Source organism: Streptomyces sp. NPDC046303 (genome assembly GCF_055588085.1).
The window spans coordinates 1-112,387 of sequence record NZ_JBVJFA010000019.1 but is presented as its reverse complement, the minus strand read 5'-3'; the positions used below and the strand labels follow the sequence as shown (position 1 = coordinate 112,387).

Below are 112,387 nucleotides of genomic sequence, written 5' to 3'. Positions count from 1 at the left end.
GGCTTCTCCGCCGACGACGATCACGCGGGGGAAGCTACCCCATGGGACGGCGGTATCGTCGGGTGCACCCTGCCCCGCCCGTTCCACCAGGAGACTTCCATGTCCGCGTCGCCGTCCCCCGCCCGCCGCACCGTGCTCAGGGGCGCCGCCGCGCTCGCCGGGGCAGCCGGCGCGGGAGCGGCTCTCGCGGCCTGCTCGACCGAGACCAACAGCGGCGGGAACACCCCCGCGACGCCCACCGCCCCGGTGGAACTGGGGCCCGCGGCCGAGGTGCCGGTGGGCGGGGCCAAGCTGTACCGGGAGCGGAAGCTGGTCGTCAGCTGCCCGGCGGCGGGCGAGTACAAGGCGTTCAGTGCCCAGTGCACGCACGCCGGCTGTGTCCTCGACAAGATCGTCGAGGGTGAGGGCAACTGCCCCTGCCACGGCAGCCGCTTCGACGTCTCCACCGGCAAGGTCCTGAAGGGCCCGGCCACCGACCCGCTGCCCGCCGTCCCCGTCAAGGCCGAGAACGGCACGCTCATCGCGGGCTGACCGCGCCGGGCTCACCGGTCCGTCCGCCGGGCTCGCCGCGATCAGTCCCAGTCCCAGGCGATCCCGAGGATCCCGCGCCGCACCGACTGCTCCACCAGGTGCACCGCCCGGTGGCGGCCGCTCGGCGTGAGGTCCGCGAGGCCGGTGCGCGGGGCCTGCGGCCCGGTCCGGGCGAAGCGGCGGCAGCGCACCGGCAGGGCCGCCTCGTCGAAGCGGACCTGGAGCATGTACTGGCCGCCCGCGTAGCTGAACCCGCGCACGTACTCGCCGCTGCGCGCGCCCGTACCGTCCTCGATGCCGTAACCGAAGACGTACGTGTCCCCGCGCCGGAGCCGGGCGTCGAAGAGCAGCTCCGCGACCACCACCCCGGCCTCCGGATGGCAGCGCACCCGGCCCGTGCGGCAGTTCTCGTACGCCGTCACGCGCATCCGGGACACATCGCATCCCGGGTCGCCGTGGTGGACGGCCAGATAGCGGTCGATGCCGTCCCGGTGCGCCCGGACGATCTGCTGCGACTCGCGGGCCCGCATCTCGCCCGCCGGCCCTATGCGGACCCGCTCGTGGTGGCCGAGCGAGTGCAGCCCGCCGTCGGAGGGCAGCTCCATCCCGTCCAGCAGCCGCTCCACGGTGTCGCCCCTGCTGAACAGGGCCCGGTAGGAGCGGGCGGCCGGGCGGGCGGGTCCGCGGCCGGGTTCCGGGGCGGCCAGCAGCCGGAGCAGGGCGCCGTCCGGCAGCTCCAGGATCTGCTCGAGGGCGGTGACGGCGCGCAGGGACTCCGCGTGCCGGGGCCGCCGGGCACCCTGCTGCCAGTAGCTGAGGCTGGTGACGCCGACCTTGATGCCGCGTGCGGCGAGCCGGTGCTGCACCCGGTGCAGGGTCAGTCCGCGTGCGGCGAGGGCAGCGCGCAGGGCGAGGTGGAAGGGACCCGCACGCAGTAACCGGCCGAGCTCTGCCGTGTCCACCGTGTTCCCGGTCCGCCGCATCGCGACTCCTCTGTGAACATTCACGCACGCCGGCGTGGGGGCCGGGCCGGTGGTGCCGGGGGAGCAGGTGACACGACCATCACTGTTCACACCGCAGCCCCACCGTTCACACCGCAATGTCACCGCGTATTGAAGCGTGTTGACCTGATCGCGACAACACCCTGATGCTCCTCCACAGCGTCCGGACGCGCTCCTCCACCCCCACATCCCCACTTCGGGAGGAACGCGATGCGCCACCGAAACCGGCGGTTGTCCCTCGCCGCCTTCGTCTCCGCCCTGCTGCTCGCCCTGCCCCTCGGCGCCGGTACCGCCACCGCCGCCCCCGCCCACACCGCCGACACCGATTCCGCCCTCGCGTACAAGCGGCTGAACATCACCATGCAGGCGCAGCAGAAGACCAACTGGTGCTGGGCCGCCGGCGGGAACACCATCGCCGCCTGGTTCGGCCGGAACCTCACCCAGAACCAGTTCTGCAACGCCGCCTTCAACCGGCAGCAGGGCTACGACTGCCCGAACAACCAGGCCACCCTCGGCAACGTCCAGACCGGCCTGCGCTGGGCGGGCATCAACGTCGGCTCCTACGTGAACGGCTGGCTCCAGTACTCCACCGTCCAGACGGAGATCAACGCCAACCGCCCGATCGAGACCCGGATCCAGTGGTCCAACGGCGGCGGCCACATGCACGTCCTCTACGGCTACGACACCGCCAACAGCTGGGTCTACTGGGGCGACCCGTGGCCCTCCAGCGACCGCTACAACTGGGCCTCGCACGCCTGGTACGTGGACAACAACACCTTCTCCTGGACCCACTCCCTCTACCGGATCGGGGCGTGACCGCCATGACCCTGCGCGCCACGGCAGCCGCCGCGGTCCTCGCCGCCGCCTCCGCCGCCCTCCTCGCCCTCGCCCCGCAGGCCGTCGCGGCGCCCGTGCCGCAGCCACAGGCCGCCACCGCCGAGACCCGGGCCGCCGCCGCGCGGGCCGCCGCCGCGCCGGAGACCCTGGCCACGGTCTCGCGGTTCTTCGCCCGCGAGGGAAAGGTCTCGGTCACGGCCGCGCAGCCCCGCATAGCGGGCGAGGCCGTCGCGGTGCACTACCTCTCCCCGGACTTCGTCGCGGGCAAGGCGGGCGCACCCGTCGCCCGCCTGGAGTTCCTCGCGAGCGAGGCCGTCTCCTCCGACGGGCAGCGGGCCGCGCTGTGGACCGCGCGGACGGAGGCCGGCTGGCAGGTCGTGAACATCGCCACCGGCGACGACGAGTTCCGCTACGCCCAGCTGGGCGCCGCGAAGCTGCCGGGCGGCACCGTGTTCCGCGAACCGCAGATCGACGCGTGGTACGTGGCCGGGGGCGAGCGGGTGCTGCCGCTGGACGAGGACGCGGAACGGGCCGTCGGGGCCGGGGGAGCCACGCTCGACGGCTACCGGGCGCGGGTGGCGGCCGCGTACGGGGACAAGCTTCCGGGCTCCCCGTACGCCCGGCGGGGCGTCGCGGGCGGCTTCGAGGAGTCCGCCGGTGCGCCTGACGGGGCTCCGGTGACCTTGGCCGCCGGGGTCGGGGCCGGTGCGCTGGCGCTCGGGGCGCTCGGTGTCCTGGGCGTCCGCCGGTCCCGCCGGTCCCGCCGGTCCGCGCAGGCCTGACCCGCCCCCGCAGGGCCCGGCCCCGCCGGCGGGCGCCGGGCCCTGCGGGACCTCTCCCGTGCCCCAGGGGCCGGATTTCGGCTGCGGTCGGTTGTCGGTGCGCGCCAGTAGGGTGGTTGGCATGGCCGACCCTTCCAGTTACCGACCCAAGCCGGGACAGGTCCCCGACTCCCCAGGGGTGTACAGATTCCGCGACGAGCACCGTCGGGTGATCTACGTCGGGAAGGCCAAGAGCCTGCGCCAGCGTCTGGCGAGCTACTTCCAGGACATCGCCGGCCTCCACCCGCGTACCGCCACCATGGTGACCACGGCCGCCTCCGTCGAGTGGACCGTGGTGTCCACCGAGGTCGAGGCGCTCCAGCTGGAGTACTCCTGGATCAAGGAGTACGACCCGCGGTTCAACGTCAAGTACCGCGACGACAAGAGCTACCCCTCCCTGGCCGTGACGCTGAACGAGACGTATCCGCGCGTCCAGGTCATGCGCGGGCCCAAGAAGAAGGGCGTGCGCTACTTCGGTCCGTACGGGCACGCCTGGGCCATCCGCGAGACCGTCGACCTGATGCTGCGGGTCTTCCCCGTGCGCACCTGCTCCGCCGGGGTGTTCAAGCGGTCCGCGCAGATCGGCCGGCCCTGCCTGCTCGGCTACATCGGCAAGTGCTCCGCGCCCTGCGTCGGCCGGGTCACCCCCGAGGAGCACCGCGAACTGGCCGAGGACTTCTGCGACTTCATGGCCGGCCGCACCGGCGCCTACCTCTCCCGGCTGGAGAAGGAGATGCACGAGGCGGCCGAGGAGATGGAGTACGAGAAGGCCGCCCGGCTGCGCGACGACATCGGGGCGCTGCGCCGGGCCATGGAGAAGAACGCCGTGGTGCTCGCCGACGCCACCGACGCCGACCTCGTCGCGGTCGCCGAGGACGAGCTCGAGGCCGCCGTGCAGATCTTCCACGTACGCGGCGGCCGGGTCCGCGGCCAGCGCGGCTGGGTCACCGACAAGGTCGAGGCCGTCGACACCGCCGGGCTGGTCGAGCACGCCCTCCAGCAGCTCTACGGGGAGGAGACCGGGGAGTCCGTCCCCAAGGAGGTGCTGGTCCCCGCGCTGCCCGAGGACACGCCCGCGCTGAGCCAGTGGCTCGCCGAGCGCCGGGGATCGCAGGTCAGCCTGCGCATCCCGCAGCGCGGCGACAAGAAGGCCCTCATGGAGACCGTCCACCGCAACGCGCAGCAGTCCCTCGCCCTGCACAAGACGAAGCGCGCCAGCGACCTCACCACCCGCTCCCGCGCCCTGGAGGAGATCGCCGAGGCCCTGGAGCTGGACAGCGCCCCGCTGCGCATCGAGTGCTTCGACATCTCGCACCTGCAGGGCGACGACGTGGTGGCCTCCATGGTCGTCTTCGAGGACGGGCTCGCCCGCAAGAGCGAGTACCGGCGCTTCCAGATCAAAGGTCGCGTCGGAGACACGCAAATCTGGCACGGCGAGGGGCAGGACGACGTCCGCTCCATGCACGAGGTGGTCTCCCGCCGCTTCCGCCGCTACCTCCAGGAGAAGCTGAAGACCGGCGAATGGGAGGCGGAGGAGGGAGAGGCGCCCGAGGACGACGGGCGGGCCAAGCGCTTCGCCTACCCGCCCCAGCTCGTCGTCGTCGACGGTGGACAGCCGCAGGTCGCCGCCGCCAAGCGGGCCCTGGAGGAGCTCGGGGTCGACGACGTGGCCGTGTGCGGCCTGGCCAAGCGGCTGGAGGAGGTCTGGCTGCCCGGGGAGGACGACCCGGTGGTGCTGCCCCGTACCAGCGAGGGCCTCTACCTGCTCCAGCGGGTGCGTGACGAAGCCCACCGCTTCGCCCTCCAGTACCAGCGCAACAAGCGCGGCAAGCGCCTGAAGGCGGGTCCGCTGGACGAGGTGCCCGGCCTCGGCGAGAGCCGCAAACTCGCCCTGGTCAAGCACTTCGGTTCGGTGAAGAAGCTCCGACAGGCGACAATCGACCAGATCTGCGAGGTCCCGGGCATAGGCCGCAAGACGGCCGAGGCCGTGGCCGTGGCCCTCGCCCGGTCGGTTCCCGCCGGTCCTGCCGTCAACATGGCCACAGGAGAGATCATTGAGGATGAGAACCCCGCCCAGCGGGTGGGGGCACCTCCCAGCGGTGGCTGGGAGACATCGTCCGAACGGGGGACCGAGCAATGACCGAGCACGAGACCGCGCACGACCGAGACGGAGCACAGGTGAGTACGGGCACGACAGCGGAGCCCGGAGAGACCGCCGAGGCGGCCATCCCCGAGCTGGTGATCATCTCCGGGATGTCCGGGGCCGGCCGCAGTACGGCGGCCAAGTGTCTGGAGGACCTCGGCTGGTTCGTCGTCGACAACCTGCCGCCGGCGCTGATCCCCACGATGGTGGAGCTCGGCGCCCGCTCCCAGGGCAACGTGGCGCGCATCGCCGTCGTGGTCGACGTCCGCGGCCGCCAGTTCTTCGACGCCCTGCGCGAGTCCCTCGCCGACCTCGACAGCCGCGGGGTCACCCGCCGCATCGTCTTCCTCGAGTCCTCCGACGACGCGCTGGTCCGCCGCTTCGAGTCCGTCCGCCGCCCGCACCCGCTCCAGGGCGACGGGCGCATCACCGACGGCATCGCCGCCGAGCGCGACCTGCTGCGCGAGCTGCGCGGCGACGCCGACCTGGTGATCGACACCTCCAGCCTGAACGTGCACGAGCTGCGCGCCAAGATGGACGCCCAGTTCGCCGGGGACGAGGAGCCCGAGCTGCGGGCCACCGTCATGTCCTTCGGCTACAAGTACGGCCTGCCCGTCGACGCCGACCTCGTGGTCGACTGCCGCTTCATCCCCAACCCGCACTGGGTGCCGGAGCTGCGCCCCTTCACCGGGCTGAACGAGGAGGTGTCGGGGTACGTCTTCAGCCAGCCCGGCGTGAAGGAGTTCCTCGACCGCTACACCGAGCTGCTCCAGCTCATCGCCACCGGCTACCGCCGCGAGGGCAAGCGGTACGTGACCATCGCGGTCGGCTGCACCGGCGGCAAGCACCGCAGCGTGGCCGTGTCCGAGAAGCTCGCCGCCCGCCTCGCCTCCGAGGGAGTCGAGACCGTCGTCGTCCACCGGGACATGGGGCGCGAGTGACCTCACGGACCCCGCGGCTGAGCCGCCTGCGCCGCCTGACCCCCGGACGGGGCGAGGACGGCGCGGGCCGCTCCGGCCGCCGGCGCGGCGCCACGCCCAAGGTGGTCGCACTGGGCGGTGGCCAGGGCCTGTCGGCCTCCCTCGCCGCCCTGCGCCGCATCACCGGTGACCTCACCGCCGTGGTCACCGTCGCCGACGACGGCGGCTCCAGCGGCCGGCTCCGCGAGGAGCTCGGCGTGCTGCCGCCCGGCGACCTGCGCAAGGCGCTGGCCGCGCTGTGCGGAGACGACGACTGGGGCCAGACCTGGGCCCGGGTCATCCAGCACCGCTTCCAGTCCCAGGGCGACCTGCACGGGCACGCCGTCGGCAACCTGCTGATCGTCGCCCTGTGGGAACAGCTCGGCGACCCCGTCCAGGCCCTCGACCTGGTGGGCAGACTGCTCGGCGCCCAGGGCCGGGTGCTGCCCATGTCCGCGGTGCCGCTGGAGCTCCAGGCCCTGGTCAAGGGGCACGATCCGGCCCGGCCCGAGGACGTGGACACCGTCCGCGGGCAGGCCACCGTCGCCCTGACCCCGGGCGAGGTGCACTCCGTACAGGTCGTGCCCGCCGACCCGCCGGCCGTGCCGGAGGCCGTCGCGGCGGTCCTGGACGCGGACTGGGTGGTGCTCGGTCCGGGGTCCTGGTTCTCCTCCGTCATCCCGCACCTGCTGGTGCCGCAACTGCTGGACGCGCTGGTCGAGACGAAGGCCCGCCGGGTGCTCTCGCTGAACCTCGCACCGCAGCCCGGCGAAACAGAGGGCTTCTCTCCGCAGCGTCATTTGGAGGTTTTGGCCCGACACGCCCCTAAACTCGCCCTGGACGTGGTGCTGGCCGACGAGGCCGCCGTGCCCGACCGCGAGTCCCTTGCCGATGCCGCAAAACGGTTCGGCGCGGCGGTCGAGCTGGCGCGCGTGGCCAGGGAAGACGGGTCTCCGAAGCATGATCCGGAGCTGCTCGCCGCCGCGTACGACCGTATTTTTCGGATGCATGGAAGGATCGGCCCATGGCGATGACGCCCGCGGTGAAGGATGAGATCTCCCGCCTCCCCGTCACCCGGACCTGCTGCAGGAAGGCGGAGGTCTCGGCGATCCTTCGGTTCGCGGGCGGCCTCCACCTGGTGAGCGGTCGCATCGTCATCGAGGCGGAGCTCGACACCGGGATCGCGGCCAGACGGCTGCGCAAGGACATCCTCGAGATCTTCGGCCACTCCTCGGACCTGGTGGTCATGGCTCCCGGCGGACTGCGCCGCGGCAGCCGCTACGTGGTCCGGGTCGTCGCCGGAGGCGACCAGCTGGCACGCCAGACCGGCCTCGTGGACGGCCGCGGCCGCCCCATCCGGGGTCTTCCCCCGCAGGTGGTCTCCGGGGCCACCTGCGACGCGGAGGCGGCCTGGCGCGGCGCCTTCCTGGCCCACGGCTCGCTGACCGAGCCGGGCCGGTCCTCCTCCCTGGAGGTCACCTGCCCCGGCCCGGAGGCCGCCCTGGCCCTGGTGGGCGCCGCCCGCAGGCTCTCCATCGCCGCCAAGGCGCGCGAGGTGCGCGGGGTCGACCGGGTCGTGGTCCGCGACGGCGACGCGATCGGCGCGCTGCTGACCCGTCTCGGCGCCCACGAGTCGGTGCTGGCCTGGGAGGAGCGGCGGATGCGGCGCGAAGTGCGTGCCACCGCCAACCGCCTGGCCAACTTCGACGACGCCAACCTGCGCCGCTCGGCGCGGGCCGCCGTGGCCGCCGGAGCCCGTGTGCAGCGCGCGCTGGAGATCCTCGGCGAGGAGGTCCCCGAGCACCTCGCCGCGGCGGGCCGGCTGCGCATGGAGCACAAGCAGGCCTCCCTCGAGGAGCTCGGCGCGCTCGCCGACCCGCCGCTGACCAAGGACGCGGTCGCCGGCCGGATCCGCCGTCTGCTGGCGATGGCCGACAAGCGGGCCCAGGACCTCGGAATCCCGGGCACCGAGTCCAACCTCGATCTCAGCGAGGAGATGGCCGACAACATGGCCGGCTGACCCGTCGGCTGACCTGGCCGTACCCACGCTGGAGGGGGTCTGCACGATCACTCGTGCGGGCCCCCTTCCCGTACCAGGCCCCATTGACATGGGCATGGACTGGTCGTGAGCCTTTCGTCCGGACACTTTCGTGGCAGACGACGCCCAGGGGGGCATATGAGGCACCGAGCGAGATCGACCCTCGCCGCAAGCGCACTCGTCATCGGCACCGCACTCGCCGCGCTACCCGTGGCGGCGCAGGCCCAGCCCGGATCCGGCACCGCCTCCGACGCCGCGGCCGACGCCGAGGTACGCGTCTACGACGCCGAGATCAGCAAGGAGCAGGTCCCGCTGGTCCTCGCCGCCGGCCAGGACGCGCACGAGCTGAGCGAACGCGCGCCGGAGAGCGGCACCGCCAAGGTCGAGCTCTTCCTCACCGGCGAGCAGGCGAAGAAGCTCGGGGCGCAGGGCGTCAAGCTCGCCGAACGCGAGGTAGCCGCAGAGGGACTCGCCCGCGCCGGAGCCGCCGGGGACGGGGTGTTCCGCCCGTACAGCGGCAAGGGCGGACTCCAGGAGGAGATCCTGCGGACCGCCCGGCAGAACCCGGCGCTCACCAAGGCCGTCTCCATCGGCAAGACCGTCCAGGGCAAGGACATCCTCGCCCTCAAGGTCACCAAGAACGCCGGGAAGACCAAGGACGGCGCCAAGCCGGCCGTGCTCTACATGTCCAACCAGCACGCCCGCGAGTGGATCACCCCGGAGATGACCCGGCGGCTGATGCACCACACCGTCGACAACTACGGCAAGGACCCGCAGATCACCAAGCTGGTGGACTCCACCGAGCTGTGGTTCCTGCTCACGGCCAACCCCGACGGGTACGACTACACGCACGCCCCCGGCGGCGAGCGGCTGTGGCGCAAGAACATGCGCGACAACAACGGCGACGGCAAGCACACCGCCGTCGACGGCGTCGACCTCAACCGCAACTTCGCCTACAAGTGGGGCTACGACAACGAGGGTTCCTCGCCCAGCCCGTCGAGCGAGACCTACCGCGGCACCAAGGCCGGCTCCGAGCCCGAGACCGCCGCCCTCGACGCCTTCCAGAAGCGCATCGGCTTCGAGTACGCCATCAACTACCACTCCGCCGCCGAGCTGCTGCTCTACGGCGTGGGCTGGCAGGTGGCCACCTCCACCCCCGACGACGTCGCCTACAAGGCGCTCGCCGGCACCCCGGAGAACCCCGCCGTCCCGGGCTACTACCCGCAGGTGTCCTCCGAGCTCTACACCACCAACGGCGAGGCCGACGGCCACGCCGCCAACGTCAACGGCATCATGATGTTCACGCCGGAGATGACCACCTGCCAGACGGCCTCCGCGAGCGACCCGAACGACCGGTGGAGGCCCGAGGACTGCGCCTCCGGCTTCAACTTCCCGGACGACGAGAAGCTCATCCAGGCGGAGTTCGCCAAGAACATCCCCTTCGCCCTGTCGGTCGGCGAGAGCGCCGCGCACCCGGACCGTCCGGCGTCCGTCGTCGGCCTGAGCGCCGCCGACTTCACCCCGGACCCCTTCACCACCTCCTACGCGGCCCGCGGCGAGGACCAGACGGTCTCCGTCACGGCGCGCAAGGCGCTGAAGGACAAGGAGCTGCAGTACCGGATCAACGGCGGCCGTACGCACGACGAGGACCTCGAGCCCTGGAAGGGCGGCGAGGTCTACGGCGGCGAGGACAACAACTGGTTCGACGAGTACCGGGCCGAGGTGGACGGCACGAAGCCCGGCGACAAGGTCGAGGTCTGGTTCACCGGCCGCGACGGCTCCGGCAAGCGGGTCTCCAGCGAGCACTTCACGTACACGGTGGCCGAGCGGCCGCGCGCGGACGTGCTGGTGATCGCGGAGGAGGGCGCCACGGCACAGCACGCCCAGAGCTACGTCGACGCCCTGCGCGCCAACGGCAGGTCCGCGGCGGTCTGGGACGTCGCCGCCCAGGGGGCGCCGCACCCGCTCGGGGTGCTCTCCCACTTCCGTACGGCTCTCCACTACACCGGCGCGGTCACCCCGGGCGGGGACACCCAGCTGGCGGTCCGCGACTTCCTGAACGAGGGCGGCAAACTGATCGAGGCCGGTGAGCTGGCGGGCGGCAACGCCCAGGTCGGCCCCGCCGTGACCGACGACTTCAGCCAGTACTGGCTCGGCGCCTACGGCCGTACGAGCGTCAGCGGCGCCACCGGCTTCACCGGCGCCGGGGCCCTGAACGGGGCCAAGGGCGGGCTCGGCGACGCCGCGGGCAACCCCCTCGACGCCCCCGGCTCCTACATGGTGACCTCCGAGACCCTGGCGCCCGCGCAGTTCCCGCAGTTCAAGAGCGCGCAGGCCGGCCAGTTCGGCGGGGTCGTCAATCCGTTCGCCCCCTACGACGGCAGCCAGATGGCCTCCGCCCTCCACGAGGACGACGACTGGAAGCGGCTGACCCGCACGATCGACCTCACCAAGGTCTCCGCCGCGGACAAGCCGCAGCTGAAGCTCGCCATGAGCTGGAACGTCGAGCAGGGCTACGACCATGCCGCGCTGGAGGCCCGTACCGCCGGCGGGGACGACTGGACCACCCTCCCGGACACGGGCGGCCTGAGCAGCACCACCGTTCCCGAGGACTGCGGAGCCGGGTTCTTCGTCAACGGCCACCCGTTCCTGCGCCACTACCTCACCCTGGAGGCCGGAGCCTGCGCGGCGAAGGGCACCAGCGGGGCGTGGAACAGCTTCACGGGGTCCTCGGGCGGCTGGAAGCAGGTCTCCTTCGACCTGAGCGCGTACGCGGGCAAGACCGTCGAGGTCTCGCTCTCCTACATCACCGACGGGGGCTCGGGCGGCCGCGGAGTCTTCGCGGACGGGGCACGCCTGAACGTGGGCGGCGCCGACCAGGCCGTCGAGGGCTTCGAGACCTCGTTCGGCGACTGGACCGCCCAGGGCGCACCTGCCGGAAGCCCCGAAGTTCCGGGCGATTGGTCCCGGTCGGGGGAGCTGTTCAAGTCCTACGCGGCGGTGACAACGCGTGACACCGTCCTGTTGGGCTTCGGCCTGGAGCACGTGCCGGCGGCGGCTGACCGTGCCGTACTCGTCGGTAAGGCGCTGCGTGCGCTGAACCGCTGATCAGGGGCCCTCCAGGGGCTCACGCTGCGTAACGGGGGAGAAAGCCCCCGAGGTCCCGTGCCGAGCAATCGGTACGGGGCCTCGGGGCGTGTCAGGCTCCGGCCGATGTCACTCAAAAGCTCACGGAGAGGTAGGGTCGTAAGCGGTCGGGGACATCCCATACAGCTCGCCGGCGCACTTACCGGCGCACCAACGAGGAGATCGGTTCGTGACGATCCGCGTAGGCATCAACGGTTTTGGCCGAATTGGCCGCAACTACTTCCGGGCGCTCCTTGAGCAGGGAGCGGACATCGAGATCGTCGGTGTCAACGACCTGACTGACAACGCCACCCTGGTGCACCTGCTCAAGTACGACACCATCCTGGGCCGCCTCAAGGCCGAGGTCTCCCACACCGACGACACCATCACCGTCGGCGGCAACACCTTCAAGACCTTCGCCGAGCGCGACCCCGCGAACCTCCCCTGGGGTGAACTGGGCGCCGACATCGTCATCGAGTCGACCGGCATCTTCACGAAGAAGGCCGACGCCGCCAAGCACCTTGCCGCCGGCGCGAAGAAGGTCCTCATCTCGGCTCCGGCCAAGGACGAGGACATCACGATCGTGATGGGTGTCAACCAGGACAAGTACGACGCGGCCGGTCACCACGTCATCTCCAACGCCTCCTGCACCACCAACTGCGTGGCGCCGATGGCCAAGGTCCTCCTGGAGAACTTCGGCATCGTCAAGGGCATGATGACGACGGTCCACGCCTACACGAACGACCAGCGCATCCTGGACTTCCCGCACTCGGACCTGCGCCGCGCCCGCGCCGCCGCCGAGAACATCATCCCGACCACCACCGGTGCCGCCAAGGCCACCGCGCTGGTGATCCCGGAGCTGGCGGGCAAGCTCGACGGCATCGCGATGCGCGTCCCGGTCCCCACCGGCTCCGTGACCGACCTGGTCATCGAGCTGGAGCGCGAGGTGACCAAGGACGAGGTCAACACCGCGTTCCAGAAGGCCGCCGAGGGCCAGCTGAAGGGCATCCTCGACTACACCGAGGACGCGATCGTCTCTTCCGACATCGTGAACTGGCCGGCCTCCTGCACCTTCGACTCCTCCCTGACCATGGTCCAGGGCAAGAGCGTCAAGGTCGTCGGCTGGTACGACAACGAGTGGGGCTACTCCAACCGTCTCGTGGACCTTACGGTCTTCGTCGGTGGCCAGCTCTAAGGTCACCCGGTTCTAAGGTAGGCACCACGATGTGAGCACAGGGTCCGGGCTGCGCGACGAAGCGCCGCACGGGCCCTGTCGCTTGTCTCGTTCTCCCTTCCTCGCCCTTCGCGAGAAGGGCTCAAAGGAGTAGAAACACATGAAGACGATCGACGAACTGCTCGCCGAGGGCGTCAAGGGCAAGCGGGTCTTCGTCCGCGCCGACCTCAACGTCCCGCTCGCCCAGGGCAGCATCACCGACGACGGCCGCATCCGCGCCGTCCAGCCCACGATCGCGAAGCTCGCCGCCTCCGGCGCCCGCGTCATCGTGGCCTCGCACCTGGGCCGCCCCAAGGGTGCCCCGGACCCGGCCTTCTCGCTCGCCCCGGCGGCCCGGCGCCTCGGCGAACTGCTCGGTGCGGACGTCGCGTTCGCCACCGACACCGTCGGCGCCTCCGCCAAGGCGACCGTCGAGGCCCTCGCCGACGGCCAGGTGGCCGTCATCGAGAACCTGCGCTTCAACCCCGGTGAGACGGCGAAGGACGACACCGAGCGCGGCGCCTTCGCCGACCAGCTCGCGGAGCTCGCCGACCTCTACGTCGGCGACGGCTTCGGCGCCGTCCACCGCAAGCACGCCTCGGTGTTCGACCTCCCCGCGCGCCTCCCGCACGCGGCCGGCTACCTCATCGCCACCGAGGTCGGCGTCCTGAAGAAGCTGACCGACGAGGTCAAGCGCCCCTACGTGGTCGTCCTCGGCGGCGCCAAGGTCTCCGACAAGCTCGCCGTCATCGACGAGCTGCTCGGCAAGGCCGACCGCATCCTCATCGGCGGCGGCATGGCGTACACCTTCCTCAAGGCGCTCGGCCACGAGGTCGGCATCTCCCTCCTCCAGGAGGACCAGATCCCGAAGGTGACCGAGTACATGCAGCGCGCGAAGGACACCGGCGTCGAGCTGGTCCTCCCGGTCGACGTGCTCGTCTCGACGGACTTCCCCGACCTCAAGGGCAAGACCCCGGCCGTCTTCGAGACGGTCGACGCGGACGGCATCCCGTCCGACAAGGAGGGCCTGGACATCGGCCCCAAGACGCGCGAGCTGTACGCGTCCAAGATCGCCGACGCCGAGACCGTGTTCTGGAACGGCCCGGTCGGCGTCTTCGAGCACCCGGACTACGCGGGCGGCACCACCGCCATCGCGCAGGCCCTGGTCGACAGCAACGCCTTCACCGTCGTCGGCGGCGGCGACTCGGCCGCGGCCGTGCGTACGCTCGGCTTCGACGAGAAGGCTTTCGGCCACATTTCCACCGGTGGCGGCGCCTCCCTCGAATACCTCGAGGGCAAGACGCTCCCCGGCCTCGCCGCCCTGGAGGGCTGACCCGTAATGACCGCAGTTGACAACGGCCGTACCCCGCTGATGGCGGGCAACTGGAAGATGAACCTCAACCACCTCGAGGCCATCGCCCACGTCCAGAAGCTCGCCTTCGCACTCGCCGACAAGGACTACGACGCCGTCGAGGTCGCGGTCCTGCCGCCCTTCGTCGACCTCCGCTCGGTCCAGACCCTGGTCGACGGCGACAAGCTGAAGATCAAGTACGGCGCCCAGGACATCTCCGCGCAGGACGCCGGCGCCTACACCGGCGAGATCTCCGGCTCGATGCTGGCGAAGCTGAAGTGCACGTACGTGGCCGTCGGCCACAGCGAGCGCCGCCAGTACCACAACGAGAGCGACGAGCTCTGCAACGCCAAGGTCAAGGCCGCCTACCGGCACGGGATCACCCCGATCCTGTGCGTCGGCGAGGGCCTGGAGATCCGCAAGGCCGGCCAGCAGGTCCAGTACACGCTGAACCAGGTCGACGGCGGCCTCAAGGACATCCCGGCGGAGCAGGCCGAGTCCATCGTGATCGCGTACGAGCCCGTCTGGGCCATCGGCACCGGCGAGGTCGCCACCCCCGAGGACGCCCAGGAGGTCTGCGGGGCGATCCGCGGCCGTCTCGCGGAGCTGTACTCGCAGGAGCTGGCCGACAAGGTCCGCATCCAGTACGGCGGCTCGGTGAAGTCCGGGAACATCGCGGCGATCATGGCCCAGCCCGACGTCGACGGCGCCCTGGTCGGCGGCGCGGCGCTGGACGCTGACGAGTTCGTCAGGATCGTCCGCTTCCGCGACCAGTAACCCGCCACCCGGCCGCTGCGCGGCCGGGGCAGCAAGTATGCGGTAGGGCGGATCCGTCGTACCCTTGCGGGGGCCAGCGGGCTGAACACCAGCCACTGGCCCCCGCGCGCACATCCCGCACCGCCGGAAAGCCAGAAAAGCCAGAAAGTAGGAATCAGCCGTGATTATGGGGTTCTCGATCGCCCTGATCGTCTTCAGCGCCCTGCTGATGCTGCTCGTGCTGATGCACAAGGGCAAGGGCGGCGGCCTTTCCGACATGTTCGGCGGTGGAATGCAGTCGTCGGTCGGCGGCTCCTCCGTCGCCGAGCGGAACCTGGACCGCATCACCGTCGTGGTCGGTCTGCTGTGGTTCGCCTGCATCCTCGCGCTCGGCCTCCTGATGAAGGCGAGCAGCTGACCGTTCTGGCCATCCGGCAGTCCGGTCGGCGGAGCCCGGCCTATCATGAGGTCCTGCACCCTGGTTGCGGAACGAGCTATTCTGCTCCCCGCACCTGAGGGGGATGATCCCTCCGCACGCTGAACGTGAGGTGGGCTTGACGTACCCGGGGTGCCTTGAGCAGACATACCTCATGCTTGGCGGCACCATCACGCAGGGGAGTTACGACCGTGGCAAGTGGCAACGCGATCCGTGGTAGCCGGGTCGGAGCGGGGCCGATGGGTGAGGCCGAGCGCGGCGAGTCCGCGCCCCGCCTGCGCATCTCCTTCTGGTGCTCGAACGGGCACGAGACGCAGCCGAGCTTCGCCAGCGACGCGCAGGTGCCGGACACCTGGGACTGCCCGCGCTGCGGGTTCCCGGCCGGCCAGGACCGGGACAACCCGCCGGCGCCGCCGCGCACCGAGCCGTACAAGACGCACCTGGCGTACGTACGGGAGCGGCGCACGGACGCCGACGGCGAGGCGATCCTCGCCGAGGCCCTCGCCAAGCTCCGCGGCGAGATCTGAGCGACTCGCGCCATGTGACCTGAGGCCCGGCCCCGTTGGAGACATCTCCAACGGGGCCGGGCTCTTTGTGTGCGTTGGTCCCCTTCGGATCCCTTAAGTTGGTGATCGGCGGGGCACGACAGGACGGAAGAAGTGGGTTGATGTCCGAGATGAACGCAGACAGTCGTACGAAGCTCAACCGGATGCCGGAGTGGCTGGCACTCGGCAAGCACCGGGAGGAGTTCGGGCAGACGCATCTGCGGGAGCTGTTCGAGGAGAATCCGGGCCGGGGCGCCGGCTACACCCTGCGGGTCGGGGACCTGCACATCGACTACTCGAAGCACCTCGTGACCGACGAGACGCTGACGCTGCTGCGCGAACTGGCCGCGGCGGCGGGCGTGGCCGAGCTGCGCGAGGCGATGTTCCGCGGCGAGAAGATCAACACGACCGAGGACCGGGCGGTCCTGCACACCGCCCTGCGCGCGCCCGCGGACGCCGTCGTCGAGGTCGACGGGGAGAACGTCGTCCCCGCGGTGCACGCCGTCCTGGACAAGATGGCGGCCTTCTCCGGCCGCGTCAGGTCGGGGGAGTGGACCGGCTCCACCGGCAAGCGCATCAGGAACGTCGTCAACATCGGCATCGGCGGCTCCGACCTGGGTCCCGCGATGGCCTACGAGGCCCTGCGGGCCTTCACCGACCGCAGTCTGACGGTGCGTTTCGTGTCCAACGTGGACGGCGCCGACCTGCACGAGGCCGTGCGGGACCTGGACCCGGCCGAGACGCTGTTCATCATCGCCTCCAAGACCTTCACCACCATCGAGACCATCACGAACGCCACTTCGGCGCGCGAGTGGCTGCTGGCGGGGCTGGGCGGCGGACAGGAGGCCGTCGCACGGCACTTCGTGGCGCTGTCGACCAACGCCGAGAAGGTCACCGACTTCGGCATCGATCCGGCCAACATGTTCGAGTTCTGGGACTGGGTCGGCGGCCGCTACTCCTTCGACTCGGCCATCGGGCTCTCGCTGATGATCGCGATCGGCCCGGACGCCTTCCGGGAGATGCTGGGCGGCTTCCACGCCATGGACCGGCACTTCCGCACCGCGCCGCCGGAGGAGAACGCCCCGCTGCTGCTGGGCCTGTTGGGCATCTGGTACGGGGCCTTCTTCGACGCGCAGGCGCACGCGGTGCTCCCGTACAGCCACTACCTCTCCCGGTTCACCGCCTACTTGCAGCAGCTGGACATGGAGTCCAACGGCAAGTCGGTGGACCGCCAGGGCAATCCGGTGGAATGGCAGACGGGCCCGGTGGTGTGGGGCACCCCCGGCACCAACGGGCAGCACGCCTACTACCAGCTGATCCACCAGGGGACGAAGGTGATCCCCGCGGACTTCATCGGGTTCGCGCGCCCGGTGGCCGAGCTGGAGCCCTCGTTCGCGGCCCAGCACGACCTCCTGATGGCGAACTTCTTCGCGCAGACCCAGGCGCTGGCCTTCGGCAAGACGGCGCAGGAGGTGCGGGCGGAGGGCGCCCCGGATGAGCTGGTCCCGCACAAGACGTTCCGGGGGAACCACCCGACGACCACCATCCTGGCCCCCGAGCTCACCCCGGCGGTCCTGGGGCAGCTGATCGCCCTGTACGAGCACAAGGTGTTCGTCCAGGGCGCGGTGTGGAACATCGACTCCTTCGACCAGTGGGGCGTGGAGCTCGGCAAGGTCCTCGCGAAGCGGGTGGAGCCTGCGCTGACCGAGGGCGCGGACGTCCCCGGCCTGGACGCGTCGACGAAGGCGCTGGTGGCCGCGTACCGGGAGCTGCGCGGGCGCGGCTGACCAACGGCCGCCCGGCGTCAGCGCCCGGCGTTCGCCGCCCAGCACAAGGGCCCGCTCTCCCGGGGAGAGCGGGCCCTTCGCGCTGCCGGGGTCAGGAAGCGGCCGGCGGATACATCCCGCTCGGCAGCTTGGCGGCGGCCGCGCGGTCCAGGAGCCACAGGGTGCGGAAGAGGCCGTGGGCCGCCGCTGCCGGGGCCTGGACCCCGCCCGCGCCGCCGAGGGCGATGGACACCGCGCCGGCCTTGTCCTCGCCCGCGGCCAGCAGCCAGACCTCGCGGGCCGCCCGGATGGCCGGGAGGGTCAGCGAGATCCGGGTGGGCGGGGGCTTGGGGGCGCCGTGCACGCCGACCACGGTGCGCTCGGCCTCGCGGGTCGCCGGGTGCTCCGGGAAGAGCGAGGCCACGTGGGTGTCCGGGCCGACGCCCAGCATCAGCACGTCGAAGCGGGGGACCGGACCGTGGTCCTCCGGTCCGGCCGCCTTCGCCAGCTCCGCCGCGTACGAGGCCGCCGCCGCGTCCACGTCGGTCCCGTACGGGCCGTCCGAGGCCGGCATGACGTGCACGCGGGCCGGGTCCACCGGGACGGAGTCCAGCAGGGCCTCACGGGCCTGGGTGTGGTTGCGCTCGGGGTCGTCGGCCGGGACGTAGCGCTCGTCGCCCCACCACAGGTCGAGCCGGGACCAGTCGATGGCGTCCTTGGCCGGGGCGGCGGCCAGCGCCGCGAGGAGGCCGTTGCCGTTGCGGCCGCCGGTGAGGACCACGGACGCCGTGCCGCGGGCCGTCTGCGCGTCCACGATCTTCGTGATGAGCCGGGCGGCCGTGGCCTGGGCCATCAGCTCCTTGTCCCGGTGGACGACGACCTGGGGAGTCGTCATACCCATGTGCTGCCGCCTTCGTTGGGAGTGCGGATGGGGGTGCGGCTGGTGCCGTGCCGCTGCGCGGAGCCGTTCCCCACCCCGCCCCGCGCCGCAAACGCCGGCGAGGCTGAATCTTTCAGCCCGTCCGGCGTTTGAGGACCGGGGTCTGGGGCGGAGCCCCGGCTACTTGGCCGCGGCCTTCTTGGCCGGCTTGGGGGCCGGCTTCGGGGCGGCGTCCGCCTCGGGCTTGGCCGGAGCCGGGGCTTCGGGCTTGGCCGGGGCTTCCGGGTCCGCGGGCTGCAGCTTGACGACGCCGAACTTCAGCGAGGCCTCGTACGTGTTGTCCGGGTCCAGGCGGCGGAGTTCCTCCGCCAGCAGCTCGGCCGTGTCGCGGCGCTTCAGCGCCACCGCCCGGTCCGGCTGGCCCGGCATGCACAGCGTGGCCAGCGCCCCGTCCGCCCGGTCCAGGACGATCGCGCCGTCCTTGGTCTCCAGGCGTACGGCCGTCAGGCCCGGCCCCTGTGACGGCGTGCGCCGCACGGGCACCTGCAGCCGGTCCGCCAGCCACATGGCCAGCAGCTCGCAGCTCGGGTTGTCCGACTCGCCCTCCACGGTCGCCGAGGAGACCGACAGGGTCTGCTGGTCCAGCGCCGCCGCCAGCATCGAGCGCCACGGGGTGATCCGGGTCCACGCGAGGTCCGTGTCACCGGGTGCGTAGGCCGCGGCGCGGGCGGCGAGCGCCCCGAGCGGGTCCTCGCAGGAGTACGTGTCCGTGATCCGGCGCTGGCCCAGCGCACCCAGCGGGTCGCCCGCCAGGTCCGCGGGAGCACCGTCCGGCCACCAGACGACCACGGGGGCGTCCGGCAGCAGAAGGGGGAGAACCACCGACTGGGCGTGGTCGACCAGTTCGCCGTGAAGGCGGAGCACGACCGTCTCGCCGGTGCCGGAGTCCGCCCCGACACGGACTTCCGCGTCGAGACGGGCATCGCGGCGGCTGCGCGGCGAGCGGCTGACCCGCTTGATGACGACGACGATCCGCGAGGGGTGTTCGTGGGACGCGTCGTTCGCCGACTTGAGCGCGTCGTACGCGTTCTCCTCGTCGGTCACGATCACCAGCGTGAGGACCATGCCGATGGCGGGCGTGCCGATGTCCCGGCGCGCCTTCACCAGTGCGGCGTTGATCTTGCTGGAGTTGGTCTCCGTGAGGTCGATCTTCATGGCCGGCGCCAGCTCCGTCCGTCTCGTGCGAGCATCTCGTCCGCCTCGACCGGCCCCCAGGTGCCCGCCGGGTACTGCGCGGGCTTGCCGTGCTTGTCCCAGTACTCCTCGATCGGGTCGAGGATGTTCCAGGAGAGTTCGACCTCCTGGTGACGCGGGAAGAGGTTCGCGTCGCCCAGCAGGACGTCCAGGATGAGCCGCTCGTAGGCCTCGGGGCTCGACTCCGTGAAGGACTCGCCGTACGCGAAGTCCATCGTGACGTCCCGGACCTCCATGGAGGTGCCGGGGACCTTGGAGCCGAAGCGGACCGTGACGCCCTCGTCCGGCTGGACCCGGATGACCAGGGCGTTCTGCCCCAGCTCCTCGGTCGCGCCCGACTCGAACGGCAGGTACGGGGCCCGCTTGAAGACCACCGCGATCTCGGTCACCCGGCGGCCCAGGCGCTTGCCCGTCCGCAGGTAGAACGGGACGCCCGCCCAGCGGCGGTTGTTGATCTCCAGGCGGATGGCCGCGTAGGTGTCGGTCTTCGACTTGGGGTCGATGCCGTCCTCTTCGAGGTACCCGACGACCTTCTCGCCGCCCTGCCACGCCGCCGCGTACTGGCCGCGCACGGTGTGCTTGCCCAGGTCCTCCGGCAGCTGCACGGCGGTCAGCACCTTGAGCTTCTCCGCCACCAGCGCCTTGGGGTGGAAGGAGCCGGGCTCCTCCATCGCGGTCAGCGCGAGCAGCTGGAGCAGGTGGTTCTGGATGACGTCACGGGCCGCGCCGATGCCGTCGTAGTACCCGGCCCGGCCGCCGATGCCGATGTCCTCGGCCATGGTGATCTGGACGTGGTCGACGTACGACCGGTTCCAGATCGGCTCGAACATGGTGTTGGCGAAGCGGAGCGCCAGGATGTTCTGGACGGTCTCCTTGCCGAGGTAGTGGTCGATCCGGAAGACCTCGTCACGGGGGAAGACCTCGTGGACGACCTTGTTGAGCTCCTCGGCGCTCTTCAGGTTGTGACCGAAGGGCTTCTCGATGACGGCGCGCCGCCAGGAGCCCTCCTTCTGCGCCAGACCGTGGTCCTTGAGCTGCTGGACCACCTTGGGGAAGAACTTCGGCGGGACCGACAGGTAGAAGGCGAAGTTGCCGCCCGTGCCCTGCGCCTTGTCGAGGTCCTCGATCGTGGCCTTCAGGGTCTCGAAGGCCGCGTCGTCGTCGAAGTTGCCCTGCACGAACCGGCAGCCCTGCACCAGCTGCTGCCAGACCTCCTCGCGGAACGGCGTGCGCGAGTGCTCCTTGACAGCCTCGTACACCTCCTGGGCGAAGTCCTCGTGCTCCCACTCGCGGCGGGCGAACCCGATCAGCGAGAAGCCCGGCGGGAGCAGGCCGCGGTTGGCCAGGTCGTAGACGGCAGGCATCAGCTTCTTGCGCGACAGGTCACCCGTAACGCCGAAAATGACCAGGCCGGACGGCCCCGCGATGCGCGGGAGCCGCCGGTCCTGTGCGTCACGAAGCGGGTTCGCTCCGTTCACAGACAAGGTGTTCAGGCCTCCGTGGGGGCGAGGCGCTCAAGCTCCGCCTCGGTCGACTTCAGCAGGTCGTTCCAGGACGCCTCGAACTTCTCGACGCCCTCGTCCTCGAGCAGCTGCACCACATCGTCGTACGAGATGCCCAGCTTCGCGACCGCGTCGAGCTCGGCCCGGGCCTGCTCGTAGGTGCCGCGCACGGTGTCACCCGTGATGTTGCCGTGGTCCGCGGTGGCCTCCAGGGTGGCCTCCGGCATGGTGTTCACCGTGTTCGGGGCGACCAGGTCGTCCACGTACAGGGTGTCCTTGTACGCCGGGTCCTTGACGCCCGTCGAGGCCCACAGCGCGCGCTGCTTGTTGGCGCCGACCCGCTCCAGGGCGGTCCAGCGGTCCGAGGAGAAGACCTCCTCGTAGGCCTCGTAGGCCAGACGGGCGTTGGCGAGCGCCGCCTTGCCCTTGAGGGCCTTGGCCTCGTCGGTGCCGACGGCGTCCAGGCGCTTGTCGATCTCGCTGTCCACGCGGGACACGAAGAAGGAGGCGACCGAGTGGATCAGGGACAGGTCCAGGCCCGCGGCCTTGGCCTTCTCCAGGCCCGCCAGGTACGCGTCCATGACCTCGCGGTAGCGCTCCAGCGAGAAGATCAGCGTGACGTTGACGCTGATGCCCTTGCCGATGACCTCGGTGATCGCCGGCAGGCCGGCCTTGGTCGCCGGGATCTTGATGAGCGTGTTGGGGCGGTCCACCAGCCAGGCCAGCTGCTTGGCCTCGGCGATGGTCGCCGCGGTCTGGTGGGCCAGGCGCGGGTCGACCTCGATGGACACGCGGCCGTCCTGGCCGTCGGTGCGGTCGTAGACCGGGCGCAGGATGTCGGCGGCGTCGCGGACGTCCGCCGTCGTGATCATGCGCAGGGCCTCGTCGACGGTGACCTTGCGGGTCGCGAGGTCGGTGAGCTGCTGCTCGTAGCCCTCACCGCCGCTGATGGCCTTCTGGAAGATCGCCGGGTTGGTGGTGACACCGACCACGTGCGACTCGTCGATGAGTTCGGCCAGGTTGCCGGACGTGATGCGCTTGCGGGACAGGTCGTCCAGCCAGATCGCCACGCCCTCGTCGGAGAGGCGCTTGAGTGCGTCTGTCATGGGAAATGCATCTCCTACTGGTCTTGTACGGGCGTCAGCGCGCGGCGGCGGCGAGGGAGGCCTTGGCGGCGGCGGTCACGGCCTCGGGGGTGAAGCCGAACTCGCGGAAGAGGACCTTCGCGTCGGCCGAGGCACCGAAGTGCTCCAGGGACACGATCCGGCCGGCGTCGCCGACGTAGCGGTGCCAGGTCAGGCCGATGCCGGCCTCGACCGCGACGCGGGCCTTCACCGAGGAGGGCAGGACGCTGTCCTTGTAGTCCTGGTCCTGCTCCTCGAACCACTCGACGGACGGCATCGAGACGACCCGGGTGGGGATGCCCTCGGCCTGGAGCTGCTCGCGGGCCTCGACGGCCAGGTGCACCTCGGAGCCGGTGCCGATGAGGACGACCTGGGCCGGACCCCCCTCGGCCTCGAACATCACGTAACCGCCCTTGGCGGCGTCCTCGTTGCGCTCGTAGGTCGGCACGCCCTGGCGGGTCAGCGCCAGACCGTGCGGGGCGCCCTTGCCGAACACCTTGGTGTGGCGCCGCAGGATCTCGCGCCAGGCGATGGCGGTCTCGTTGGCGTCGGCCGGGCGGACGACGTTCAGGCCCGGGATGGCGCGCAGCGAGGCGAGGTGCTCGATCGGCTGGTGGGTCGGGCCGTCCTCGCCGAGACCGATGGAGTCGTGGGTCCACACGTAGGTGACCGGCACGTGCATCAGCGCGGAGAGGCGGACGGCGTTGCGCATGTAGTCGGAGAACACCAGGAAGGTGCCGCCGTAGATGCGGGTGTGGCCGTGCAGGGCGATGCCGTTCATGGCCGCGGCCATGGCGTGCTCGCGGATGCCGAAGTGGATGGTGCGGCCGTACGGGTCGGCCTCCGGCAGCGGGTTGCCCACCGGCAGGAACGAGGATTCCTTGTCGATGGTGGTGTTGTTGGAGCCGGCCAGGTCGGCCGAGCCGCCCCACAGCTCCGGGATGACCGCGCCGAGGGCCTGGAGCACCTTGCCGGAGGCGGCGCGGGTGGCGACGCCCTTGCCGGCCTCGAAGGACGGGAGCTCGTCCTCCCAGCCCGCGGGCAGCTCGTTGGCGTTGATGCGGTCGAACTCTGCGGCGCGCTCCGGGTTCGCGGTGCGCCAGGCGGAGAAGTCCTTCTCCCACGCGGCCTTGGCCTCGCGGCCGCGGTCCAGCGCCTTGCGGGTGTGGGCGATGACCTCGTCGGAGACCTCGAAGGTCTGCTCCGGGTCGAAGCCGAGGACGCGCTTGGTGGCGGCGACCTCGTCGTCACCGAGGGCCGAGCCGTGCGAGGCCTCGGTGCCCTGGGCGTGGGGGGCCGGCCAGGCGATGATCGAGCGGGCCGCGATGAAGGACGGGCGCCCGGTCTCGGCCTTGGCCGCCTGCAGCGCCGCGTACAGCGCCTTCGGGTCGAGGTCGCCGTTCTCCTGCTGCGCGACGCGCTGGACGTGCCAGCCGTACGACTCGTACCGCTTGAGGGTGTCCTCGGAGACGGCCGTCTCGGTGTCGCCCTCGATGGAGATGTGGTTGTCGTCCCACAGCAGCACCAGGTTGCCGAGCTTCTGGTGGCCCGCCAGCGCGGACGCCTCGTGGGAGATGCCCTCCTGGAGGCAGCCGTCGCCCGCGATCACGTAGATCATGTGGTCGAACGGGGAGGTGCCCTGGGCGGCCTCCGGGTCGAACAGGCCGCGCTCGTAGCGGGCGGCCATGGCCATGCCCACCGCGTTGGCGATGCCCTGGCCCAGCGGGCCGGTGGTGGTCTCCACGCCGGCCGTGTGGCCGTACTCCGGGTGGCCCGGGGTCTTGGAGCCCCAGGTGCGGAACGCCTTGAGGTCGTCCAGCTCCAGGCCGAAGCCGCCCAGGTACAGCTGCGTGTACAGGGTGAGGGACGAGTGCCCCGCGGAGAGCACGAAGCGGTCGCGGCCCACCCACTCGGGGTCCGCCGGGTCGTGCCGCATCACCTTCTGGAAGAGGGTGTACGCGGCGGGGGCCAGGCTCATCGCCGTACCGGGGTGGCCGTTCCCGACCTTCTGGACCGCGTCAGCGGCCAGAACGCGGGCGGTGTCGACGGCCCGCTGGTCCAGTTCGGTCCACTCGAGCTCTGTGGTGGTCGGCTTGGTGCTCACCGTGGGTCAGGGCTCCTCTCCACATGTCTGTTCCCGGTGACGGACGGTCGCACCGGCGCGATTCCGAGCCTACCCCCGCAACGGCGTGCAGCTATTCGAGTGTCCGTAGTCAGTCACCTTGCCGTCACCGGGTCGTCAGCTCCGTTCGGACCAACACGACGCGACCCCCGCGCAGGGCGACGTATGACCAACGTCTACAGTGGCGTGGTACGTGCAAGCCCTTGCGGTGCTTGCTGGTTTCTCTCTCAGGGGTGTGCGTGACGGCCGTCGAATCCCGTCCAGCGGGGGTGCTCGCGACGAGCGCCGGTCACCGGCCGTTCGGGGCCCGGGCCATGGCTTTCGTGGCATTGACCAAGCCGCGGATCATCGAACTTCTGCTGATCACCACAGTGCCGGTGATGTTCCTCGCCGAGCAGGGCGTGCCGTCGCTGTGGCTGGTCCTCGCGACCTGCTTCGGCGGCTACCTGTCCGCGGGCGGCGCCAACGCGCTGAACATGTACATCGACCGCGACATCGACGCCTTGATGGACCGGACCTCGCAGCGCCCGCTGGTGACCGGCATGGTCAGCCCGCGCGAGTGCCTGGCCTTCGGCATCACGCTCGCCGTGGTCTCCACGCTGTTCTTCGGCCTGCTGGTGAACTGGCTGTCGGCCGCGCTCGCGCTCGGCGCGCTCCTCTTCTACGTCGTGGTCTACACGATGCTGTTGAAGCGGCGCACCGCCCAGAACATCGTCTGGGGCGGCATCGCGGGCTGCATGCCGGTGCTCATCGGCTGGTCCGCCGTCAAGAACGAGGTCTCCTGGGCCGCGGTCATCCTCTTCCTCGTCATCTTCTTCTGGACGCCGCCGCACTACTGGCCGCTGTCGATGAAGGTGAAGGACGACTACGCGCGCGTCGGCGTGCCGATGCTGCCGGTCGTGGCGGGCAACCAGGCCGTCGCCCGCCAGATCGTCCTCTACAGCTGGGTGATGGTGGCGGTGTCGCTGCTGCTGACCCCGCTGGGGTACACCGGGTGGTTCTACACGGCGGTCGCGCTGGTCTCCGGCGGCTGGTGGCTGTGGGAGGCGCACGCGCTGCACGCACGGGCCAAGGCCGGGGTGACGGGCGGCAAGCTCAAGGAGATGCGCCTGTTCCACTGGTCGATCACCTACGTGTCGCTGCTGTTCGTGGCGGTGGCCGTGGATCCCTTCCTCCGCTGATTACTCACCGGTAGCATGCTGTTCATGGCAGACACCGCAGACACCACCGCAGCGACCGCGGACAAGAAGCAGGACCGAACGGCGGCGAAGCTCGCCAAGCAGATCGGCGCGTTCGCCAAGCAGCACGGCGGCGCCGAGGGCCACATCGCCCACATCGGCCAGGCCGGCACGCGGATCGTGCTCGTCGGCAAGGACGGCGAGTGGGGCGACCTGGTGGCCCCGGCCTTCGCGGTGGCACGGCTGGCCGCCGAGAAGGCCGCGCTGACCCTCCACGAGGAGTTCGACGGGGAGTTCGCCGCGAGCGTGCGCACCGGCCCGTACGAGTGGACCCGGATGGCGGGCATCCAGCTCGGCGGACCGGCGAACCCGGCGGCCTGACGCTCCTGCGGCCTCCGCCCGCGGGACGGGACGGCCCCTGGGTGGCCGCTCGGTCAACAGCGCGAGCAACACCTCACACCCCGCTCACCCGTTAGGACGTGTGGAAGCCCCTTCCTCACGTCCGCAACGGGATGCCCGGATGATCGAAACGCCGCCCCTGGTGGACCAGTACTGCCACGGAGTCCTCCGTACCGAGCTGGGCCTGGGCACCTTCGAGGCCCAGCTGGTCCCCTCCGCCGGCCCGCCCGCCGCGGGCACCACCTTCTTCGACACGCAGACCGGTTTCGCGGTGCGCCGCTGGTGCCCGCCGCTGCTCGGGCTGGAGCCGTACGCCGCCCCCGCCCGCTACCTCGCCCGCCGGCGCGAGCTGGGCGCCGCCGAGACCGCGCGGCTGCTGCTGCGGGGCTCCGGGATCGCCGCCCACGTGGTCGACACGGGCGTGGCCGGGGACCTGACCGACCCCAAGGAGCTGGCCCTCGCGGGGGACGCCGAGGCCTTTGAGACGGTCCGGCTGGAACTGCTGGCCGAGCAGGTCGCCGACACCTCCGGGACCGTGGCCGCCTTCCTCGCCAATCTCGCCGAGGCCGTGCACCACGCCGCCACCGGGGCCGTGGCCTTCACCTGCGGCGCCGCCGTCGACCACGGCTCCCTGCTGGCCGGGGCGCCCGAGCCGCCCGATCCCGGCGAGGTGCGCGGGGCGGCCGGGCGGTGGCTGGACCGGCGGGCCAGGGGCGGGGTCGTGCGCGACCCCGTACTGCTGCGGCACCTGGTGTGGAGCGCTGTCGCGTCGGGGCTGCCGCTGCAGCTGCACACCGGAGCGGGTGACCCGGCGCCGCTGGCCGGATTCGTACGGGCCACCGCGGGGCTCGGTACGCGAGTGGTCCTGCTCGGCGGGTACCCGTACCACCGCCAGACGGCGCAGCTGGCCGCCGCCCACCCGCACGTCTACGCCGACGCCGGCGCGGCGCTCGGGCAGACCGGGGCGCGGGCGGCGGGGGTCCTGGCCGAGCTGCTGGAGCTCGCGCCGTTCGGGAAGCTGCTGTTCTCCAGCGGCGGGCGGCAGCTGCCCGAGCTGCACGCGGTGGGCGCCCTGGTGTTCCGGGAGGCGCTGGGCCGGGTGCTGGGCGGCTGGGTCGCCGACGGGGCATGGTCCTGGAAGGACGCGGGCCGGGTCGCCGCCATGGTCGCGGCGGGCAATGCCCGCCGCGTCTACCGGCTGGACGAGCGCGGGTGAGCCCCGCGGTCAGACGGAGGAGAGCCGGGCGTCGCCCTGGGCCGGGATCTCCGGCTGCGTGACCGGGCGTTCGCGCAGGCTCAGCGCGACCCGGAGCACCGCGATCCACACCAGGCAGGAGCCGAGCATGTGGGCGGCGACGAGCAGCTCGGGCAGCTCGGTGAAGAACTGCACGTAGCCGATGCCGCCCTGCGCCAGGAGCACGATCAGCAGGTCACGGGCGCGCGCCCGGGTGTCCGTGGGGGCGTCGACCACGCGCAGCACCAGCCACATCGCCACGGCCAGCGCGCACACCACCCAGGCGGCGACGGCGTGCACGTGGGCGGTGGCCGCCCAGTCGAACGGCATCCGCCGGATCTCGCTGCTGTCGCCCGCGTGCGGTCCGGAACCGGTGACGACCGTGCCCGCCGCGATCAGTACGAAGGTCGTCGCGATCAGCGCCCACGACAGCTTGCGCACCGGGCCGGGCACGCGCGGGCGGGCGGCGGTGTCGCCCTCGCCGGTGCGCTGGAGGCTGAGGGTGGTCACCGCGATCAGCGCGGTGGCGAGCAGGAAGTGCCCGGCGACGCTGTACGGGTTGAGGCCCGTCTTGACGGTGATCCCGCCGAGTACGGCGTTGGCCATCACGATGGCGAACTGGACCCAGCCGAGCTTGGTCAGCGAGCGCCGCCAGGGCTTGGCCGAGCGGGCCGCGAGGATGTACCAGCCGACGGCCGCGGAGAGTACGTACGTCAGCATCCGGTTGCCGAACTCGATCGCGCCGTGGAAGCCCTGCTCCTGCGTCGCGATCAGGCTGTCGTCCGTGCACTTGGGCCAGGTGTCGCAGCCGAGGCCGGAGCCGGTGAGCCGCACAGCGCCGCCGGTGACGACGATGGCCACGCTCATGACGAGCGCGGCGAGCGCGGCGCGCCGCACGATCCGGGGTGACGGAGTCCAGCGGCCGACGATGAAGGCGAATGGGTTCAACACGGCCCCTATCGTAGGCGGAGCCTTGTGCAAAGTTTCACGAGGGGGTGGGCGGTGGGGCGTCGGGGCCCACGGCCAGCCGGTACCGGGCGCCCGCCGGGTCGCCCTCCTCGTGCCACCACACGTGGATGCGCCAGGGGACGCCCTCGCCCGGGTGGTCCGCGGACGCAATGAATCCGCGTACCAGTTCAGCCCCTATGTCCTCGGCCGTCCTGTTTCGCACTTCTGCGGCGCTGTGCCACGGATGTTCCCGTACGTGCCACAGTCCGTCAGGACCGCGCACCTCGACGCGCCATACGGCCAGCCAGGGCGTGACCTCCAGCATCGTGCGGACCTGTTCGGCGCCCAGACCCAGCCGGGCCGCGATCGCGGGCTCGGCCACCCCCTGGACGCGGGCGGCCACCACGGCCTGGGGCAGCAGCCGTTCGGGCAGCAGCCCCTTCGCGCGCAGACCGGTCAGCGAGTCGAAGGCCAGGTAGCGCAGGCGCAGTTCCAGCTGGCGGCCGATGTGGTCGAGGGCCTCCTCGGCCTCCTCGGACTCCTCCGAGCCGTGGTCCGCCAGCAGCAGCTGCCGGAAGTCCGACTCCGCGTCCACGGCCCAGGCCACCGCCTCCTCGGCGGAGCCCAGCTCCGCGAGGCGGTCCCCGAGGAACACCTTCGCCTGGGCCAGGCCCCGGCGGTTGACCGGGTCCCGCTGGTCCAGGCCCGCCCACACCCCGACCGCGGTCCGGGTGAGATCACGGGCGCGCTCCCCGGCCGCCCGCTCCATGGCGGTCGGCCCCTCCACGGCGGCGGGGCCCAGCGGATGCCGCGGCAGCCGGTCCCCGTCGCTCAGCGGCCAGGCCAGCCACACGCCGTGGTTGATCAGGCCGCGGGCGTACCAGCGGGCGAACTCGGGCGCGTACGGGGCCGCGCGCTCGGAGCTGCGCAGCCCCTCCTCGATCAGGGCGAGGGCGGAGGCGCGGTCCCCCGCGGCGAAGCGCAGCGCGGCCCGGTCGGCGAGGCGCAGCCCCAGCAGCGCGGTGCACTCGGGGTCGTCCGGATGGGTGCGCAGGGCGCCGATCAGCTCGTCGAGCAGCCGCTCGCGCTCCTGCGGCTGCGCGTGCGCCGCCCCCGACCGCACCCGTGCCCACTGCTCGTCCAGCCGTAGAACGGCCTCGCGCTGCACCATGTCCGCCCCCCGGCTTCATGCGTGAAGGTCTACATCTTCACGAGAACGACCGGTCCGGTGGAAGGGTTCCGCCGGCCAGGGTGAGGGGTCGCTCCGGTCACTCCCAGCGGAACCAGCGCGCCGCGGCGCCCAGTCCGAGCACGGCCCAGCCGGTCAGCACGGCCGCGTCGCCCCACGGCAGGCCGCCGCCGTGCTGGAGCACCTCGCGCAGGCCGTCGGAGAGGGCCGTGATGGGCAGCAGGCCCAGGACGGACTGGACGGCGCCGGGGAACTTCTCCAGCGGCACGATCACCCCGCCGCCGACCAGCAGCAGCAGGAACACCAGGTTCGCGGCGGCCAGCGTCATCTCGGCCTTGAGGGTGCCCGCCATCAGCAGGCCCAGCCCGGAGAAGGCGGCGGTGCCCAGCAGGACCAGCGCGGCGGCCGACAGGGGGTTCCCCTGCGGGGACCAGCCCAGCGCGAAGGCGATCGCCGTCAGCAGGGCGATCTGGAGCACCTCGGTGACCAGCACGGACAGCGTCTTGGCGGCCATCAGCGCCCAGCGCGGCAGCGGGGAGGCCCCGAGTCGCTTGAGGACCCCGTAGCGGCGGTCGAAGCCGGTGGCGATGGCCTGGCCGGTGAAGGCGGTGGACATCACGGCCAGCGCCAGGATGCCGGGGGCCAGGAAGTCCACGGACTTCCCGGTACCGCCCTCCCGGACGGGCACGGTGACGATGTCCACGGCGGAGAAGAGGGTCAGCAGCAGCGCCGGGATGATCACGGTCAGCAGCAGCTGCTCCCCGTTGCGCAGCAGCATCCGGGTCTCCAGGGCCGTCTGCGCGAGGATCATGCGGGAGACGGGTGCCGCCCCCGGGCGGGGGGTGAACGTGCCGGCGCTCATCCGCGCAGCTCCTTGCCGGTGATCTCCAAAAAGACGTCCTCCAGGGTGTGCCGCTCCACCGAGAGGCTGTCGGGCATGACGCCGTGCTGCGCGCACCAGGAGGCGACGGTGGCGAGCAGCTGGGGGTGGACGTCGCCGGTGACCCGGTAGACCCCCGGGGTGAGCTCGGCGGCCCGGGTGCCGTCGGGCAGCGCCTTGAGCAGGGAGGCGAGGTCGAGGGAGGGGCGGCCGGTGAAGCGCAGCGTGTTCTCGGCGCCGCCCCGGCACAGCCCCTCGGGGCTGCCGTGGGCGATGACCCGGCCCGCGTCGACGATGGCGACCTCGTCGGCGAGCTGCTCGGCCTCGTCCATGTGGTGGGTGGTGAGGACGACGGTGACACCGTCGGCGCGCAGCTCCCGTACGAGGTCCCAGGTCGCGCGGCGGGCCTGCGGGTCCAGGCCGGCGGTGGGCTCGTCGAGGAAGACCAGCTCGGGGCGGCCCACCACGGCCATGGCCAGGGCGAGGCGCTGCTGCTGGCCGCCGGAGAGCCTGCGGTAGGGGGTGCGGCCGCAGCTGCCGAGGCCGAGGCGTTCCACCAGGGGGCCGACCTCGAGCGGGTCGGCGTACAGCGTGGCCATGTGGCGGAGCATCTCGACCGCGCGGGCTCCGGAGTAGACGCCTCCGGACTGGAGCATCACCCCGATGCGCGGGCGGAGCGCCGCGGCCTGGGCGACCGGGTCGAGGCCGAGGACGCGGACGGTGCCGGCGTCGGGGCGGCGGTAGCCCTCGCAGGTTTCCACCGTGGTCGTCTTGCCCGCGCCGTTGGGGCCGAGGACCGCGGTGACGGAGGCCTTCGGGACGGTGAGGTCCAGGCCGTCCACCGCTCTCCTGGCGCCGTACCTCTTCACCAGTCCGCGGATCTCCACGGCGGGGTCGTTGCTCATGGGGGGTGAGTCTACGGAGCCGGGGGAGGGGCCCTTTGTCCCGGGGTCGGGGCCATGGGATACGAAGACCGTGTCGCAAAAACGGCTGTTTTCCGCCCGGCGATCCTGGATGGCCCAGCGCCGTTCGGTGATCTTTTCCGGAATTCGGTGTTCTCCGTCCCCGGCGGCATTTCCGGAGGGGGATTGCTGGTGGGAGCCGTGTGCCGCTTCGTACGGAGGGGGCGGCAAGAGTGCGGAGCGTTTCCCTCCGTATAACTCTCCGTGGATAAATTAGGTAACCCTTAGTGATGGAGACCACCAGTAGTGGCCTCCATCACGGCTTGTCCGCGCTCGACTAATTACGCAACAATGGCGTTGTGAAAAACGGCGCACGGCAGATCGAGACCCCCCAGGGGGAGCTCGCGACCGGGGAGCGGTCAACCCGCAACCGGGTCGCGCGGTCCATCCTGGACCACGGTCCGTCCACCGTCGCCGACCTCGCCCAGCGTCTCGGCCTCACCCAGGCCGCCGTCCGCCGCCACCTCGACACGCTCGTCGCCGACGACGTGGTCGCACCCCGTGAGCAGCGTGTGTACGGCGCACGCACCCGGGGCCGGCCCGCCAAGGTCTTCGCGCTCACCGACTGCGGCCGCGACGCCTTCGACCAGTCCTACGACACCCTCGCCGCGGACGCCCTGCGCTGGATCGCGCAGTCCGTCGGCGGCGGAGAGCGCGGGGAGGCGGCCGTCGCCGCCTTCGCCAGGGCGCGGATGGAAGCGCAGGCGCAGTCCTACCGGGAGGCCGTCGAGGCCGCCCCGCCGGCGGAGCGCACGGAGGCCCTTGCCAGGGCGTTGACCGCGGACGGGTACGCTGCTACGGCGAAGAGCGCTCCCGGTCCGCACAGCGGCGAACAGCTCTGCCAGCACCACTGCCCGGTCGCACACGTCGCCGAGCAGTTCCCGCAGCTCTGCGAGGCGGAGACCGAGGTCTTCTCCCGTCTGCTCGGGACGCATGTTCAGCGCCTCGCCACGATCGCCCACGGCGACGGGGTGTGCACGACGTTCATTCCGCGTAGCGCGAGCGCCACACAGACCGACTCATCAGTATCTGCAAGTACGGCCGGGAGGAACCCCGCATGACCACGGAGACTGCTCACCCTGAGCTCGATGGCCTGGGCACCTACGAATACGGCTGGGCCGACTCCGACGCGGCCGGCGCCGCTGCCAAGCGGGGTCTGTCCGAGGATGTCGTGCGCGACATCTCGGCGAAGAAGTCCGAGCCGGAGTGGATGCTGAAGCTCCGCCTCAAGGGCCTCAAGCTCTTCGACAAGAAGCCCATGCCGAACTGGGGCTCCGACCTCTCGGGCATCGACTTCGACAACATCAAGTACTTCGTGCGTTCCACCGAGAAGCAGGCCGCTTCCTGGGAGGACCTGCCCGAGGACATCAAGAACACGTACGACAAGCTCGGCATCCCGGAGGCGGAGAAGCAGCGCCTCGTCGCCGGTGTCGCGGCCCAGTACGAGTCCGAGGTCGTCTACCACCAGATCCGCGAGGACCTGGAGGAGCAGGGCGTCATCTTCCTCGACACGGACACCGCGCTCAAGGAGCACCCGGAGCTCTTCCAGGAGTACTTCGGCACGGTCATCCCGGTCGGCGACAACAAGTTCGCGTCGCTGAACACCGCCGTGTGGTCGGGCGGCTCGTTCATCTACGTCCCCAAGGGTGTCCACGTGGACATCCCGCTGCAGGCCTACTTCCGCATCAACACGGAGAACATGGGCCAGTTCGAGCGGACGCTGATCATCGTCGACGAGGACGCCTACGTCCACTACGTCGAGGGCTGCACCGCCCCGATCTACTCCTCGGACTCGCTGCACAGCGCCGTGGTCGAGATCATCGTGAAGAAGGGCGGCCGCTGCCGCTACACGACGATCCAGAACTGGTCGAACAACGTCTACAACCTGGTCACCAAGCGCGCCGTGGCGTACGAGGGCGCGACCATGGAGTGGATCGACGGCAACATCGGTTCCAAGGTCACCATGAAGTACCCGGCCGTCTACCTGATGGGCGAGCACGCCAAGGGCGAGACCCTGTCCATCGCCTTCGCGGGCGAGGGCCAGCACCAGGACGCCGGCTCCAAGATGGTCCACATGGCGCCGAACACCTCCTCGAACATCGTCTCGAAGTCGGTGGCACGGGGCGGCGGCCGCACCTCGTACCGAGGCCTGGTCGAGATCGGCGAGGGCGCCCACGGCTCGAAGTCCAACGTGCTGTGCGACGCGCTCCTGGTCGACACGATCTCCCGCTCGGACACGTACCCCTACGTGGACGTCCGCGAGGACGACGTGTCCATGGGCCACGAGGCGACCGTCTCCAAGGTCTCCGACGACCAGCTCTTCTACCTGATGAGCCGCGGTCTGACGGAGTTCGAGGCCATGGCCATGATCGTGCGCGGCTTCGTCGAGCCGATCGCCCGCGAGCTGCCCATGGAGTACGCGCTGGAGCTGAACCGGCTGATCGAGCTGCAGATGGAGGGCTCGGTCGGTTAGCACCGGCCGCCCGAGTCCCGCAGACATTCTTTGACGTAGGAAGAGAGCACGAAGACAGCCATGGCTGAGGCTCAGAACATTCCGGCGGGTTCGACCACCGCCGGCGCGATCGCGGTGGCCGCCGAGTCCACCGTCGCCACCCGGATGAGCGCCCCCCCGTCCTTCGACGTGGCGGACTTCCCCGTGCCCCACGGCCGCGAGGAGGAGTGGCGCTTCACCCCGCTCGCCCGCCTCAAGGGCCTGCACGACGGCACCGCGGTCGCCAACGGCACCATGAAGGCCCAGATCGACGCGCCCGAGGGCGTCACCGTCGAGTCGGTGGAGCGCGGCGACGCGCGCATCGGCAAGGCCGGCACCCCGGTGGACCGGATCGCCGCCCAGGCGTTCACGTCCTTCGCCAAGGCCACGGTCGTGACCGTGCCCAAGGAGGCCGTCCTGACCGAGCCGGTGCGCGTTTCGCTGCACGGCGAGGGCGGCACCACCTTCGGCCACACCGTCTTCGACGTGCAGGCCTTCGCCGAGGCCGTCATCGTCATCGACCACACCGGTGACGGCGTGCGCGCCGCCAACGTCGACTTCCTCGTCGGCGACGGCGCCAAGCTCACCGTCGTCTCGGTGCAGGACTGGGACGACACCGCCGTCCACGTCTCCCAGCACAACGCGCTGGTCGGCCGCGACGCGACCTTCAAGTCGATCGTGGTCACCTTCGGCGGCGACCTCGTACGCCTCCACCCGCGCGTGAGCTACGCCGGCCCCGGCGCCGAGGCCGAGCTCTTCGGCCTGTACTTCACCGACGCGGGCCAGCACCAGGAGCACCGCCTCCTGGTCACGCACGACGCCCCGCACTGCAAGTCGAACGTGGTCTACAAGGGTGCGCTCCAGGGCCAGGACGCCCACGCCGTCTGGATCGGTGACGTGCTCATCGAGAAGACCGCCGAGGGCACGGACACCTACGAGATGAACCGCAACCTCGTCCTGACGGACGGCGCGCGGGTCGACTCCGTGCCGAACCTGGAGATCGAGACCGGCGAGATCGTCGGCGCCGGCCACGCCTCGGCGACCGGCCGCTTCGACGACGAGCAGCTCTTCTACCTGCAGGCCCGCGGCATCCCGGCCGACGAGGCCCGCCGCCTGGTCGTGCGCGGCTTCTTCGCCGAGCTCGTCCAGCAGATCGGTGTCCCGGACATCGAGGAGCGCCTGCTCGCCAAGATCGAGACCGAGCTCCAGGGTTCCGTCTGATGAATTACGTCAAGGCCTGCGCGCTGAGCGAGCTGGAGGAGAACACCCCGAAGCGGGTGGAACTCGACGGCACGCCGGTGTCCATTGTCTCCACCGAGGGCGAGGTGTTCGCGATCAACGACATCTGCTCGCACGCGAACGTCTCGCTCTCGGAGGGCGAGGTCGAGGACTGCATGATCGAGTGCTGGCTGCACGGGTCGGCCTTCGACCTGCGCACCGGCAAGCCCTCCGGTCTGCCCGCGACCCGCCCCGTACCCGTATACCCCGTAAAGATCGAAGGGGACGACGTGCTCGTCTCCCTCACCCAGGAGTCCTGAGGTATCCATGGCAACGCTTGAAATCCACGACCTGCACGTCTCCGTCGAGGCCGAGAACGGCGCCCGCGAGATCCTCAAGGGCGTCGACCTCACCGTCAAGCAGGGTGAGACGCACGCCATCATGGGTCCGAACGGCTCCGGCAAGTCCACCCTGGCGTACTCGCTGGCCGGTCACCCGAAGTACACCATCACCGGTGGCACCGTGACCCTCGACGGCGAAGACGTCCTGGAGATGTCCGTCGACGAGCGCGCCCGCGCCGGCCTGTTCCTCGCCATGCAGTACCCGGTCGAGGTCCCCGGCGTCTCGGTCTCCAACTTCCTGCGCACCTCGGCCACCGCCATCCGCGGCGAGGCCCCGAAGCTGCGTACCTGGGTGAAGGAGGTCAAGTCCGCCATGGAGCAGCTCCAGATGGACCCGGCCTTCGCCGAGCGCAACGTCAACGAGGGCTTCTCCGGCGGTGAGAAGAAGCGCCACGAGATCCTGCAGCTGGAGCTCCTGAAGCCGAAGATCGCGATCCTCGACGAGACCGACTCCGGCCTGGACGTCGACGCGCTGCGCATCGTCTCGGAGGGCGTCAACCGGGTCCGCGAGACCGGTGAGGTCGGCACCCTGCTGATCACGCACTACACGCGCATCCTGCGCTACATCAAGCCCGACTTCGTGCACGTGTTCGCGAACGGCCGCATCGCCGAGTCCGGTGGCGCCGAGCTCGCCGACCAGCTGGAGGCCGAGGGTTACGACAAGTACGTGAAGGGTGGCGCGACCGCGTGACACAGCTGCCTGGCCTCCTCGACATCGAGGCGATCCGCAAGGACTTCCCCCTGCTGGATCGTGTGGTCCACGACGGGAAGAAGATCGTTTACCTGGACAACGCGGCGACTTCGCAGAAGCCGCGCCAGGTGCTCGACGCGCTGAACGAGTACTACGAGCAGCACAACGCCAACGTCCACCGTGGCGTGCACGTGCTCGCCGAGGAGGCCACGGCGCTGTACGAAGGTGCCCGCGACAAGGTCGCCGCCTTCATCAACGCACCGAGCCGCGACGAGGTGATCTTCACCAAGAACGCCTCGGAGTCGCTCAACCTGGTCGCGAACATGCTCGGCTGGGCGGACGAGCCCTACCGGGTCGACCGCGAGACCGAGATCGCCATCACGGAGATGGAGCACCACTCCAACATCGTGCCGTGGCAGCTGCTCGCGCAGCGCACCGGTGCGAAGCTGAAGTGGTTCGGCCTCACCGACGACGGCCGGCTCGACCTGTCGAACATCGAAGAGGTCATCACGGAGAAGACGAAGATCGTCTCCTTCACGCTGGTCTCCAACATCATGGGCACGGTCAACCCGGTCGAGGCGATCGTCCGCCGTGCGCAGGACGTCGGCGCCCTCGTGCTGATCGACGCCTCCCAGGCCGCTCCGCACATGCCGCTGGACGTGCAGGCGCTCGGCGCCGACTTCGTGGCCTTCACCGGCCACAAGATGTGCGGCCCGACCGGCATCGGTGTGCTCTGGGGCCGCCAGGAGCTCCTGGAGGACCTGCCCCCGTTCCTCGGCGGCGGCGAGATGATCGAGACCGTGTCGATGCACGCCTCGACGTACGCCCCGGCGCCCCACAAGTTCGAGGCGGGTACGCCCCCGATCGCCCAGGCCGTCGGCCTCGGCGCGGCCGTGGACTACCTGACCGCGATCGGCATGGACAAGATCGCCGCACACGAGCACGCGATCACCGAGTACGCGATCAAGCGCCTCGCGGAGGTCCCCGACCTGCGGATCATCGGCCCCACCACGGCCGAGGACCGCGGCGCCGCGATCTCCTTCGTGCTCGGCGACATCCACCCGCACGACGTCGGCCAGGTGCTGGACGAGCAAGGCATCGCGGTCCGCGTGGGACACCACTGCGCGCGCCCGGTCTGCCTGCGGTACGGAATTCCGGCGACGACCCGAGCGTCTTTCTATCTGTACTCCTCTCCGGCGGACGTCGACGCGCTGGTCGACGGGCTGGAGCACGTACGGAACTTCTTCGGCTGACGGACGAGGCGACGAGGACGCAGTGAAGCTGGATTCGATGTACCAGGAACTGATCCTGGACCACTACAAGCACCCGCACGGGCGTGGCCTGCGCGACGGCGATGCCGAGGTGCACCACGTCAACCCGACCTGCGGTGACGAGATCACGCTGCGCGTGAAGTACGACGGCGAGACGCTGACCGACGTCTCGTACGAGGGCCAGGGCTGCTCCATCAGCCAGGCCAGCGCGTCCGTACTGAACGAGCTGCTCGTCGGCAAGCAGCTGGCCGAGGCGCAGAAGATCCAGGGCGTGTTCCTGGAGCTGATGCAGTCCAAGGGCAAGCTGGAGCCGACCGAGGAGATGGAGGAGGTGCTGGAGGACGCGGTCGCGTTCGTCGGCGTCTCCAAGTATCCGGCGCGTGTGAAATGTGCTCTGCTGAGCTGGATGGCGTGGAAGGACGCGACGGCCCAGGCACTGGGCGACGCGGAGAGGAAGACGGCATGACCGAGAACGCGACGCCCGAGGCGTCGACCAAGCCGGCCACCGAGGAAGAGGTCCGCGAGGCCCTCTACGACGTGGTCGACCCCGAGCTGGGCATCGACGTCGTCAACCTGGGCCTGATCTACGGCATCCACATCGACGACGCGAACATCGCCACCCTCGACATGACCCTGACCTCCGCGGCCTGCCCGCTGACGGACGTCATCGAGGACCAGGCCAAGTCGGCGACGGACGGCATCGTCAACGAACTCCGCATCAACTGGGTCTGGATGCCCCCGTGGGGCCCGGACAAGATCACGGACGACGGTCGCGAGCAGCTGCGCGCGCTCGGCTTCAACGTCTGACCCCCTGCGTGTGAGGGCCCCCGGCACGGTCGTGCCGGGGGCCTTCTCCGTTGTCCGATCACGGCATGTGTACGGTTGTACACATCGTTGTGTACCCTCGTACACATGCCCTACGTACTGCTTGCCGCGGCCATCGCGGCCGAGGTCGCCGGAACCACCGCCATGAAGTACAGCGACGGTTTCACCAAGCTGTGGCCCTCGCTGGGCACGCTGCTCGGCTACGCCATCGCCTTCACCCTGCTCGCGCAGACGCTGAAGACGATGTCCGTGGGCACCGCGTACGCGATATGGGCCGGCGTGGGGACCGCCGCGATCGCCGCCATAGGGATGGTGTTCCTCGGGGAGGCGGCCACCGCCGCGAAGATCGCCGGGATCGCGCTGGTGATCGGGGGCGTGGTGCTGCTGAATCTCGGCGGGGCGCACTGATGGCCCCCGGCGCGCGCAGGTACGACCCCGAGCGGCGCCAGCGGATCATCGACGCGGCGATCCGGGTGGTGGGCGCCAAGGGCATCGCAGGGCTGAGCCACCGCAGCGCCGCCGCGGAGGCCGACGTGCCGCTGGGGTCGACCACGTACCACTTCAAGACCCTGGACGACCTGCTCGTCGCGGCCCTGCGCCAGGCCAACGAGGGCTTCTCGCGGGCGGTGGCGGACGCGCCGGCGCTGGCCGATCCGCAGGCGGACCTCGCGCAGACCCTGGCCCGTCTGCTCGGCGAGTTCCTGGCGGCGGACCGCGGACGGGTGGAGCTGGAGTACGAGCTCTACCTCGCGGCCCTGCGGCGCCCGGCGCTGCGGCCGGTGGCGGCGGAGTGGTGCGAAGCGGTGGCCGCGGCGCTGACCCCGCGCACGGATCCGGCGACGGCCCGGGCGCTGGTCGCCGTCATGGACGGCATGAGCCTCCAGGTCCTGCTGACGGACGCGGAGTACGACGAACCGTACGCGCGCGAGATCCTGGGCCGGGTCCTGCGGCCACAGCGCTAGCGCCGGCGCTGATCGGCGGAGCGGACCGCGGTCAGGGCCGCCCGGACGCTCGCCTCGATGTCCCGGATCGGGTAGAACACCTCGCGCACGGTGCGGTCCCGGTCGAGGACCAGGGTCAGCCGCTTGATACGGGTCACGCCCGCCGCGCGGAACGTCGGCAGCCGCAGCGCCGCCGTCAGCGCCAGTTCCGCGTCCGACAGGAGCGGGAAGCGCAGCCGCTCCTGCTCCGCGAACTCCCGCTGCTCGTCCGGGCGCTGGGTCGACACCCCGTGCACGGTGGCGCCCGCCGCGGTGAACTCCGCGAGCTGGTCGCGGTAGGTGCACGACTCGAACGTGCAGCCCTTGGCGCCCGGGATCCCGGCCCAGCCGGGCGGGTAGGACTCGGCGCGGGCGTAGGCGCCCGGGAAGCAGTACAGGACCGTGAACGCGGTGTCCGCCACCGGGTCGCTGAGCGCGCCGAAACGGTCCGGCAGCAGCAGCTCGGGCAGCCGGGTGCCGCGCAGCGCGTGGACCCGTTCCGCCTCCCGTGAGGCCTCGTCGGTCGTCGCCGTCATCTCTCCCCCTCCGAGGATCCAGCTGTCCCCCCAGTCCTGGAGGGCCACCAGCACCGGCAGCAGCCCCCGTCCCCGGGGGGTCAGCCGGTACTCGTGCCGCACCGGGCGTTCCTGGTACGGCTCGCGCGTCAGCACCCCGGCTTCGACCAGCAGCTTCAGCCGCTCGGCCAGCACCTTGCGGGACATCCCCAGCTCGCGCTGGAGCTCGTCGAAGCGGTGCAGGCCGCGCGCGGTGTCGCGGACGATCAGGAGCGTCCACCAGTCGCCCACGACGTCGAGGGCCTGGGCGATGGAGCAGTCCGCGTCGCCGAGGTGTGTGCGCTGGGCCATGGCACTCCTTTGTCCGTTGACCCCAGGCTGTCATGCTGGCATAGTCCGTTCCTAAAAGGAACTCAGTCGGTTCGGGATGCGTCGGGATGCGGGGGGACACGGGTGTGCTGCAGGGGTTCAAAGACGTACCGAGGACGGTGTGGCTGCTGGCTGCGGGGGTCTTCGTCAACGCCGTCGTCAGCTGCACGTTCGTCTTCGTCTTCGTCTGGCTGACCGGCCCGCGCGGACTCGGGGCCGCCCAGGCGGGCCTGATCGTCGGAATCGGCGGGGTCGGACTGGTCGCCGGGAACTTCACCGGAGGCTGGTACGGGGACCGCTTCGGCCACCGCCGGGTCCTGCTCGCCGCCTCCACCCTGGGCGGACTCGCCCTCATGACGCTCCCGTCGCTGTCCACCGCGCTGCTGTACGCGGCCCTGCCCGTCGCCCAGTACGCCTCGGGGATGATCCGTGCCGCCAACTCCGCGCTGGTCGCCGTCACCGTCCCCGAGGGATCCCGGCGCCAGGCCTTCGCCGTCACCCGCTGCCTGTCCAACGGCGGATTCACCCTGGGCACCCCCCTCGGCGCCCTGGTCGCCACCGGGCTCTCGTACGACTGGCTCTTCCTCGCCGAGGGCCTCGGCACGCTCTTGTTCGCCCTCTGGACCGCCCGGGTCGTCCCGGCCACGGCAACCGCACGCCCCTCCGCGGCCCCGGACGCGGGTCTGGGCCGCGGAGGGCTGTGGCGGGAGCTGCGCACGCGGCCCGCCGTACTCGTCCTGCTCGGCGCGATCGCCGTCGCCGACGTCGTCTACCGGCAGCACTACACGACCTTCCCCGCCTTCCTCGCCGACCACGGCCTGGACACCCGCGCCTACGGACTCCTCATCGCGATCAACGGCGGAGTCATCCTGCTCCTGGAGATTCCCGCCGCCCTCGCCCTGCGCCGGCGCTCCCCGCTGCACATCGTCGGCACCGGGCTGGTGCTGGTGGGTGGCGGCTACGCGGTGCTGATGATCGGCGCGGGCGTCGCCGCCGCCGTCGCGATGATGGTGCTCCTCACCCTCGGGGAGATCCTCTACAAGACCACGGCCACCGCGTACGTGGCGGACCAGTCGCCCGAGCACGCCGTCGGCCGCTTCCAGAGCCTGTACGCGGGCGTCTCCGTCAGCGGCGTGGTGCTCGCCGCGCCGCTCGGCGGAGCCCTGTACGCGGCCGCGCCGGGCCTGCTGTGGCCGCTGTGCGCGGTCCTCGCGGCGGGGGCGGGCGGGGCGGTGCTGTGGGCGGGCCGGCGGACCGGCCGGGCGGCAGACCGGGGGGCCGGCCGACACGGGGGGGCGCCCGGCACCTGAGACCGGTTCGCACCCTCGGGCGCTCGCCGGTTAGGTTTCTGGCATGACTGCTACGCGTACCACCGGCGCCGTCGCCGCCGGACTTGCCACCCTCACCGCCGACGGCACCGTCCTCGACACCTGGTTCCCCGCCCCCGAGCTGGTCGCCGAGCCCGGCCCGGCCGGCACCGAGCGCCTCACCGCCGACCGGGCCGTGGAGCTGCTGGGCGCCGCCGCGGCGAAGGCGATCCGCCAGGACGCGGTCCGCGGCGTCGAGGTCGTGGCCGTCCGCACGGTGATCTCCTCCCTGGAGGACAAGCCGCTGGACGCGCACGACGCGTACCTGCGCCTGCACCTGCTCAGCCACCGCCTGGTCAAGCCGCACGGCCAGAATCTCGACGGCGTCTTCGGCCTGCTCGCCAACGTGGCCTGGACCTCGCTGGGCCCGGTCGCCGTCGACCAGGTCGAGACCGTCCGCCTCAACGCGCGCGCCGAGGGCCTGCACCTCCAGGTCACCTCGATCGACAAGTTCCCCCGCATGACGGACTACGTCGCCCCCAAGGGCGTGCGCATCGCCGACGCGGACCGCGTCCGCCTCGGCGCGCACCTCGCCGAGGGCACCACCGTCATGCACGAGGGCTTCGTCAACTTCAACGCCGGCACCCTGGGCACCTCCATGGTCGAGGGGCGCATCTCCGCGGGCGTCGTGGTCGGCGACGGCTCCGACATCGGCGGCGGCGCCTCCACGATGGGCACCCTCTCCGGCGGCGGCAAGCAGATCATCTCGATCGGACAGCGCACCCTGATCGGAGCCGAGGCGGGCGTCGGCATCGCGCTCGGCGACGAGTGCGTCGTCGAGGCCGGGCTCTACGTGACCGCGGGCACCCGCGTCACCCTCCCGGACGGCCAGATCGTCAAGGCCCTGGAGCTCTCCGGCGCCAGCAACATCCTCTTCCGCCGCAACTCGGTCACCGGCGCCGTCGAGGCCCGTCCGTACAAGGCGGCCTGGGGCGGCCTGAACGAGGTTCTGCACAGCCACAACTGACGCCCGCGGGGCCGGTACCCGAAAGCGCCCTCCCACCCCGGCCGGGGCGGGAGGGCGCTTTCACGCGGTCTGGCGGCCGACGGCCGGGGGCCGGGGCCGCGGTCAGTGCAGCGGGATCGTGCGGATCAGGCCCGCGAAGGCCTGCTGCTCCGCCTCGGTCAGCTCCACCGACTCCATCGGGTGCGAGGCCTGGCTGCGCTGGGCCGGGATCACCGGGAGGCCCTCGACGGCCGCGGGCTCCGGGTGGTGGAAGCGGCTGTCCCACAGCATGTGACCGAGTCCGGCCACCCAGACGAGGGCGGCCACGAACAGGACGGCGAGGCCGATTTCCTGGGCGAGGGTGATGGAGGGGAACACGCGGTCCTCCGGGGAGTGCGGGGGTACAAGGCGGTACAAGATCGGGCGTGTGGACACTCAACACCACGGGCGCTCGATTCGGTAGGGATGTGTCGAGCGTCACGCCAGGGTCGAAAGTCCCCTACTTGTCCGACAACGACCCCCGCCCTGGCCGACGGGAGTGTGGCAGAGGGCCCGGAGGGACGGCTCCGGGCCCTCTGCGGTCGTGGGGGCTACGGCTTGAAGCGCAGCACCTGCGGGTCGTGGTCGCTGTTCTGGGCGGCGAACTCCGCGTTGATGTGGACGCTGTCGTACGTGAACTTCTTGATCGCCGGGCTGGTCAGGATCTGGTCCAGCACCTGGGCGTTGCCCTGGAAGACGTACGAGTACCGCTCCGACTTCGGCAGCGACTTGATCGCCGGGTACAGCGCCCCGCCGTCGGCCAGCGCGGCCGTCGTCGCCGAGAACTCGAAGTCGTTGATGTCGCCGAGGACCACGACGTTGGCGTTCTTCTCGGCCGCCAGGATCTCCTTCACGAAGCCGTTCACGGCCTGCGCCTGGAGCAGTCGCTTCTCCTCCGACTTGCGCACCGGCGGCTGGTGGTGCGAGGTCAGGGCCTCGTCGCCGCCCTTGGAGCCGAAGTGGTTGGCGATCACGAAGACCGTCTTGCCGCGGAAGACGAACTCGCCCGCGAGCGGCTTGCGGCTGTCGGCCCACGCCGGGTTCGCGGGGTCGATGCGGCCGGGGGAGTGGGTCAGGGCGGCCTTGCCGTTCTCCTCGACCACGCCGGTCGCCGTCACCGCGTCACCGGGGGTGCGCTCGGTGAAGGAGACCCGCGCCGGGTTGAAGAGGAACACCTGGCGGATGTTGCCGCCGGGCTCGCCGCCGTCCTTCTTGTCCTCCGGGTTGACGGTCCGCCACTGATAGGCCGGGCCGCCCGCCGCGGCGATCGCGGCGGTGAACTTCGTCAGCGTCTGCTCGGCGGACACGGTGCCGTCGTTCTTGGCGCCGTTGTCGTCCTGGATCTCCTCCAGGGCGAGGATGTCGGGAGAGGCCAGGTTCTCGACGACCGCCTTGGCGAGCGCGTCGAACTTCTCCTGCGGGTCCGTCGGGTCGAGGTTCTCGACGTTGTACGTGGCCACCGCGAGCTCGTGCTCGGCCTGCGCCTTGGTCTTCTCGGGGGCGAGGGTGCCCGCCGTGACGGTGCCGAGGGCGCGCGCCACCAGGGTGTAGCCGCCGAACTGGTTGAAGTCCAGCGGGCCCTCGGTGGTGCCCGTCAGCTTGTCGCCGACGTTCGCCACCGGGAAGGGCTGCTGCGCGAGCGGCGCGAGCTGCTGGATCTGGAGGCGGCCGGTGTTCTGGGACTCGTAGGAGCCGTAGAGCGTGCCGCCGCGCTTGGTGGGGTTCTCCCAGCCCTTCACGGTGACCCACATCGCCGCGTACGGGTCGGTGGCGCCGACCACGCGCGAGGTGCCGATCTTGACGTTCATGCCCTCGAGGGACTCGTAGAAGTCCAGGGCGTAGCGCGAGGGCTCCAGGGCCAGGCCGTTGATGCTGCCCGCGGCGGCCGGGTCGCCGGCCGGGGCGTACTCGGCGGGCACCGCGTACTCGTTGATCGCGGAGGCCTCGGGCAGCGCGTTGCCGGAGGAGACGACCGTCACGACCGGCTTGGATATCTGGGTCACCGACTGGTTGCCGGAGTTGAGGCCGCCGGGCACGTACTCGCCGACCAGGCCGGAGACCTTGACCGCGTCGCCCACGGCGACGGTCGGCGCCGAGCCGGTGAAGACGAAAACGCCTTCGCTGGTGGCCTCGTTGTCGTCGGTGTCGGGGTCCTGGATCCAGAAGCCGCGCGAACCGTACGTCCGCACGCCCGTCACGATGCCCTCGACGTCGGCGACCTGCTTGCCGGCGAGGGGGGATATCCGGGTGGTGCCCTGGATGTCGTGAATGCGTACCGGACCGTCGGTCGCGGAGCCTTCGGCCGCGCCGGCGGAGCCCGCCAGCAGGCCGGTGGCCAGTGCGGTGGCGACGAGGGCCGCGACGGCGGCGGAACGGGGATGCGAGGAGCGCATGAGCGGGAACTCCGGTGTGGGATGAAGGGAGACGGCAGGGATGGACGGGACTGCGGGCAGGAGGTCTGCGGGAGGCTTGCGGCTCCCGAAACATCTACGCGCGTCAATTTCCTGTGTGGCCAGCAACGTTGTCAAGGGCTCCAGGGAATACGGCAGCTGACTGTGGGATGAACCAAAGCCGATGGCCCGCCGGAGCCGCCCGAATTGCGTCTACGCTGGGTCGCCGGACGGGCCGACCCCGCCCCACCACTGCGCGATCCGCGAGGAGAACCGACCCATGTCCGCAGAGCCGCACCCCACGCTGCCGCCGGTACGGCTGCACTCCGATGCGGAACTGGCCCGCGACGCCCTCGTCGCCCCGCTGTTCGCCCGGGCGGTACGGCTGGCGCGCTGGGCCGGACCCGGCACCCGCGTCGACGCCGGCGGCGAACTCGTCGCCGACCAGCTCCCCGAAGCCGCCGCGCTGCTCGGCCTCGACGCCGCCGACGCGGACTCCGCGGTGTACGCGAGCCAGGCCTGGCGGGTGGCCCTGGACACCGGGCTGGTGGACGTGACCGAGCCGGAGGAGGACGGCGCGGAAGCGGCACCGGGCATCGGGCAAGCGGCACCGGACGGCGCGGAAGCCGGCGCGGACCGGGCGCGCTTCGGTACCGCGGCCCCCGGGGAGGACCTCGCGCTGGTGACGGGCGGGGCGCCCGGCGACGTACTGGACCTGTGGCTGGCGGCCCTGGACAGCGTGCTGGCCGACGCGGCCGTGCCCGACCTGGACGACCTCGTCGACGCGCTGGACGCCGGCGGGGACATCGACTTCGAGCGGCTGGACTGGAACCCGCGGCGCGAGGAGGACTTCCTCGACGCGGTCCTCACCAACCTCTACCTGCTCACCGTCACCGAGGGAGGGGCGGCGGAGCGACCAGTTCCGCTGCCGGTGCTCGCCGCGTCCATGGTGGTGCCCGACGACATGGGCGAGCCGACCGACGCGGTACTGGAGCAGGTCTCGGACGCGATGATGCGCCTCGACGACCAGTTCCGGCAGCTGGAGCCCATCGGACTGGTCGAGTTCCGGCCCGTCGACGAGGAGCTGCTGGCGGAGGCGGAAGACGAGCAGATCGCCGCCGCCGGCGGAGCCGACCCCGACGACGAGGACGTCTCCCGCTACGGGATGGTCCGCCTGACCCCGCTCGGCCTCTACGGGATCCGAGCCCGGCTGCTGGAGGCCGGGGTCGAGGCCCCCGCCGTGGGAGAACTGGCCGACAAGGGCGCGGACGCGCTGCTCGACGCGGTCTCCCACTACGCGGAGGGCGCCGCCCAGGCCGAGATCGAGGCCTGGCTGACCGGCCGCGACGTGCCCACGGCCGTCGCCGAACTGCTGGCAGCGGCACGCGGCGACGACGAGGGGGCTCCGCTGCGGCGGCTGCGCTGCCAGCAGGCCCTCGCACCGGCCGGGCCGGAGGCGGAGCCCGCCGTGCGCGCGGTGCTGGACGACGGGGAGCTCGGCGGGCTCGCCCGGGTCTGGCTGGCCGAGCGCGGGGTGGCCGACGTACCGGCGCCGGACCCGACGATGGTGTTCTGGCTGACGGTCGACACGATCGCGGCGCAGCTGGCCGCTGACGGCGAGACCGAGGAGCTGCCGCAGCTGATGGAGACCCTGACCGCCCATCACGCCGGCTTCTTCGAGCAGGTGTGGCGGGTGGAGCACCCGTCGACCGCGTTCGTCCTGGAGGCGATGGGGCGGCTGCACCCGGACAGGAAGGCGGCCAAGGAGGCCCGCAAGGCCGCGTTCAAGGCGCGGTCGCGGCAGTCCTGAACCCCTGGGAGGGGCGGGGGTGGGCCGTGACCGCGCGACGGAGCGGGCCGTGCCGACGCGTCGGCCGGGCCTGGCCGGCGTCGGCAATGCGTCAATTTCGCGGCCGGAGCTGGCCATTCCGGCCACGGGCAAGGGGTCGGCTCCTCTTACCGGGTAGTTCAGTCGCCGTTCACGTGCGGGCGGGAGCGTGTGCGCCGACGACTGCACGACAGGCGCACCACTCCCCACCCCTGGAGACCCGATGCCGCTCAGCCGCAGAGACTTCACCGCCCGTACCGTCATCGCCGGCGCGGGGGTCGCGCTCACCGGGACGGTCGGCGCCCTCGCCACCGCCCCGGGCGCCCTGGCCGCCGACGACGGCACCGCCCGCGACGAGCACGGACGGCCCTGCGAGCCCGGCTACGGCCCGCTCATCGCCGACCCGGCCGGCATCCTCGCCCTCCCCGCCGGATTCACCTACCGCGTCCTCACGCACAGCGGGGTCACCACCCTGGAGTCGGGCGAGAGCACCCCGTCCCACCACGACGGGACGGCCGCCTTCGAGGGCCGCCGCGGCGTCACCCTCCTCGTCAACAACCACGAGCTCAAGGGCCCGAGGTCGAAGTGGACCCACCCCGTCCCGCTCGCCGAGGGCCTCGTCTACGACCCGGCCGCGGCCGGCGGCTGCACGGTCGTCGAGGTCCGGCGCGGCGGCGAGGTCGCCGAATGGGTGGGCATCGCCGGTACGTCGACCAACTGCGCGGGCGGCTCCACCCCTTGGGACACCTGGCTGACCTGCGAGGAGAACTCCGACCTCGCGGGCAAGAACGGCATGACCAAGGACCACGGCTACGTCTTCGAGGTCGACCCGCACGACCGCCGCGCCAACCGCGACCCGCAGCCCGTCAAGGCCTTCGGGCGCTACGACCACGAGGCCGTGGTCATCGACCCGCGCCAGGGGCACGCCTACCTGACCGAGGACGCCTCCGGCCCCAACGGGCTGTTCTACCGCTGGACCCCGCCCAGCGGCTTCCGCCACGGGCGCGGCAAGCTCCGTACCCTCGCCGCCGACTCGGGCGTGCTCCAGGCCGCCAAGTGCATCGACAGCTCGGGCCGGTTCGTCGACGACCTCTCGCGCGCCACGAAGATCGGCACCGTCTACGGGGTCGACTGGGTGGACGTGGCGGACCGCGACGCGCGGACCGTGCCGGTGCGCAAGCAGTTCGCCGACGGCGTCGTGACGCGGGGGCGCAAGCTGGAGGGCATGTGGTGGGCCGACGGCGGCGCGTACTTCGTCTCCTCCTACGCCCGCGAGGAGAGCCCGGGCGCGGCACACGACGGCCAGGTGTGGTTCTACAACCCCAAGCGGCGCACGATCCGGCTGACCGTCCTGATCGGGGTCAACGCGGACCCGTCGACGGGCGGCGGCTACGACGGCCCGGACAACATCACCGTGTCGCCGTACGGCGGCCTGGTCCTGGCCGAGGACGGTTCGGGCCTCCAGCACCTGTTCGGCGCGACCGAGTCGGGCCGCACCTATCCGCTGGCACGCAACGAGCTGAACGTCGGGACGGCCGAGGAGCCCGAGTACGGGGAGTTCGCCGGTGTCTGCTTCTCCCCGGACGGGCGCACGCTGTACGTCAGCATCCAGGATCCGGGCGTGATGCTGGCCATCACGGGGCCGTGGCGGCGCACCGCCCACTGACCGCGTACGGCCGCAGGCCGGCTCGCCGAACGCCCGGCGCGCGCCTACGGGGCCGCGGACAGCTCCGTGTGGGAGGCCGCGGCCCACTCGGTGAGCAGGAACTCATACGCCTCCGAGGGCCACTCGCCGTCCACCCGGGTCTCCACGAGGTGCCGTATCGCCTCGTTCGCCTCTGCGGCGGACGGGCGGGCGGGCCCCGCGGGGATGACTGACTTGTGCATGAGTCCAAGGCTACGGGCGGGCACTGACAGCCACTCCCGGATTACGCGTGGCATCCATCACCCGGCAGGGCGCCCGAGTGGCGCCCTGCGTCTTCCCGTGCCCGCCCACCTGCTCAGAGGGCCTGCGAGCCCGGCTTGACCATGCCGCGCACTGTGCGGGACTTCACAAACTCGCCCATGGCCGTCATCTCCCACTCGCCGCTGAACTGCTTGATGAGCTTCGCCATCATGACCCCGGTCTGCGGTTCGGCGGAGGTGAGGTCGAAGCGCACCAGCTCCTCGCCGCTGGCCGCGTCCATCAGGCGGCAGTAGGCCTTGGCGACCTCGGTGAACTTCTGGCCGGAGAAGGAGTTGACCGTGAAGACCAGGCCGGTGACGTCGGCGGGGAGCCGGCCGAGGTCCACGACGATCACCTCGTCGTCGCCAGCCCCCTCGCCGGTCAGGTTGTCGCCCGAGTGCTTGATGGACCCGCCCAGGATCGACAGCTTGCCGAAGTAGCAGCTGTCGAGGTGGTTGCGCTGGGGGCCGTACGCGATGACGGAGGCGTCGAGGTCGATGTCCCGGCCGCGGAACGCGGGCTCCCAGCCGAGGCCCATCTTGACCTGGGAGAGCAGCGGGCGGCCGCCCTTGACCAGGGAGACGGTCTGGTTCTTCTGGAGGCTGACCCGGCCCTTGTCGAGGTTGATCTTTCCGCTGCCGCCGACGGGCGCGGCCGGGGCCGGGGCCACCGGCGGTGCGGGCGGAACCGGGGCGCTGGGGGTCGTGGGCGTCGTACCGCCGAGCCAGGGGGAGGGCGCGTAGGAGACCGGCGGGGCCGGGGGCGCCGGGGGAGCCGGCGGCGCGGGCGGGGCGACGGCGGCCGGCGCGGCGGCCGGCTCCTCGTCCACGGAGACGCCGAAGTCGGTGGCGATGCCGGCGAGGCCGTTCGCGTACCCCTGGCCGACCGCGCGGACCTTCCACACGCCGCCGCGCTGGTACACCTCGACGACGACGAGCGCCGTCTCGGAGCCGAGCTGCGGCGGGGTGAAGCTGGCGATCACCGCTCCGCCGTCCGCGTTGCGCACGGTGGCGGTGGGCTCGACGCCCTGGAAGGTCTGCCCGGCGGCGTCGGGGCTGGCCGTGACCACGATCCGCTCGATGCCGGGCGGCAGCGCCGCGGTGTCCACGGTGATGGAGTCCGGCGCTGCTCCTCCGCCCGACCGGTAGCTGACACCGGGCCCCGAGGGCTGGTTGTAGAAGATGAAGTCGGCGTCGGAGCGCACCTTGCCGTCCGCCGTCAGGAGCAGGCCCGATACGTCGAGCCGTACCGGCGCAGCCACGTCCACCGTCACACGGACGGCATTGAGCGGCAGGTTGGATCCAGGGGTCATAGCGGTCATGCCCGGAGAACGACCGGCGGTGCTGTGCCGTTCCCTCGCCCCCGGCAGATTTCAGCGCCGGTTGCGGGGGTGGTTCTTCGCCGTGCGCTCGTTGCCGAACTTGTACGCGCCGGTCCAGCGGGCCATGACCAGCTGGGCGTCGCCGGACTCCACCTCGGTCAGGAACTTCTCCGCCCTGTTCCCGCGCAGCGTGACCGCGGCACGGCCCTGGTGGGTGATGGCGACGGAGTGGTCGCGGTGGCGTTCGTACGAGAATCCGTGCGGCTTGGGCATGCGCCGCAGCCTGCCCCGCGGGGCGCGGGGCAGGCAACGGAATTACGGCGGGGCGGGCACGCGATCGCGGTCGGGCGGGCACGCGATTGCGGCGGGGCGGGCCGTGCGAGTTGCGGGGTTCCGGCAGGACCGGCCGGGCCCGTCAGCTTCCCGCGGCGCCCGTCACGCGACGCGGCAGCCCGAGCGGGTTGCCCTCGCGCAGCTCGGGCGGAAGCAGCGCGTCCGGGACGGACTGGTACGCCACCGGGCGCAGCCAGCGCTCGATGGCGGTCCCGCCGACCGAGGTGGAGTGCGAGGTCGCCGCCGGGTACGGGCCGCCGTGGTGCTGGGCCGGGGCCACCGCCACCCCGGTCGGCCAGCCGTTGACCACGATCCGGCCCGCCAGCTCCGTGACCTGCCCGATCAGCTCGGAAGCCGGGCCGGGCGCACCCTCGGTCTCGGCGGCCGACAACTGGAGGGTGGCGCTCAGGTTGCCGCCCAGCCGCCCGAGCACCGCGCCCGCCTCGCGCTGGTCGGCGTACCGCACGACGACGGTGACCGGACCGAAGCACTCCTCCAGCAGCACCTCGTACTCCCCGCCCGGGGCGCTGTCGAGGAGGCGGGCGGCCCGCACGGTCAGATAGCCGGCGCCGACGGTGTGGTCGCCGCCCGAGCCGGGGGTGACGGGCGCGTCGACGCCCGGCAGCGCGGCCCGCTCGCGGACCCCGGCGACGAAGTTCTCCCGCATCCGGTGGTCGAGGAGCACCCCCGGTTCGGTCTCCCCGAGCGCCTTGGTGAGCGCCCCGGTGAGCCGGTCGCCCGCCGCGCCCTCGGGGACCAGGACGAGGCCGGGCTTCACGCAGAACTGGCCGACGCCGAGCGTGACCGAGCCCGCGAGCCCGCTGCCGATCTCCTCGGCGCGCTCGACGGCCGCGGCCGGGGTGACCACGACGGGGTTGAGGGAGCCCAGCTCGCCGTGGAAGGGGATCGGCACGGGCCGGGCGGCGGCCGCGTCGAAGAGGGCGCGCCCGCCGCGGATGGACCCGGTGAACCCGGCGGCGGCCACCAGCGGGTGGCTGATCAGCGCGAGACCGGCGTCGAACCCGTGCACCACGGAGACGACTTCGGCCGGCAGCCCCGAGGCGACGGCCGCGCGGCGCAGCAGCGAGGCGCACAGCTCGGAGGTGGCCGGGTGGTCGGGGTGCGCCTTGACGACCACCGGGCAGCCGGCTGCCAGCGCGCTCGCGGTGTCCCCGCCGGGGACGGAGAAGGCCAGCGGGAAGTTGGAGGCGGCGTAGACCGCGACCACGCCCAGAGGCACCTTGTAGCGGCGCAGTTCGGGGCGCGGCGGGGTGAGGGAGGGATCGGCGCGGTCGATCCGGACGTCGAGGTAGGACCCGTCCTCGACGGCGTCGGCGAAGGCGCGGAGCTGGCCGGTGGTGCGGGCCAGTTCCCCCGTGAGCCGGCCCGGGCCCAGTGCGGTCTCGGCGTCGGCGGCCTCGACCACGTGCGCGGCGGACTCGTCGAGGAGGTCGGCGGCCGTGCGCAGGAAGGCGGCGCGGACGGCGGCGTCGGCGAGCGCGCCGCGGGCGGCGTGGGCGGTCCGTACGGCTTCGTCCACCTCCCGCGGTGTGGCCTCGACCGCAACCTGCTCGCGCTGCTTCCCGGTGCGGGGGTCCACACTCCAGACTGGTGTCGCTGTCATGGCCCGCTGCCTCCTGGATCGTTCAGTATTCTGAACGCCGTTCCGGTGGATGAATGATCACATCTGCTGCGGACTCTATTTCCGCGTCCTCGGCGTGACAAGAGGCGGCCAGAGGGGAAGCAGGCGCATGACGACGACCGAATCGGGAAGCACGGTCCCGGCGTCGCCGGTCAAATCGGCGGTACGCACGGTCCTGTTGCTGGAGCACTTCGCGTCGCGGCCCGGGCTGCACAGCCTCGCCGACATCCAGCACGACCTGTCCCTGCCCAAGTCCAGCCTGTACATGCTGCTGCGCACGCTGGTGGACCTGGGCTGGGTGGAGACGGACGCGACGGGCACCCGCTACGGCATCGGCGTGCGGGCGCTGCTGGTCGGCAGCTCGTACATCGACGGCGACGAGGTGGTCGCGGCGGCGCGGCCCACCCTGGACCGGCTCTCCGACGACACCACGGAGACCATCCACCTGGCCCGGCTGGACGGGACGAGCGTGGTGTACCTGGCGACCCGCCCGTCCCGGCACTACCTGCGGCCCTTCACCCGGGTCGGGCGGCGGCTGCCGGTGCACTCCACGGCGCTCGGCAAGGCGCTGCTGGCCACCCACACGGACGAGGAGGTGCGGGCCCTGCTGCCGCGGCGGCTGGAGGCGGTCACCGAGCACACCGTCACCGACCGGGAACGGCTCATCGAGGAGCTGGCGCTGGTGCGGGAGCAGGGTTACGCGCTGGACCGGGAGGAGAACACGCTCGGGCTGCGCTGCTTCGGGGTGGCGGTGCCGTACCGGACGCCCGCGCGGGACGCGGTGAGCTGCTCGGTGCCGGTGGCGCGGCTGACGGCGGAGCACGAGCAGGTCATCAAGGCGGCGCTGTTCGAGGCGCGGGACCGGCTGTCGGTGGTGACGCGGCGGATGTGAGGCGCGGCGGATGTGGAGTGCTGCGGGTACGACGCGCTGGGGGTGCGAGGCGCTGGGCGCACGACGGCGGAGGGGATGGTTCCTCCCCCGGCCGGGGGAGGCGGTTCCCCATTGAGGGGGAGGTGGCGGGGCGGCGCGGGAGGGACCGTTGGGTCATGACCACACGAGCCGTTCACGCGACGTACGCGACACAGCCGCCGGCCCCCGCCCTGGGGACCGGGCGGCGGATCCTGCGGGTGGTGGCGCTGGCCGCCACCGTGCCGTATCTGACGCTCAAGACCGCCTGGCTGGCGGGGAGCCGGATCGGGATACCGGCCGGCAGCGTGCTGAACGAGCCGGGACTGTTCTTCACCGCGGCCAACTCCGTCACGCTGGCCATGGACTCCTGCGTGATCCTGCTGGTGCTGCTGCTCACCCGCCCCTGGGGCATGCGGGTGCCGTCCTGGCTGCTGACCGTCCCGGTCTTCTTCGCCACCGGACTGCTGACCCCCATCGTCCTGGGGTTCCCGGGCCAACTGCTCATACGCCTGCTCGGCTTCGGTGCCGGGCCGGCCGGGGACGGAGGGCGGGAGCCCTTCCTGGATCCCTGGGTCTTCCACGTCGTCTATACCGGCTTCATCGTCCAAGGACTCGCCCTGGCAGGGCTGTTCGTGCCCTACGCGCGGGAGCGCTGGGGCCGGCTCCGGCAGGGCGTGGCGGGGGTGCGGCTGCCGTCATCCACGGGGGTGGTGGCGGCAGCCGCGGCGGCGGCCGGCCTGGCGGTCGCGGCGGTGTACGCGTACTGGGCCTTCGGCGGCACGGCCGGGCTGGGCGCCGAGCGGGCGGCCGCGTACTCCGCGGAGGCGGGCATGGTGTCGGCCGTCCACGGAATGTGCGCGCTGGCCGCGGGAGCGGGCGCACTGTTCCTGGCCCGTGGCGGGGAGCTCCGGGCGCGGTGGCCGCTCGGCATGGCCTGGATCGGCGCGGGAGCGGCGCTGAGCTGGGGGACGTGGATGCTGATCGCCGCGCTGGGACCGGAGCTGGACGGGGGCGAGGGGCCGACCGGAGCGGTCCTCGCGGCTTACGCTGGCCAGATGATCATCGGATTGCTCTCGGCCGTCGTCCTCGTGCGGTTCCTCACCGCCCGCCGCGCCCCGTGAACCGGCTGTTCGGGGCCCGGGCCAGGCTGCGCTGGGTCCACCTGATACTCGGCGGGGCCCTGCTGATGCCGTACTTCCTCCTCGCCCAGGTGGGGGTCGGGATGGCGGCCGGCGGGGTCAATGCCCTCAGCTCCTTCCCTCTTATGCTCGCCGCCTATGCGGCGGCCCTGCCGATCGCCGCCGTGACCGCGGTGTTCGGGCTGGTCCGGCCGCTGTCCGTGGCCGCGGTCCGGGCCATGTGCGCGGTGCCGGGGGAGGGGCTGGCCGAAGGGCCGGCGCGGTCCTGGGCCGCGCGGGGCCGGACCTCGGCCTGGTGGACCCTGCACCTGGGGGTCGGGGCGGTGATCAGCGGGATGACCCTCGCCGTCCCGCCGATGGCGGTGGTGCTGATCGCGCTGCCGTTCGTGAGCGGGCTGCGGGACACCGTGGACGGGCTGGGCTGGATCAGCACCGAAGCCGAGCCGTACGTCGCCCCGCTGCTCGGGACCGGCCTGCTGGTCGGGCTCGCCCTGTGCGCCGCCGGGGCCGGGGCCCTGCTGGCCCGGCTGGCGCCCGTCCTGCTCGGGCCGACGGCGGCGGACCGGCTGGCCGCGGCCGAGGAGCGGGCCGCCGACCTCGCCGTGCGCAACCGGCTGGCCCGGGAGCTGCACGACGCGGTCGGGCACGCGCTGAGCGCCGTCACCCTCCAGGCGGTCGCCGCCCGGCGGGTGCTCGACAGCGACCCCGGGTTCGTCCGGGAGGCACTGGCCGCCATCGAGGACACCACCCGGCGGACGGTCGGCGAACTCGACGCCGTACTGGGCCTGCTGCGCGACGGCGACCCGGCCGGGCCCGGCACCGGGCCCGCTCCGACGCTGGCCGCCGACCTCGACGGGCTGCTGGCGCGCACCCGGGCCTCGGGCACCACCGTCACCGCCGACCAGGACCCCGGACCCGCCCGGGACTGGGCGCACCTGCCGGCGATCGCCTCCCGCGAGGCGTACCGCATCGTCCAGGAGGGCCTCAGCAACGCCCTGCGGCACGGCGCGGGAGCCGTGGACCTGCGGATCCGCGTACGGGACGCGGCCGCGACCGGACACCGTGAACTGGAGATCACCATGACCAATCCGCCCGCCGCACCGCAGGGCAAGGGGCCCCGCACCACCGGGGGCCGCGGACTGCGCGGCGCCGCCGAGCGGGCCGCACTGCTCGGCGGCCGCGTCGAGGCCGGTCCGCACGAGGACCGGTGGCGGCTCCGGGCCGTCCTGCCGCTCGCGGAGGACGCCCGATGACCGCCCCGAGCACGCCCGCCACATCGCCCGTTCCGGCGGGCCGGCCCCCGCTGCGCATCGTGCTCTGCGACGACGAGCGGATGGTGCGCACCGCCCTGCGGGTCATCCTCGAGGCCGAAGCCGACCTGGAGGTCGTCGGGGAGGCGGCCACCGGGGCGCAGGCCGTCCCGCTGGTGCGCTCCCTCGCCCCCGACGTGGTGCTGATGGACGTCCGGATGCCCGAGATCGACGGGATCCGGGCCACCGAGCAGATCCTCGCCACCATGGCCGAGCCGCCCCGCATCGTGGTCGTCACCACCTTCGAGAACGACTCCTACGTCTACGGGGCGCTGCGCGCGGGGGCCGCCGGGTTCCTCCTCAAACGGGCCGACCCCGACGAGCTGACCGGCGCCGTACGCCTCGTCGCCCGGGGGGACTCGCTGCTCTTCCCGGCCGCCGTCCGCTCCCTCGCGGCCGCGCACACGGCCGCCGCCGCGCCCGCCGCCCCCTGGGTGGCCCGGCTCACCGACCGTGAGGCCGACGTACTGCGGCTGATGGCCACCGGCCTGTCCAACCACGAGATGAGCGAGCGCCTGGGGGTCGGGCCGCAGACGGTCAAGACCCACGTCGCCTCGGTCCTCGCCAAGACCGGAGCTCGCGACCGGACCCAGGCGGTCATCGCCGCGTACGAGGGGGGCTTCATGAAGAAAAGCTGAGAACCCCGCCACAATCGGGGCAGAGCGGAACGGCTGGGGCAGCTGGTGCGTCCTTCCGGGGGATGAACAAGACGATCAGGCGTGCGTCGGTCTTCTGTCTGCTCCTGGTGCTGGCCCTGCTGGTCCGCGTCACCTGGGTGCAGGCATACCAAGGCCAGGCCCTCGCAGACGACAAGCACAACCGGCGCAACCTCATCGGGCAGTACGAGAACCCGCTGGGCAACATCATCGTGGGCGGGGAGGCGATCACGGGCTCGACGAAGACGGGCGGCAAGGACTTCGGGTACAAGCGGACGTACACCGACGGCCCGCTCTACGCCCCGATCACCGGCTACAGCTCCCAGGCCTTCGGCACGAGCATGCTGGAGGGTGTCTACAAGAACGTCCTCAACGGCTCCGACAGCCGGCTGAAGACCATGATGGACATGCTCACCAACAAGCGGGCCGCCCCGGGCAACGTCCTGACCACCATCGACCGGGAGGTGCAGAAGGCCGCGTACGACGCGCTGCAGGGCAAGCAGGGTGCCGCCGTCGCCATCGACCCCTCGACGGGCCGGATCCTCGGCGTCGTCAACAACCCCTCCTTCGACCCGGGCCGGATCACGGGCGCCAACGACAGCGAGGCGTGGAAGGAACTCTCCGCCGACAAGGGCAAGGCGATGGAGAACGTGGCGCTGCGCAAGCCGCAGGCTCCCGGTTCCACCTTCAAGCTGGTCACCCTCGCCGCGGCCATCGAAAACGGCCTGGTCAGCGACATTGATCAGCCGACCGGCATCCCCGGCGACTACACCATCCCGGGCACCCGCACCCCGCTGAAGAGCGAGGTCGACAACGCCACCTGCAACAACGTCTCGCCCCGCGTCGCCCTGCGCTACTCCTGCAACAACGTCTTCGCGGAGTTCGCCGCGAAGCTGGGCCAGGACACGATGCGCGCCATGGCCGAGAAGCTCGGCTTCAACCAGCAGATCGACACCCCGGTCCGCACCAACCCGCCCAGCAAGTACCCCTCGGCGAAGATGTCGGTCGACCAGGTCGCGCAGACGGGCATCGGCCAGTTCGACGTGCAGGCCACCCCGCTCCAGATGGCGATGGTGACGGCCGCGATCGAGAACGGCGGCAAGCTCGTCGCCCCGCACATGGTCTCCGAGGTCACCGACGCCAACGGCAACGTGCTGGAGAGCTTCAAGGACCCCAAGTCCCAGGCGGTCATGAGCGAGAAGACCGCCTCGATGCTCCGCGACGCCATGCGGACGGTCGCCACCGAGGGCGGCGGCAAACCGGCCCAGGTGTCCGGCGCCGAGGTCGGCGGCAAGACCGGTACCGCCCAGCGCGGCGTCAACAACAGCCTGGCGCCGCTGGCCTGGTTCACCTCGTACGGGAAGGCGAACGGCAAGCAGATCGCCGTCGCCGTCGTGATCGAGAACTCCGACACCGACCGGTCCGAGATCGGCGGCGGCAAGCTGGCCGCCCCCATCGCCCAGAAGATGATGGAGGCGTGGCTCAAGAAGTAGCCGCGCACGCGGCCGCCTCCCTCGGCCACGCGGCGCAGCAGCCACGCGCCGGGAACCGACACGGTTCCCGGCGCGTTCCCCTTCCCGTGATCAGGACCGCGCGACCCGCAGACCTCGACGCCATAGCCGCCCTCCACACCAGGGCCCGGGCCACCTACTACCGGGGGCGCGTCCCCGAGGAGACCTACGCCGGCGACCTGCACCTGGCCCATGCCCGCGAGGCGTGGTCCCGGGCCGTCGCGCGCCCCGCCGCCGAGGGCGCGGTCCTGTGCGCCGAGCAGGACGGCGAGGTCACCGGCGTCGCGGCCTTCCGCACCGCGGACGGCGAGACCACCCTCACCCAGCTCCACGTCGACCCGCTCCACTGGCGGCGCGGCACCGGCGCCGCCCTGCACGCGGCCTGCCTCGACGCCTGGCGCCGCGCCGGAGTCCAGCGGGTCCGCCTGGAGGTCTACGCCCACAACCTGCGCGCCCAGGCCTTCTACGCCGCCCACGGCTGGCTCCCGGACCCGCAACCCGCCCCGGCCGGCTCCCACCTCACCCTCTGGCTCACGGTGCCGCGGCCGTCCGGACCCGCACCGTCCGGGGAATGAGACGCACCCCCAGGTGGTTGAAGGGAGAACGTTCGTCACCCGACCCGGAGAGAGAAGAAGGAACATGCGCGTCGAGATCTGGAGCGACATCGCCTGCCCGTGGTGCTACATCGGCAAGGCCCGTTTCGCCAAGGGGCTGGCCGAGTTCGCGCACCGCGACGAGGTGGAGGTCGTCTTCCGGTCCTTCGAGCTGGACCCGAACGGCCCCAAGGGCGTCACCGCGCCCGTCCTGGAGATGCTCGCCAAGAAGTACGGCCGCACCCTCGACGAGGCGCGCGCCATGGAGGAGCACGTCGCAGACAGCGCCCGCGCCGAGGGGCTGACGTACCGCACCGACGGACGCGACCACGGGAACACCTTCGACATCCACCGCCTGCTGCACCTGGCCGCCGCCCGCGGCCGCCAGGAGGAGCTGCTCGACCTCGTCTTCCGCGCCCACTTCGGCGAGGAGCGGTCCGTGTTCGACCCCGAGGTGCTGACCGGCCTCGCCGTGCAGGCCGGCCTGGACGCGGAAGAGGTGCGGGCCGTCCTCGCCGACGCCTCCGCCTACGCCTCCGAAGTCCGCGCCGACGAGCGCGAGGCCGCCGAACTGGGCGCGAACGCCGTGCCGTTCTTTGTCCTCGACCGGCGCTACGGCATCTCCGGCGGACAGCCGGCCGAGGTGTTCACCCGCGCGCTGGAGCAGGCGTGGGCCGGGCGCGAGATCGAGGAGCCCGCGGCGGGCGCCGATGCGTGCGAGCCCGACGGGGCGTGCGCCGTCCCCCAGGTATAAGCGGTTCTTGAGGGCCGCAAAGGAAACCGGACGATGGACTTTGGGTCGTTCCCGGCGCAGAGTGAACCCATGGATCTTCCCCTCGCCGAAGCGGTCCGCGCCGAGTTCGCGCACTCCACCACCTACCTCAACACCGCCACTTGCGGGATCCTCCCCCGTTCCGCCGTCGCGGCCGTACGTGGCATGGCCGAGGCGGCGGGCGCCGGGATCCCCGCCGGATTCGGCGACTTCGACCGCGTGAACCGGGCCCGGGCGGCCTTCGCCCGGCTGGTCGGGGTCGGCGTCGAACGGGTGGCCATCGGCGCGGCCGTGGCCACCCACGTCGGCCTGGTCGCCGCCTCCCTCCCCGCCGGGGCCGAAGTCCTCTGCCCCGAGGGCGAGTTCGCGTCCGTCATCAACCCCTTCGTGGTGCGCGGCGACCTCAAGGTGCGCTTCGCACCGCTGGAATCCCTCGCCGAAGCGGTCGGCCCGGACACCGCACTGGTCGCGCTGAGCGCCGTACAGTCCGCCGACGGGCGCACGGCCGACCTGGCCGCCGTGCGCGCCGCCACCACCGCGCACGGAGCCCGCATGCTCGTGGATGCCACCCAGGCGGCGGGCTGGCTGCCGTTCGACGCCTCGCCGTACGAGTACACGGTCGCGGCCGGTTACAAGTGGCTGCTCGGCACCCGCGGGGCCTCGTACCTGACCGTCTCGCAGGAGGTCCAGCACACCCTGACCCCGCTGCACGCCGGGTGGGTGGCGGCCGAGGCCATGTGGGAGGCCACCTACGGCCCCATGCCGGAACTGGCCCACGGGGCCCGGCGGTTCGACGAGTCCCCCGCCTTCCTGGCCTACCACGCCGCCGAGGCCTCGCTGGCCCTGCTGGAGCGGATCGGCGTCGAGGCCGTCCACGCCCACAACACGGCCCTGGCCGCCCGCTACCGGGCCGGTCTCGCCCGCCTCGGCCACGAGCCCGTGCCCGGCGACGCCGCCATCGTCTCGGTGCCCGGCCTCACCCACCGGCAGGCCGCCCTGCAGGAGGCCGGCATCGCCACCGCCTCCCGTGCGGGCGCCCTGCGGGCCTCGTTCCACCTCTACAACACCGAGGCGGACGTCGACCGGCTGCTGGACGTCCTGTCCTGAGTCCCCGGCGGGACCCGGCTGCGGTTCGGGACCCGGATCCGGCTCCGGGTCAGCCGAGCGCTGCCGCCCAGGCCGCTCCCGCCGCGGCGACGGCCGCCGCGGGCGCGGCCCCCAGGGCGGCCGCGAGAGCCGTCAGCGCGGCCTCGACCGCGGGCAGCGAGGCCGCGGTCCCGTAATGGTTGACCCGGACCATCTCCCGCGCCAGCGCCCCGCCGCCCGCGGCGAGCGGGGCCGCCGGGTCCGCGGCCAGCGCCTTGGCCACCACCAGGGAGGCGTCCGCGACCCGCAGCGTGGTGGCCACCGGGGCGGCTTCCGCGGCCCGGCCCACGTACGGGGCCACCCCGAGCTCCGCCGCGCCCGCGCGGGTCGCCGCCGCGGCGGCCGCGTGGCGGGCCGTCACCGAGGACAGCCCCTCGGCCGCGATGCGGTCGAGGCAGGCCTCCAGCGCCAGCATCTCCAGCTGCGCCGGAGCGTGCGGCAGCGCCGTGCGACCGCCGTCGATCCAGCGCTCCTTCCAGTCCAGCAGCGACAGGTAGGAGCGCCGGGGGGCCGCCGGGTTCTCCGCGAACCGGGCCCACGCCCGCTCCGAGACCGACACCGCGGACACGCCCGCCGGGCCGCCCATCGCCTTCTGCGCCCCGATCACACACAGGTCCACGCCCCACACGTCCGGCAGCAGCGGCTCCGCGCCCACCGACGCCACCGCGTCCAGCATGAACAGCGCCCCGTGGTCCCGTACGGCCTCACCGATCTCCGCGACCGGGTTCGTGTTGCCGGTCGCCGCCTCCGCGTGCACCAGCGAGACGAAATCGATCTCCGGGCGCCCGGCCAGCGCCCGCGCCACTTGCCCGGCCGTCACCGCCGTGTCGAACGGGACCTCCAGGTCCACCACCGTCGCACCGCAGTCGCGCAGCCAGGTGCCGAAGGTGGTGCCGTACGGCCCGGTGACCACGTTCAGCGCCGTCGACCCCGGCCGCGCGCCCGAGCGGATGCACCCCTCCAGCGGCAGCAGCGCCTCCCCCTGGGTGACCACCACGTCCGCCCGGGTGGCGAGGAGGTCCGCGACCCCCCGCTCGATCGAGGCGAAGCGCTCGGCGGTGAGCGGCGGCAGGTCCAGCAGGGGATGGGTCACGGTGGTGCTCTCTTCGTCCGGGGCTACCCGCAGAGCGTATCGAGCACGCACGTACAGTGCCGACATGAGCGATGTGAGCGATGTGCTGCACGTGAAGGGGCGGGTGCTGGTCGGGCCCGACGACGTCCGCGACGAGCTCTGGGTGGTCGGCGGCCGGATCTCGTACGAGCGCCCGCGCGCCGCCCGCGAGATCACCACGGTGTCGGGCTGGGCCCTGCCCGGGCTGGTCGACGCCCACTGCCACGTCGGGCTGGACTCCCACGGCCCGGTCGACGCCGCGACCGCCGAGCGCCAGGCCCTCACCGACCGCGACGCCGGGACCCTCCTCATCCGCGATGCCGGATCCCCCTCCGACACCCGCTGGATCGATGACCGCGAAGACCTGCCGAAGATCATCCGGGCGGGCCGGCACATCGCCCGCACCCGCCGGTACATCCGCAACTACGCGCACGAGATCGAGCCGGCCGACCTCGTGGAGTACGTCGGGCGCGAGGCGCGGCGCGGTGACGGCTGGGTGAAGCTGGTCGGCGACTGGATCGACCGCGGGGTCGGCGACCTGACGGCCTGCTGGCCGCGCGCCGAGGTGGAGGCGGCCATCGCCGAGGCGCACCGGCTGGGCGCCCGGGTCACGGCGCACTGCTTCGCCGAGGACTCGCTGCGCGACCTGGTCGAGGCGGGCATCGACTGCATCGAGCACGCCACCGGCCTCACCGAGGACACCATCCCGCTGTTCGCGGAGCGGGGGGTCGCGATCGTCCCGACGCTCGTGAACACCGCGACGTTCCCGAAGCTGGCGGCGGGCGGGGAGGCGAAGTTCCCGGACTGGTCGGCGCACATGCGGCGGCTCCACGCGAAGCGGTACGACACCGTCCGCGCCGCCTACGACGCCGGCATCGAGGTCTACGTCGGCACCGACGCGGGGGGTTCGCTGCCGCACGGCCTGGTCGCGGCGGAGGTCGGGGAGCTGGTGAAGGCCGGGATTCCGGCGCTGGACGCCCTCTCGGCGACTACGTGGGCGGCCCGCGCGTGGCTCGGCAGGCCGGGGCTGACGGAGGGGGCGCCCGCGGACCTCGTGGTCTACGTGGCGGACCCGCGGGCCGACGTACGGGCGCTCGCGCAGCCCCTTCGGGTCGTGGTGAACGGCACGGTCCGGGCCTGAGCGGTGGGTTGACGCGGCGCGTGACGTCGGCTGTCCAAGGGTCGTTGTAAGCGCTCGCGTGCGGCGCATTCGCTGGGAAAGGTGGGAAAGGAGAGAACTCGCGTTCCTCCTGAGGCGGGGAAATTCGAATACATGCGTGGAAACCACCCTTTGGGGTGAACTCACGTCAGGTGGCCGCCCGTTCACTCACCGTGCGTAAAGATTCCCGGGACGAGGCCGTCGGCGCGCGCGATGTCCCCCATTGGCGGCGCGACGGCACCCATCTCCCCGGGGGTTCCACCACCTTGAACAGCAACACCTTCCGCATGCCCGCGGCCGCCCTGCTCGCCACGGGAGCGGTAGCCCTGCTCACCGCTCCGCCCGCCTTCGCCACCGGAGGCGGCGGCGCCGGGGGCGAGGGCAAGGCCGGCGCCGTCGTCCTGCGCACCGGACTGGACGTGGGCCTGCTCAACAAGACCGTGCACCTTCCGCTGAAGGCCACCCTCAACGAGGTCAACGCCCCCGCGACGGCCGAGAAGACGGCGCTGACGGTCACCCTGGACGGCGTCGAGGGCGGTGCGCCGGTCAGTGTGCTCCGCGCCGACGTGGCCACCTCCAGGGCGACCGCCGACAAGCACCGGGCCGAGGCGGAGGCCAACCTGGCCAAGGCCCGCGTGCACGTGCCGGGCCTGCCGGCCCTCTCGCTCATCGAGGTCGAGAAGGTCACCTCCAAGGCCGTCTGCGAGGCGGGCAGGCAGCCGGTGGCCACCTCCAACGTGCTCGGGACGGTGACCGCCCTCGGCAAGAAGATCACCCTGTCGGCGGGCGGCCCCACCAAGGTCGAGGTACCGGGCGTGGGCCTGGTCAGCCTGGAACTGTCCGGCACGCAGACCACCTCCACCACCGCCGCCGCGGCCGCGCTGCGCCTGAAGGTGTCGGTGAACCCGCTCAAGCTGAACGTGGCCGAGGTGGAGGGCGAGATCGTGCTCGCCGAGGCGCACTGCGAGTCCCCGACGGCCCCCGCCCCCGCCCCGTCCGCGAAGCCCGACCTCAAGCCGCAGACCGGGACGGGCACCGGCCCGGGGACCGGGTCGGCCGCCACCACCGGCGCCAACCTGGCCGAGACCGGCGGCGGTTCGGTGACCCCGTACGTCGCGGGCAGCGCGCTGGTCCTGCTCGGGATCGGCGGGGGCGCGCTCCTCGCGACCCGGCGGGGCCGGTCCTCGTAGCACCGCGCCGGCGCCGCCGCCGCACGGGCCGCCGCCCGCGGAGCACCCGGAGGGGAGTGTTCGGCGGGCGGCGGGCGGCGGGCGGCGGGTGGCGGTCGGCGGGCGGCGGTTGGCGGCGGGTGGCTGGCGGACTCAGCGGGTGGCGTGCTCCAGCCCCTGCCCGGCCGCGCCGCGGGACAGCACGGCCTCGCCGACCTGCCGGTCGATCCGGGCGTACTCGTTCCGCTTGCCGGCGGGAAGCGCGGGGTCGGCGGCCGCGCAGGAGGCGCAGACGACGCGGAACGGCGGCCCCATGTCCGAGAACTGCGTGAGGAACTCGGCCTTCACCACCTCCCAGCGGCCCGGGTGGGCCGCCGCCGGAGCGAAGGTGAACCGGGGGACCGACGACTGGTTCCCGCGCAGCTTGTCGGCCGGCACGAAGCTGGCGACCTGGTCACCCATGCCGAAGACCACCCAGGTGCCGTTGATCTTCTCGTACGGCTGCGGCACGTGGTTGTGCGTACCGATGACCAGATCGATGTCGGGGAGTCCGTCGGCCCCGCGGGAAGCGGTCAGCTCCTGCGCCAGCTCGCGCTGCTGCGCATCGGGCGCGGTCTGCCACTCGGTTCCCCAGTGGACGCTCAGCACCACCACGTTCGCTCCGGCGGCCCGGGCGGCGCGGGCGTCGGCGAGGATCCCGTCCCTGTCGATCAGATTGACCGCCCACGGCTTGCCGTCGGGGAGGGGGATGCCGTTCGTGCCGTACGTGTAGTCCAGCTGGGCGACCTTCGCGCCGCCGGCCGACATCACGGCCGGGGCCTCGGCCTCCTCCGCGCTGCGGGCGGAACCGACGTGCGCGATGCCGACCCGGTCCAGGTGCTCGAGCGTCCGCGCGAGGCCCTCGTACCCGTCGTCCAGCGTGTGGTTCGAGGCGGTGGAACAGCTGTCGTACCCGGCGTCCTTCAGGGCGTCGGCCAGCTGGTGCGGGGCCTTGAAGAGCGGGTAGCCGGTGTAGGCGCCGCCGGGGCGCCCGTACGGTATCTCGTGATGGCATATCGCCAGGTCGGCGGCGGACACCAGGGGTTTGACCCCGGCGAATATCTTCCGGAAGTCGTACGCGCCGGCCATGCCGGCGTCCTCCGCGGACCGCTGGATGATCGACGGGTACGGGATGATGTCCCCGGTCGCCACCAGGGTGAACGGCCGCCCGGCCAGGGGCGTGCTGCCCGGTTCGGCGGGCTCCGCGGCGGGCGCGGCGGTGGGCTTCGCCTGGAGCCGCTGCTCCGGTGCCGGAGCGGAGCCCGTGTCGAACAGCCGCGGCACGGCGAACAACCCGCCGCCCACGACCGCCAGCCCGGCCACCGCCACGGCCATCCGCGCGGGTGCCTTCATCGCCGCCCCCTGTGGTCCGCCCGTGGCCGCCATCGTAAGCGCGCCGCCCGAGGGCCGCAGATCCGGCCAGCCCCGCGGCTCACCGCGCGGTCAGCGCCAGGGCGTGGTCCATCGCCTGGAGCAGCCGGCCCGTCGTCGCCCGGTCGCGGACCGCCAGCCGGAGCCAGGAGCCGTCCAGCCCCGGGAAGGTGTCCCCCCGGCGGACCGCGAAGCCCAGTGCGCGCAGCCGGGTGCGGACCTCCGCGCCGCCCGCCACCCGGATGAGGACGAACGGCCCCTGCGCCGCCCCCACCACCGTGACCTCGTCGAACTCCGCGAGCCCGGCCAGCAGGTGGGCCCGGTCCACCGCGATCCGCCGCGCCGCCTCCTCCGCCTCGGCCAGCGCTGCCGGAGCCATACAGGCCTCGGCCGCCACCAGCGCCGGGGTGGACACCGGCCACAGCGGCTGCGCCGCCGCCAGCTTCGCGATCACTTCCGGCTCGGCCAGCAGGTAGCCGATCCGCAGCCCCGCCAGGCCCCAGGTCTTCGTCAGGCTCCGCAGCACCACCAGCCCGGGGACGTCCATCCGTCCGGCCAGCGCCTCCCGTTCGCCCGGGACCGCGTCCATGAACGCCTCGTCCACCACCAGGATCCGGCCCGGCCGGGCCAGCGCGGCCAGCGCCGCCGCCGGGTGCAGGACCGACGTCGGGTTGGTCGGATTGCCGACCACCACGAGGTCCGCGTCCTCGGGCACCGCCGCCGGGTCCAGCCGGAACCCGTCGGCCGCGCGCAGCACCACCCGCTCCACGCGGTGGCCCGCGTCCCGCAGGGCCGCCTCCGGCTCGGTGAACTGCGGATGCACCACGACGGGCCGTACGGCGTCCAGCGCCCGGGCGATCAGGACGAAGGCCTCCGCGGCCCCGGCCGTCAACAGCACCCGCTCGACCGGCAGCCCGTGCCGCTCCGCCACCGCGGCGCGCGCGGCCCGGCCGTCGGGGTAGGCGGCGAGGTCCCCGACGGAGGCGGCGATCCGCTGCCTGAGCCACTCCGGGGGCGTGCCGGCCCGTACGTTGACCGCGAGGTCCACCAGGTCGGAGCCCGCGTCGACGACCTCCGCGTCGCCGTGGTGGCGCAGGTCGTGCGCCTGCACCGTGGCCACCGCGCAGGTCGCGGCCACCGACCGCCGCTTCGGCACGAGGAGTTCACCGCCGCCCGCGAGCGCCGCGGCCTCCGCCACCGAAGGGGTCCCGGCGGCGGCGCGCGCCGCCTCCGACGGATACGGCACGGTGATCGCGGCCAGCCGGTCGGCCGGATAGCCGATGAGGGGCACGCCGAATCGTTTCGCCGCGCCCGCTATCCCCTCCTCCTGCGCCTTCGAGTCCACCGTGGCCAGCGCCGTCACCGCCGCCGTGGCCAGCCCGGCCCCCCGCAGCGTCTCCTCGACCAGGGCGCAGACCTCCGCCACGGAGACCCCCGCGCGTCCGCCGACCCCGACCACCAGCTGCGTCACGTACTCGCCCACCGGGGCCCTCCCTCCGTAGTCACCGTCAACAGTCCGCCGCCCGCCACCCGGGTGCGGAAGTGCGCACGGGCCCGGGAATCGGTATTCAGGGGCACATGGCCGTGATCGTGGCACTGGGCGCGTTCCTGATGACCCTGGCGGGCGGATGGACGGCGCAGCGCGTCACCGACCGCCGCCACCTCGTGCTGGGCCTGGCGGGCGGGCTGATGCTCGGCGTCGTCGGCCTCGACCTGCTTCCGGAGGCCCTGCACGCGGCGGGCCGCGAGGTCTTCGGCGTCCCGCTCGCCCTGCTGCTCTTCGTCGCCGGATTCCTGATCGCGCACGTCGTGGAACGGCTCCTCGCCGTACGCCAGGCCGCGCACGGAGCGGAGGACGGCGCCCGGGTCCCGCAGGTCGGGCTCACCGCGGCCGCCGCGATGGTCGGCCACAGCCTCGCCGACGGGGTGGCCCTGGGGGCCGCGTTCCAGGTCGGCGGGGGGATGGGCGTGGCCGTGGCGCTGGCCGTCATCACCCACGACTTCGCCGACGGGTTCAACACGTACACGCTCACCCGCCTGTACGGGAACGCCCGCCGCAAGGCGCTGATGATGCTCTTCGCGGACGCCGCGGCCCCCGTGGCGGGCGCGGCGTCCACTCTGCTGTTCACCCTTCCGGAGGAACCGCTCGGTGCGTACCTCGGCTTCTTCGGCGGGGTCCTGCTGTACCTGGCGGCCGCTGAGATCCTGCCGGAGGCCCACCACGAACACCCCGCCCTGTCCACGCTGATGTGCACGGTGGGCGGGGTGGCCGGGATCTGGCTCGTGGTGGGCCTCGCGGAGTGATCTCACGGCCGGGCCGCCGCCACCGCTGCCGCCGCCGCTGCCGCCGACTCGACGAAGCGCAGGGCGACGGAGGGCTCGGCCGCCCAGTGCGTGTGCAGGTAGCTGGCGTGCACGCCCTGCCGTACGAAGCCCTCGACGCGGCGTTCCGGATGCGTGAACCCCCACGCGGGCTCCGTACCGGCGCCGGGCTCGATCACCGTCCGGTGGAACTCGTGCCCGCGCAGGCGGGTCCCGGCGGCGGCGAGGGCGCTGTCGGACACCGCCACCGCCTCGCGGTAGCCGAGGGTCAGGCGCTCCGACATCCGGGCGTCGGCGTCGAGCACCCCGCACATGGGCTTTCCGTCCAGGGACCGCGCGAGGTAGAGCAGCCCGGCGCATTCCGCGGCCACCGGGCCGCCCCGCGCGGCGAATGCGGCGACGGCCTTCCGCAGCGGCTCGTTGGCGGACAGCTCGGGCGCGTACACCTCCGGGAAGCCGCCGCCGATCACCAGACCGGCGGCTCCGTCGGGAAGTGCCTCGTCCCCGAGGGGGTCGAAGGTGACGACCTCCGCCCCGGCGGCCCTGAGCAGTTCCGCGTGCTCGGCGTACGAAAACGTGAACGCGGCCCCGCCGGCGACGGCGATGACGGGCCGCCGGTTCGGCGCGGCGCCGTTGCCGGGGGCGCTGCCCCCGGACCCCCGCGCCTCAAACTCCCCCAGACTCCGTCCGGGGGGACCCCCAGGCGAGGCTGGATTTGGCTGATGCAGTCCGCCTGGCGGGCCGGATGGCCCGGAGGGCGATTCCAGCCCCGCCGGCGTTTGAGGCGCGGGGTCTGGGGCGGCGCCCCAGCTGCGCGTCAGCGCAGTCGCCGGGGACCAGGCTTCGCACGCCAGGGGCGGCGCCGTACGGGCCAAGGCCATCAGGCCGTCCAGGTCGCAGCCGGCCCGGACCTGCGCGGCCAGCGCCGCAACCGCCGCCACCGCATCGGCCCGCCGCTCGGCGACCGGCACCAGACCCAGGTGCCGGGACGGCGCAGCCACCTGCGGAGCCCGCCGCAGCACGCCGAGCACCGGCATGCCCGCCTCCTCCAGCGCCTCCCGCAGCATCGCCTCGTGCCGGTCGGAGCCGACCTTGTTCAGGATCACGCCCCCCAGCCGCACCTGCGGGTCGAAGGACGCGAAGCCGTGCACCAGCGCCGCCACCGAACGCGACTGCGACGAGGCGTCGACGACCAGCACCACCGGCGCCCGCAGCAGCTTCGCCACCTGCGCCGTCGACGCCAGTTCACCCCGGCCCGCCGCCCCGTCGTACAGGCCCATCACGCCCTCCACCACCGCGAGGTCGCACCCGGCGGCCCCGTGCGCGAACAGCGGAGCGACCAGCTCCGGCCCGCACATGAAGGCGTCGAGGTTGCGGCCCGGACGGCCGGTGGCCAGCGCGTGGTAACCGGGGTCGATGTAGTCCGGCCCGGCCTTGTGCGGGGACACGGCGAGGCCGCGCTCCGAGAAGGCCGCCATCAGCCCCGTCGCGACGGTGGTCTTGCCGCTGCCCGAGGAGGGCGCGGCGATGACCAGCCGCGGGACGTTCACGGACGAACTCACCACTCGATGCCCCTCTGGCCCTTCTGGCCGGCGTCCATCGGGTGCTTGACCTTGGTCATCTCGGTGACGAGATCCGCGAACTCCAGCAGCTTCTCCGGCGCGTTGCGTCCCGTGATCACCACGTGCTGGGTGCCGGGACGGTCCCGCAGCACCTGGATGACCTCGTCGACGTCGATCCAGCCCCAGTGCATCGGGTACGCGAACTCGTCGAGCACGTACAGCTTGTGCGTTTCGGCCGCCAGGTCCCGCTTGACCTGCTCCCAGCCCTCCTTGGCCGCCTGCTCGTTGTCGAGCTGCGCGTCCCGCTGGACCCAGGACCAGCCCTCGCCCATCTTGTGCCAGACGACGGAACCGCCCTCGCCGGAGGCGCCGAGGACCTTGAGCGCGTTCTCCTCGCCGACCTTCCACTTCGCCGACTTGACGAACTGGAACACCCCGATCGGCCAGCCCTGGTTCCAGGCGCGCAGCGCCAGCCCGAAGGCCGCCGTGGACTTGCCCTTGCCGGGGCCGGTGTGGACGAAGACGAGCGGACGGTTGCGGCGCTGGCGCGTCGTGAGCCCGTCGTCCGGAACGGTGGTCGGCTGTCCCTGCGGCATTACGCGGCCCTCCTGTTGGTGTCGGAAGCGGAAGATGTCACTGCGGTACGTACGTTCTTCACGAGCCCGGCCAGCGAGTCGGCCCGCAGCCCGTCGAGGGTGACGGCGGGCCCCCCGAGATCGGCGGCCAGCACCCCGGCCAGCCCCAGCCGGACCGGCCCGGTCTCGCAGTCCACGACCACCGACGCCACGCCCGCGGCCTGGAGCAGCCGGGCGCTGCGCCCCGACAGCTCGCGCGGGTCGCCGCCGACGGCGCCGGCCGAGGTGGCCCGCCCGTCGGTGACGACCACGAGCAGCGGCCGTCGCGACGGGTCCCGGAGCCGCTCGATCCGCAGCACCTCGCGGGCCTTCAGCAGCCCGGCGGCGAGCGGGGTGCGGCCGCCGGTCGGCAGCTGCTCCAGCCGGGCCGCGGCCGCGTCCACCGAGGAGGTGGGCGGCAGCGCCAGCTCGGCCGAGGCCCCGCGGAAGGTGATCAGGCCGACCTTGTCCCGGCGCTGGTAGGCGTCCAGCAGCAGCGACAGCACGGCGCCCTTGACGGCGCTCATCCGCTGCCGGGCGGCCATCGAGCCCGAGGCGTCCACGACGAAGAGGACCAGGTTGCCCTCGCGGCCCTCCCGCCTCGCCAGCCGCAGATCGTCCTTGCGGATCACCAGGCCGCGCCCGGCGCGGCCGCGCGCCTTCTGGTGCGGGGCGGCCGCGTGCACCGTGGCCGCCAGGTGCAGCTTCGTCAGCCGGCCGCCGGGGCGCTCGGCGCCCGTGGTCCGGCCGTGGGCGGTACGGGCACGCGAACGCCGCCCGGCGGCACCCTCGCCGAGGCCGGGCACGCTCAGGATCTTCGTGCGGAACGGCTCCGCGGCCCGTACGGCGGCCTGTTCGGGCCCGCCGGCCCCCTGGGCGGAGGGCTGCGGGGCCTCGGGGCCGTCCCCGGGGGCCCCCTCCGGCGCCTCGGCGGTCCCGGTGTCCTCCGGCGGCGCCGCGGACTCGGGGCCGGATCCCTGAGGAGGCACCCCGCCGCCGTCCGGCCCGCCGCCGGGGCCGCCACCGTCGTCCGGACCCTCGGGCTCCGGGTCGGGCTCGTTGTCCGGCTCGTCGTCCGGCTCCTCCTCCGGGAACCGGTCGAGAATCTCGTCCAGCTTGTCCTCGTCCAGGCCCGGCGCGTCGAACGGGTTGCGCCGCCGGCGGTGGGGGAGCGCCAGCAGCGCGGCCTGCCGTACGTCCTCCTTCAGTACGTCGGTCCGCCCGGCCCAGGCGGCCAGCGCGGTCGCGGTCCGGGCCATCACGATGTCCGCCCGCATGCCGTCGACCTCGAAGCCGGCACAGGTCGCGGCGATCCGGAGCAGCGCGGTGTCCCCGAGCCGGACCTGCGGGAGCAGCGCCCGCGCCGCCACCACCCGGGCGCGGACCTCGCGTTCGTCATCGGCCCAGCGGGACGCGAAACCGGCCGGGTCGTCCTCGTACGCCAGCCTGCGGCGCACGACCTCGACGCGCTGGGCGGGCTCGCGGGAGGCGGCCACCTCGACGGTGAGCCCGAAGCGGTCGAGGAGCTGCGGACGCAGCTCGCCCTCCTCGGGGTTCATCGTGCCGACGAGCAGGAACCGTGCGGCGTGGCGGACGGAGACGCCCTCGCGCTCCACGTACGAGGCGCCCATCGCGGCCGCGTCCAGCAGCAGGTCGATGAGGTGGTCGTGGAGCAGGTTGACCTCGTCGACGTACAGGATGCCGCGGTGCGCGTCGGCGAGCAGGCCGGGCTCGAAGGCCTTCACGCCTTCCGCCAGGGCCCGTTCGATGTCGAGGGCCCCGACGAGGCGGTCCTCGGAGGCCCCGACGGGCAGCTCCACCATGCGGGCGGGCCGGGCCGCGCCCGGGCCGGGCTCGTGCGGGCCGTCCGGGCAGGCCGGGTCCGGCGCGGCCGGCGCGCACGAGAACCGGCATCCGGGGACCACGTCCACCTGCGGCAGCAGCGCCGACAGCGCGCGCACGGCGGTGGACTTGGCGGTGCCCTTCTCGCCGCGCACGAGCACACCGCCGACCGCCGGGCTCACGGCGTTCAGCAGGAGCGCCAGCCGCAGGTCGGTCTGACCGACCACTGCGGTGAACGGATAGGGCGTGCTCATGCGTTGCTCACTCCTTGGTGTGGTGCGGTGGGCTGCGCGGTGCCGGTGCGGGTTCCGCTGCGCGGGCTGCTCCCGTGACGGGGGCTCCGCCCCAGACCCCGCTCCTCAAACGCCGGAGGGGCTGGATTTCGGCTGCCGCCCGCCAGATGCGGCTGGTTTGCCCGCAGGGCAAATTCAGCCCCGGTTCCGGGAAGGGGCGGGGCGGGGGAAGCCGCCCGCAGGGACCGGCCCGTCACGGTGCGCCCGGCGGGAGGAACGGGAGGCCCGCCGGGGCTCCGGTTTCGATGAGCCGCAGCAGGGCGTCCGTGTCCGCGTGCTCGGCGATCAGGTCGCCCAGCAGGTCCAGCTGTTCCTCCCGCAGCGCGGAGAACGACGTGTCCGGAGCGGGCACGAAACGGCGGCCCGCAGCCGAGGCCACCTCGCGGAGGAACGCCCGGCGGAAGCCGTCGGACTCCAGCGAGCCGTGCCAGTGCGTTCCCCACACCGACCCGACCCGGCACCCGTCGAGGAAGGGCGTCCCGCCCAGGACTTCGGCCACGCCGTGGTGGATCTCGTAGCCCGAGACCTCCTCGCCCAGCGCCGAACCCACCGGGCGCGCCAGGGTCTTCTCCCGCGCGAAGCGGACGCGCACCGGCAGCAGTCCGAGCCCGTCCACCGAGCCCGCCCGCGATTCGACCTCGTCCTCGATGTGCTCGCCGAGCACCTGGAACCCGCCGCAGACGCCCAGCACGGGCCGCCCCTCGGCGGCCCGCCGCAGCAGCGCGTCCGCGAGCCCGCGTTCCCGCAGCCACTCCAGCGCCTTGACCGTCCCGCGCGTCCCCGGCACGACGACGAGGTCCGCGTCGGCCAGTTCCTCGGCCCGGTCCACGAACCGCACGACCACCCCCGGCTCCGCGGCGAGCGCGTCGACGTCCGTGAAGTTCGACATCAGCGGGACCGCGCACACCGCGACCCGCAGCACGTCCTCGCCCACGGGCGGGGCCACCACCGACTCCCGTACCGCTCCGCGCAGGGAGACCCGGAGCCCGTCCTCCTCGTCGATGCCCAGCCCGTGCCGGAAGGGCAGGACCCCGTACGTGGCCCGCCCGGTCAGGCCGCGCAGCATCTCCATGCCCGGCTCCAGCAGCGTGACGTCACCGCGGAACTTGTTGACCATGTATCCGGCGATCAGCGACTGGTCCTCCGCCGACAGCAGGGCCGTCGTACCGAAGAAGGACGCGAAGACCCCGCCCCGGTCGATGTCCCCGACCACGACCACCGGGAACCGCGCGGCCCGCGCGATGCCCATGTTCACGATGTCGGTCCGGCGCAGGTTGATCTCGGCCGGACTGCCCGCCCCCTCGCAGATCACGGCGTCATACGTGCCCCGCAGCTGCTCCAGGCAGTCCGTGACGATGCCGAGCAACTGCTCCTGCCTGCCCCCGTGGTAGCCGCGGGCGCTCATCTCGCCCACCGGCTTGCCCAGCAGCACCACCTGGCTGCTGCGGTCGCTGCCCGGCTTGAGCAGGACCGGGTTCATCAGCGCGGTCGGCTCCACGCCGGCCGCCTGGGCCTGCATGGCCTGGGCGCGGCCGATCTCGGCGCCCTCCAGCGTCACGAACGAGTTCAGCGACATGTTCTGCGCCTTGAAGGGCGCCACCTTCACGCCCTGGCGGGCCAGCCAGCGGCAGATGCCCGCCGTGACCACGCTCTTGCCCGCGTCCGATGTGGTTCCGGCGACCAGCAGTCCGCCGCCGCGCTTCGCGCCGCTCATGCGCGCCCCCTCCGTGATGTACGCGAAACCAGCGTCCGGGCCGCCACACACGCCCCGAGCGCCAGCCAGGTCACCTGCCGCGACAGCCGTACCGCCCGCTGGATGTCCGCGACCGCCACCGGCCGCCCCGCCGCGCCGTTCAGCACCGCCCGGTGCTCGACCCGCCCCCCGTACGCCAGGGTGCCGCCCAGCCGTACGCCGAGCGCACCCGCGAAGGAGGCCTCCACGGGCCCGGCGTTCGGGCTCGGGTGCCCGGCGGCGTCCGCGCGCCAGGCCCGTACGGCTCCCCGCCGGTCGGGACCGGCCAGTACCGCGGCCAGCGCGGTCAGCCGGGCGCCCGGCCAGCCCGCCAGGTCGTCGAGCCGGGCGGAAGCCCAGCCGTAGCGCAGGTAGCGGGGGGACTTGTGGCCGACCATCGCGTCCAGGGTGTTCACGGCGCGGAAGGCCAGCAGCCCGGGGACCCCGGCGACGGCGCCCCACACCAGGGCACCGACCACCGCGTCGGAGGTGTTCTCCGCGACCGACTCCACGACGGCGCGGGCCATCTGCTGCTCGTCCAGGGCGTGCGGGTCGCGTCCGCACAGGTGCGGCAGCCGCTCCCGGGCCACCTCGGCGTCCCCGGCGGCGAGCGCGCCGCCGATGGCGCGGGCCTCGCGGCCCAGCGACGTGCCGCCCACGACGGCCCACGTGGCGGCGGCGGTCAGGGCGATACGGGCGGCCGCGGGCCGGGAGCGCACGGCGCGGGCGCCCAGCGCGCCGACGGCGGCCGCGCCCCCGGCGCAGACCAGGGTGTGCAGGAGGCCCCGGGCGCGGTCGTCGCGCCACAGGGCACGTTCGACGGCGGCGGCGGCTCGTCCGAAGGCGGCCACGGGGTGCCCACGGCGCGGATCCCCGAGGATCCGGTCGCCGATCAGGCCCGCCGTGACGCCGTACGCGAAGACGCGATCGGCACGCATGGTGGCAGGTATGTCCTCACTCAGGGTCCGCGCCCTGGTTCGACGTGTCCGGCGGCGAGAGTTCCTGGCTCCCGGGACGCACTCGGCCGAGTGCCCCGGTGACAGTGGCGGGACCGCGCCGGATTCGCACCGGACTTCCTCTCCATGCCGCCGTATTGGCTCGGGCAGTCCACCACGCACCGCGAAGGCCCGTCAACTCGCCGTTGACCTGCGGCGGGGTACGCGAAAGCTCCCCCCGGGAGGACCCGGGGGGAGCCTTCACACGTGATGTCTCACATGTGACGTCTCAGACGACGATCAGGTAGATCCCGTACGCCACGGCCGCCGCGCAGAGCGCGAAGCAGGCGTACGCGCCGCTGCGGGCCAGGGTGGCCGCGCCGCCCTGCTCGGTGGCGGCCTCGTGCTTGGACAGGCCCACCAGGCCGAGGGTGAACAGGGCCACGAGGGCGACGGTGGCGGAGAGGCTGACTCCGAACACGGAGCCGAGGGCTTCCCAGTCGATCTTCATACCGCTGATTCCTCTGTCGTTCTCGGGGTCAGACCGCCGCGGCCGGAGCCGCAGGCGTCGCGGTCGAGGCCGAAATGGTGGCCTTGAGGGCGTCGTCCGTGACCGCGGCGGTCGTACCGGCGACGGTCGTACCGGCCGCGGCGGCGGTCGGCGGGACGGTGACGGCCGCGATCGCCGTGGTGACGACACCGGGCTCCTCGGCGCCGGCCGCCGGCACGTCGTTGACGTTGGTGTGGTCCACGACCTGGCGGCGCGAGATGAGCCAGATGGCGGCGCAGGAGGCGACCAGGAAGACCGTGACGGCGGCGATGCCGACGTCACCGGTGCGCATGACCAGCTCGGCGCCCGCGGAGACCAGGGCGGCGGCCGGCAGGGTGAGGCCCCAGGCGACGAACATGCGGGTCGCGGTGGACCAGCGGACCACACCGCCCTTGCGGCCCAGGCCCGCACCCATGACCGCGCCGGAGCACGAGTGGGTGGTGGAGAGCGAGAAGCCGAGGTTCGAGGAGGCCAGGATGACCGTGGCGGCCGAGGTCTGGGCGGCGAAGCCCTGCTGCGGCTGCAGGTCGGTCAGGCCCTTGCCCATGGTGCGGATGATGCGCCAGCCGCCCAGGTAGGTGCCGAGCGCGATCGCGATACCGGCGGAGAGGATGACCCACACCGGCGGGTTCGCGTCCGGCGCGATCGCGCCGCCCGCGATCAGCGCCAGGGTGATGATGCCCATCGTCTTCTGCGCGTCGTTGGTGCCGTGCGCGAGGGAGACCAGTCCGGCCGAGGCGATCTGGCCGGCGCGGTAGCCCTTGGCCGAGGTCTTGTCGCCGACCTTGCTGCCGAACTTGTACGTGACCTTCGTGGCCAGCATGGCCGCCAGACCGGCGACGAGCGGGGCCGCGATCGCCGGGATCAGCACCTTGGTGACGAGCGTGTCGCCGTTGACCGCGCCGAGGCCGGCCGAGGCGACCGCGGCACCGATCAGGCCGCCCATCAGGGCGTGCGAGGAGCTGGAGGGCAGGCCGACCAGCCAGGTGAGGAGGTTCCACAGGATCGCGCCGACCAGGGCGGCGTAGATCACCTCTGGCTGGATTCCTTCCTCGTTGACCAAGCCCTTGGAGATCGTCTTGGCGACCTCCACGGACAGGAAAGCGCCGACGAGGTTGAGCACGGCGGACATGGCCACCGCCGTCTTGGGCTTGAGGGCGCCGGTCGAGATGGTGGTGGCCATCGCGTTGGCTGTGTCGTGGAAACCGTTCGTGAAGTCGAACACGAGAGCGGTGATGATCACGATCCCGAGGAGAAGCGTTATGTGCTCCATTTACCCAGGCTTCTGTTTGACGTCAGTGGCTCGGCGACCGTAGGCAACCTGGATGAACGGAAGGTGAACTACCGCGGGCTGGTCGGTGTCTCCACCCGGGGTGTGATCGGTCCATTCGTCCCGATTCTGACCTAGGTATCTAGATAAATGCACGTCAAAGCGGGGTGAACGAACCCCTCCGCCGGGGATCTCCGGCCCGCCGGCCGGCCCGTCCCGGACACCGAAAGAGACCTAGATCACCCCGCTGCCGGCGATTGCCGGAACGATCTCCTCCGGTGGCCCGGCGAAGCCCGCGCCCCGACACTGGAGCGGTGCGTACCGCGACAGCGACGGCAGCGGCCGTCACCACGACCCTCCTGGGCGCCGGCGTGGCCGCCGTCGCGGCCGGGCGGTACGCCGCCGACGCGGCCCTGCGGCCCGAGCCCGGGCGCCCGCTGCCCGGCAGCCCGCGCCTGAGCGTGCACTCCACCGCCGCCGGCCGGGTCGTCCTCACGCGCTCGCTCGGCTCCCTGCGCCCCGGTACGTACGGACTCGACGCCCCCGGCGTGCACGCCGTGGTCGGGCCCGTGCTCCCCGACGCCGAGCACGCCCCGGACACCGTCGTACGCCGCCTCCTCGCCGTCACCCACGGCAGCCTCGACCCCGGCACCCGGGTCACCCTGACCTCCCGGGTCCACGTCGGGAACCCGCGCACCGCCCTCGGGCTCGACCACGCGGACGTGGACGTCCCCGGGGAGCTCGGCGCCCTGCCCGCCTGGTTCGTGCCCGCGGCCCGCGACACCTGGGTCATCACCGTGCACGGACTCGGCGCCGGCCGGGAGCACCCGATGGTGGTCATGCCCTTCCTGCACCGGTTCCGGCTGCCCGTCCTGGACCTGGCCTACCGCGGCGACCTCGGCGCCCCCGCCTCCCCGGACGGCCTCGGCCACCTCGGCGAGTCGGAGTGGCGCGACCTGGACGCCGCCATCCGCTACGCCCTGCGCTACGGAGCCCGCCGCGTCATCCTGCACGGCTGGTCCACCGGCGCCGCCATGGCCCTGCGGGCCGCCGAGCGCTCGGCGCTCGCCGGCCGGATCTCCGGGCTGGTGCTGGACTCTCCCGTACTCGACTGGCACGCGACCCTGCGCGCCCTCGCGGTGGCGCGCCATACCCCGGCCCCGGTGCTCCCGCTCGCGGTCCGCGCCGCCGAGGGCCGAGCGGGCCTGCGCGCCGACCACCAGCCGCCGCTGGCCGACCCCGGCGCGCTGCGCGTCCCCGCACTGGTCTTCCACGGCCCGGACGACACCCTCGCCCCCTGGGAGCCCTCGCGGCGCCTCGCCGCCGCCCGGCCCGATCTCGTCACCCTGCACACCGTCCGCGAGGCCGGCCACGGCGCGATGTGGAACGCCGATCCGGCCCGGTACGAGGAGGCCCTGCGCCGTTTCCTGACCCCTTTGATGTGACCCTGATGCGGCCCCTCATGGGACCTCTCATGTGACCTCTCATGTGAAGGGGATGTGGCGGCAGGAGTCCTGCGGGTGAGTTGCCCCGGTCTGCACCTCGGGCCGTCCTCGGAAACGGCTGGTTCCGTTTGGGCTTTCGGCCGGTGACGGGCGAGACTGCTTCCGTGACGTCCCGAAAGCCTGATGAGCAGTTGGCTCGCGACTCCAGACTCCGACTCGTCTACCCGCGGTCCGTGGGCACGGCCCGCAAGGCGGTGACGGACCGACGCCCCCGGCCCGCTCCGAGGCCCCCGGCGGGCACCCCCGCCACGGCCGACCTCGCGAACCGCGCCCGTGCCTCGCTCGCAGACGCCGTACGCCTGACCCGCTGGGCCGAAGTCAACCTCGGCGCCGGCGACAGCGGCCGGCCCGCCCTCACGGGCGCCCTGCGCGCCGAGGACGTCGAACGCGCCGCGGGGGAACTCAACCTGACGCACGGCCAGATCCGGGTCGGCTGGGACCGCGCCCGCCTCGCCGGTCTCGTCGAGGTGCACGGCGGCCACGCCCGGCCCGGCTGGCGCCTGCGCGCCTGGGACCGCGACGACACCGCCGTGCTGCGCGGCTGGGTCGCCCTCTTCGACGCCTGGTCCCTCGTGCACCCCGCCCCCGCCGACATCGCCCCCGCGGCCGTCGCCGAGGTCGTCGAGGCGATGCCCCAACTGCTGTCCCTGCTCCAGCTGTCCGCCGGGCCGGTGACCGTCCCCGACCTCCTCGACCTGCTCGGGCAGCGCGTCACCGAACTGCGCGACGAGCGGTGCGAGGTCCCCTACGACGCGGAGCCCGCGGCCCCGGCCGCCGGCACCGCCGAGAACCGGCCCGTCCCGCTCGCCCGGCTGCTGCGCTGGGCACTCGGCGGACTCGCCGCCGTGGACGCCGTCACCCTCGGCCCCGCCCGCGCCGCGCTCACCCCGCTCGGCAGTTGGGCGGTCTGGGTCAAGCTGGAGCAGATCTGCGTGGCCGCGCAGAGCCCCGCCGGGAACATCGAGCAGTCCGCCGCCGCCATGCTGCACGGCTGCGCCCGGCTCACCCCCGGCCCCGCCCGCGCCGAGTACCAGGCCTGGCTCGCCGCCCGGCCCGTCCGGCACGCCGTCGGCGAGCTCCTCAACGCCGCCCGCGGCGAGGACGCCCTGCTGCGCGGCCTCGCCTTCGAGGCGCTGCGCGTGGTCGGCGCCCCCGCCGAGCCCGAGGTGCGCGCCGCCGTACGGGAGCCCGCGCTGCGCCCCTACGCCCTGCTCTGGCTCGCCGAGCACGACGGGGTCGACCCCGACGAGGCGCAGGACGTCCTCACCCGCGAGGAGTCGACCTGGCTCTGGGTGGACACCGCGGCCGCCATCGCCGACCACGGCGAAGCCGACCTGCTGGCCCGCCACCTCGACTCGGCCGTCCGGACCACCGTGCCGAGGCTGCTGGACGAGGTCCGCGCGGTCGGCCACCCGCGCACCGTGCAGGTCCTGGTCGCGCTGGCGGCGGCGCACCCCGACCCGGCCCTCGCCAAGGCGGTCCGCCGGGCCGCCTTCCAGGTCCACACCGGCGGCGCGTAGCCCGCGGGAGCGAGGGCAGCGGCAAGGACGGGGGCGTACCCGCCGCGGGTCTCAGACCTGCGGCGCGTACGTCCCGAAGCTCCAGATGTTGCCCTCGGCGTCCCGCGCCATGTAGTCGCGGGAGCCGTAGTCCTGGTCGGTGGGCTCCATCAGCACCTCCGCCCCGTGCTCGACGGCCCGCCGGTGATGGGCGTCGACGTCCTCGACCACGACGTAGACCCCCGAGGGCCCCGCATCGCCCATGGCCTTGTCGAAGACCCCGCCGGTGCCCTTGCTGCCCAGCATCACCACGCCGTTGCCGTACGCCAGCTCCGCGTGCACCACCGAGCCGTTCTCACCCTCGTACACCGCGACCTGGCTGAAACCGAAGGCCTCGGTCAGCAGCTTGATGGCCGCCTTCGCGTCGCGGTAGACCAGCGTGGGGCAGATGGACGGAACGCCTGCCATGACGATCACTCCCTCTCGTGACGGTGACCCACGTCACAGCATGGCAGGAGCCGCCGACAGTCAGCGGAAGGTGTTGCACTGGGCCATGTCGCCCGTGCGGTAGCCCTGGTAGAACCACTGCTGGCGCTGCTCGGCCGACCCGTGCGTCCAGGACTCCGGGGTGACCCGGCCCTGCACCTTCTGCTGGATCCGGTCGTCGCCGACCGCGGCCGCCGCGTCCAGCCCGTCCCTGATGTCCGCGTCGGTCAGCGAGGTGATCAGCGGCCGGCCGGTGGACTCGTCCGGGGTCCTCGTCGCGTGGTGCGCCCACACCCCGGCGTAGCAGTCCGCCTGGAGCTCGACCTTGACGGCGTTGCTGGCCGCGCCCTGCCGCCCGTCCTGGGCCCGCTGGAGCGTCCCGGTCAGGTTCTGGATGTGGTGCCCGTACTCGTGGGCGATCACGTACGCCTGGGCGAAGGGCCCGCCGCTCGCGCCGAACTTCGTGCGCAGGTCGTCGTAGAACGCCAGGTCCAGGTAGACCCGCCGGTCGGCGGGGCAGTAGAAGGGCCCGACCGCGGAGGTGGCCGCCCCGCAGGCGGTGCCCACGCGGTCCTTGAAGAAGAACGTGGTCGCGGGGGCGTACGTACCGCCGCGCCTGGTGAACTCCTGCCGCCAGAAGTCCTGTGTGCTGTTGACCACGGCGACCAGCCGGCAGTCCTCCCGGGTGTTCGCGTCCCGCCCCTTCCTGCAGGTCTGCTCGACCTGGCTGACGGAGGACGCGGCCGGCGCCGGCTCGGTGTCCCCCGAGGACAGCCCCAGCTGCTCGGGCCCCACCCCGAACAGGAGGCCCATGACCAGCGCGATCAGTCCGACGATGCCACCGCCGATCGTGGCCCTCCCGCCCGGGACGCGGCTGCCGCGCACGTCCCTGACCTCGGACGTGTCCAGATCGGCGTCGTCGTCGAACTGCATGCCGCACCGCCCTCCGCTCAGGGGACCAGCGGGGCCGTGTGGCCGCCCCTGCGGCGAGTATCAACCCATTCCTCCGGATGTGCGCCCCGGCCCTCCGGCGCGGCCGATGGGCCGAACGGGGGACGTGCGGGAGCCCGTCCGGTGCGCCCACCGGCCCGGAAACCAGTTGCACACCCCCGGTAGAATGTCTCCCATGGCAAATCTCCTCGCGGATTAGCGGCGTCGAAGCTTCGCGTCCTGCCCCCCTTCCGCCGTCCCGACCGCCCTGGAGCATTTCCGTGATCACCGCCACCGGTATCGAGCTGCGCGCCGGCGCCCGCATCCTCCTCGAGTCCGCTTCCTTCCGCATCGCCAAGGGCGACCGCATCGGCCTGGTCGGCCGCAACGGAGCGGGCAAGACCACCCTCACCAAGTGCCTCGCCGGCGAGGGCCAGCCCGCGGCCGGCTCCATCGCCCGCTCGGGCGAGGTCGGCTACCTCCCGCAGGACCCGCGCACCGGCGACCTCGACGTCCTGGCCCGCGACCGGATCCTGTCCGCCCGCGGTCTCGACGTCCTGATCAAGAAGATGCGGATGAACGAGGAGCGCATCGCCACCGGCGCCGGCGCCACCCGGGAGAAGGCGCTCAAGCAGTACGAGCGCCAGGAGACCGAGTTCCTCACCAAGGGCGGATACGCCGCCGAGTCCGAGGCCGCGACCATCTCGGCCGCCCTCAGCCTCCCCGACCGGGTCCTGGGCCAGCCGCTGCACACCCTCTCCGGCGGTCAGCGGCGCCGCGTCGAGCTCGCCCGGATCCTCTTCTCGGACGCCGACACCCTGCTCCTCGACGAGCCGACCAACCACCTCGACGCCGACTCGATCGTCTGGCTGCGGGACTACCTGAAGAACTACCGCGGCGGCTTCGTCGTGATCTCCCACGACGTCGACCTGGTCGAGACCGTCGTCAACAAGGTCTTCTACCTGGACGCCAACCGCTCCCAGATCGACGTCTACAACATGGGCTGGAAGCTCTACCAGCAGCAGCGCGAGGCCGACGAGAAGCGCCGCAAGCGCGAGCGCCAGAACGCGGAGAAGAAGGCCGCGGCCCTGAACTCGCAGGCCGACAAGATGCGCGCCAAGGCCACCAAGACCGTCGCCGCACAGAACATGGCGAAGCGCGCCGAGCGGCTGCTGTCCGGCCTGGAGGCCGTCCGCGCCTCCGACAAGGTCGCCAAGCTGCGCTTCCCGGACCCGGCGCCCTGCGGCAAGACCCCGCTGACCGCCGAGGGCCTGTCGAAGTCCTACGGCTCACTGGAGATCTTCACCGACGTCGACCTGGCCATCGACAAGGGCTCCCGCGTCGTCATCCTCGGCCTCAACGGCGCCGGCAAGACCACCCTGCTGCGCCTCCTGTCGGGCACCGAGAAGCCGGACACGGGCGTCGTCACCCCCGGCCACGGCCTCAAGCTCGGCTACTACGCCCAGGAGCACGAGACCCTGGACCCGGAGCGCACGGTCCTGGAGAACATGCGCTCCTCCGCGCCCGACCTGGACCTGGTCGCCGTACGCAAGACGCTCGGCTCCTTCCTCTTCTCCGGCGACGACGTGGACAAGCCCGCCGGCGTGCTCTCCGGCGGTGAGAAGACCCGTCTGGCCCTGGCCACGCTGGTCGTCTCCTCGGCGAACGTGCTGCTGCTCGACGAGCCCACGAACAACCTCGACCCGGCCAGCCGCGAGGAGATCCTGGGCGCCCTGCGCACGTACAAGGGCGCGGTCATCCTGGTCACGCACGACGAGGGCGCGGTCGAGGCGCTGGAGCCGGAGCGGATCATCCTGCTCCCGGACGGCGTCGAGGACCTGTGGGGCCCGGACTACCGGGACCTGGTCTCTCTCGCCTGATCCAATTCCTTATGGATCATTCGGCTCAGGGGTGATCCATCATCTGAGTGAGACGGTCTCGTACCGTTGCGCGTCGCACGACGGCCCCGGCCGCGCTCGCAAGAGTGCGTCACCGGGGCCGTTCGTCTGCCCGCTGCCAGCCCCTGACCTGGTGATTCCCGACGAGGGCGGCGGACTGTGACGGAGGTCATGTGGCGGAAGAGAAGATTCCGTTCTGCTCGGGTGTCCACCCCTCGAGAAATGCGGTCGTACCGACCTTGCGGAATGGGTGGCCAGGAAGCGTGGGAGGGGTGATCATGAGAAGTCCAGAGCGCACTTCCCATGAGGAGGCACGGGTGGCCGAGACTCTGAAGAAGGGCAGCCGGGTAACCGGCGCCGCGCGCGACAAGCTCGCGGCAGACCTGAAGAAGAAGTACGACTCCGGGGCGAGTATCCGGGCGCTGGCCGAGGAGACCGGCCGGTCCTACGGATTCGTCCACCGGATGCTCAGTGAGTCCGGGGTTTCGCTGCGCGGTCGCGGTGGCGCGACGCGGGGCAAGAAGGCTGCTACGGCCTGACCCTGGTCCCATCGTTTCCCATGCTCGAACGTTCCACTGGCTCCACATGGTCCGACGTTTCCTCCGGTGACCCCCGGTCGGCCGCCAGGTCGACTGGGTGGTTACTGTGCAGTCACTTAGGCCGGCTTTGCGGCCGACTGCACACCGGAGGCATCAGATGACTCTGCTCGACAAGGACGGCGTACGACTCACCGTCGACGACACGCTCGCCACGGTGACACTGACCAATCCGGCCAAGCGAAACGCCCAATCCCCCGCGCTCTGGCGGGCTTTGGCGGAGGCCGGAAGGTCGTTGCCGGGCACCGTCCGGGTCGTCGTGCTGCGCGGCGAGGGCAAGTCCTTCTCCGCCGGGCTCGACCGGCAGGCGTTCACCCCCGAGGGTTTCGAGGGCGAGCCGTCCTTCCTCGACCTGGCACGCGGTTCGGACGAACTGCTCGACTCCACGATCGCCGAATACCAGGAGGCGTTCACCTGGTGGCGGCGCAACGACATCATCTCCGTCGCTGCGGTGCAGGGGCACGCGATCGGTGCCGGCTTCCAGCTCGCGCTCGCGTGCGACCTGCGCGTCGTCGCCGACGACGTGCAGTTCGCCATGCGCGAGACCAGCCTGGGCCTGGTGCCCGACCTGGCCGGCACCCAGCCGCTGACCTCGCTGGTCGGCTATGCCCGCGCGCTGGAGATCTGCGCCACGGGCCGCTTCGTGCACGCCGAGGAAGCGGAGCGGGTCGGCCTGGCCAACCTCGTGGTCCCGGCGGACGAGCTGGACGCGGCCGTCCAGGACCTCGCCACCGCCCTGCTGGCTCCGCCGCGGGACGCGGTGATCGAGACCAAGGCGCTGCTGCGGGCTGCGCCGTCGCGCGCGTACGACGAGCAGCGCGCCGCCGAGCGCGCCGCCCAGGCCCGCCGCCTGCGTGACCTGGCGGGGCTCTCGGACTGACCTGCGGCGCCGTTGCCGAACGCCGGCGGGGCGCCTTCCCGCCGCGCCGGCGATCGAGGCGCGGGTTCCGGCCGACCGGCCCCGTCCCGGGGCGGGCGCGGCGTCGCACGCTTACCGTGGTGCGGAGTGAGTCCGCACGCGCGAAGGGACATGCGATGACCGAATCCGCATCGGGCGGCCCCGGCAAGGCGCCCGCCGACCGGGGCCGCACCACCATCGCCGACGGAGTGGTCGAGAAGATCGCCGGGCTGGCCGCGCGCGAGGTGCTCGGCGTGCACGCCATGGGCAGCGGCAGCGGGCTCTCCCGTACCTTCGGCGCGGTCCGCGACCGCGTCCCCGGGGGCGGGAAGGCCTCCGTCAGCCGGGGCGTCAAGGCGGAGGTCGGCGAGGTCCAGACCGCCCTCGACCTGGAGATCGTCGTCGACTACGGCGTGTCGATCCGGGACGTGGCCCGGGCGGTCCGTGAGAACGTCATCTCGGCGGTCGAGCGGATGACCGGCCTGGAGGTCGTCGAGGTCAACATCGCGGTCAGCGACGTCAAGCTGCCCGACGAGCCCGACGAGGAGCCGGAGTCCCGGCTCCAGTAGCCGAGAGGAGCCACGCAATGAGCATGGCGATCGCCGGCCTGTTCGCCGGCATGGCCCTGGCGTTCGCCGGGTACTTCGGCGGCTTCGGGGCCTTCCTGCTGGTGGCCGCGCTCGGCGCCATCGGCTTCGTCGCCGGCCGGTTCCTCGACGGGGACCTGGAACCCGGGGACCTGTTCCGGCGCCGCGACGACCGGCGCGGGTGAGGCGCCGATGAGCAGCGCCACTCCGCCCGGCGCCACTCCGCCCGGCGCCACTCCGCCCGGGGCCACTCCGCCCGGCGCCACTCCGCCCGGCGCCACTCCGCCCGGGGCCGTCCCGCCCGGGGCCGTGCCGCCCCGGGCTGCCGCGCCACGGGTGCCTCCCGCCGACCGGGGGGCCACCCATATCGCCGACCGGGTCGTCGCCAAGATCGCCGCCCAGGCCGCCCGGGAGGCGCTCGCCGTCCCGCCGGACCGGGCATCGGCTCCGCACGCCACCGTGACCGTGCACCATGACATCGCCCGGGTACGGGTCAGCCTGGAGCTGGCCTACCCCTCCGACCTCGCCGCCCAGTGCGCGGCCGTACGCCGCCAGGTCGCCCTCCGGATCGAGGAGTGCGCCGAGATGTCCGTACCCGAGGTGGACATCGACATCGAGCACCTGCACGCCACGCACGCCCGGCCGGCCGCCGGGCGGGACCGGCGGCTCCGGTGACGGACACCGCCCCCCGCGCCCACCGGTTCCGCTCGTCGCGCCGCGTGCCGGCCGCGCTCACCGCGCTCGCCGTCCTGGGGGTGGCGGGCCTGTTCCTGTACGACCTGGCCGCCGTACGGGCCGACCGGCCGGGCATGGCCTGGCGCCGCGAGCTCGCCCGGCAGCTGGACCGGCACACCCCGGCGGACCTGGCCGTCCTGCTGGGCGGCGGGGCCCTCGCCGTCGCCGGGGCGGTGCTCCTGCTGCTGGCCTTCGCCCCCGGGCTCCGCGGAATCCTGCCCATGCGGACCCCGGACCCGGACTCCCACCCGGATGCGGCTGCGCATGCGCATGCGGCAGCCGGGCTGCGGGCCGGCATCGGGCGCAAGGACGCCGCCCAGGTCCTGAGGGACCGGGCCATGGAGGTGTCCGGGGTGCGGTCGGTCCGCGTCACGGTGGGCCGCTCCCGCATCGGGGTCCGGGCCACCTCGCACTTCCGCGAACTGGACGACGTACGGGCCGACCTGGACGCGGTGCTCGCCGTCGGCCTCGAGGAGCTCGGCCTCGCGCACCGGCCGCACCTGCACGTCCGGGTCAGGAGGTGACGCGGTGCTCGGGGCGGTGAACCGGATCCTGCTGGCCGTGACGGGCCTGCTCCTGCTGGCTGCCGGGGGCTCGGTGCTCGCGGCGTCCTGGCCCTTCGGCGGCCGCCATGCGCCGCTGCTGACCGAGGAGGCCCGGCGCAGGCACTGGCACGCCGAGGGCTGGTGGTGGTGGGCGGTGATCGCGGGCCTGGGACTGTGCGTGCTGCTGTCCCTGTGGTGGCTGCTGGCCCAGCTGAGGCGCTCGCGGCTGCGGGCGCTGGAGGTGGACACCGGGGACGGCGCGTTCGCCCTGCTGCGCGGGCGGGCCCTGGAGGAGGCGGTGACGGCGGAGGCCGCTGCCGTGGACGGGGTCGCCCGCTGCCGGGTCGTGCTGCGCGGCCGGCGCGGGTCGCCCGCCCTGCGCATCGTGCTGGAGCTGGAACCCCACGCCGTTCCGGCCGACGTCCTGGCCGCCCTCGCGGGCCCGGTCCTGACCCACGCCCGCACCTCGGCGGGCCTCCCCGGACTGTCGGCGGAGGCCCGCCTGAAGGTGGCGTCCCACAAGGCCCAGCGCGTCGCCTAGCTGGGGGGTGACCCGGGGACCGGGGACCGGGCCCGGCCCACGGATCAGAAGCCGTGCCGGGAGCCGCCGTCGACCGGGAGCATGATGCCCGTCAGGTACGAGGCCGCCGGGGAGAGAAGGAACGCCGCCGTACGGCCGAACTCCTCCGGGGCGCCGTAACGCCGCAGCGGGATGCGGGACTCGTGCCCGGCCCGGGCCGCCGCCGCGTCGCCCGACAGCGCGTCGAGCTCCCGCACCCGGTCGGTGTCGATCCGCGCCGGAAGCAGGCCGATGACGCGGATCCCGCGCGGACCGAGTTCCACCGAGAGGGACTTCGCGAAGCCGGCCAGACCCGGGCGCAGGCCGTTGGAGATGGTCAGGCCGGGGATCGGCTCGTGGACCGAGCCCGACAGGACGAAGCCGATGACCCCGCCCTCGCCGAGCTCGGCGGCCGCCGCCCGGGCGAGGCGGACCGCACCCAGGAAGACCGACTCGAAGGCCGCCGTCCACTGCTCGTCGGTGTTGTCCAGCGCGGAGCCCGGGGGCGGGCCGCCCACGCTGATGAGGATGCCGTCGAGGCGTCCGAACTGCTCGCGCGCGGTCGCGACGAGCCGGGCGGCCGCGGCCGGGTCGGAGTTGTCTGCCGCCACACCGACCGCACCCGGCCCGAGTTCGGCGGCGGCGTCGGCCGCCCGCTGTGCGTCCCGGCCCGTGACGACGACCTGCGCGCCGTCGGCGGCCAGTTCCCGGGCGGCGGCGAAACCGAGGCCGCGCGTGGCCCCGGTGACGATGTAGACACGGTCCTTCAGTCCAAGATCCATGCCGACACGCTACGCCGTCGAAGGCTCCCGCTCGGCGCCGGAGCCGGATCCGGATCCGGATCCGGCCGCCTGTTCCTCGCGCTCGCGCTTCTCGCGCCGTACGAGGACCACCCAGCCCACCGGGACCGCGGACGCGAACAACCACCACTGGATCGCGTACGCCATGTGCGCGCCGATCGAGTCGTGGTCGGGCTCGGCGACGGGCTGGGGGCTGCCGTCGGCCGGGGCCGGAGCGGTGAGTTCCAGGTAGCCGCCGAGAACGGGCCTGCCCAGGTACTCCGCCTGCTGCGCGCTGTTGATGAGCATCACCTGGCGGTCCGGCAGGCCCTTGCGGTCCTTGATGCCGCTGCCGCCGCTGGTCTCGTCGGCCTTCAGCCGGCCGGTGACCGTGACCTCGCCCGAAGGGGCGGCCGGCACTGGCGGGTAGGCGCGGGGGTCGTCGCCGCCCGGTACCCAGCCGCGGTTGACGAGCACCACCCGGCCGTCGCCGAGGACGAGCGGGGTCAGGACGTGGAAGCCGACCTTGTCGTCCTTGTCGGTCCGCATCCGGACGACGACCTCGTGCGCGGTGTCGTACGTGCCGGTCGCGGTGACCGTCCGCCAGAAGTCCGCGCGGGGGACCCGGTGGCCGGGCGAGGTGGCCTCGGTCATGGGGACCGGCTCCGCCCGCAGGTTCGCCTCGATGAGCTGGTTCTGCGCGACCCGGTGCTCATGACGGTGGAACTGCCAGAACCCCAGTTTGATCATCGCGGGGATGAGGGCGAGGGCGACGAGGGTGAGGCACACCCACTGCCGGGTCAGCACAAAGCGGTACACGCCCTCGACGGTACCCCCAGCGGGGTCGGCCCCGGACGGCCGGGTGGCCGTCCGGGGGTCAGGGCGTGCGTGGGCGGGGCGGGGAGCCGGAGTCAGACGCGGTCGACGATGCCCACCTTCCCCTCCGCGCGGGCGCAGTGCGCCCCGCAGAACCACTGGCCCTCGACCTCGACGCCCTGTCCGATGATCTGGACCCGGCAGTGCTCGCAGACGGGCGCCATGCGGTGAATGGCGCAGGCGAAGCAGTCGAAGACGTGCACCGCGCCCTGCGCGTGCACCTCGAACGACATGCCGTAATCGTTTCCGCAGACCTCACAACGTGCCATGCGCCGCATGCTGCGCACGGCGGCGGACCGGAACAAGATCCACCGGGGTGAGTCGCCGCGCCTGCACCCACCCGGCGCAATGGGACTCAGTCCGCGGCGCGGTCCCCGGTGCCGTCCCCGGTGGTGCTCCCCGCGCCGTCCCCGCTGCCGTCTGCGCTGCCGTCCCCGGTGCCGTCCCCGGTGGGGTCCTGAGCCGCCGCCACGTCCCGCAGCAGCTGGGTGAAGGCGGCCTCGTCCACGACCGGCGTACCGAAGGACTTCGCCTTGACCGTCTTCGAGGTCGCCGAGTCGGGGTCGTTCGTCACCAGCAGGCTGGTGAGCCGCGACACACTCGTCGCGATGTGCAGGCCCGCCTCGACCGCGCGGTCCTCCAGCAGTTCCCGGTCCACGGAGGTGTCGCCGGAGAACGCGATCCGCATGCCCTGCCGCAGCGGCTTGCCGTCCTCGTAGCGCCCCGGGTTCGGGTGCGGGCACGGCGGCCGCTTGCGCGAGGGCCGCCAGCCGCTGCCCCGGTAGGAGGCCTGGTAGCCCACCCGCGGGGTGGCGGGGGAGTCCGACCACTCCGTCAGCGGCCGGCATTCCAGCAGGGGCAGCCGTACGCCGTCCCGCGCGGCCGCGTGCAGCGACGGACGGAACGCCTCCGCCAGCACCCGGGCGTCGTCGAGCGCGTGGTGCGCGCGCTGCTGGACCACGCCGAAGTGCGCGGCGAGCGACTCCAGCTTGTGGTTGGGCAGCGGGAGGTTCAGCTCCTTCGACAGGGCGATGGTGCACAGCCGCTGGCGGACCGGCGCGGTCTCGGCGGCCCGCGCGTACTCCCGGGCGATCATCTGCCAGTCGAAGATGGCGTTGTGCGCGACCAGCACCCGGTCCGCGAGGCGGCCCGCGAACTCCTCGGCGATGTCCTTGAAGAGCGGCGCGCCCGAGAGCACGTCGCTGGTGAGGCCGTGGATCCACACCGGCCCGGGATCGCGCTGCGGGTTGACCAGGGTGTACCAGTGGTCCTCCACGTTGCCCTGCGCGTCGAGCCGGTAGACGGCGGCGGACACTATCCGGTCGTCGCGAGCGAGCCCGGTGGTCTCCACGTCGACGACCGCGTACCCCTGTGGGTACGCGGTCGGCCACGTCGTCTCTGCGGTCGTACGGTCGTCGAGCATGGTCACAGAGGATATCGGCACGGACCGACAGCCCCGTCCCCGCCGGGGACCGCCGCAGCACGCGGGCCGCTCAGCGTGCGGGCGGCGCGAGCAGGGCGCGGACCAAGGACCGTACGGAGAGCAGGAACAGCCGTTCCGGGTCGGCCGGGCGGGACAGGGCGCGGGCGAGCGCCGGATCGTGGGGGGCGGCGACCGGGTCCCACAGCTCGCTCTCGGCGGGGGACTGGGCCGGCGCGCGCTCGCGGTTGCGCTCGACGAGGAGGAAGCCGACGATCTGGAACTGGATCGCGCGCACCGCGTCGGCGGCCCGTGTCCCGCGCAGTCCCGCGGCGTGCACCTCGTGCACCAGGGCCTGTTGCGCCGGAAGGAACATCCGCTCGGTGAGGCCGCGTTCGTGGACCATCGCGATCAGGTGCGGGCGCTCGCGCAGGTCGCGGCGCAGGGTCCGGGCCACCGACAGGATCCGGTCGGCGGGGGTGCGGCCGGCCGGCCGGATCGCGCCCATCTCCTCCACCGTGCGCCGCACGAGGGCGTCGAGCAGGGATTCGCGGTTGCCGACGTGCCAGTAGATGGAGGTCACCGCGGTGCCCAGCTCCGCGGCCAGTTTGCGCATGGTGAGGGCGGCCGGGCCGTGCTGCTTGACCAGGGACGCGGCGGCGTCCAGCACCTCGTCACGGGTCAGCGTGCTTCTGGCCATGGATGCGGTCCACCCGTCTGTCGGTCCGTCAGTTCTCGTCCGTGCAGGGGTATTTACCCTTCATCGCCGTCGGTGTAACTGTGTTACAGATCCGACTGGCCCCCAAGGCGAGGGATGGTGCGAGACATGGCACGCGTACGGTACGGAGCGCGGACCGAGGCCGAGATCGCGGCCTCGCGCGAGAAGAGTTCCCGCCTCCCCGACATCTGGTCCACCGGTGTGGTGGCCGTCTGGGAGAGCGACCCGGACGTGGTGGCGGCGGTCCTGCCCCCGCCGCTCAAGCCGGCCGACCGCCCGCTCGTCCGGGCCAACATCAGCAGGGTCGACCTCCCCGGCTACCCCCTCGGCGCCGGCTCGGTGGCCGTCGCCGCCCAGCACGGCGGGGTCGAGGGCTGGTACCCGCTGGTCATGCCGATGACCCACGAGCGCGCCCTGACCGGCGGCCGCGAGGTCTTCGGCGAACCCAAGAAGCTGGGCGAGGTCACCGTCGAACGCGAGGGTCTGGTCGTACGGGCCTCCCTCGCCCGGCACGGCATCGCCTTCGTCGAGGTGCGCGGCGCGGTCGACCGCGTCCTGCCACTGCCCGAACCCGCCCAGAAGACCGACTTCTACTTCAAGTTCCTGCCCGCCGTGGACGGTTCGGGGTTCGACGCCGACCCGGTGCTCGTGCACTGCATCCGCAACGAGAAGGTCCGCAAGCTCGAGCACATCACCGGTGACGTGGTGCTGCGCGAGTCCATGTTCGATCCGATCGCCGACCTCCCCGTCCGCCGCGTCGTGGAGATCACCATCGGCGAGAAGACCACCGACCAGAAGGGCAAGGTCGTCGAACGGGTCAGCGCCCAGGCCCTGCTCCCGTACATCCACCAGCGGTACGACGACCCGATGCAGATCCTGGACGGGCCGCCCGAGGGGAGCGTGTGACGTGCGACTCGAACCGGGACAGGTGGCCGTCGTCACCGGAGCCGCCGGCGGCATCGGCCTCGCCATGGCCCGCCGCTTCGCCGCCGAGGGGCTGAAGGTCGTCCTCGCCGACGTGGAGGAGGACGCCCTGCGCAAGGCCGCCGACGGCCTCGCCGCGGACGGGGCCGAGGTACTCGCCAGGACCGTCGACGTCAGCGACCGCGACTGCGTGGTCTCCCTCGCCGACGCCGTGTACGAGGCCTTCGGCGCGGTCCACGTGCTCTGCAACAACGCGGGCGTCGGCTCGGGCGCCGAGGGCCGCATGTGGGAGCACGAGCCCAACGACTGGAAATGGGCCTTCTCCGTCAACGTGTGGGGCGTCTTCCACGGCATCCAGGCCTTCGTCCCGCGCATGATCGCCGCCGGCGAGCCGGGACACGTCGTCAACACCTCCTCCGGCGACGGCGGCATCGCCCCGCTGCCCACCGCCTCCGTCTACGCCGTCACCAAGGCGGCCGTGGTCACGATGACCGAGTCCCTGTACGCCCACCTCAAGGCGGAGGGCGCGGCCGTCGGCGCCTCCGTCCTCTTCCCCGGGCCGCACATGCTGCGCACCGGGCTGTGGGAGTCGCACCGCAACCGGCCCGAGCGGTACGCGAAGCAGCGCCCGCGCAAGACCCCGTACCGCAGCCTCGACCAGTACGAGGCCGCGATGAAGCAGGCCGGACACGAGGTGAACTTCACCCCGGTCGAGGACGTCGCCGAGCACGTGGTCGACGGCATCCGCGCCGACCGCTTCTGGATGCTCCCGCCAAGCGAGCACAGCGACCGGCAGATCCGCGCCCGGTCGCAGTCGATGCTCGACCGCGCCAACCCCGCCTACCTGGAGAGCTTCATCCTCGACTGAGGAGCGTCTGCCGTGAGTGACACACCGTACGAAGACCCGTACCTGATCATCTCCTCCGACTGCCACGCGGGCCTGCCCACCGAGCAGTACCGCCCCTACCTGGACTCCCGCTTCCACCCCCAGTTCGACGAGTTCCTCGGCCAGCGCGACGCACGCCGCGCGGAGGCCACCCGGCTGGGCGTCCGCAACGAGGCCTTCGCCGAGAAGTGGTTCCACGACCACGAGGAAGGCCTCAAGGGCGGCTGGGACACGGCGCAGCGCCTGAAGGAGCTCGACGGCGACGGCGTGGCCGCCGAGGTCGTCTTCCCCGACGCGGACGCCGTCGACAGTCAGACCGCGGCCCCCTTCGGAGTGGGCCTCGGCCTGTCCGGCGATCAGGACCCCGCACTGGGCATGGCGGGCGCCCAGGCGCACAACCGCTGGCTCGCCGAGTTCGTGTCCCGCAATCCCGAGCGGCACTGCGGGGTCGCCCTGCTCCCCATCACCGGGGAGCCGGACACGGTCGTCGCCGAGATCCACCGGGCCAAGGAATCGGGGCTCGGCGCGCTGATGATCCCCTCGATGTGGGTGGACAAGGCGCCCTACCACGACCGCCGCTACGACCCGGTCTGGGCGGCCGCCGCCGAGACCGCGATGCCGATCGTGACCCACTCCGGGGCCGCGCCCCGCCACGAGTACGGCGACCACCTCGGCATCTACGTCTCCGAGGTCACCTGGTGGCCCGCCCGGCCTCTCTGGTTCCTGCTCTGGTCCGGGGTCTTCGAGCGGCACCCGGGCCTGAAGTTCGGGGTGGCCGAGTCCGGCTGCTGGTGGCTGCCGAACCAGCTCTGGTTCATGGACCGCCTCTACCTCGGCGCGCACGGCGGCAAGAAGCTCTCGCCCTTCGCGGAGCTGAAGCGCCCGCCGAGCGAGTACCTGGACCGCCAGGTCTTCGTCTGCGCGACGAACACCAAGCGCCGCGAACTGGCCCAGCGCTACGAGATCGGCGTGGACAACATCCTGTGGGGATCGGACTTCCCGCACCCCGAGGGCACCTGGCCCGACACCCGGAACTGGCTGCGCAGGACCTTCCACGACATCCCGGTCTCGGAGACCCGCCGGATGCTGGGCCTGGCCGCGGCCGAGGTCTTCGGCTTCGACACGGACAAGCTGGCACCGGTGGCCCGCCGCATCGGCCCCACCCCGGCCGAGCTGGGCCAGTCCCCGGACCAGGCGGCGGTGGAGGCCTCCTGGTCCCGCTCCCGCGAGGTGGGCCGGCACTGGCTGACCGAGAACGACTTCCCGGTCCTGGGGGTGTCGCCGTGACGGAGGACCGCTACACCGTCATCTCGGCCGACTGCCACGCGGGCGCCGACCTGCTGGACTACAAGCCGTACCTGGAGAAGCGGTACCACGAGGACTTCGACGCCTGGGCCGCCTCGTACGTGAACCCGTACGAGGACCTCCTGGCCGACACGGCGGACCGGAACTGGAACTCGGCGCGCCGCCTGGCCGAACTCGAAGCGGACGGCATCGTCGCGGAAGTCCTCTTCCCCAACACCATCCCGCCGTTCTTCCCCAAGGCCTCCCTGATGGCCCAGCCGCCGACGGCCGCGGAGTACGCGATGCGCTGGGCCGGCCTCCAGGCGCACAACCGCTGGCTGGCGGAGTTCTGCGCGGACGCGCCGGGCCGCCGGGCGGGCGTCGCGCAGATCCTGCTGAACGACGTGGACGCGGCGGTGCAGGAGATCCGCCGCACGAAGGAGGCGGGCCTCACGGGCGGCATCCTGCTGCCCGGAGTCCCGCCCGGCTCCACGGTCCCGGAGCTCTACTCGGCGGCGTACGACCCGATCTGGGCGGTGTGCGCCGAGCTGGACGTGCCGGTCAACCACCACGGCGGCTCCGCCTCCCCGCCGCTCGGCGACGAACCGGCGGCCCGGGCCGTGTTCATGGTGGAGACCACCTGGTTCTCGCACCGCGCCCTGTGGCACCTCGTCTTCGGCGGCGCCTTCCGCCGCCACCCGGGCCTCAAGCTGGTCCTGACGGAGCAGGGCTCCGGCTGGATCCCGGGCGTGCTGGAGATGCTGGACTACTACCACGGCCGGCTGGTCGCGGCCTCGGGCACGGCCGAGTCCAAGTTCGGGGCGGGCCTGGCGGACGCGATGGGCCGGGGCCCGAGCGAGGTCTGGCGGGACAACTGCTTCGTGGGGGCGAGCTTCATGCGTCCCCACGAGGTCCCGCTGCGGGAGCGGATCGGCCTCGACAAGATCATGTGGGGCAGCGACTACCCCCACGACGAGGGCACCACGCCCTTCTCCCGCGAAGGCCTCCGCATCGCCTACGCGGGCCTCCCGCGCGAGGAGGTCGCGGCGATGGTCGGCGGCAACGCGGCCCGCGTCTACGGCTTCGACCTCTCCCTCCTGGACGCGGTCGCCGCCAAGCACGGCCCGCTGGTCTCGGAGGTGGCCGAACCCCTGACGCACGTCCCGCCGGGCGCGACCAGCCCGGCGTTCGCCCGAGGGGGCTCGGTCCGGGTCTGGTGACACCCGGGCCCCGCCGGAGCGGTTCACGGCAGGTACGTGATCCGCTCCGGCGGGAAGAGCTCCGCACCGAGCAGCTCTGTGTCCCGGTACGCCTGGACGGTCAGCTCCGGCAGCGCGGCGAGGGGCCTGAGGTCCACCGTGCCGCAGGCGCTGAACCCGAGGGAGGTCAGCTCTGTGAGCTCCCGCCAGGCGCCGGTCCCGGAGGTGAGCCGGCAATCGGAGAGGAACACGGATCCCAGCCGGGGGAACCGGAGCAGCTCCCCGGGGTCGAGTTCGTGGTGGTGGATCACCTGCAGACGGGTGAGGTCCGGCACCCGCTTCATGTCCCGCAGTTGCCGGCCTTGCAGGTGCGAGGTGATGCTCAGGAAGTCCAGGTCCGGCCAGCGCTCCAGACCGTCCAGGGACACCCCCTCCGTACCCTCGAAGAGGGACAGGGAGGTCAGCGCCTGCGTTCCCGGGAGGTCTCCGACGGACCGGTGGCCGCCGAGCGAGGAGAGACCGAGGGAGACGAGGCCGGACAGCCGCTCCAAGGCCCGCAACGCGATCCGGCGGCTGCCGAACGTGTAGAGGTGCCGCAACGGCAGTTCCGACAGCGGGCCGAGCTCCGTCAGGGCGGTGCAGTCGTTCAGGGCGAGGTACTCCAGCTCCCGCAGAGCGGCCAGCGGGCCGAGATCGGTCAGTTCGGGCGAACTCAGCAGGTACAGCGCGCGCAGGCCGCGTCGGCGCGCGATCTCGGCGGGGATTTTCCGCACCTCGAACAGCCGCAGGCGGTCGAAGTGCCCGAGCACGTCCAGACAGGCGAGTTGCTGCGGCGTCCTCGCGGACAGCACGCTCTCGCCCAGGGTGGCGTCGGCGAGAACCTCCTCGGCGTACGCGCGCGCCTCGAATCGACCCCAGGCGTCGTCGAGTTCGATCGCGGCCTTCGGGCGCGTGTCCGCGCGGAACCGGCGGATCACCGACAGGGCGCGCTCCCCGCCGACGAGGGCCGCCGTACGGATCACCGCCGCCGCTTCCAGCTCGCCCAGGCCGTCCGCCGGGGACGGAAGCAGGTCGAGGACCAGTTCGCCCGCCCGCGCCAGCTCCTCGGCCTGCTCCGGGCGGCGCGGCGGCACCAGTTCCGCGGTCCGCGTCTGGACCTCGGCCCGGACGGCCGGATCCAGCTCCGGGGCATGTTCGAGGCAAGCCGCCGCAAGCAGGACCAGGCGGCTCCGGGCACCCTTGGCCTTGTCCGCGCGCCGGAGCAGACCCCGCAGCAGGCGGGTGCGTTCATCGGTGCGGGCGTGGCCCACGGCCATGCCGACGACGTCGTCCCAGGTGTCGTCGTGGGCGTTCTTCACCAGGACTCCGAAGTCCCGGGATTCCACCGCCGCCTTGGCGCCCAGATAGTCCTGGAACGTGCGGTGGACGAAGTCCACCGACCCCTTCACCGGTTCGCGCAGCAGCCCGCTGCGGATCAGCAGGTGCGAGACCACCTGCTCCGCGCTGCCCTGCTCGCGCACCTGCGGCATCGCGTCGAGCCACCCGTCCACCATCTCGACGGCCTCGTCACGGCCCGCCTCCAGCCGGCCGTTGCGGATCAGCCAGTACGCGAAGCGCTGGAGCAGGGCGATCTGCTCGTCGCGGGTCAGGTAGACCCCCTCGACCGCGCTGATCTCCCGCTCGGTGTCCCGCCGGACCAGCAGCATGTCGAGGGCCGCGTCGTACAGCTCCTTGCGGGCCCGCGGCAGCTGCATGTGCCGGTCCTGGTTCAGCGCACACAGCAGCGCGCACATCAGCGGGTTGGTCGCCAGCCGGGCCAGGTCGCGGCGGGCTCCCACGGCTTCCAGCAGCGAGGCCTCGTACGCGTCCGCCTCCTCCCCTTCCGCCCGGGCCGCCGCGTGCCAGTGCCTGACGAAGGCCCGGATGTCCCTCTGCTCCATCGCCAGCATGGAATGCGTCGCGAATCCCAGGCCCGCGAGCCAGTCGTCCGGGATCGCGGACGGCCTGGTGGTCACCACGTACCGGGCCTTCGGGAAGGCGGTGACGAGCGAGCGCAGCCAGGTCTCCGTCCGGGCGCGCAGCCGCTGCGGTACCTCGTCCACGCCGTCCACGAGGACCAGCGCCCGTCCGCTGCCCATGAGGTCCTCCACCCAGCCGGGCGGTGCGGCCAGCGGGACCCCGGCGGCGCGCAGGAAGTCTTCGGGAAGCGGCAGGCCGCCGGACGAGGTGAAGGAGCGCAGGCGCAGCACGAACGGGACGCAGGTGCTCCACGGCCCGTCCGCCCGCCGGGCCGCGTTGAGGGCCAGCCACTGCACCAGCGTGCTCTTGCCCGAACCCGCCGGACCGCGCAGGAGCACCCGCTCGGCCGACGCGAGCGCCTGCTCCGCCCGCACCGGGGTCGGGTGCGCCTCCGGCTCGCCCGGCGGCAGGGGCTGCCCGCCGCTCACCGCGAGGCTGATGTAGGCCACGTCCAGCGGCCACTCCTGCCGGGAACGGCTGAGCGTGAGCCCGAAGAGCTGGAGCCGGCCGTGCGTCTCGGCGACGTAGCGCGCGTACCGCTCCTCGAAGGCGTACGCCGCTCCGCCCCCGGCGCTGTCGAGCCGTTCCAGTGAGCGCGCCAACTGCCCCGTGCGCCGGACCAGTTCCACATCCGTCCGGGCCCCGAAGCCCGGCAGGGTCGTCGCGTACTCCACCGCGTGCGTGCAGCACAGGGCGATCAGGCGCCGGTACAGGGCGTCCGCGGCATCGCCGAGCCCCGGAGGGGGAGGCGGCAGGGCCGCCGCCAGGGCGGCCGGGTCGAGGTCCGCCGCGAACAGGGCTGCCGCGTCCAGGGTGCCCAGAGCCGCGAAGGCGTCGCCGACCGCCGTCACCACCGCCAGGCGTTCGTGGTCAGGGAGGCGGGCCGTGGCCTCGCCCAGGCGGGACGCGAGAACCTCCGTGAGGCGGCGGATCTCCGCCCCGCCCAGCTCGGCCGGGCGGCGCCAGCGCTGCGCCGGGCGGACCGGGTCCGCCGCCAGGCCCGCCCCCGGCGCCCGCGCCACGAGGGACTTCACCAGCGCCCCCGCCGCCGTACCCGCGACCCGTAAGAGAACCGTCTCGAACCCCGTCATCCCCCGCCCTCCCCTTCGGCCCGGACATCATCTCCTGAACCCGCGGTAACCCCGATGGATACCGATCGGTAACAACCCCTAGCGGCACCCCGGAAGGCGCCTCTATGGTGCGCACATGCCGAACCTGCCCGATGTCGTGCTGTGGTCCATACCGGCCTTCGTGCTGCTCACCGTCCTGGAGATGGTGAGCTACCGGATCCATCCCGACGAGGACGCCGCCGGGTACGAGACCAAGGACGCCGTCACGAGCATCACCATGGGGCTCGGCAGCATCGGCTTCGACCTGCTGTGGAAGATCCCGGTCGTCGCGGTCTTCACCGCGGTCTACGAACTCACCCCGCTGCGGGTGCCGTTCCTGTGGTGGACCGCCCTGCTGATGCTGCTCGCCCAGGACTTCCTCTACTACTGGCAGCACCGGCTCCACCACGTCATCCGCATCCTGTGGGCGTGCCACGTGGTCCACCACAGCAGTCGGCGGTTCAACCTCACCACGGCCCTGCGCCAGCCCTGGACCAGCGCCACCACCTGGTGGTTCTACCTCCCGATGGTGGCCCTCGGGGTGCACCCCGCGGCGATCCCGTTCTGCTACGGGATCAACCTCCTCTACCAGTTCTGGGTCCACACCGAGCGCATCGGGAAGCTGCCCCGCCCCTACGAGTACGTCTTCAACACCCCCTCCCACCACCGCGTCCACCACGCCTCGCAGGGCGGCTACCTGGACCGCAACTTCGGCGGGATCCTCATCCTCTGGGACCGGATGTTCGGCTCGTGGGTGGGGGAGACGGAGCGCCCCGTCTACGGGCTGACCAAGAACATCGACACCCACAACCCGCTGCGCGTGGCCACCCACGAGTACGCCGCGATCGCCCGCGACGTCCGCGCCGCGAGCAGCTGGCGCGAGCGCGCCGGCCGGGTGTTCCGCGGCCCCGGCTGGCAGCCGGCATCCACGCCCCCGCCCGCCCCCGCCGACTCCCGGACCGAGGCCGCCCCCGCAGCGGAGCCCGCCGCGTGAGCGCCACCGAGTCCGCGTCGGCCCGTACGCCCTCCTGGGCCCGCCCCGCACCCGACGGACGAGCCGGAACCGCCCCCCGGATCCTGCTCGCCGCCTTCCTCGCCGCCACCGCCGTCGACCTCGGCTCCCTGCTCGCCGACTGGCACCTCGGGCACGTCCTCGCGAAGCCGCTGCTCATGCCCCTGCTGGTGGCGTACGTCCTCACGCGCGGCGCCCCCCGGCTGCTGGTCGCCGCGCTGCTGTTCGGCTGGGGCGGGGACCTCGCCCTGCTCTTCGACGCCGAGGCCGCCTTCCTGATCGGCATGGGCTCCTTCGCCGCCGGGCACGTCTGCTACCTCGTGCTCTTCGGCAAGCGCGCCGCGAACCCGCTGCTCGGCGGCGCGTACGCCCTCGCGCTCATCGGCACCGTCGCGATGCTCTGGGCGGACCTCCCGGCCGGCCTGCGCGTCCCGGTCGCCGGCTACAGCCTGCTGCTCACCGCCATGGCCTACCGCTCCAGCGCCCTGGGGCTCCGGGCCGGGATCGGCGGAGCGCTGTTCCTGATCTCCGACACCCTCATCGCCACCGGCGTCGCCGCATGGCCCCAGCTCCCCAGGCCGGACTTCTGGATCATGGCCACGTACATCGCGGCCCAGTACCTGCTGGCCACGGGCGCGACCGACCGCGAGGCAGGCGTACGGTAGGGAGGTCTTACAAGACTCAACCATCCCCTAGCCGGAGGACTGCCCCACCATGCGCGCCACCGTCATCCACGGCCCGCACGACATCCGCGTGGAGGAGGTGCCCGACGCTGCGATCCAGCGCCCCGAGGACGCCGTCGTCCGCGTCCTGCGTTCCTGCATCTGCGGCAGCGACCTGTGGGCCTACCGCGGCGAGGCCGCGCGCCTGCCCGGTCAGCGGATCGGCCACGAGTTCCTCGGCGTCGTCGAGGAGACCGGTTCCGCCGTATCCGCCCTGCGCGCCGGCGACCTGGTCGTCGCACCCTTCATGTGGTCCGACGGCACCTGCGACTTCTGCTCCGAGGGCCTGTACACCTCCTGCGTGCACGGCGGCTTCTGGGGCTCGGTCGGCCACGACGGCGGCCAGGGCGAGGCCGTCCGCGTCCCGCACGCCGACGGCACCCTGGTGAAGCTGCCCGCCGCGGCCGTCTCCGACGACCACCTGCTGACCGGGCTGCTCGCGCTCTCCGACGTCATGGGCACCGGGCACCACGCCGCGCTGGGCGCGGGCGTGCGCAAGGGCTCCACCGTCGCCGTCGTCGGTGACGGCGCGGTCGGCCTGTGCGGCGTCCTCGCCGCCCGGCGCCTCGGCGCCGAGCGGATCATCGCACTGGGCCGCCACAGTGCCCGTACGGACATCGCCAAGCTCTTCGGGGCCACCGAGGTCGTCGCCGAGCGCGGGGAGGCCGCCGAGGCGGCCGTCCGCGAGCTCACCGGCGGCCAGGGCGCGCACGCCGTCATCGAGGCGGTCGGCACGGAGCAGTCCATGCGCACCGCCGTGAACATCACCCGCGACGGCGGGGCCATCGGCTACGTCGGCGTGCCGCACGGCAGCGGCACCGGTCTCGACCTCGGCGTGATGTTCGACCGCAACATCACCCTGCGCGGGGGAGTGGCCCCGGTCCGCGCCTACATCCCGGAGCTGCTGGAGGACGTGCTCAGCGGAGCCATCGACCCGGCGCCCGTCTTCGACCGGGCCGTGTCCCTGGACGAGGTGCCCGGCGGCTACCGCGCGATGGACGACCGCAGCGCGCTCAAGGTGCTGATCAAGCCCTGACAGCCGGTACGCAGAAGGGCCGGGCGGGATGGTTCCCGCCCGGCCCCTTCCGCGTTTCAGCCGGTTGCCTGAGGCCTTCAGCCGGTTACTTGACGGCCTTCAGCGCGTCGACCACGCCGTAGCCGTAGTAGCCCGTCTGGCCCCACTTGCTCTGGCAGGTGGTGGCGTCGATCAGGGTGCCGGCGCTGTTGTAGATCTGCGCCGGGCACTCCGCCTTCGTGGCCTGGCTCTTGAGCATGGCCTGGATCTGCGAGGGCGTGGCCGACGGGTGGGCGCTCTTGAGGAGCGCCGCGACGCCCGCCACGTGCGGGGCGGCCATCGAGGTGCCCTGCTTGTAGCCGTACCCGCCGCCCAGGACGGTGGACAGCACGCGGCCGTTGGCGTCCGGGGTGGCCGGTATCTGCCACTTGTCGCCACCGGGGCCGGCGACGTCCACGACTCCGAGGCCGTAGCTGGAGTAGTACGAGCGCAGGCCCTTGTCACCGGTCGCCGACACCGTGACCACACCCGGCAGCTGGGTGGGCAGGTCCAGGCAGACCTTGGGGTCGATGGTGCGCGGCCCCGGGGTGGTGTCGTTCGGGCTCGAGTCGTCCAGGATCGAGTCCGCGGCGAGGTCGTGGTTGGAGTTGCCGGCCGAGGCCACGTGGAGCGTGCCCTTGCGCTCGGCGTACTTGGTGGCCCGGCCGATGGCCTCCACCAGCGCCTTCTGGTCGTCGTCCGACTTGCAGTTGTAGAGCCAGGGGTCGACGTAGTAGCTGTTGTTGGTCACCTCGATCCCCTTCTCGGCGGCGAACATGAAGCCGCAGACGACCGCCTCGGTGAAGAAGAGGCTCGTCCCGGGCTCGCTCACCTTGATCGCGGCGATCTTCACGCCGGGCGCGACACCGCTGATGCCGACGCCGTTGCGCGGGGCCGCGATGGTGCCGGCCACGTGCGTGCCGTGGTCGCTGCCGTCCGCGTACGGACGCCAGGCGCCCTCGGAGGTGTCCGCGACACCGCCGACGCAGTTGGCCGACTGCTCCTTGGAGAAGTTCGGCGCGAGATCGGGGTGAGTGTCGTCGACACCTGTGTCGATGACGCCCACGGTGACGTCCTGGCTGCCATCGTTGATCTGGTGAGCCTGATCGGCCTTGATCGTCCGCAGGTCCCACTGGTTGGGCTCCAGCGGCTCCTGACCCTCCTGGGCCGCCGCTGCCGCCTTGGCGGCGTCCGCCGCGCTCAGCTGCTGGGTCGTGCCCTCGTCGGTGGTCTGCACCGCCTGGAGGGGGGCCGTACGGGTGGCGCCTACCGAGACGAACAGGCCGCGGTTGGCCCGCAGCTGCTGGGCGAAGCCGGGGTTCTGGGAGTGCGCGACGATGACCCCGATCTGCTCATAGGCCGTCACCACCGTTCCGCCGGCCCGCTCGATGGCCTTCTTCGCCGCCTGCACCGTGGCATACGCGTTCAGGTTCGCCACGTACGACAGCTTGGGGCCGGTCGTCCCGGCCGCCGAAGCCGCAGCCGCGTCCGCCGTGTTGCCCAGCGGCGCCGCGGAAGCGGACACCGAGGGCAGGAAGGCGAGCGAGGCGGTGAGCGCCAGGCCGACCGGTACGGCGAGAGCACGCCGGCGGCCGGATCCCAGATGAGCCATGGGTTCTCCACATCATCCTTGAAAAGAAGCCGTCCGGACGTGGTCACGGCGGACGGGTTCATGACATGGGGAACTTAGTGCCGGTGTTCCCCTCTGCGCCATCAGTTCGAGGAATCAGTTTTCAAAGAACCGCCAGGTGTTGAACCGTCCCGACGCGCCGGCCGTGCCGTTGACAGGGGGCGTCAGCACCACCGTCCCCCACACGGAGGTTGTTTTGTCCGTCGTCCCCACCGCACCCGCGTCACAAGGAGAGCCCCCCGTGACCACCGAAGCAGCGCCGCCGCCGGGCAGCGCCGGAACGCCCCCGGCGCATCCCGGCCCCACGGCCGAAGAATTCGGAATCGTCCAGAAGAGTGCCGAGTTCGCCGAACTGCGCCGCTCCTACCGATCCTTCGCCTTTCCGCTCACCGTGGCGTTCATCGCCTGGTACCTGCTCTACGTGCTGCTGTCCAGCTACGCGGGCGGCTTCATGGGGACCAAGCTCTTCGGGAACATCAACGTCGCCCTCGTCCTCGGCCTCGCCCAGTTCGCGACGACCTTCCTGATCGCCTGGCTGTACTCGCGGCACGCCGCCGCCAAGCTGGACCCCAAGGCTTCGGCCATCAAGGCAAGGATGGAGGGCGGGAAGTGAGCGGCACGCTCCACCTGACGACGACTGCGACGACGACGGTCGCCGCCGGTGCCTCCGAGCACCGCCCGCTGATCATCACCCTGTTCGGACTGTTCGTCGTCGCCACCCTGATCATCACCGTCTGGGCCGGCCGCCAGACCAAGGACGCGGCCGACTTCTACGCCGGCGGCCGCCAGTTCACCGGCTTCCAGAACGGCCTCGCCATCTCCGGCGACTACATGTCCGCCGCGTCCTTCCTCGGCATCGCCGGAGCCATCGCCCTCTTCGGCTACGACGGCTTCCTGTACTCCATCGGCTTCCTCGTCGCCTGGCTGGTCGCCCTGCTGCTCGTCGCCGAGCCGCTGCGCAACTCCGGCCGCTACACCATGGGCGACGTCCTCGCGTACCGGATGCGCCAGCGGCCCGTGCGCACCGCCGCGGGCACCTCCACCATCGTGGTCTCGATCTTCTACCTGCTCGCCCAGATGGCAGGCGCCGGCGTGCTCGTCTCGCTGCTCCTCGGCATCACCAGCGACGGCGGCAAGGTCGCGGTCGTCGCGCTGGTCGGCGTACTGATGATCGTCTACGTGACGATCGGCGGCATGAAGGGCACCACCTGGGTCCAGATGATCAAGGCCGTCCTGCTCATCGCGGGCGCCCTGCTGATCACCTTCCTGGTGCTGGTGAAGTTCAACTTCAACATCTCCGCGCTGCTCGGACAGGCCGCCGAGAACAGCGGCCAGGGCACCAAGTTCCTCGAACCGGGGCTCAAGTACGGCAAGGACTCGCTCAGCAAGCTGGACTTCATCTCGCTCGGCCTCGCCCTGGTGCTCGGCACCGCCGGCCTGCCGCACATCCTGATCCGCTTCTACACCGTGCCCACGGCCCAGGCCGCCCGCAAGTCCGTGAACTGGGCCATCGGCATCATCGGCGCCTTCTACCTGATGACGATCGCCCTCGGCTTCGGAGCCGCCGCACTGCTCAAGCGGGCCGACATCCTGGCCTCGAACAAGGCGGGCAACACCGCGGCCCCGCTGCTCGCCCAGGAGATCGGCGGCGGCGCGGACTCCACCGGCGGCGCGATCCTGCTCGCCGTGATCTCCGCGGTCGCCTTCGCCACGATCCTCGCCGTGGTCGCGGGCCTCACCCTGGCCTCGTCCTCGTCCTTCGCGCACGACCTCTACGTCAACGTCATCCGCAAGGGCAAGGCCACCGAGAAGGAGGAGGTGCGCGCGGCCCGCTGGTCCACCGTGGTCATCGGCGCCGTCGCCATCGGCCTCGGCGCCCTCGCCCGCGACCTGAACGTCGCCGGCCTGGTCGCCCTCGCCTTCGCGGTCGCCGCGTCCGCCAACCTGCCGACGATCCTCTACAGCCTCTTCTGGAAGCGCTTCACCACCCAGGGAGCGCTCTGGTCGATCTACGGCGGCCTGATCTCGGCCGTGGGCCTGGTGCTGTTCTCCCCGGTGGTCTCCGGGAAGCCCACCTCGATGTTCAAGGACGCCGACTTCTACTGGTTCCCGCTGGAGAACCCCGGCATCATCTCCATCCCGCTCGGCTTCCTGCTGGGCTGGCTGGGGACCGTCCTGTCCAAGGAGGAGGCCGACCCCCAGAAGTTCGCCGAGCTGGAGGTCCGCTCCCTCACCGGAACAGGCGCTCACTGAGACCGTCCGCACACCCAGCGTGGCCGCGTCGTACTTCCGTACGACGCGGCCATGTCGGCTCTCGTCCGTTCGGGCACCACTGGATGTAACAGGCGTCGCGTAGGCTCGATTAATCGAACCTCTACAGATCCGGACAGGGGAGGGGGCCCACAGTGCTTCTCGACACCTACGGCCGCGTGGCCACTGACCTGCGCGTCTCGCTGACCGACCGGTGCAATCTCCGCTGTACCTACTGCATGCCCGAAGAGGGACTGCAATGGCTCGGCAAGTCCGATCTGCTCAGCGACGACGAGATCGTCCGGCTGATCCGCATCGCCGTCACCCGGCTCGGCATCACCGAGGTCCGCTTCACCGGCGGCGAGCCGCTGCTCCGCCCCGGCCTGGTCGGGATCGTCGAGCAGTGCGCGGCCCTGGAGCCGCGACCCAAGATGTCCCTGACCACCAACGGTATCGGCCTCAAGCGCACCGCGCAGGCCCTGAAGGCCGCCGGCCTGGACCGGGTGAACGTCTCCCTGGACACCCTGCGGCCCGAGGTCTTCAAGACCCTCACCCGCCGTGACCGGCACAAGGACGTCATCGACGGCATGGCCGCGGCCCGCGAGGCCGGCCTCACCCCCGTCAAGGTCAACGCCGTCCTGATGCCCGGGCTCAACGACGACGAGGCCCCCGACCTGCTGGCCTGGGCCGTGGAGAACGAGTACGAGCTCCGCTTCATCGAGCAGATGCCCCTCGACGCCCAGCACGGCTGGAAGCGCGAGGGCATGATCACCGCCGGTGACATCCTCCAGTCGCTGCGGACCCGCTTCACGCTCACCGAGGAAGGCGCCGACGAACGCGGCTCCGCCCCGGCCGAGCGCTGGGTGGTCGACGGCGGCCCGGCCACCGTCGGCGTCATCGCCTCCGTCACCCGCCCCTTCTGCGGAGCCTGCGACCGTACGAGGCTCACGGCCGACGGCCAGGTCCGTACGTGCCTGTTCGCCACCGAGGAATCGGACCTGCGGGCCGCGCTGCGCTCGGGCGCCCCGGACGAGGAGATCGCCCGGCTGTGGAAGGTGGCGATGTGGGGCAAGAAGGCCGGGTCCGGTCTCGACGACCCGTCCTTCCTGCAGCCCGACCGCCCCATGTCGGCGATCGGCGGCTGAGGCCGGAGCCTCCCGGGCGGGGCGCGGCGCGGCGGGGCGGGGCGGTCAGCGGGGGCGTTCCGAGCCCTCCGGCTGCACCCACTCGCCGAGCTCCACCACGTCCTTGAGGAAACCGCGCACACCCAGGAACTGGGAGAGGTGTTCGCGGTGCTCCTCGCACGCCAGCCAGGTCTTGCGGCGCTCCGGCGTGTGCAGCTTCGGGTTGTTCCACGCCAGCACCCAGACGGCTGCGTCACGGCAGCCCTTGGCGGAGCAGGTGGGGGTTTCGGTCTCAGGGGAGGTCACGCCTCAACCCTACAAACCGACCGGACGGAAAGGCGACGCCGGGCAGCCACGGGGGGAGCTGCCCGGCGTCGGTCCGTCGCTCCGACGGGGGATGCGGAGCGCGTAGGCAGTATGTCACGCAGGACCCGGTACGGTGCACCGGAACTTCATGATTGATCTGAGGTTTTCCTGAGGTTTCCCGCGTCCAGCGCAGGCCGTACGGGAGCCGGGATGAAGTGCGAGGGCAGCGAAGGGGCCGACTCGCGTCCCGCGTTGGCGATGACCACGGCGACGTAGGGGAGCAGGGCGCCCGCGACCAGCGTCACGATCGCCACCGGGCGCTGCACGTTCCACAACAGCACCGTCGCGATGACCGACAGGGTCCTGATGCCCATCGAGATCACGTATCGGCGCTGACGGCCCCGTACGTCCTCGGCGAGCCCCATCCGCGCGCCGGTGATCCGGAAGACCTCGGACCCGTTCCGCTTCTGCCGCTTCGTCCGCTCCACGCTCCACCACCCGATCACCCGCCGGACACTCTCCCCGGCCCGGACCCTCCCACGGTACGCCGCCGCCTCCCCGCGCGGGACGAGGGGGTTCCCCCGAACGGTGCTGCCCGGAATGCGCGCTGCGCCGTACGGGCCGAGACTGGGCCCACGTGCGCACAACGCGCCAGGAGGAGGCTCGACATGCATTGGTTGTGGGCGATCATCGTCGGTTTCGTGCTGGGCCTGATAGCCCGGGCCATCCTGCCGGGCAAGCAGCACCAGCCCCTGTGGCTGACCACCGTCTTCGGCATCATCGGCGGCGTGCTCGGCAATGCCGTCGCCACCTGGATCGGTGTCGAGGACACCCGGGGCATCGACTGGGTCCGGCACCTGCTGCAGCTGGCCGGAGCGGTCGTCGTGGTCGGCCTCGGCGAGATGGTCTACGGGGCGGTGCGGGGCAAGAAGCGCCATATGACCTAGAGGCCGCGGGTATGACGGAGGGCCGGCCGGACGCGTGTCCGAACCGGCCCTGCGTCATGCGGATCAGGCGCCGGTGACCTCGACCGCCGCCAGGTTCTTCTTGCCGCGGCGCAGCACCAGCCAACGCCCGTGCAGCAGGTCCTCCTTGGCGGGGACCGCGTCCTCGGCCGTCACCTTCACGTTGTTCACGTAGGCGCCGCCCTCCTTCACGGTCCGCCGGCCGGCCGACTTGCTCGCGACCAGGCCCGTCTCCGCCAGCAGGTCCACCACCAGGCCGAGCTCCGCCACCCGGGCGTGCGGCAGTTCCGACAGGGCCGCGGCCAGCGTGGCCTCGTCCAGCTCCGCCAGCTCCCCCTGCCCGAACAGCGCCTTCGACGCGGCGATCACGGCGGCGCACTGGTCGGCGCCGTGCACCAGCGTGGTCAGCTCCTCCGCCAGCGCCCGCTGCGCGGCGCGCGCCTGCGGCCGCTCGGCGGTCTGCGCCTCCAGCGCCTCCAGCTCCTCGCGGCTCTTGAAGGACAGGATCCGCATGTAGGTGGAGATGTCGCGGTCGTCCACGTTCAGCCAGAACTGGTAGAACGCGTACGGCGTGGTCATCTCCGGGTCCAGCCAGACGGCCCCGCCCTCGGTCTTGCCGAACTTGGTGCCGTCCGCCTTGACCATCAGCGGGGTCGCCATCGCGTGCACGACCGCGCCCGGCTCGACCCGGTGGATCAGGTCGAGGCCGGCCGTCAGGTTGCCCCACTGGTCGGAGCCGCCCTGCTGGAGCACGCAGCCGTGGCGCCGGTACAGCTCCAGGAAGTCCATGCCCTGGAGCAGCTGGTAGCTGAACTCCGTGTAGCTGATGCCCTGGTCGGACTCCAGCCGCTTGGCGACCGAGTCCTTCGTCAGCATCTTGTTGACGCGGAAGTGCTTGCCGATGTCCCGCAGGAACTCGATGGCGGACATGCCCGCCGTCCAGTCCAGGTTGTTGACCAGGACCGCCGCGTTCTCACCCTCGAAGGACAGGAACGGCTCGATCTGCGACCGCAGCCGGTTCACCCACTCCGCGATGACCTCGGGATCGTTCAGGGTGCGCTCGGCGGTCGGCCGCGGGTCGCCGATCTGGCCGGTGGCCCCGCCGACCAGCGCCAGCGGCCGGTTGCCGGCCAGCTGGAGCCGGCGCATGGTGAGCACCTGGACCAGGTGCCCCACGTGCAGCGAGGCCGCGGTCGGGTCGTAGCCGCAATAGAACGTGACAGGACCGTCCGCGAACGCCTTGCGCAGCGCTTCTTCGTCGGTGGACTGGGCGAACAGCCCGCGCCACTTCAGTTCGTCGACGATGTCCGTCACGGTTCTCTCGACTCCTTCGGATCAGGGAAATTCAACACTTGGTTGCAAGTGCCAGTCTAGGCGGATCAGACCCCCTTGCTGACCGAACTCATGTTGAAGTCCGGGATGCGCAGGGCGGGCATCGCGGCCCGGGTGAACCAGTCGCCCCACTCGCGCGGCAGGGTCTTCTCGGTCCGGCCCGCCTCCGAGGCCCGCGACAGCAGGTCCACGGGCGACTCGTTGAAGCGGAAGTTGTTCACCTCGCCCACGACCTGCCCGTTCTCCACCAGGTACACGCCGTCGCGGGTGAGGCCCGTGAGCAGCAGGGTGGCCGGGTCCACCTCGCGGATGTACCACAGGCAGGTCAGCAGCAGGCCCCGCTCCGTGTCCGCCACCATCTCCTCCAGCGACCGGTCGCTGCCGCCCTCCAGGAGCAGGTTCCCGAAGGCCGGGGAGAGCGGCAGGCCGGTCAGTGCGGCACTGTGCCGGGTCGTGGTCAGCCGGGCCAGCTCCCCGCCGCGGATCCACTCGGTCGGCGGGACCGGCAGGCCGTTGTCGAACACCGAGGCGTCGTCCCCGGAGCTGTGCGCGACGACGAACGGCGCGGACTCCAGGCCCGGCGCGTTCGGGTCGCTGCGCAGCGTCAGCGGCAGCTCGGACAGCCGCTCGCCGATCCGCGTGCCGCCGCCGGGCTTGGAGAAGACCGTACGGCCCTCCACCGCGTCCCGGGCCGCCGCCGACCACATCTGGTAGATCAGCAGGTCCGCCACGGCCGTCGGCGGCAGCAGCGTCTCGTACCGCCCGGCGGGCAGCTCGATCTTCCGCTCCGCCCAGCCGAGGCGCACGGCGAGCTCCGCGTCCAGGACGGTCGGGTCCACGTCCTTGAAGTCGCGGGTGGCGCGGCCGGCCCAGGCCGAGCGCTGCCGGTCCGGGGACTTGGCGTTGAGCTCCAGGGTGCCCTTGGGCTGGTCGTGGCGCAGCCGCAGGCCCGTGGAGGTGCCGACGTACGTGGAGACCAGCTCGTGGTTGGCGAAGCCGTACAGCTCCCGGCCGCCCGCGCGGGCCCGGGCGAAGGCCTCGCCGAGGGCCGGGGCGAAGTCCGCGAACACCGCCGAGGAGGTCTCGGCCGGGGCGTCGGCGAAGTCCGGCGACGGCGGGGTCCCGGTCACCAGCGGCTGGGCGTCCTCGGCGGGACCCGCCCCGCGCGCGGCCGCCTCGGCGGCGCGCACCAGCGGCTCCAGGTCCGCGGCGGTGACGGCGGAGCGCGAGACGACCCCCGAGGCCGTCCCCTCCTTGCCGTCGACCGTCGCGATGACCGTCAGGGTCCGGCCGCGGGTCACGCCGTTCGTGGTGAGCGCGTTGCCCGCCCAGCGCAGGTTGGCGGTGGACTGCTCGTCCGCGATGACGACGCACCCGTCGGCGGTGGACAGCTCCAGGGCCCGCTCGACGATCTCGTGGGGCTTGGTCGATCGAATCGACGAGGTCATCGTCCGGCCTCCTGGGTGGTGTTCAGGATGTTCACGTCGCGGAACAGGGCGGACGGGCAGCCGTGCGAGACCGACGCGACCTGGCCCGGCTGGGCCTTTCCGCAGTTGAAGGCGCCGCCCAGGACGTAGGTCTGCGGGCCGCCGACCTTCTCCATCGAGCCCCAGAATTCGGTGGTCGTGGCCTGGTAGGCGACGTCGCGCAGCTGCCCGGCCAGCTTGCCGTTCTCGATGCGGAAGAACCGCTGCCCGGTGAACTGGAAGTTGTAGCGCTGCATGTCGATGGACCAGGAGCGGTCGCCGACCACATAGATCCCGCGCTCCACCCCGCCGATCAGGTCCTCGGTGGACAGGCCGCCGGGATCCGGCTGGAGCGACACGTTCGCCATCCGCTGGACGGGCACGTGCCCGGGGGAGTCGGCGTACGCGCAGCCGTTGGAGCGGCCCAGGCCGGTCAGCTTCGCGATCCGCCGGTCCAGCTGGTAGCCGACCAGGGTGCCGTCCTTGACCAGGTCCCAGCTCTGCGCCTGCACGCCCTCGTCGTCGAAGCCGATCGTGGCCAGGCCGTGCTCGGCGGTGCGGTCACCCGTCACGTTCATGATCGGGGAGCCGTACTTGAGCGTGCCGAGCTGGTCGAAGGTGGCGAAGGAGGTCCCCGCGTACGCCGCCTCGTAGCCCAGCGCCCGGTCGAGCTCGGTGGCGTGGCCGATGGACTCGTGGATGGTGAGCCACAGGTTGGACGGGTCCACCACCAGGTCGTAGCGCCCGGCCCGCACGCTCGGCGCCTTCATCTTCTCGGCGAGCAGACCGGGGATCTGCTCCAGCTCGGAGTCCCAGTCCCAGCCGGTGCCCGTCAGGTACTCCCAGCCGCGTCCGACGGGCGGGGCGATGGTGCGCATCGAGTCGAACTCGCCGGTGGTGGAGTTGACGGCGACGGCCGTGAGCTGCGGGTGCAGGCGGACCCGCTGCTGCGTCGTGGTGGTGCCCGCGGTGTCCGCGTAGAACTTGTTCTCGTGCACCGCCAGGAGCGAGGCGTCCACGTGCGCGACGCCGTCGGCCGCCAGCAGCCGCGCGCTCCAGTCGGCGAGCAGCGCCGCCTTCTCCGCGTCCGGCACCGAGAAGGGGTCCACGTCGTAGGCGGAGATCCAGGTCCGGTCCGAGTGCACCGGCTCCTCGGCCAGCTCCACCCGCTCGTCCGACCCGGCCGCCTTGATCACCTGGGCGGACAGCTTCGCCATGGCCACGGCCTGCGAGGCCACCTTGGCGGCGGCGTCCATGGTCAGGTCCACACCGGAGGCGAAGCCCCAGCTGCCCCCGTGCACCACCCGGACCGCGTACCCGAGGTCGGTGGTGTCGGACCCGCCGGAGGGCTTGGCGTCGCGCAGCCGCCAGGAGGCGCTGCGGATCCGCTCCAGCCGGAAGTCGGCATGCTCGGCGCCCAGCGCGCGGGCCCGGGCGAGCGCCGCGTCGGCGAGCGCCCGCAAGGGAAGCGCGGTGAAGGCCGCGTCGATGGAATGGGCCACGGAATTCCTCCCGAAGTCGGGGCCGGTCTCCCCGATCATGTCGCGCCCGGGGCTGTCCTGCCTACACCTTTCTGTAGGGATTCGACAGAGCCCACAGCGAGGCCCTGTCGGAGGTCGATTCTCCGTACGAGCAGTACGACCGATAGGTTTTCGGTATTCAGACCGCTAGCGAAAGGGTGATCCGTTGAGCCGCTCGGTTCTCGTCACCGGAGGTAACCGGGGCATTGGCCTCGCCATCGCCCGCGCCTTCGCGGAGGCCGGAGACAAGGTCGCGATCACGTACCGCTCGGGGGAGCCGCCGGAGGCGCTCACCTCGCTGGGGGTCCTCGCGGTCCGGTGCGACATCACCGACTCCGAGCAGGTGGAGCAGGCCTACAAGCAGATCGAGGAAGCGCACGGCGCGGTCGAGGTGCTGGTGGCCAACGCCGGCATCACCAAGGACACGCTGCTGATGCGGATGTCCGAGGAGGACTTCTCCTCGGTCGTCGACACCAACCTCACCGGCACGTTCCGGGTGGTCAAGCGCGCGAACCGGGGCATGCTCCGGGCCAAGAAGGGCCGCGTCGTCCTGATCTCCTCGGTCGTCGGACTGCTGGGTTCGGCGGGTCAGGCCAACTACGCCGCCTCCAAGGCCGCGCTGGTCGGCTTCGCCCGGTCGCTCGCCCGAGAGCTGGGCTCGCGCAACATCACCTTCAACGTGGTCGCCCCCGGCTTCGTCGACACGGACATGACCAAGGTCCTCACCGACGAGCAGCGTGCGGGCATCGTGGGCCAGGTGCCGCTCGGCCGCTACGCGCAGCCCGAGGAGATCGCGGCGGCCGTGAGCTTCCTGGCGTCGGACGACGCCGCGTACATCACCGGAGCCGTCATTCCCGTTGACGGCGGATTGGGCATGGGTCACTGATCACCATGAGTGGAATTCTCGAGGGCAAGCGCATCCTCGTCACCGGCGTGCTGATGGAATCCTCCATCGCGTTCCACGTCGCCAAGCTCGCCCAGGAGCAGGGCGCCGAGGTCATCCTCACGGCGTTCCCCCGGCCCACGCTGACGGAGCGCATCGCCCGCAAGCTGCCCAAGCCCGCCAAGGTGATCGAGCTCGACGTCACCAACCAGGAGCACCTGGACCGGCTGGAGACCCTGGTCCGCGACGAGCTGGGCGGCCTCGACGGTGTCGTGCACTCGATCGGCTTCGCCCCGCAGGACGCCCTGGGCGGCAACTTCCTGAACACGCCGTTCGAGTCGGTCGCCACCGCCATGCACGTCTCGGCGTTCTCGCTGAAGTCGCTGACCATGGCCTGCAAGCCGCTCTTCCCGCACGAGGGCGCGGCCGTCGTCGGCCTCACCTTCGACGCGCAGTACGCCTGGCCGCAGTACGACTGGATGGGCCCGGCCAAGGCCGCGCTCGAGGCCACCAGCCGCTACCTCGCCCGCGACCTGGGCAAGGAAAACATCCGCTGCAACCTGGTCTCGGCCGGTCCGATCGGCTCCATGGCCGCGAAGTCCATCCCGGGCTTCGGCGAGCTGGCGGACGTCTGGAACTCCCGCTCGATGCTGGAGTGGGACATGAGCGACCCGGAGCCGGCCGGCCGCGGCGTCGTCGCGCTGCTGTCGGACTGGTTCCCGAAGACCACCGGCGAGATCGTCCACGTGGACGGCGGTCTGCACGCGATGGGTGCCTGACGGCCCGCGCATCCGTACGGCGGCGGGGGGGGGGGGGGGGGGGGGGGGGGGGGGGGGGGGGGGGGGGGGGGGGGGGGGGGGGGGGGGGGGGGGGGGGGGGGGGGGGGGGGGGGGGGGGG

The 112,387-nt window shown here is 72.4% G+C and carries 107 protein-coding genes and 1 riboswitch (1 of these 108 cut by a window edge); of the genes, 65 read left to right on the top strand and 42 right to left on the bottom strand.

Annotated features, from left to right (window positions below; all coding sequences use genetic code 11):
- On the bottom strand, positions 1-24 hold the start of the coding sequence (locus ACZ6I1_RS21245; protein ID WP_469289351.1) for a carbohydrate kinase family protein. It extends 864 nt beyond the left edge of the window; only the first 24 of its 888 coding nucleotides appear in the window; its start codon is at positions 22-24; its stop codon lies beyond the left edge, outside the window.
- Between the two features lie 75 nt (positions 25-99).
- On the opposite strand from ACZ6I1_RS21245, the gene ACZ6I1_RS21240 reads away from it, so the two are divergent.
- Positions 100-531: a Rieske (2Fe-2S) protein gene (locus ACZ6I1_RS21240; protein ID WP_469289349.1), complete on the top strand. Its 432-nt coding sequence runs from the start codon at positions 100-102 to the stop codon at positions 529-531.
- 41 nt (positions 532-572) lie between these two features.
- Here ACZ6I1_RS21240 and ACZ6I1_RS21235 read toward each other — a convergent pair whose 3' ends face one another.
- Positions 573-1,514: a hypothetical protein gene (locus tag ACZ6I1_RS21235; RefSeq protein WP_469289347.1), complete on the bottom strand. Its 942-nt coding sequence runs from the start codon at positions 1,512-1,514 to the stop codon at positions 573-575.
- A 228-nt stretch (positions 1,515-1,742) separates the two neighbouring features.
- Here ACZ6I1_RS21235 and ACZ6I1_RS21230 point away from each other — a divergent pair, with 228 nt between their 5' ends.
- The 13 genes from ACZ6I1_RS21230 (at position 1,743) to pgi (ending at position 17,544) form a co-directional block, all read left to right on the top strand.
- Positions 1,743-2,348: a papain-like cysteine protease family protein gene (locus tag ACZ6I1_RS21230; RefSeq protein ID WP_469289345.1), complete on the top strand. Its 606-nt coding sequence runs from the start codon at positions 1,743-1,745 to the stop codon at positions 2,346-2,348.
- Positions 2,349-2,353: 5 nt separating this feature from the next.
- A complete protein-coding gene (locus ACZ6I1_RS21225) occupies positions 2,354-3,151 on the top strand; it encodes a hypothetical protein (RefSeq protein ID WP_469289420.1) in 798 nt (265 codons plus the stop codon).
- Between the two features lie 121 nt (positions 3,152-3,272).
- On the top strand, positions 3,273-5,330 hold the full coding sequence (uvrC, locus tag ACZ6I1_RS21220; RefSeq protein ID WP_469289344.1) for an excinuclease ABC subunit UvrC: 2,058 nt from the start codon (positions 3,273-3,275) through the stop codon (positions 5,328-5,330).
- Entirely contained in the window at positions 5,327-6,274 is a 948-nt protein-coding gene (rapZ, locus tag ACZ6I1_RS21215; protein WP_446593687.1) for an RNase adapter RapZ, read from the top strand. Before uvrC ends, rapZ begins: the two co-directional genes overlap by 4 nt.
- Positions 6,271-7,326 (top strand): gluconeogenesis factor YvcK family protein, encoded by a 1,056-nt coding sequence (locus tag ACZ6I1_RS21210; RefSeq protein WP_469289341.1) that lies wholly within the window; start codon positions 6,271-6,273, stop codon positions 7,324-7,326. Before rapZ ends, ACZ6I1_RS21210 begins: the two co-directional genes overlap by 4 nt.
- Complete coding sequence (gene whiA / locus ACZ6I1_RS21205; RefSeq protein ID WP_030009075.1) at positions 7,317-8,312, top strand: DNA-binding protein WhiA; 996 nt, start codon at positions 7,317-7,319, stop codon at positions 8,310-8,312. The genes ACZ6I1_RS21210 and whiA overlap by 10 nt, the downstream gene beginning before the upstream one ends.
- A 156-nt stretch (positions 8,313-8,468) precedes the next feature.
- Positions 8,469-11,438 (top strand): M14 family metallopeptidase, encoded by a 2,970-nt coding sequence (locus ACZ6I1_RS21200; protein ID WP_469289339.1) that lies wholly within the window; start codon positions 8,469-8,471, stop codon positions 11,436-11,438.
- A 208-nt stretch (positions 11,439-11,646) separates the two neighbouring features.
- Complete coding sequence (gene gap, locus ACZ6I1_RS21195) at positions 11,647-12,651, top strand: type I glyceraldehyde-3-phosphate dehydrogenase (RefSeq protein WP_469289338.1); 1,005 nt, start codon at positions 11,647-11,649, stop codon at positions 12,649-12,651.
- Positions 12,652-12,790: 139 nt separating this feature from the next.
- The gene (locus ACZ6I1_RS21190) at positions 12,791-14,002 is read left to right on the top strand and encodes a phosphoglycerate kinase (RefSeq protein WP_469289336.1); all 1,212 of its coding nucleotides are present in this window, start codon (positions 12,791-12,793) and stop codon (positions 14,000-14,002) included.
- Between the two features lie 6 nt (positions 14,003-14,008).
- Entirely contained in the window at positions 14,009-14,797 is a 789-nt protein-coding gene (gene tpiA, locus ACZ6I1_RS21185; RefSeq protein WP_469289334.1) for a triose-phosphate isomerase, read from the top strand.
- A 166-nt stretch (positions 14,798-14,963) separates the two neighbouring features.
- Entirely contained in the window at positions 14,964-15,194 is a 231-nt protein-coding gene (secG, locus tag ACZ6I1_RS21180; protein WP_355410494.1) for a preprotein translocase subunit SecG, read from the top strand.
- A 257-nt stretch (positions 15,195-15,451) separates the two neighbouring features.
- Entirely contained in the window at positions 15,452-15,739 is a 288-nt protein-coding gene (locus ACZ6I1_RS21175; protein ID WP_030197743.1) for an RNA polymerase-binding protein RbpA, read from the top strand.
- Positions 15,740-15,888: 149 nt separating this feature from the next.
- Positions 15,889-17,544 (top strand): glucose-6-phosphate isomerase, encoded by a 1,656-nt coding sequence (pgi, locus tag ACZ6I1_RS21170; RefSeq protein WP_469289418.1) that lies wholly within the window; start codon positions 15,889-15,891, stop codon positions 17,542-17,544.
- Positions 17,545-17,635: 91 nt separating this feature from the next.
- On the opposite strand, the gene pgl is transcribed toward pgi, so the two are convergent.
- From pgl to tkt, 5 genes are all read right to left on the bottom strand, one after another.
- Positions 17,636-18,418: a 6-phosphogluconolactonase gene (gene pgl, locus ACZ6I1_RS21165; RefSeq protein WP_469289331.1), complete on the bottom strand. Its 783-nt coding sequence runs from the start codon at positions 18,416-18,418 to the stop codon at positions 17,636-17,638.
- Positions 18,419-18,583: 165 nt separating this feature from the next.
- On the bottom strand, positions 18,584-19,618 hold the full coding sequence (gene opcA, locus ACZ6I1_RS21160) for a glucose-6-phosphate dehydrogenase assembly protein OpcA (RefSeq protein WP_469289329.1): 1,035 nt from the start codon (positions 19,616-19,618) through the stop codon (positions 18,584-18,586).
- Positions 19,615-21,141: a glucose-6-phosphate dehydrogenase gene (gene zwf / locus ACZ6I1_RS21155; RefSeq protein ID WP_469289327.1), complete on the bottom strand. Its 1,527-nt coding sequence runs from the start codon at positions 21,139-21,141 to the stop codon at positions 19,615-19,617. The genes opcA and zwf overlap by 4 nt, the downstream gene beginning before the upstream one ends.
- Before the next feature lie 5 nt (positions 21,142-21,146).
- Entirely contained in the window at positions 21,147-22,265 is a 1,119-nt protein-coding gene (gene tal / locus ACZ6I1_RS21150; protein WP_469289325.1) for a transaldolase, read from the bottom strand.
- A 34-nt stretch (positions 22,266-22,299) separates the two neighbouring features.
- A complete protein-coding gene (gene tkt / locus ACZ6I1_RS21145; RefSeq protein WP_469289323.1) occupies positions 22,300-24,387 on the bottom strand; it encodes a transketolase in 2,088 nt (695 codons plus the stop codon).
- 257 nt (positions 24,388-24,644) lie between these two features.
- Here tkt and ACZ6I1_RS21140 point away from each other — a divergent pair, with 257 nt between their 5' ends.
- From ACZ6I1_RS21140 to ACZ6I1_RS21130, 3 genes are all read left to right on the top strand, one after another.
- Complete coding sequence (locus ACZ6I1_RS21140) at positions 24,645-25,586, top strand: heme o synthase (RefSeq protein ID WP_469289321.1); 942 nt, start codon at positions 24,645-24,647, stop codon at positions 25,584-25,586.
- Positions 25,587-25,610: 24 nt separating this feature from the next.
- Positions 25,611-25,964, top strand: a complete 354-nt coding sequence (locus tag ACZ6I1_RS21135; RefSeq protein WP_469289320.1) for a hypothetical protein — start codon at positions 25,611-25,613, stop codon at positions 25,962-25,964.
- Positions 25,965-26,103: 139 nt separating this feature from the next.
- Positions 26,104-27,198 (top strand): amidohydrolase family protein, encoded by a 1,095-nt coding sequence (locus ACZ6I1_RS21130; protein WP_469289318.1) that lies wholly within the window; start codon positions 26,104-26,106, stop codon positions 27,196-27,198.
- 9 nt (positions 27,199-27,207) lie between these two features.
- Here the strand turns inward: ACZ6I1_RS21130 and ACZ6I1_RS21125 are convergent, their stop codons facing one another.
- The 4 genes from ACZ6I1_RS21125 to ACZ6I1_RS21110 all read right to left on the bottom strand — a co-directional run bounded on the left by ACZ6I1_RS21125 (position 27,208) and on the right by ACZ6I1_RS21110 (position 31,138).
- A complete protein-coding gene (locus ACZ6I1_RS21125; protein WP_469289316.1) occupies positions 27,208-28,197 on the bottom strand; it encodes a COX15/CtaA family protein in 990 nt (329 codons plus the stop codon).
- A 4-nt stretch (positions 28,198-28,201) separates the two neighbouring features.
- The gene (locus ACZ6I1_RS21120; RefSeq protein ID WP_469289314.1) at positions 28,202-29,335 is read right to left on the bottom strand and encodes a hypothetical protein; all 1,134 of its coding nucleotides are present in this window, start codon (positions 29,333-29,335) and stop codon (positions 28,202-28,204) included.
- Positions 29,336-29,432: 97 nt separating this feature from the next.
- A complete protein-coding gene (locus ACZ6I1_RS21115) occupies positions 29,433-30,215 on the bottom strand; it encodes an ABC transporter permease (RefSeq protein WP_469289312.1) in 783 nt (260 codons plus the stop codon).
- Positions 30,212-31,138: an ABC transporter ATP-binding protein gene (locus ACZ6I1_RS21110; RefSeq protein WP_469289310.1), complete on the bottom strand. Its 927-nt coding sequence runs from the start codon at positions 31,136-31,138 to the stop codon at positions 30,212-30,214. The genes ACZ6I1_RS21115 and ACZ6I1_RS21110 overlap by 4 nt, the downstream gene beginning before the upstream one ends.
- A gap of 356 nt (positions 31,139-31,494) precedes the next feature.
- Here ACZ6I1_RS21110 and ACZ6I1_RS21105 point away from each other — a divergent pair, with 356 nt between their 5' ends.
- The 10 genes from ACZ6I1_RS21105 (at position 31,495) to ACZ6I1_RS21060 (ending at position 39,054) form a co-directional block, all read left to right on the top strand.
- Entirely contained in the window at positions 31,495-32,256 is a 762-nt protein-coding gene (locus ACZ6I1_RS21105; protein WP_469289308.1) for a helix-turn-helix transcriptional regulator, read from the top strand.
- On the top strand, positions 32,253-33,668 hold the full coding sequence (sufB, locus tag ACZ6I1_RS21100) for a Fe-S cluster assembly protein SufB (RefSeq protein ID WP_469289306.1): 1,416 nt from the start codon (positions 32,253-32,255) through the stop codon (positions 33,666-33,668). Before ACZ6I1_RS21105 ends, sufB begins: the two co-directional genes overlap by 4 nt.
- 60 nt (positions 33,669-33,728) lie before the next feature.
- Positions 33,729-34,907, top strand: a complete 1,179-nt coding sequence (gene sufD / locus ACZ6I1_RS21095; RefSeq protein WP_469289305.1) for a Fe-S cluster assembly protein SufD — start codon at positions 33,729-33,731, stop codon at positions 34,905-34,907.
- Positions 34,907-35,224 carry a bifunctional 3-phenylpropionate/cinnamic acid dioxygenase ferredoxin subunit gene (locus ACZ6I1_RS21090; protein ID WP_030009135.1) on the top strand — a complete coding sequence of 106 codons (318 nt, stop codon included), beginning with the start codon at positions 34,907-34,909 and terminating at the stop codon, positions 35,222-35,224. The genes sufD and ACZ6I1_RS21090 overlap by 1 nt, the downstream gene beginning before the upstream one ends.
- 7 nt (positions 35,225-35,231) lie before the next feature.
- Positions 35,232-35,996: a Fe-S cluster assembly ATPase SufC gene (gene sufC, locus ACZ6I1_RS21085; protein ID WP_030388906.1), complete on the top strand. Its 765-nt coding sequence runs from the start codon at positions 35,232-35,234 to the stop codon at positions 35,994-35,996.
- Positions 35,993-37,249, top strand: a complete 1,257-nt coding sequence (locus ACZ6I1_RS21080; RefSeq protein ID WP_469289302.1) for a cysteine desulfurase — start codon at positions 35,993-35,995, stop codon at positions 37,247-37,249. The genes sufC and ACZ6I1_RS21080 overlap by 4 nt, the downstream gene beginning before the upstream one ends.
- Positions 37,250-37,271: 22 nt before the next feature.
- The gene (sufU, locus tag ACZ6I1_RS21075) at positions 37,272-37,733 is read left to right on the top strand and encodes a Fe-S cluster assembly sulfur transfer protein SufU (protein ID WP_362389978.1); all 462 of its coding nucleotides are present in this window, start codon (positions 37,272-37,274) and stop codon (positions 37,731-37,733) included.
- Positions 37,730-38,074 carry a metal-sulfur cluster assembly factor gene (locus ACZ6I1_RS21070; protein ID WP_030027092.1) on the top strand — a complete coding sequence of 115 codons (345 nt, stop codon included), beginning with the start codon at positions 37,730-37,732 and terminating at the stop codon, positions 38,072-38,074. The genes sufU and ACZ6I1_RS21070 overlap by 4 nt, the downstream gene beginning before the upstream one ends.
- A gap of 105 nt (positions 38,075-38,179) precedes the next feature.
- On the top strand, positions 38,180-38,500 hold the full coding sequence (locus tag ACZ6I1_RS21065; protein ID WP_030846229.1) for a DMT family transporter: 321 nt from the start codon (positions 38,180-38,182) through the stop codon (positions 38,498-38,500).
- Positions 38,500-39,054, top strand: a complete 555-nt coding sequence (locus tag ACZ6I1_RS21060) for a TetR/AcrR family transcriptional regulator (RefSeq protein ID WP_469289299.1) — start codon at positions 38,500-38,502, stop codon at positions 39,052-39,054. Before ACZ6I1_RS21065 ends, ACZ6I1_RS21060 begins: the two co-directional genes overlap by 1 nt.
- Here the strand turns inward: ACZ6I1_RS21060 and ACZ6I1_RS21055 are convergent.
- Positions 39,051-39,938, bottom strand: a complete 888-nt coding sequence (locus ACZ6I1_RS21055; protein WP_469289298.1) for a winged helix-turn-helix transcriptional regulator — start codon at positions 39,936-39,938, stop codon at positions 39,051-39,053. The two genes, ACZ6I1_RS21060 and ACZ6I1_RS21055, sit on opposite strands and share 4 nt — an antisense overlap.
- Positions 39,939-40,042: 104 nt before the next feature.
- On the opposite strand from ACZ6I1_RS21055, the gene ACZ6I1_RS21050 reads away from it, so the two are divergent.
- Positions 40,043-41,266: an MFS transporter gene (locus ACZ6I1_RS21050; protein ID WP_469289296.1), complete on the top strand. Its 1,224-nt coding sequence runs from the start codon at positions 40,043-40,045 to the stop codon at positions 41,264-41,266.
- 43 nt (positions 41,267-41,309) lie between these two features.
- Positions 41,310-42,290, top strand: a complete 981-nt coding sequence (dapD, locus tag ACZ6I1_RS21045) for a 2,3,4,5-tetrahydropyridine-2,6-dicarboxylate N-succinyltransferase (RefSeq protein ID WP_469289294.1) — start codon at positions 41,310-41,312, stop codon at positions 42,288-42,290.
- A gap of 102 nt (positions 42,291-42,392) precedes the next feature.
- On the opposite strand, the gene ACZ6I1_RS21040 is transcribed toward dapD, so the two are convergent.
- Together ACZ6I1_RS21040 and ACZ6I1_RS21035 are read right to left on the bottom strand one after the other, a co-directional pair.
- Positions 42,393-42,647, bottom strand: a complete 255-nt coding sequence (locus ACZ6I1_RS21040) for a hypothetical protein (RefSeq protein WP_469289292.1) — start codon at positions 42,645-42,647, stop codon at positions 42,393-42,395.
- A 212-nt stretch (positions 42,648-42,859) separates the two neighbouring features.
- The gene (locus ACZ6I1_RS21035; RefSeq protein WP_469289290.1) at positions 42,860-44,701 is read right to left on the bottom strand and encodes an endonuclease/exonuclease/phosphatase family protein; all 1,842 of its coding nucleotides are present in this window, start codon (positions 44,699-44,701) and stop codon (positions 42,860-42,862) included.
- Between the two features lie 277 nt (positions 44,702-44,978).
- On the opposite strand from ACZ6I1_RS21035, the gene ACZ6I1_RS21030 reads away from it, so the two are divergent.
- Both ACZ6I1_RS21030 and ACZ6I1_RS21025 read left to right on the top strand, forming a co-directional pair.
- Complete coding sequence (locus ACZ6I1_RS21030) at positions 44,979-46,508, top strand: hypothetical protein (RefSeq protein ID WP_469289289.1); 1,530 nt, start codon at positions 44,979-44,981, stop codon at positions 46,506-46,508.
- 241 nt (positions 46,509-46,749) lie between these two features.
- Positions 46,750-48,192, top strand: a complete 1,443-nt coding sequence (locus ACZ6I1_RS21025; RefSeq protein ID WP_469289287.1) for an alkaline phosphatase PhoX — start codon at positions 46,750-46,752, stop codon at positions 48,190-48,192.
- A 44-nt stretch (positions 48,193-48,236) separates the two neighbouring features.
- Here ACZ6I1_RS21025 and ACZ6I1_RS21020 read toward each other — a convergent pair whose 3' ends face one another.
- From ACZ6I1_RS21020 to ACZ6I1_RS21005, 4 genes are all read right to left on the bottom strand, one after another.
- A complete protein-coding gene (locus tag ACZ6I1_RS21020; RefSeq protein ID WP_469289285.1) occupies positions 48,237-48,413 on the bottom strand; it encodes a hypothetical protein in 177 nt (58 codons plus the stop codon).
- A 113-nt stretch (positions 48,414-48,526) separates the two neighbouring features.
- Positions 48,527-49,783 (bottom strand): TerD family protein, encoded by a 1,257-nt coding sequence (locus ACZ6I1_RS21015; RefSeq protein ID WP_469289283.1) that lies wholly within the window; start codon positions 49,781-49,783, stop codon positions 48,527-48,529.
- 60 nt (positions 49,784-49,843) lie between these two features.
- Entirely contained in the window at positions 49,844-50,065 is a 222-nt protein-coding gene (locus ACZ6I1_RS21010) for a hypothetical protein (protein ID WP_469289281.1), read from the bottom strand.
- A gap of 142 nt (positions 50,066-50,207) precedes the next feature.
- The gene (locus ACZ6I1_RS21005) at positions 50,208-51,749 is read right to left on the bottom strand and encodes an aldehyde dehydrogenase (NADP(+)) (RefSeq protein WP_469289279.1); all 1,542 of its coding nucleotides are present in this window, start codon (positions 51,747-51,749) and stop codon (positions 50,208-50,210) included.
- A 127-nt stretch (positions 51,750-51,876) separates the two neighbouring features.
- On the opposite strand from ACZ6I1_RS21005, the gene ACZ6I1_RS21000 reads away from it, so the two are divergent.
- From ACZ6I1_RS21000 to ACZ6I1_RS20965, 8 genes are all read left to right on the top strand, one after another.
- Positions 51,877-52,659, top strand: a complete 783-nt coding sequence (locus ACZ6I1_RS21000) for an IclR family transcriptional regulator (RefSeq protein ID WP_469289278.1) — start codon at positions 51,877-51,879, stop codon at positions 52,657-52,659.
- Positions 52,660-52,814: 155 nt separating this feature from the next.
- A complete protein-coding gene (locus ACZ6I1_RS20995; protein ID WP_469289276.1) occupies positions 52,815-53,798 on the top strand; it encodes a hypothetical protein in 984 nt (327 codons plus the stop codon).
- Positions 53,795-55,069 (top strand): sensor histidine kinase, encoded by a 1,275-nt coding sequence (locus ACZ6I1_RS20990; protein WP_469289274.1) that lies wholly within the window; start codon positions 53,795-53,797, stop codon positions 55,067-55,069. The genes ACZ6I1_RS20995 and ACZ6I1_RS20990 overlap by 4 nt, the downstream gene beginning before the upstream one ends.
- On the top strand, positions 55,066-55,764 hold the full coding sequence (locus ACZ6I1_RS20985; protein ID WP_469289272.1) for a response regulator transcription factor: 699 nt from the start codon (positions 55,066-55,068) through the stop codon (positions 55,762-55,764). The genes ACZ6I1_RS20990 and ACZ6I1_RS20985 overlap by 4 nt, the downstream gene beginning before the upstream one ends.
- A gap of 62 nt (positions 55,765-55,826) precedes the next feature.
- Positions 55,827-57,275, top strand: coding sequence for a peptidoglycan D,D-transpeptidase FtsI family protein (locus ACZ6I1_RS20980; RefSeq protein ID WP_469289270.1), 1,449 nt, complete (start codon positions 55,827-55,829; stop codon positions 57,273-57,275).
- On the top strand, positions 57,260-57,868 hold the full coding sequence (locus ACZ6I1_RS20975) for a GNAT family N-acetyltransferase (protein WP_469289269.1): 609 nt from the start codon (positions 57,260-57,262) through the stop codon (positions 57,866-57,868). The genes ACZ6I1_RS20980 and ACZ6I1_RS20975 overlap by 16 nt, the downstream gene beginning before the upstream one ends.
- Before the next feature lie 64 nt (positions 57,869-57,932).
- Positions 57,933-58,640, top strand: coding sequence for a DsbA family oxidoreductase (locus ACZ6I1_RS20970; protein ID WP_469289267.1), 708 nt, complete (start codon positions 57,933-57,935; stop codon positions 58,638-58,640).
- Positions 58,641-58,709: 69 nt separating this feature from the next.
- The gene (locus tag ACZ6I1_RS20965; RefSeq protein ID WP_469289265.1) at positions 58,710-59,765 is read left to right on the top strand and encodes an aminotransferase class V-fold PLP-dependent enzyme; all 1,056 of its coding nucleotides are present in this window, start codon (positions 58,710-58,712) and stop codon (positions 59,763-59,765) included.
- Between the two features lie 49 nt (positions 59,766-59,814).
- Here ACZ6I1_RS20965 and ACZ6I1_RS20960 read toward each other — a convergent pair whose 3' ends face one another.
- The gene (locus tag ACZ6I1_RS20960; RefSeq protein ID WP_469289263.1) at positions 59,815-60,897 is read right to left on the bottom strand and encodes an aminotransferase class V-fold PLP-dependent enzyme; all 1,083 of its coding nucleotides are present in this window, start codon (positions 60,895-60,897) and stop codon (positions 59,815-59,817) included.
- Between the two features lie 64 nt (positions 60,898-60,961).
- Here ACZ6I1_RS20960 and ACZ6I1_RS20955 point away from each other — a divergent pair, with 64 nt between their 5' ends.
- Positions 60,962-62,056: an amidohydrolase family protein gene (locus ACZ6I1_RS20955; protein ID WP_469289261.1), complete on the top strand. Its 1,095-nt coding sequence runs from the start codon at positions 60,962-60,964 to the stop codon at positions 62,054-62,056.
- Between the two features lie 284 nt (positions 62,057-62,340).
- The gene (locus ACZ6I1_RS20950) at positions 62,341-63,264 is read left to right on the top strand and encodes an SCO1860 family LAETG-anchored protein (protein WP_469289259.1); all 924 of its coding nucleotides are present in this window, start codon (positions 62,341-62,343) and stop codon (positions 63,262-63,264) included.
- Positions 63,265-63,396: 132 nt separating this feature from the next.
- Here ACZ6I1_RS20950 and ACZ6I1_RS20945 read toward each other — a convergent pair whose 3' ends face one another.
- Both ACZ6I1_RS20945 and cobC read right to left on the bottom strand, forming a co-directional pair.
- The gene (locus ACZ6I1_RS20945; RefSeq protein ID WP_469289257.1) at positions 63,397-64,635 is read right to left on the bottom strand and encodes a CapA family protein; all 1,239 of its coding nucleotides are present in this window, start codon (positions 64,633-64,635) and stop codon (positions 63,397-63,399) included.
- 79 nt (positions 64,636-64,714) lie between these two features.
- Complete coding sequence (cobC, locus tag ACZ6I1_RS20940; protein WP_469289255.1) at positions 64,715-66,136, bottom strand: Rv2231c family pyridoxal phosphate-dependent protein CobC; 1,422 nt, start codon at positions 66,134-66,136, stop codon at positions 64,715-64,717.
- Positions 66,137-66,231: 95 nt separating this feature from the next.
- Between cobC and ACZ6I1_RS20935 the strand changes: the two genes are divergently transcribed.
- The gene (locus ACZ6I1_RS20935; RefSeq protein ID WP_469289253.1) at positions 66,232-66,957 is read left to right on the top strand and encodes a ZIP family metal transporter; all 726 of its coding nucleotides are present in this window, start codon (positions 66,232-66,234) and stop codon (positions 66,955-66,957) included.
- Between the two features lie 2 nt (positions 66,958-66,959).
- On the opposite strand, the gene ACZ6I1_RS20930 is transcribed toward ACZ6I1_RS20935, so the two are convergent.
- From ACZ6I1_RS20930 to ACZ6I1_RS20900, 7 genes are all read right to left on the bottom strand, one after another.
- On the bottom strand, positions 66,960-68,537 hold the full coding sequence (locus ACZ6I1_RS20930) for a cobyrinate a,c-diamide synthase (protein ID WP_469289251.1): 1,578 nt from the start codon (positions 68,535-68,537) through the stop codon (positions 66,960-66,962).
- Positions 68,534-69,133 carry a cob(I)yrinic acid a,c-diamide adenosyltransferase gene (cobO, locus tag ACZ6I1_RS20925; protein ID WP_469289249.1) on the bottom strand — a complete coding sequence of 200 codons (600 nt, stop codon included), beginning with the start codon at positions 69,131-69,133 and terminating at the stop codon, positions 68,534-68,536. The genes ACZ6I1_RS20930 and cobO overlap by 4 nt, the downstream gene beginning before the upstream one ends.
- Positions 69,133-71,247: a putative cobaltochelatase gene (locus ACZ6I1_RS20920; RefSeq protein WP_469289247.1), complete on the bottom strand. Its 2,115-nt coding sequence runs from the start codon at positions 71,245-71,247 to the stop codon at positions 69,133-69,135. Before ACZ6I1_RS20920 ends, cobO begins: the two co-directional genes overlap by 1 nt.
- A 232-nt stretch (positions 71,248-71,479) precedes the next feature.
- Positions 71,480-73,000, bottom strand: coding sequence for a cobyric acid synthase (locus ACZ6I1_RS20915; RefSeq protein ID WP_469289245.1), 1,521 nt, complete (start codon positions 72,998-73,000; stop codon positions 71,480-71,482).
- Complete coding sequence (locus ACZ6I1_RS20910; RefSeq protein WP_469289243.1) at positions 72,997-73,956, bottom strand: cobalamin biosynthesis protein; 960 nt, start codon at positions 73,954-73,956, stop codon at positions 72,997-72,999. Before ACZ6I1_RS20910 ends, ACZ6I1_RS20915 begins: the two co-directional genes overlap by 4 nt.
- A gap of 37 nt (positions 73,957-73,993) precedes the next feature.
- Positions 73,994-74,144: riboswitch (cobalamin riboswitch) on the bottom strand.
- A 98-nt stretch (positions 74,145-74,242) separates the two neighbouring features.
- A complete protein-coding gene (locus tag ACZ6I1_RS20905) occupies positions 74,243-74,464 on the bottom strand; it encodes a hypothetical protein (RefSeq protein WP_362583772.1) in 222 nt (73 codons plus the stop codon).
- A gap of 28 nt (positions 74,465-74,492) precedes the next feature.
- Positions 74,493-75,776 (bottom strand): inorganic phosphate transporter, encoded by a 1,284-nt coding sequence (locus ACZ6I1_RS20900; RefSeq protein ID WP_469289241.1) that lies wholly within the window; start codon positions 75,774-75,776, stop codon positions 74,493-74,495.
- A gap of 311 nt (positions 75,777-76,087) precedes the next feature.
- Between ACZ6I1_RS20900 and ACZ6I1_RS20895 the strand changes: the two genes are divergently transcribed.
- Positions 76,088-77,218 carry an alpha/beta hydrolase gene (locus ACZ6I1_RS20895; RefSeq protein WP_469289239.1) on the top strand — a complete coding sequence of 377 codons (1,131 nt, stop codon included), beginning with the start codon at positions 76,088-76,090 and terminating at the stop codon, positions 77,216-77,218.
- A gap of 164 nt (positions 77,219-77,382) precedes the next feature.
- Entirely contained in the window at positions 77,383-78,798 is a 1,416-nt protein-coding gene (locus ACZ6I1_RS20890; protein WP_469289237.1) for a hypothetical protein, read from the top strand.
- Positions 78,799-78,849: 51 nt separating this feature from the next.
- On the opposite strand, the gene ACZ6I1_RS20885 is transcribed toward ACZ6I1_RS20890, so the two are convergent.
- On the bottom strand, positions 78,850-79,245 hold the full coding sequence (locus ACZ6I1_RS20885) for a VOC family protein (RefSeq protein ID WP_469289235.1): 396 nt from the start codon (positions 79,243-79,245) through the stop codon (positions 78,850-78,852).
- Positions 79,246-79,305: 60 nt separating this feature from the next.
- Positions 79,306-80,196, bottom strand: a complete 891-nt coding sequence (gene ypfJ, locus ACZ6I1_RS20880; protein ID WP_469289233.1) for a KPN_02809 family neutral zinc metallopeptidase — start codon at positions 80,194-80,196, stop codon at positions 79,306-79,308.
- Between the two features lie 278 nt (positions 80,197-80,474).
- Between ypfJ and ACZ6I1_RS20875 the strand changes: the two genes are divergently transcribed.
- The 8 genes from ACZ6I1_RS20875 to amaP all read left to right on the top strand — a co-directional run bounded on the left by ACZ6I1_RS20875 (position 80,475) and on the right by amaP (position 85,993).
- Positions 80,475-82,073 carry an ABC-F family ATP-binding cassette domain-containing protein gene (locus ACZ6I1_RS20875; RefSeq protein WP_469289231.1) on the top strand — a complete coding sequence of 533 codons (1,599 nt, stop codon included), beginning with the start codon at positions 80,475-80,477 and terminating at the stop codon, positions 82,071-82,073.
- A 335-nt stretch (positions 82,074-82,408) separates the two neighbouring features.
- A complete protein-coding gene (locus tag ACZ6I1_RS20870) occupies positions 82,409-82,630 on the top strand; it encodes a helix-turn-helix domain-containing protein (protein ID WP_030010789.1) in 222 nt (73 codons plus the stop codon).
- A 157-nt stretch (positions 82,631-82,787) separates the two neighbouring features.
- On the top strand, positions 82,788-83,567 hold the full coding sequence (locus tag ACZ6I1_RS20865) for an enoyl-CoA hydratase/isomerase family protein (protein WP_469289229.1): 780 nt from the start codon (positions 82,788-82,790) through the stop codon (positions 83,565-83,567).
- A 155-nt stretch (positions 83,568-83,722) separates the two neighbouring features.
- Positions 83,723-84,154: an Asp23/Gls24 family envelope stress response protein gene (locus ACZ6I1_RS20860; RefSeq protein WP_469289227.1), complete on the top strand. Its 432-nt coding sequence runs from the start codon at positions 83,723-83,725 to the stop codon at positions 84,152-84,154.
- 17 nt (positions 84,155-84,171) lie between these two features.
- Positions 84,172-84,357, top strand: coding sequence for a hypothetical protein (locus ACZ6I1_RS20855; RefSeq protein ID WP_030010792.1), 186 nt, complete (start codon positions 84,172-84,174; stop codon positions 84,355-84,357).
- Between the two features lie 124 nt (positions 84,358-84,481).
- Entirely contained in the window at positions 84,482-84,847 is a 366-nt protein-coding gene (locus ACZ6I1_RS20850; RefSeq protein WP_469289416.1) for a hypothetical protein, read from the top strand.
- Positions 84,748-85,431, top strand: a complete 684-nt coding sequence (locus ACZ6I1_RS20845; protein ID WP_469289225.1) for a DUF6286 domain-containing protein — start codon at positions 84,748-84,750, stop codon at positions 85,429-85,431. Before ACZ6I1_RS20850 ends, ACZ6I1_RS20845 begins: the two co-directional genes overlap by 100 nt.
- A 4-nt stretch (positions 85,432-85,435) precedes the next feature.
- The gene (amaP, locus tag ACZ6I1_RS20840; RefSeq protein ID WP_469289223.1) at positions 85,436-85,993 is read left to right on the top strand and encodes an alkaline shock response membrane anchor protein AmaP; all 558 of its coding nucleotides are present in this window, start codon (positions 85,436-85,438) and stop codon (positions 85,991-85,993) included.
- 44 nt (positions 85,994-86,037) lie between these two features.
- Here the strand turns inward: amaP and ACZ6I1_RS20835 are convergent, their stop codons facing one another.
- The 5 genes from ACZ6I1_RS20835 to ACZ6I1_RS20815 form a co-directional block, all read right to left on the bottom strand.
- On the bottom strand, positions 86,038-86,793 hold the full coding sequence (locus ACZ6I1_RS20835; protein ID WP_469289221.1) for an SDR family oxidoreductase: 756 nt from the start codon (positions 86,791-86,793) through the stop codon (positions 86,038-86,040).
- A gap of 9 nt (positions 86,794-86,802) precedes the next feature.
- Positions 86,803-87,609 carry an SURF1 family cytochrome oxidase biogenesis protein gene (locus ACZ6I1_RS20830; RefSeq protein WP_469289219.1) on the bottom strand — a complete coding sequence of 269 codons (807 nt, stop codon included), beginning with the start codon at positions 87,607-87,609 and terminating at the stop codon, positions 86,803-86,805.
- Positions 87,610-87,701: 92 nt separating this feature from the next.
- Entirely contained in the window at positions 87,702-87,935 is a 234-nt protein-coding gene (locus tag ACZ6I1_RS20825) for a hypothetical protein (protein WP_469289217.1), read from the bottom strand.
- An 86-nt stretch (positions 87,936-88,021) separates the two neighbouring features.
- Entirely contained in the window at positions 88,022-89,095 is a 1,074-nt protein-coding gene (locus ACZ6I1_RS20820; RefSeq protein ID WP_469289414.1) for a DEDDh family exonuclease, read from the bottom strand.
- Positions 89,096-89,159: 64 nt separating this feature from the next.
- Positions 89,160-89,786, bottom strand: a complete 627-nt coding sequence (locus ACZ6I1_RS20815; protein ID WP_469289215.1) for a TetR/AcrR family transcriptional regulator — start codon at positions 89,784-89,786, stop codon at positions 89,160-89,162.
- A 126-nt stretch (positions 89,787-89,912) separates the two neighbouring features.
- Here ACZ6I1_RS20815 and ACZ6I1_RS20810 point away from each other — a divergent pair, with 126 nt between their 5' ends.
- From ACZ6I1_RS20810 to ACZ6I1_RS20795, 4 genes are read left to right on the top strand one after another with little or no spacing between them, the layout of a single operon-like run.
- Positions 89,913-90,710, top strand: coding sequence for an acetoacetate decarboxylase family protein (locus ACZ6I1_RS20810; protein WP_469289213.1), 798 nt, complete (start codon positions 89,913-89,915; stop codon positions 90,708-90,710).
- Position 90,711: 1 nt separating this feature from the next.
- Complete coding sequence (locus ACZ6I1_RS20805) at positions 90,712-91,596, top strand: SDR family NAD(P)-dependent oxidoreductase (RefSeq protein WP_469289211.1); 885 nt, start codon at positions 90,712-90,714, stop codon at positions 91,594-91,596.
- A 12-nt stretch (positions 91,597-91,608) separates the two neighbouring features.
- Positions 91,609-92,901: an amidohydrolase family protein gene (locus tag ACZ6I1_RS20800; protein WP_469289209.1), complete on the top strand. Its 1,293-nt coding sequence runs from the start codon at positions 91,609-91,611 to the stop codon at positions 92,899-92,901.
- Positions 92,898-94,118 carry an amidohydrolase family protein gene (locus ACZ6I1_RS20795; RefSeq protein ID WP_469289207.1) on the top strand — a complete coding sequence of 407 codons (1,221 nt, stop codon included), beginning with the start codon at positions 92,898-92,900 and terminating at the stop codon, positions 94,116-94,118. The genes ACZ6I1_RS20800 and ACZ6I1_RS20795 overlap by 4 nt, the downstream gene beginning before the upstream one ends.
- Before the next feature lie 23 nt (positions 94,119-94,141).
- Here ACZ6I1_RS20795 and ACZ6I1_RS20790 read toward each other — a convergent pair whose 3' ends face one another.
- Positions 94,142-97,207: an NACHT domain-containing protein gene (locus ACZ6I1_RS20790; protein ID WP_469289205.1), complete on the bottom strand. Its 3,066-nt coding sequence runs from the start codon at positions 97,205-97,207 to the stop codon at positions 94,142-94,144.
- 115 nt (positions 97,208-97,322) lie between these two features.
- Here ACZ6I1_RS20790 and ACZ6I1_RS20785 point away from each other — a divergent pair, with 115 nt between their 5' ends.
- The 3 genes from ACZ6I1_RS20785 to ACZ6I1_RS20775 are packed head-to-tail and all read left to right on the top strand — an operon-like array spanning position 97,323 to position 99,995.
- Positions 97,323-98,219 (top strand): sterol desaturase family protein, encoded by an 897-nt coding sequence (locus ACZ6I1_RS20785; RefSeq protein WP_469289203.1) that lies wholly within the window; start codon positions 97,323-97,325, stop codon positions 98,217-98,219.
- Positions 98,216-98,902, top strand: coding sequence for a lysoplasmalogenase (locus ACZ6I1_RS20780; RefSeq protein WP_469289201.1), 687 nt, complete (start codon positions 98,216-98,218; stop codon positions 98,900-98,902). Before ACZ6I1_RS20785 ends, ACZ6I1_RS20780 begins: the two co-directional genes overlap by 4 nt.
- 49 nt (positions 98,903-98,951) lie before the next feature.
- Complete coding sequence (locus ACZ6I1_RS20775; RefSeq protein WP_469289199.1) at positions 98,952-99,995, top strand: zinc-dependent alcohol dehydrogenase family protein; 1,044 nt, start codon at positions 98,952-98,954, stop codon at positions 99,993-99,995.
- Positions 99,996-100,080: 85 nt separating this feature from the next.
- Here the strand turns inward: ACZ6I1_RS20775 and ACZ6I1_RS20770 are convergent, their stop codons facing one another.
- A complete protein-coding gene (locus ACZ6I1_RS20770) occupies positions 100,081-101,625 on the bottom strand; it encodes a S8 family serine peptidase (protein WP_469289197.1) in 1,545 nt (514 codons plus the stop codon).
- A 259-nt stretch (positions 101,626-101,884) separates the two neighbouring features.
- On the opposite strand from ACZ6I1_RS20770, the gene ACZ6I1_RS20765 reads away from it, so the two are divergent.
- The 3 genes from ACZ6I1_RS20765 to moaA all read left to right on the top strand — a co-directional run bounded on the left by ACZ6I1_RS20765 (position 101,885) and on the right by moaA (position 105,038).
- Positions 101,885-102,256, top strand: a complete 372-nt coding sequence (locus ACZ6I1_RS20765; protein WP_469289196.1) for a DUF485 domain-containing protein — start codon at positions 101,885-101,887, stop codon at positions 102,254-102,256.
- Positions 102,253-103,896 (top strand): solute symporter family protein, encoded by a 1,644-nt coding sequence (locus ACZ6I1_RS20760; protein WP_469289195.1) that lies wholly within the window; start codon positions 102,253-102,255, stop codon positions 103,894-103,896. Before ACZ6I1_RS20765 ends, ACZ6I1_RS20760 begins: the two co-directional genes overlap by 4 nt.
- Before the next feature lie 152 nt (positions 103,897-104,048).
- Positions 104,049-105,038 (top strand): GTP 3',8-cyclase MoaA, encoded by a 990-nt coding sequence (moaA, locus tag ACZ6I1_RS20755; protein WP_469289193.1) that lies wholly within the window; start codon positions 104,049-104,051, stop codon positions 105,036-105,038.
- 45 nt (positions 105,039-105,083) lie between these two features.
- Here moaA and ACZ6I1_RS20750 read toward each other — a convergent pair whose 3' ends face one another.
- A complete protein-coding gene (locus tag ACZ6I1_RS20750; protein WP_469289191.1) occupies positions 105,084-105,323 on the bottom strand; it encodes a hypothetical protein in 240 nt (79 codons plus the stop codon).
- A 146-nt stretch (positions 105,324-105,469) separates the two neighbouring features.
- The gene (locus ACZ6I1_RS20745) at positions 105,470-105,748 is read right to left on the bottom strand and encodes a DUF3099 domain-containing protein (RefSeq protein WP_469289412.1); all 279 of its coding nucleotides are present in this window, start codon (positions 105,746-105,748) and stop codon (positions 105,470-105,472) included.
- Positions 105,749-105,991: 243 nt separating this feature from the next.
- On the opposite strand from ACZ6I1_RS20745, the gene ACZ6I1_RS20740 reads away from it, so the two are divergent.
- Positions 105,992-106,270, top strand: coding sequence for a GlsB/YeaQ/YmgE family stress response membrane protein (locus ACZ6I1_RS20740; RefSeq protein ID WP_469289189.1), 279 nt, complete (start codon positions 105,992-105,994; stop codon positions 106,268-106,270).
- Between the two features lie 63 nt (positions 106,271-106,333).
- On the opposite strand, the gene tyrS is transcribed toward ACZ6I1_RS20740, so the two are convergent.
- The 3 genes from tyrS to ACZ6I1_RS20725 form a co-directional block, all read right to left on the bottom strand.
- Positions 106,334-107,602: a tyrosine--tRNA ligase gene (gene tyrS, locus ACZ6I1_RS20735; protein WP_469289187.1), complete on the bottom strand. Its 1,269-nt coding sequence runs from the start codon at positions 107,600-107,602 to the stop codon at positions 106,334-106,336.
- Positions 107,603-107,667: 65 nt separating this feature from the next.
- Complete coding sequence (locus ACZ6I1_RS20730; protein WP_469289185.1) at positions 107,668-109,068, bottom strand: metallopeptidase TldD-related protein; 1,401 nt, start codon at positions 109,066-109,068, stop codon at positions 107,668-107,670.
- Positions 109,065-110,627, bottom strand: a complete 1,563-nt coding sequence (locus ACZ6I1_RS20725; protein WP_469289183.1) for a TldD/PmbA family protein — start codon at positions 110,625-110,627, stop codon at positions 109,065-109,067. Before ACZ6I1_RS20725 ends, ACZ6I1_RS20730 begins: the two co-directional genes overlap by 4 nt.
- Positions 110,628-110,772: 145 nt before the next feature.
- Between ACZ6I1_RS20725 and fabG the strand changes: the two genes are divergently transcribed.
- Together fabG and fabI are read left to right on the top strand one after the other, a co-directional pair.
- Complete coding sequence (fabG, locus tag ACZ6I1_RS20720; protein ID WP_469289181.1) at positions 110,773-111,492, top strand: 3-oxoacyl-[acyl-carrier-protein] reductase; 720 nt, start codon at positions 110,773-110,775, stop codon at positions 111,490-111,492.
- A 5-nt stretch (positions 111,493-111,497) separates the two neighbouring features.
- On the top strand, positions 111,498-112,268 hold the full coding sequence (fabI, locus tag ACZ6I1_RS20715; RefSeq protein WP_469289179.1) for an enoyl-ACP reductase FabI: 771 nt from the start codon (positions 111,498-111,500) through the stop codon (positions 112,266-112,268).
- The last annotated feature ends 119 nt before the right edge of the window (positions 112,269-112,387 follow it).

Coding starts and splice junctions, on each gene's coding strand:
- ACZ6I1_RS20985 (WP_469289272.1), top strand. CDS start 55,066: ATGACCGCCCCGAGCACGCCCGCCACATCGCCCGTTCCGGCGGGCCGG.
- secG (WP_355410494.1), top strand. CDS start 14,964: ATGGGGTTCTCGATCGCCCTGATCGTCTTCAGCGCCCTGCTGATGCTG.
- ACZ6I1_RS21200 (WP_469289339.1), top strand. CDS start 8,469: ATGAGGCACCGAGCGAGATCGACCCTCGCCGCAAGCGCACTCGTCATC.
- tal (WP_469289325.1), bottom strand. CDS start 22,265: ATGACAGACGCACTCAAGCGCCTCTCCGACGAGGGCGTGGCGATCTGG.
- ACZ6I1_RS21010 (WP_469289281.1), bottom strand. CDS start 50,065: ATGCCCAAGCCGCACGGATTCTCGTACGAACGCCACCGCGACCACTCC.
- ACZ6I1_RS21065 (WP_030846229.1), top strand. CDS start 38,180: ATGCCCTACGTACTGCTTGCCGCGGCCATCGCGGCCGAGGTCGCCGGA.
- ACZ6I1_RS20855 (WP_030010792.1), top strand. CDS start 84,172: ATGAGCATGGCGATCGCCGGCCTGTTCGCCGGCATGGCCCTGGCGTTC.
- fabI (WP_469289179.1), top strand. CDS start 111,498: ATGAGTGGAATTCTCGAGGGCAAGCGCATCCTCGTCACCGGCGTGCTG.
- ACZ6I1_RS21135 (WP_469289320.1), top strand. CDS start 25,611: ATGGCAGACACCGCAGACACCACCGCAGCGACCGCGGACAAGAAGCAG.
- ACZ6I1_RS20905 (WP_362583772.1), bottom strand. CDS start 74,464: ATGAAGATCGACTGGGAAGCCCTCGGCTCCGTGTTCGGAGTCAGCCTC.
- ypfJ (WP_469289233.1), bottom strand. CDS start 80,196: ATGCAGTTCGACGACGACGCCGATCTGGACACGTCCGAGGTCAGGGAC.
- ACZ6I1_RS20910 (WP_469289243.1), bottom strand. CDS start 73,956: ATGCGTGCCGATCGCGTCTTCGCGTACGGCGTCACGGCGGGCCTGATC.
- tpiA (WP_469289334.1), top strand. CDS start 14,009: ATGACCGCAGTTGACAACGGCCGTACCCCGCTGATGGCGGGCAACTGG.
- ACZ6I1_RS20790 (WP_469289205.1), bottom strand. CDS start 97,207: ATGACGGGGTTCGAGACGGTTCTCTTACGGGTCGCGGGTACGGCGGCG.
- ACZ6I1_RS20770 (WP_469289197.1), bottom strand. CDS start 101,625: ATGGCTCATCTGGGATCCGGCCGCCGGCGTGCTCTCGCCGTACCGGTC.
- ACZ6I1_RS20945 (WP_469289257.1), bottom strand. CDS start 64,635: ATGAAGGCACCCGCGCGGATGGCCGTGGCGGTGGCCGGGCTGGCGGTC.
- ACZ6I1_RS21190 (WP_469289336.1), top strand. CDS start 12,791: ATGAAGACGATCGACGAACTGCTCGCCGAGGGCGTCAAGGGCAAGCGG.
- ACZ6I1_RS21120 (WP_469289314.1), bottom strand. CDS start 29,335: ATGGTGCAGCGCGAGGCCGTTCTACGGCTGGACGAGCAGTGGGCACGG.
- ACZ6I1_RS20815 (WP_469289215.1), bottom strand. CDS start 89,786: ATGGCCAGAAGCACGCTGACCCGTGACGAGGTGCTGGACGCCGCCGCG.
- ACZ6I1_RS20885 (WP_469289235.1), bottom strand. CDS start 79,245: ATGGCAGGCGTTCCGTCCATCTGCCCCACGCTGGTCTACCGCGACGCG.
- dapD (WP_469289294.1), top strand. CDS start 41,310: ATGACTGCTACGCGTACCACCGGCGCCGTCGCCGCCGGACTTGCCACC.
- ACZ6I1_RS20935 (WP_469289253.1), top strand. CDS start 66,232: ATGGCCGTGATCGTGGCACTGGGCGCGTTCCTGATGACCCTGGCGGGC.
- ACZ6I1_RS21030 (WP_469289289.1), top strand. CDS start 44,979: ATGTCCGCAGAGCCGCACCCCACGCTGCCGCCGGTACGGCTGCACTCC.
- ACZ6I1_RS20865 (WP_469289229.1), top strand. CDS start 82,788: ATGACTCTGCTCGACAAGGACGGCGTACGACTCACCGTCGACGACACG.
- ACZ6I1_RS20915 (WP_469289245.1), bottom strand. CDS start 73,000: ATGAGCGGCGCGAAGCGCGGCGGCGGACTGCTGGTCGCCGGAACCACA.
- sufD (WP_469289305.1), top strand. CDS start 33,729: ATGGCTGAGGCTCAGAACATTCCGGCGGGTTCGACCACCGCCGGCGCG.
- ACZ6I1_RS21130 (WP_469289318.1), top strand. CDS start 26,104: ATGATCGAAACGCCGCCCCTGGTGGACCAGTACTGCCACGGAGTCCTC.
- ACZ6I1_RS21175 (WP_030197743.1), top strand. CDS start 15,452: ATGGGTGAGGCCGAGCGCGGCGAGTCCGCGCCCCGCCTGCGCATCTCC.
- ACZ6I1_RS21240 (WP_469289349.1), top strand. CDS start 100: ATGTCCGCGTCGCCGTCCCCCGCCCGCCGCACCGTGCTCAGGGGCGCC.
- ACZ6I1_RS21225 (WP_469289420.1), top strand. CDS start 2,354: ATGACCCTGCGCGCCACGGCAGCCGCCGCGGTCCTCGCCGCCGCCTCC.
- ACZ6I1_RS21015 (WP_469289283.1), bottom strand. CDS start 49,783: ATGACCCCTGGATCCAACCTGCCGCTCAATGCCGTCCGTGTGACGGTG.
- ACZ6I1_RS20745 (WP_469289412.1), bottom strand. CDS start 105,748: ATGGGGCTCGCCGAGGACGTACGGGGCCGTCAGCGCCGATACGTGATC.
- ACZ6I1_RS21035 (WP_469289290.1), bottom strand. CDS start 44,701: ATGCGCTCCTCGCATCCCCGTTCCGCCGCCGTCGCGGCCCTCGTCGCC.
- sufC (WP_030388906.1), top strand. CDS start 35,232: ATGGCAACGCTTGAAATCCACGACCTGCACGTCTCCGTCGAGGCCGAG.
- ACZ6I1_RS20995 (WP_469289276.1), top strand. CDS start 52,815: ATGACCACACGAGCCGTTCACGCGACGTACGCGACACAGCCGCCGGCC.
- pgi (WP_469289418.1), top strand. CDS start 15,889: ATGAACGCAGACAGTCGTACGAAGCTCAACCGGATGCCGGAGTGGCTG.
- ACZ6I1_RS21005 (WP_469289279.1), bottom strand. CDS start 51,749: ATGACAGCGACACCAGTCTGGAGTGTGGACCCCCGCACCGGGAAGCAG.
- ACZ6I1_RS20730 (WP_469289185.1), bottom strand. CDS start 109,068: ATGACCTCGTCGATTCGATCGACCAAGCCCCACGAGATCGTCGAGCGG.
- ACZ6I1_RS21060 (WP_469289299.1), top strand. CDS start 38,500: ATGGCCCCCGGCGCGCGCAGGTACGACCCCGAGCGGCGCCAGCGGATC.
- ACZ6I1_RS21025 (WP_469289287.1), top strand. CDS start 46,750: ATGCCGCTCAGCCGCAGAGACTTCACCGCCCGTACCGTCATCGCCGGC.
- rapZ (WP_446593687.1), top strand. CDS start 5,327: ATGACCGAGCACGAGACCGCGCACGACCGAGACGGAGCACAGGTGAGT.
- ACZ6I1_RS20920 (WP_469289247.1), bottom strand. CDS start 71,247: ATGAGCACGCCCTATCCGTTCACCGCAGTGGTCGGTCAGACCGACCTG.
- ACZ6I1_RS20835 (WP_469289221.1), bottom strand. CDS start 86,793: ATGGATCTTGGACTGAAGGACCGTGTCTACATCGTCACCGGGGCCACG.
- ACZ6I1_RS20740 (WP_469289189.1), top strand. CDS start 105,992: ATGCATTGGTTGTGGGCGATCATCGTCGGTTTCGTGCTGGGCCTGATA.
- uvrC (WP_469289344.1), top strand. CDS start 3,273: ATGGCCGACCCTTCCAGTTACCGACCCAAGCCGGGACAGGTCCCCGAC.
- ACZ6I1_RS20785 (WP_469289203.1), top strand. CDS start 97,323: ATGCCGAACCTGCCCGATGTCGTGCTGTGGTCCATACCGGCCTTCGTG.
- ACZ6I1_RS20955 (WP_469289261.1), top strand. CDS start 60,962: ATGAGCGATGTGAGCGATGTGCTGCACGTGAAGGGGCGGGTGCTGGTC.
- whiA (WP_030009075.1), top strand. CDS start 7,317: ATGGCGATGACGCCCGCGGTGAAGGATGAGATCTCCCGCCTCCCCGTC.
- ACZ6I1_RS20860 (WP_469289227.1), top strand. CDS start 83,723: ATGACCGAATCCGCATCGGGCGGCCCCGGCAAGGCGCCCGCCGACCGG.
- ACZ6I1_RS20970 (WP_469289267.1), top strand. CDS start 57,933: ATGCGCGTCGAGATCTGGAGCGACATCGCCTGCCCGTGGTGCTACATC.
- ACZ6I1_RS21055 (WP_469289298.1), bottom strand. CDS start 39,938: ATGGCCCAGCGCACACACCTCGGCGACGCGGACTGCTCCATCGCCCAG.
- ACZ6I1_RS20825 (WP_469289217.1), bottom strand. CDS start 87,935: ATGGCACGTTGTGAGGTCTGCGGAAACGATTACGGCATGTCGTTCGAG.
- sufB (WP_469289306.1), top strand. CDS start 32,253: ATGACCACGGAGACTGCTCACCCTGAGCTCGATGGCCTGGGCACCTAC.
- ACZ6I1_RS21110 (WP_469289310.1), bottom strand. CDS start 31,138: ATGAGCAACGACCCCGCCGTGGAGATCCGCGGACTGGTGAAGAGGTAC.
- opcA (WP_469289329.1), bottom strand. CDS start 19,618: ATGAAGATCGACCTCACGGAGACCAACTCCAGCAAGATCAACGCCGCA.
- ACZ6I1_RS21000 (WP_469289278.1), top strand. CDS start 51,877: ATGACGACGACCGAATCGGGAAGCACGGTCCCGGCGTCGCCGGTCAAA.
- ACZ6I1_RS20725 (WP_469289183.1), bottom strand. CDS start 110,627: ATGATCGGGGAGACCGGCCCCGACTTCGGGAGGAATTCCGTGGCCCAT.
- ACZ6I1_RS21230 (WP_469289345.1), top strand. CDS start 1,743: ATGCGCCACCGAAACCGGCGGTTGTCCCTCGCCGCCTTCGTCTCCGCC.
- ACZ6I1_RS21115 (WP_469289312.1), bottom strand. CDS start 30,215: ATGAGCGCCGGCACGTTCACCCCCCGCCCGGGGGCGGCACCCGTCTCC.
- ACZ6I1_RS20775 (WP_469289199.1), top strand. CDS start 98,952: ATGCGCGCCACCGTCATCCACGGCCCGCACGACATCCGCGTGGAGGAG.
- ACZ6I1_RS20900 (WP_469289241.1), bottom strand. CDS start 75,776: ATGGAGCACATAACGCTTCTCCTCGGGATCGTGATCATCACCGCTCTC.
- ACZ6I1_RS21090 (WP_030009135.1), top strand. CDS start 34,907: ATGAATTACGTCAAGGCCTGCGCGCTGAGCGAGCTGGAGGAGAACACC.
- cobO (WP_469289249.1), bottom strand. CDS start 69,133: ATGCCGCAGGGACAGCCGACCACCGTTCCGGACGACGGGCTCACGACG.
- ACZ6I1_RS21020 (WP_469289285.1), bottom strand. CDS start 48,413: ATGCACAAGTCAGTCATCCCCGCGGGGCCCGCCCGCCCGTCCGCCGCA.
- ACZ6I1_RS20980 (WP_469289270.1), top strand. CDS start 55,827: ATGAACAAGACGATCAGGCGTGCGTCGGTCTTCTGTCTGCTCCTGGTG.
- ACZ6I1_RS20965 (WP_469289265.1), top strand. CDS start 58,710: ATGGATCTTCCCCTCGCCGAAGCGGTCCGCGCCGAGTTCGCGCACTCC.
- ACZ6I1_RS21070 (WP_030027092.1), top strand. CDS start 37,730: ATGACCGAGAACGCGACGCCCGAGGCGTCGACCAAGCCGGCCACCGAG.
- pgl (WP_469289331.1), bottom strand. CDS start 18,418: ATGACGACTCCCCAGGTCGTCGTCCACCGGGACAAGGAGCTGATGGCC.
- ACZ6I1_RS21235 (WP_469289347.1), bottom strand. CDS start 1,514: ATGCGGCGGACCGGGAACACGGTGGACACGGCAGAGCTCGGCCGGTTA.
- ACZ6I1_RS20810 (WP_469289213.1), top strand. CDS start 89,913: ATGGCACGCGTACGGTACGGAGCGCGGACCGAGGCCGAGATCGCGGCC.